Origin of the sequence: Terrabacter sp. C0L_2, from assembly GCF_036352015.1 — a bacterium.
Lineage (GTDB): Bacteria > Actinomycetota > Actinomycetes > Actinomycetales > Dermatophilaceae > Terrabacter > Terrabacter tumescens.
The window spans coordinates 3,754,499-3,862,734 of the sequence record NZ_CP143557.1 but is presented as its reverse complement, the minus strand read 5'-3'; the positions used below and the strand labels follow the sequence as shown (position 1 = coordinate 3,862,734).

At 69.3% G+C, this 108,236-nt stretch carries 132 protein-coding genes, 3 tRNA genes, 1 other RNA gene and 1 pseudogene (1 of these 137 cut by a window edge); 44 read left to right on the top strand and 93 right to left on the bottom strand.

Annotation, left to right across the window (positions count from 1 at the left end):
* Positions 1–812 carry the 3' portion of a tRNA dihydrouridine synthase DusB gene (dusB, locus tag U5C87_RS17990; protein ID WP_330476714.1) on the top strand. 397 nt of this gene lie to the left of the window's left edge, so only the last 812 of its 1,209 coding nucleotides appear in the window; the start codon falls outside the window, past its left edge; its stop codon occupies positions 810–812.
* 3 nt (positions 813–815) lie between these two features.
* Here the strand turns inward: dusB and U5C87_RS17985 are convergent, their stop codons facing one another.
* Positions 816–1,523, bottom strand: a complete 708-nt coding sequence (locus U5C87_RS17985) for a hypothetical protein (protein WP_330473861.1) — start codon at positions 1,521–1,523, stop codon at positions 816–818.
* A gap of 56 nt (positions 1,524–1,579) precedes the next feature.
* Here U5C87_RS17985 and U5C87_RS17980 point away from each other — a divergent pair, with 56 nt between their 5' ends.
* Entirely contained in the window at positions 1,580–2,218 is a 639-nt protein-coding gene (locus U5C87_RS17980) for a YdeI/OmpD-associated family protein (RefSeq protein WP_330473860.1), read from the top strand.
* A 21-nt stretch (positions 2,219–2,239) separates the two neighbouring features.
* Here the strand turns inward: U5C87_RS17980 and U5C87_RS17975 are convergent, their stop codons facing one another.
* Positions 2,240–2,371 carry a hypothetical protein gene (locus tag U5C87_RS17975; protein ID WP_330473859.1) on the bottom strand — a complete coding sequence of 44 codons (132 nt, stop codon included), beginning with the start codon at positions 2,369–2,371 and terminating at the stop codon, positions 2,240–2,242.
* A gap of 102 nt (positions 2,372–2,473) precedes the next feature.
* Here U5C87_RS17975 and U5C87_RS17970 point away from each other — a divergent pair, with 102 nt between their 5' ends.
* The 4 genes from U5C87_RS17970 (at position 2,474) to U5C87_RS17955 (ending at position 6,362) form a co-directional block, all read left to right on the top strand.
* Positions 2,474–3,703, top strand: a complete 1,230-nt coding sequence (locus tag U5C87_RS17970; protein WP_330473858.1) for a deoxyguanosinetriphosphate triphosphohydrolase — start codon at positions 2,474–2,476, stop codon at positions 3,701–3,703.
* 51 nt (positions 3,704–3,754) lie between these two features.
* Positions 3,755–5,668 (top strand): DNA primase, encoded by a 1,914-nt coding sequence (gene dnaG, locus U5C87_RS17965; protein WP_330473857.1) that lies wholly within the window; start codon positions 3,755–3,757, stop codon positions 5,666–5,668.
* A complete protein-coding gene (locus U5C87_RS17960; protein WP_330473856.1) occupies positions 5,668–6,183 on the top strand; it encodes a hypothetical protein in 516 nt (171 codons plus the stop codon). Before dnaG ends, U5C87_RS17960 begins: the two co-directional genes overlap by 1 nt.
* 106 nt (positions 6,184–6,289) lie before the next feature.
* Positions 6,290–6,362, top strand: a tRNA-Asn gene (locus tag U5C87_RS17955).
* A 58-nt stretch (positions 6,363–6,420) separates the two neighbouring features.
* Here the strand turns inward: U5C87_RS17955 and U5C87_RS17950 are convergent.
* The 6 genes from U5C87_RS17950 to U5C87_RS17925 form a co-directional block, all read right to left on the bottom strand.
* Complete coding sequence (locus U5C87_RS17950) at positions 6,421–7,326, bottom strand: amino acid ABC transporter permease (protein ID WP_330473855.1); 906 nt, start codon at positions 7,324–7,326, stop codon at positions 6,421–6,423.
* Positions 7,323–7,988, bottom strand: a complete 666-nt coding sequence (locus tag U5C87_RS17945) for an amino acid ABC transporter permease (RefSeq protein WP_030146451.1) — start codon at positions 7,986–7,988, stop codon at positions 7,323–7,325. Before U5C87_RS17945 ends, U5C87_RS17950 begins: the two co-directional genes overlap by 4 nt.
* Positions 7,989–8,065: 77 nt before the next feature.
* Positions 8,066–8,902 carry a glutamate ABC transporter substrate-binding protein gene (locus U5C87_RS17940; RefSeq protein ID WP_030146450.1) on the bottom strand — a complete coding sequence of 279 codons (837 nt, stop codon included), beginning with the start codon at positions 8,900–8,902 and terminating at the stop codon, positions 8,066–8,068.
* An 82-nt stretch (positions 8,903–8,984) separates the two neighbouring features.
* On the bottom strand, positions 8,985–9,713 hold the full coding sequence (locus tag U5C87_RS17935) for an amino acid ABC transporter ATP-binding protein (protein WP_030146449.1): 729 nt from the start codon (positions 9,711–9,713) through the stop codon (positions 8,985–8,987).
* Positions 9,714–9,924: 211 nt separating this feature from the next.
* The gene (locus tag U5C87_RS17930) at positions 9,925–11,337 is read right to left on the bottom strand and encodes a M23 family metallopeptidase (RefSeq protein ID WP_330473854.1); all 1,413 of its coding nucleotides are present in this window, start codon (positions 11,335–11,337) and stop codon (positions 9,925–9,927) included.
* Between the two features lie 363 nt (positions 11,338–11,700).
* Complete coding sequence (locus U5C87_RS17925; RefSeq protein WP_330473853.1) at positions 11,701–12,651, bottom strand: zinc metalloprotease; 951 nt, start codon at positions 12,649–12,651, stop codon at positions 11,701–11,703.
* A gap of 926 nt (positions 12,652–13,577) precedes the next feature.
* On the opposite strand from U5C87_RS17925, the gene U5C87_RS17920 reads away from it, so the two are divergent.
* The 5 genes from U5C87_RS17920 to U5C87_RS17900 all read left to right on the top strand — a co-directional run bounded on the left by U5C87_RS17920 (position 13,578) and on the right by U5C87_RS17900 (position 16,545).
* Positions 13,578–13,709: a hypothetical protein gene (locus tag U5C87_RS17920; protein WP_330473852.1), complete on the top strand. Its 132-nt coding sequence runs from the start codon at positions 13,578–13,580 to the stop codon at positions 13,707–13,709.
* 371 nt (positions 13,710–14,080) lie between these two features.
* Positions 14,081–15,244, top strand: a complete 1,164-nt coding sequence (locus tag U5C87_RS17915; protein WP_330473851.1) for a tyrosine-type recombinase/integrase — start codon at positions 14,081–14,083, stop codon at positions 15,242–15,244.
* Between the two features lie 81 nt (positions 15,245–15,325).
* Complete coding sequence (locus U5C87_RS17910; RefSeq protein WP_330473850.1) at positions 15,326–16,033, top strand: DUF6221 family protein; 708 nt, start codon at positions 15,326–15,328, stop codon at positions 16,031–16,033.
* A gap of 96 nt (positions 16,034–16,129) precedes the next feature.
* On the top strand, positions 16,130–16,288 hold the full coding sequence (locus U5C87_RS17905; protein ID WP_330473849.1) for a hypothetical protein: 159 nt from the start codon (positions 16,130–16,132) through the stop codon (positions 16,286–16,288).
* Positions 16,285–16,545 carry a hypothetical protein gene (locus U5C87_RS17900; RefSeq protein WP_330473848.1) on the top strand — a complete coding sequence of 87 codons (261 nt, stop codon included), beginning with the start codon at positions 16,285–16,287 and terminating at the stop codon, positions 16,543–16,545. Before U5C87_RS17905 ends, U5C87_RS17900 begins: the two co-directional genes overlap by 4 nt.
* Positions 16,546–16,766: 221 nt before the next feature.
* Here the strand turns inward: U5C87_RS17900 and U5C87_RS17895 are convergent, their stop codons facing one another.
* From U5C87_RS17895 to U5C87_RS17870, 6 genes are all read right to left on the bottom strand, one after another.
* Positions 16,767–17,159, bottom strand: coding sequence for a hypothetical protein (locus U5C87_RS17895; protein ID WP_330473847.1), 393 nt, complete (start codon positions 17,157–17,159; stop codon positions 16,767–16,769).
* A complete protein-coding gene (locus U5C87_RS17890; protein ID WP_330473846.1) occupies positions 17,156–17,305 on the bottom strand; it encodes a hypothetical protein in 150 nt (49 codons plus the stop codon). The genes U5C87_RS17895 and U5C87_RS17890 overlap by 4 nt, the downstream gene beginning before the upstream one ends.
* Positions 17,302–18,798: a glycoside hydrolase family 25 protein gene (locus tag U5C87_RS17885; RefSeq protein WP_330473845.1), complete on the bottom strand. Its 1,497-nt coding sequence runs from the start codon at positions 18,796–18,798 to the stop codon at positions 17,302–17,304. Before U5C87_RS17885 ends, U5C87_RS17890 begins: the two co-directional genes overlap by 4 nt.
* Positions 18,799–18,866: 68 nt before the next feature.
* Positions 18,867–20,831: a right-handed parallel beta-helix repeat-containing protein gene (locus U5C87_RS17880; protein ID WP_330473844.1), complete on the bottom strand. Its 1,965-nt coding sequence runs from the start codon at positions 20,829–20,831 to the stop codon at positions 18,867–18,869.
* 12 nt (positions 20,832–20,843) lie between these two features.
* Positions 20,844–21,245, bottom strand: coding sequence for a hypothetical protein (locus U5C87_RS17875; RefSeq protein ID WP_330473843.1), 402 nt, complete (start codon positions 21,243–21,245; stop codon positions 20,844–20,846).
* An 18-nt stretch (positions 21,246–21,263) separates the two neighbouring features.
* Complete coding sequence (locus U5C87_RS17870; RefSeq protein ID WP_330473842.1) at positions 21,264–21,749, bottom strand: hypothetical protein; 486 nt, start codon at positions 21,747–21,749, stop codon at positions 21,264–21,266.
* A 178-nt stretch (positions 21,750–21,927) separates the two neighbouring features.
* Between U5C87_RS17870 and U5C87_RS17865 the strand changes: the two genes are divergently transcribed.
* Positions 21,928–22,092 (top strand): hypothetical protein, encoded by a 165-nt coding sequence (locus tag U5C87_RS17865; RefSeq protein WP_330473841.1) that lies wholly within the window; start codon positions 21,928–21,930, stop codon positions 22,090–22,092.
* A gap of 79 nt (positions 22,093–22,171) precedes the next feature.
* Here U5C87_RS17865 and U5C87_RS17860 read toward each other — a convergent pair whose 3' ends face one another.
* From U5C87_RS17860 to U5C87_RS17825, 8 genes are all read right to left on the bottom strand, one after another.
* The gene (locus U5C87_RS17860; RefSeq protein WP_330473840.1) at positions 22,172–23,857 is read right to left on the bottom strand and encodes a hypothetical protein; all 1,686 of its coding nucleotides are present in this window, start codon (positions 23,855–23,857) and stop codon (positions 22,172–22,174) included.
* 1 nt (position 23,858) lies between these two features.
* Entirely contained in the window at positions 23,859–24,071 is a 213-nt protein-coding gene (locus tag U5C87_RS17855; RefSeq protein ID WP_330473839.1) for a hypothetical protein, read from the bottom strand.
* A 4-nt stretch (positions 24,072–24,075) separates the two neighbouring features.
* Positions 24,076–26,823 (bottom strand): hypothetical protein, encoded by a 2,748-nt coding sequence (locus tag U5C87_RS17850; protein WP_330473838.1) that lies wholly within the window; start codon positions 26,821–26,823, stop codon positions 24,076–24,078.
* Positions 26,824–26,833: 10 nt separating this feature from the next.
* Positions 26,834–27,823: a hypothetical protein gene (locus U5C87_RS17845; RefSeq protein WP_330473837.1), complete on the bottom strand. Its 990-nt coding sequence runs from the start codon at positions 27,821–27,823 to the stop codon at positions 26,834–26,836.
* 18 nt (positions 27,824–27,841) lie between these two features.
* Positions 27,842–28,261: a hypothetical protein gene (locus tag U5C87_RS17840; RefSeq protein ID WP_330473836.1), complete on the bottom strand. Its 420-nt coding sequence runs from the start codon at positions 28,259–28,261 to the stop codon at positions 27,842–27,844.
* Positions 28,262–28,287: 26 nt separating this feature from the next.
* Entirely contained in the window at positions 28,288–28,662 is a 375-nt protein-coding gene (locus U5C87_RS17835; RefSeq protein WP_330473835.1) for a hypothetical protein, read from the bottom strand.
* 8 nt (positions 28,663–28,670) lie between these two features.
* A complete protein-coding gene (locus U5C87_RS17830; protein ID WP_330473834.1) occupies positions 28,671–29,282 on the bottom strand; it encodes a hypothetical protein in 612 nt (203 codons plus the stop codon).
* Positions 29,283–29,428: 146 nt separating this feature from the next.
* Positions 29,429–32,539: a phage tail tape measure protein gene (locus tag U5C87_RS17825; RefSeq protein WP_330473833.1), complete on the bottom strand. Its 3,111-nt coding sequence runs from the start codon at positions 32,537–32,539 to the stop codon at positions 29,429–29,431.
* A 41-nt stretch (positions 32,540–32,580) separates the two neighbouring features.
* On the opposite strand from U5C87_RS17825, the gene U5C87_RS17820 reads away from it, so the two are divergent.
* Positions 32,581–32,778 carry a hypothetical protein gene (locus U5C87_RS17820; protein ID WP_330473832.1) on the top strand — a complete coding sequence of 66 codons (198 nt, stop codon included), beginning with the start codon at positions 32,581–32,583 and terminating at the stop codon, positions 32,776–32,778.
* Here the strand turns inward: U5C87_RS17820 and U5C87_RS17815 are convergent.
* The 25 genes from U5C87_RS17815 to U5C87_RS17695 form a co-directional block, all read right to left on the bottom strand.
* On the bottom strand, positions 32,762–33,013 hold the full coding sequence (locus tag U5C87_RS17815) for a hypothetical protein (protein WP_330473831.1): 252 nt from the start codon (positions 33,011–33,013) through the stop codon (positions 32,762–32,764). The genes U5C87_RS17820 and U5C87_RS17815 overlap by 17 nt on opposite strands.
* An 83-nt stretch (positions 33,014–33,096) precedes the next feature.
* The gene (locus U5C87_RS17810) at positions 33,097–33,585 is read right to left on the bottom strand and encodes a hypothetical protein (protein WP_330473830.1); all 489 of its coding nucleotides are present in this window, start codon (positions 33,583–33,585) and stop codon (positions 33,097–33,099) included.
* 91 nt (positions 33,586–33,676) lie between these two features.
* The gene (locus tag U5C87_RS17805; RefSeq protein WP_330473829.1) at positions 33,677–34,204 is read right to left on the bottom strand and encodes a phage tail tube protein; all 528 of its coding nucleotides are present in this window, start codon (positions 34,202–34,204) and stop codon (positions 33,677–33,679) included.
* 1 nt (position 34,205) lies between these two features.
* Positions 34,206–34,391 carry a hypothetical protein gene (locus tag U5C87_RS17800; RefSeq protein WP_330473828.1) on the bottom strand — a complete coding sequence of 62 codons (186 nt, stop codon included), beginning with the start codon at positions 34,389–34,391 and terminating at the stop codon, positions 34,206–34,208.
* A gap of 52 nt (positions 34,392–34,443) precedes the next feature.
* On the bottom strand, positions 34,444–34,836 hold the full coding sequence (locus U5C87_RS17795) for a hypothetical protein (RefSeq protein WP_330473827.1): 393 nt from the start codon (positions 34,834–34,836) through the stop codon (positions 34,444–34,446).
* Positions 34,833–35,204, bottom strand: coding sequence for a hypothetical protein (locus U5C87_RS17790; protein WP_330473826.1), 372 nt, complete (start codon positions 35,202–35,204; stop codon positions 34,833–34,835). The genes U5C87_RS17795 and U5C87_RS17790 overlap by 4 nt, the downstream gene beginning before the upstream one ends.
* Entirely contained in the window at positions 35,204–35,620 is a 417-nt protein-coding gene (locus tag U5C87_RS17785; protein WP_330473825.1) for a DUF6093 family protein, read from the bottom strand. Before U5C87_RS17785 ends, U5C87_RS17790 begins: the two co-directional genes overlap by 1 nt.
* Positions 35,617–36,015 carry a hypothetical protein gene (locus U5C87_RS17780; RefSeq protein ID WP_330473824.1) on the bottom strand — a complete coding sequence of 133 codons (399 nt, stop codon included), beginning with the start codon at positions 36,013–36,015 and terminating at the stop codon, positions 35,617–35,619. The genes U5C87_RS17785 and U5C87_RS17780 overlap by 4 nt, the downstream gene beginning before the upstream one ends.
* Positions 36,016–36,032: 17 nt before the next feature.
* Positions 36,033–36,221, bottom strand: coding sequence for a hypothetical protein (locus U5C87_RS17775; protein ID WP_330473823.1), 189 nt, complete (start codon positions 36,219–36,221; stop codon positions 36,033–36,035).
* Positions 36,221–37,147, bottom strand: a complete 927-nt coding sequence (locus U5C87_RS17770; RefSeq protein ID WP_330473822.1) for a phage major capsid protein — start codon at positions 37,145–37,147, stop codon at positions 36,221–36,223. The genes U5C87_RS17775 and U5C87_RS17770 overlap by 1 nt, the downstream gene beginning before the upstream one ends.
* A gap of 16 nt (positions 37,148–37,163) precedes the next feature.
* A complete protein-coding gene (locus tag U5C87_RS17765; RefSeq protein WP_330473821.1) occupies positions 37,164–37,517 on the bottom strand; it encodes a capsid cement protein in 354 nt (117 codons plus the stop codon).
* An 18-nt stretch (positions 37,518–37,535) separates the two neighbouring features.
* Positions 37,536–38,078, bottom strand: coding sequence for a hypothetical protein (locus U5C87_RS17760; protein ID WP_330473820.1), 543 nt, complete (start codon positions 38,076–38,078; stop codon positions 37,536–37,538).
* 97 nt (positions 38,079–38,175) lie between these two features.
* On the bottom strand, positions 38,176–38,952 hold the full coding sequence (locus tag U5C87_RS17755) for a hypothetical protein (protein WP_330473819.1): 777 nt from the start codon (positions 38,950–38,952) through the stop codon (positions 38,176–38,178).
* Positions 38,953–38,980: 28 nt separating this feature from the next.
* Positions 38,981–40,360 (bottom strand): phage portal protein, encoded by a 1,380-nt coding sequence (locus U5C87_RS17750; RefSeq protein ID WP_330473818.1) that lies wholly within the window; start codon positions 40,358–40,360, stop codon positions 38,981–38,983.
* Positions 40,361–40,374: 14 nt separating this feature from the next.
* The gene (locus tag U5C87_RS17745; protein ID WP_330473817.1) at positions 40,375–41,970 is read right to left on the bottom strand and encodes a hypothetical protein; all 1,596 of its coding nucleotides are present in this window, start codon (positions 41,968–41,970) and stop codon (positions 40,375–40,377) included.
* Positions 41,970–42,398, bottom strand: a complete 429-nt coding sequence (locus U5C87_RS17740; protein WP_330473816.1) for a hypothetical protein — start codon at positions 42,396–42,398, stop codon at positions 41,970–41,972. Before U5C87_RS17740 ends, U5C87_RS17745 begins: the two co-directional genes overlap by 1 nt.
* 170 nt (positions 42,399–42,568) lie before the next feature.
* Positions 42,569–42,952, bottom strand: a complete 384-nt coding sequence (locus U5C87_RS17735) for an HNH endonuclease (RefSeq protein WP_330473815.1) — start codon at positions 42,950–42,952, stop codon at positions 42,569–42,571.
* 502 nt (positions 42,953–43,454) lie between these two features.
* Positions 43,455–43,697: a hypothetical protein gene (locus tag U5C87_RS17730; RefSeq protein WP_330473814.1), complete on the bottom strand. Its 243-nt coding sequence runs from the start codon at positions 43,695–43,697 to the stop codon at positions 43,455–43,457.
* Positions 43,694–43,900, bottom strand: a complete 207-nt coding sequence (locus U5C87_RS17725) for a hypothetical protein (protein WP_330473813.1) — start codon at positions 43,898–43,900, stop codon at positions 43,694–43,696. The genes U5C87_RS17730 and U5C87_RS17725 overlap by 4 nt, the downstream gene beginning before the upstream one ends.
* The gene (locus U5C87_RS17720; RefSeq protein ID WP_330473812.1) at positions 43,893–44,222 is read right to left on the bottom strand and encodes a hypothetical protein; all 330 of its coding nucleotides are present in this window, start codon (positions 44,220–44,222) and stop codon (positions 43,893–43,895) included. Before U5C87_RS17720 ends, U5C87_RS17725 begins: the two co-directional genes overlap by 8 nt.
* 319 nt (positions 44,223–44,541) lie before the next feature.
* Complete coding sequence (locus tag U5C87_RS17715) at positions 44,542–45,735, bottom strand: metallophosphoesterase (protein WP_330473811.1); 1,194 nt, start codon at positions 45,733–45,735, stop codon at positions 44,542–44,544.
* A gap of 710 nt (positions 45,736–46,445) precedes the next feature.
* Positions 46,446–47,060 (bottom strand): hypothetical protein, encoded by a 615-nt coding sequence (locus tag U5C87_RS17710; RefSeq protein ID WP_330473810.1) that lies wholly within the window; start codon positions 47,058–47,060, stop codon positions 46,446–46,448.
* Positions 47,060–47,224 carry a hypothetical protein gene (locus tag U5C87_RS17705; RefSeq protein ID WP_330473809.1) on the bottom strand — a complete coding sequence of 55 codons (165 nt, stop codon included), beginning with the start codon at positions 47,222–47,224 and terminating at the stop codon, positions 47,060–47,062. The genes U5C87_RS17710 and U5C87_RS17705 overlap by 1 nt, the downstream gene beginning before the upstream one ends.
* Before the next feature lie 174 nt (positions 47,225–47,398).
* A complete protein-coding gene (locus tag U5C87_RS17700) occupies positions 47,399–47,653 on the bottom strand; it encodes a hypothetical protein (protein WP_330473808.1) in 255 nt (84 codons plus the stop codon).
* Positions 47,650–47,928 (bottom strand): hypothetical protein, encoded by a 279-nt coding sequence (locus U5C87_RS17695; RefSeq protein WP_330473807.1) that lies wholly within the window; start codon positions 47,926–47,928, stop codon positions 47,650–47,652. The genes U5C87_RS17700 and U5C87_RS17695 overlap by 4 nt, the downstream gene beginning before the upstream one ends.
* On the opposite strand from U5C87_RS17695, the gene U5C87_RS17690 reads away from it, so the two are divergent.
* Positions 47,902–48,132 (top strand): hypothetical protein, encoded by a 231-nt coding sequence (locus tag U5C87_RS17690; protein ID WP_330473806.1) that lies wholly within the window; start codon positions 47,902–47,904, stop codon positions 48,130–48,132. The genes U5C87_RS17695 and U5C87_RS17690 overlap by 27 nt on opposite strands.
* A 170-nt stretch (positions 48,133–48,302) precedes the next feature.
* On the opposite strand, the gene U5C87_RS17685 is transcribed toward U5C87_RS17690, so the two are convergent.
* The 23 genes from U5C87_RS17685 to U5C87_RS17575 form a co-directional block, all read right to left on the bottom strand.
* On the bottom strand, positions 48,303–48,488 hold the full coding sequence (locus U5C87_RS17685; protein ID WP_330473805.1) for a hypothetical protein: 186 nt from the start codon (positions 48,486–48,488) through the stop codon (positions 48,303–48,305).
* Complete coding sequence (locus U5C87_RS17680; protein ID WP_330473804.1) at positions 48,485–48,826, bottom strand: hypothetical protein; 342 nt, start codon at positions 48,824–48,826, stop codon at positions 48,485–48,487. The genes U5C87_RS17685 and U5C87_RS17680 overlap by 4 nt, the downstream gene beginning before the upstream one ends.
* A complete protein-coding gene (locus U5C87_RS17675) occupies positions 48,823–49,521 on the bottom strand; it encodes a hypothetical protein (RefSeq protein ID WP_330473803.1) in 699 nt (232 codons plus the stop codon). The genes U5C87_RS17680 and U5C87_RS17675 overlap by 4 nt, the downstream gene beginning before the upstream one ends.
* Entirely contained in the window at positions 49,518–49,694 is a 177-nt protein-coding gene (locus U5C87_RS17670; protein WP_330473802.1) for a hypothetical protein, read from the bottom strand. Before U5C87_RS17670 ends, U5C87_RS17675 begins: the two co-directional genes overlap by 4 nt.
* On the bottom strand, positions 49,691–50,068 hold the full coding sequence (locus U5C87_RS17665) for a hypothetical protein (protein WP_330473801.1): 378 nt from the start codon (positions 50,066–50,068) through the stop codon (positions 49,691–49,693). The genes U5C87_RS17670 and U5C87_RS17665 overlap by 4 nt, the downstream gene beginning before the upstream one ends.
* On the bottom strand, positions 50,061–50,501 hold the full coding sequence (locus U5C87_RS17660; protein ID WP_330473800.1) for a hypothetical protein: 441 nt from the start codon (positions 50,499–50,501) through the stop codon (positions 50,061–50,063). Before U5C87_RS17660 ends, U5C87_RS17665 begins: the two co-directional genes overlap by 8 nt.
* A gap of 214 nt (positions 50,502–50,715) precedes the next feature.
* Positions 50,716–51,132, bottom strand: coding sequence for a hypothetical protein (locus U5C87_RS17655; RefSeq protein WP_330473799.1), 417 nt, complete (start codon positions 51,130–51,132; stop codon positions 50,716–50,718).
* Positions 51,132–51,311, bottom strand: a complete 180-nt coding sequence (locus U5C87_RS17650; RefSeq protein WP_330473798.1) for a hypothetical protein — start codon at positions 51,309–51,311, stop codon at positions 51,132–51,134. Before U5C87_RS17650 ends, U5C87_RS17655 begins: the two co-directional genes overlap by 1 nt.
* Positions 51,308–52,000 carry a DNA-methyltransferase gene (locus U5C87_RS17645; protein ID WP_330473797.1) on the bottom strand — a complete coding sequence of 231 codons (693 nt, stop codon included), beginning with the start codon at positions 51,998–52,000 and terminating at the stop codon, positions 51,308–51,310. The genes U5C87_RS17650 and U5C87_RS17645 overlap by 4 nt, the downstream gene beginning before the upstream one ends.
* A 171-nt stretch (positions 52,001–52,171) precedes the next feature.
* A complete protein-coding gene (locus U5C87_RS17640) occupies positions 52,172–52,723 on the bottom strand; it encodes a hypothetical protein (RefSeq protein WP_330473796.1) in 552 nt (183 codons plus the stop codon).
* A 162-nt stretch (positions 52,724–52,885) separates the two neighbouring features.
* On the bottom strand, positions 52,886–53,563 hold the full coding sequence (locus U5C87_RS17635) for a lambda exonuclease family protein (protein WP_330473795.1): 678 nt from the start codon (positions 53,561–53,563) through the stop codon (positions 52,886–52,888).
* The gene (locus U5C87_RS17630) at positions 53,560–53,826 is read right to left on the bottom strand and encodes a hypothetical protein (protein ID WP_330473794.1); all 267 of its coding nucleotides are present in this window, start codon (positions 53,824–53,826) and stop codon (positions 53,560–53,562) included. The genes U5C87_RS17635 and U5C87_RS17630 overlap by 4 nt, the downstream gene beginning before the upstream one ends.
* On the bottom strand, positions 53,823–54,053 hold the full coding sequence (locus U5C87_RS17625) for a hypothetical protein (protein WP_330473793.1): 231 nt from the start codon (positions 54,051–54,053) through the stop codon (positions 53,823–53,825). Before U5C87_RS17625 ends, U5C87_RS17630 begins: the two co-directional genes overlap by 4 nt.
* 88 nt (positions 54,054–54,141) lie before the next feature.
* Entirely contained in the window at positions 54,142–54,321 is a 180-nt protein-coding gene (locus U5C87_RS17620) for a hypothetical protein (RefSeq protein WP_330473792.1), read from the bottom strand.
* Positions 54,318–54,503, bottom strand: coding sequence for a hypothetical protein (locus U5C87_RS17615; protein ID WP_330473791.1), 186 nt, complete (start codon positions 54,501–54,503; stop codon positions 54,318–54,320). Before U5C87_RS17615 ends, U5C87_RS17620 begins: the two co-directional genes overlap by 4 nt.
* Before the next feature lie 80 nt (positions 54,504–54,583).
* Complete coding sequence (locus tag U5C87_RS17610) at positions 54,584–54,742, bottom strand: hypothetical protein (RefSeq protein ID WP_330473790.1); 159 nt, start codon at positions 54,740–54,742, stop codon at positions 54,584–54,586.
* Positions 54,739–54,993 carry a hypothetical protein gene (locus tag U5C87_RS17605; RefSeq protein ID WP_330473789.1) on the bottom strand — a complete coding sequence of 85 codons (255 nt, stop codon included), beginning with the start codon at positions 54,991–54,993 and terminating at the stop codon, positions 54,739–54,741. The genes U5C87_RS17610 and U5C87_RS17605 overlap by 4 nt, the downstream gene beginning before the upstream one ends.
* Positions 54,990–55,214 carry a hypothetical protein gene (locus U5C87_RS17600; RefSeq protein ID WP_330473788.1) on the bottom strand — a complete coding sequence of 75 codons (225 nt, stop codon included), beginning with the start codon at positions 55,212–55,214 and terminating at the stop codon, positions 54,990–54,992. The genes U5C87_RS17605 and U5C87_RS17600 overlap by 4 nt, the downstream gene beginning before the upstream one ends.
* A complete protein-coding gene (locus U5C87_RS17595; RefSeq protein WP_330473787.1) occupies positions 55,214–55,732 on the bottom strand; it encodes a hypothetical protein in 519 nt (172 codons plus the stop codon). The genes U5C87_RS17600 and U5C87_RS17595 overlap by 1 nt, the downstream gene beginning before the upstream one ends.
* Complete coding sequence (locus U5C87_RS17590; RefSeq protein WP_330473786.1) at positions 55,729–55,932, bottom strand: hypothetical protein; 204 nt, start codon at positions 55,930–55,932, stop codon at positions 55,729–55,731. The genes U5C87_RS17595 and U5C87_RS17590 overlap by 4 nt, the downstream gene beginning before the upstream one ends.
* A 118-nt stretch (positions 55,933–56,050) precedes the next feature.
* A complete protein-coding gene (locus U5C87_RS17585; protein ID WP_330473785.1) occupies positions 56,051–56,413 on the bottom strand; it encodes a hypothetical protein in 363 nt (120 codons plus the stop codon).
* Between the two features lie 486 nt (positions 56,414–56,899).
* Complete coding sequence (locus tag U5C87_RS17580; RefSeq protein ID WP_330473784.1) at positions 56,900–57,193, bottom strand: hypothetical protein; 294 nt, start codon at positions 57,191–57,193, stop codon at positions 56,900–56,902.
* Position 57,194: 1 nt separating this feature from the next.
* Positions 57,195–57,368, bottom strand: a complete 174-nt coding sequence (locus U5C87_RS17575) for a helix-turn-helix domain-containing protein (protein WP_330473783.1) — start codon at positions 57,366–57,368, stop codon at positions 57,195–57,197.
* Positions 57,369–57,540: 172 nt separating this feature from the next.
* Here U5C87_RS17575 and U5C87_RS17570 point away from each other — a divergent pair, with 172 nt between their 5' ends.
* The 4 genes from U5C87_RS17570 (at position 57,541) to U5C87_RS17555 (ending at position 59,659) form a co-directional block, all read left to right on the top strand.
* Positions 57,541–57,948, top strand: a complete 408-nt coding sequence (locus U5C87_RS17570; protein WP_330473782.1) for a hypothetical protein — start codon at positions 57,541–57,543, stop codon at positions 57,946–57,948.
* A 442-nt stretch (positions 57,949–58,390) separates the two neighbouring features.
* Positions 58,391–59,086 carry a Mom family adenine methylcarbamoylation protein gene (locus U5C87_RS17565; RefSeq protein ID WP_330473781.1) on the top strand — a complete coding sequence of 232 codons (696 nt, stop codon included), beginning with the start codon at positions 58,391–58,393 and terminating at the stop codon, positions 59,084–59,086.
* A 7-nt stretch (positions 59,087–59,093) separates the two neighbouring features.
* Positions 59,094–59,315: a hypothetical protein gene (locus U5C87_RS17560; protein WP_330473780.1), complete on the top strand. Its 222-nt coding sequence runs from the start codon at positions 59,094–59,096 to the stop codon at positions 59,313–59,315.
* Positions 59,312–59,659: a hypothetical protein gene (locus U5C87_RS17555; protein WP_330473779.1), complete on the top strand. Its 348-nt coding sequence runs from the start codon at positions 59,312–59,314 to the stop codon at positions 59,657–59,659. The genes U5C87_RS17560 and U5C87_RS17555 overlap by 4 nt, the downstream gene beginning before the upstream one ends.
* A 92-nt stretch (positions 59,660–59,751) precedes the next feature.
* Here U5C87_RS17555 and U5C87_RS17550 read toward each other — a convergent pair.
* A tRNA-Ile gene (locus tag U5C87_RS17550) sits at positions 59,752–59,825 on the bottom strand.
* Between the two features lie 194 nt (positions 59,826–60,019).
* On the opposite strand from U5C87_RS17550, the gene U5C87_RS17545 reads away from it, so the two are divergent.
* From U5C87_RS17545 to U5C87_RS17525, 5 genes are all read left to right on the top strand, one after another.
* Entirely contained in the window at positions 60,020–60,361 is a 342-nt protein-coding gene (locus tag U5C87_RS17545; protein ID WP_330473778.1) for a bifunctional 3-phenylpropionate/cinnamic acid dioxygenase ferredoxin subunit, read from the top strand.
* Positions 60,362–60,590: 229 nt separating this feature from the next.
* A complete protein-coding gene (locus U5C87_RS17540; protein WP_330473777.1) occupies positions 60,591–61,106 on the top strand; it encodes a DUF3145 domain-containing protein in 516 nt (171 codons plus the stop codon).
* Positions 61,107–61,595: 489 nt separating this feature from the next.
* Complete coding sequence (locus U5C87_RS17535) at positions 61,596–62,102, top strand: HNH endonuclease (protein WP_330473776.1); 507 nt, start codon at positions 61,596–61,598, stop codon at positions 62,100–62,102.
* Positions 62,099–62,473 (top strand): WhiB family transcriptional regulator, encoded by a 375-nt coding sequence (locus U5C87_RS17530; protein ID WP_330473775.1) that lies wholly within the window; start codon positions 62,099–62,101, stop codon positions 62,471–62,473. Before U5C87_RS17535 ends, U5C87_RS17530 begins: the two co-directional genes overlap by 4 nt.
* A 124-nt stretch (positions 62,474–62,597) precedes the next feature.
* The gene (locus U5C87_RS17525; protein ID WP_330473774.1) at positions 62,598–63,806 is read left to right on the top strand and encodes an RtcB family protein; all 1,209 of its coding nucleotides are present in this window, start codon (positions 62,598–62,600) and stop codon (positions 63,804–63,806) included.
* Between the two features lie 115 nt (positions 63,807–63,921).
* Here the strand turns inward: U5C87_RS17525 and fabF are convergent, their stop codons facing one another.
* From fabF to aceE, 12 genes and pseudogenes are all read right to left on the bottom strand, one after another.
* Entirely contained in the window at positions 63,922–65,172 is a 1,251-nt protein-coding gene (gene fabF, locus U5C87_RS17520) for a beta-ketoacyl-ACP synthase II (RefSeq protein WP_030146441.1), read from the bottom strand.
* Positions 65,173–65,350: 178 nt separating this feature from the next.
* Positions 65,351–65,599: an acyl carrier protein gene (locus U5C87_RS17515; protein WP_020145270.1), complete on the bottom strand. Its 249-nt coding sequence runs from the start codon at positions 65,597–65,599 to the stop codon at positions 65,351–65,353.
* Between the two features lie 138 nt (positions 65,600–65,737).
* On the bottom strand, positions 65,738–66,793 hold the full coding sequence (locus U5C87_RS17510) for a beta-ketoacyl-ACP synthase III (RefSeq protein ID WP_030146440.1): 1,056 nt from the start codon (positions 66,791–66,793) through the stop codon (positions 65,738–65,740).
* A gap of 139 nt (positions 66,794–66,932) precedes the next feature.
* Positions 66,933–67,865: an ACP S-malonyltransferase gene (locus tag U5C87_RS17505; protein ID WP_330473773.1), complete on the bottom strand. Its 933-nt coding sequence runs from the start codon at positions 67,863–67,865 to the stop codon at positions 66,933–66,935.
* Positions 67,866–67,911: 46 nt separating this feature from the next.
* Positions 67,912–69,165 (bottom strand): PucR family transcriptional regulator, encoded by a 1,254-nt coding sequence (locus U5C87_RS17500; protein ID WP_330473772.1) that lies wholly within the window; start codon positions 69,163–69,165, stop codon positions 67,912–67,914.
* 89 nt (positions 69,166–69,254) lie between these two features.
* Entirely contained in the window at positions 69,255–69,980 is a 726-nt protein-coding gene (locus U5C87_RS17495; protein ID WP_330473771.1) for a class I SAM-dependent methyltransferase, read from the bottom strand.
* A 9-nt stretch (positions 69,981–69,989) separates the two neighbouring features.
* Complete coding sequence (locus tag U5C87_RS17490; protein ID WP_330473770.1) at positions 69,990–71,186, bottom strand: ABC transporter permease; 1,197 nt, start codon at positions 71,184–71,186, stop codon at positions 69,990–69,992.
* Positions 71,183–72,001, bottom strand: coding sequence for an ABC transporter ATP-binding protein (locus tag U5C87_RS17485; protein ID WP_330473769.1), 819 nt, complete (start codon positions 71,999–72,001; stop codon positions 71,183–71,185). The genes U5C87_RS17490 and U5C87_RS17485 overlap by 4 nt, the downstream gene beginning before the upstream one ends.
* A 52-nt stretch (positions 72,002–72,053) precedes the next feature.
* Positions 72,054–72,170, bottom strand: a pseudogene (locus U5C87_RS22680) (ABC transporter ATP-binding protein); the annotation flags it as partial.
* 109 nt (positions 72,171–72,279) lie between these two features.
* Positions 72,280–72,744 (bottom strand): SRPBCC family protein, encoded by a 465-nt coding sequence (locus U5C87_RS17480; RefSeq protein WP_330473768.1) that lies wholly within the window; start codon positions 72,742–72,744, stop codon positions 72,280–72,282.
* Positions 72,745–72,782: 38 nt separating this feature from the next.
* The gene (argG, locus tag U5C87_RS17475; RefSeq protein ID WP_330473767.1) at positions 72,783–74,207 is read right to left on the bottom strand and encodes an argininosuccinate synthase; all 1,425 of its coding nucleotides are present in this window, start codon (positions 74,205–74,207) and stop codon (positions 72,783–72,785) included.
* Positions 74,208–74,477: 270 nt separating this feature from the next.
* Positions 74,478–77,249, bottom strand: coding sequence for a pyruvate dehydrogenase (acetyl-transferring), homodimeric type (gene aceE / locus U5C87_RS17470; protein ID WP_330473766.1), 2,772 nt, complete (start codon positions 77,247–77,249; stop codon positions 74,478–74,480).
* A gap of 286 nt (positions 77,250–77,535) precedes the next feature.
* On the opposite strand from aceE, the gene U5C87_RS17465 reads away from it, so the two are divergent.
* The 8 genes from U5C87_RS17465 to U5C87_RS17430 all read left to right on the top strand — a co-directional run bounded on the left by U5C87_RS17465 (position 77,536) and on the right by U5C87_RS17430 (position 82,964).
* Positions 77,536–77,952: a DUF3052 domain-containing protein gene (locus tag U5C87_RS17465; RefSeq protein WP_330473765.1), complete on the top strand. Its 417-nt coding sequence runs from the start codon at positions 77,536–77,538 to the stop codon at positions 77,950–77,952.
* Positions 77,953–78,021: 69 nt separating this feature from the next.
* A complete protein-coding gene (locus U5C87_RS17460; protein ID WP_330473764.1) occupies positions 78,022–78,549 on the top strand; it encodes a peroxiredoxin in 528 nt (175 codons plus the stop codon).
* Positions 78,550–78,583: 34 nt separating this feature from the next.
* Positions 78,584–78,656: transfer RNA gene (locus tag U5C87_RS17455), tRNA-Val, on the top strand.
* 1 nt (position 78,657) lies between these two features.
* Positions 78,658–79,614 (top strand): Nif3-like dinuclear metal center hexameric protein, encoded by a 957-nt coding sequence (locus U5C87_RS17450; RefSeq protein WP_330473763.1) that lies wholly within the window; start codon positions 78,658–78,660, stop codon positions 79,612–79,614.
* Positions 79,542–80,351 (top strand): zinc ribbon domain-containing protein, encoded by an 810-nt coding sequence (locus tag U5C87_RS17445; protein ID WP_330473762.1) that lies wholly within the window; start codon positions 79,542–79,544, stop codon positions 80,349–80,351. The genes U5C87_RS17450 and U5C87_RS17445 overlap by 73 nt, the downstream gene beginning before the upstream one ends.
* Before the next feature lie 7 nt (positions 80,352–80,358).
* Positions 80,359–81,348, top strand: a complete 990-nt coding sequence (locus U5C87_RS17440) for a reverse transcriptase-like protein (RefSeq protein WP_330473761.1) — start codon at positions 80,359–80,361, stop codon at positions 81,346–81,348.
* A 24-nt stretch (positions 81,349–81,372) separates the two neighbouring features.
* Positions 81,373–81,786, top strand: coding sequence for a rhodanese-like domain-containing protein (locus U5C87_RS17435; protein ID WP_330473760.1), 414 nt, complete (start codon positions 81,373–81,375; stop codon positions 81,784–81,786).
* Positions 81,783–82,964 (top strand): O-succinylhomoserine sulfhydrylase, encoded by a 1,182-nt coding sequence (locus U5C87_RS17430; RefSeq protein WP_330473759.1) that lies wholly within the window; start codon positions 81,783–81,785, stop codon positions 82,962–82,964. The genes U5C87_RS17435 and U5C87_RS17430 overlap by 4 nt, the downstream gene beginning before the upstream one ends.
* Before the next feature lie 169 nt (positions 82,965–83,133).
* Here the strand turns inward: U5C87_RS17430 and U5C87_RS17425 are convergent, their stop codons facing one another.
* Both U5C87_RS17425 and U5C87_RS17420 read right to left on the bottom strand, forming a co-directional pair.
* The gene (locus U5C87_RS17425; RefSeq protein ID WP_030146424.1) at positions 83,134–84,225 is read right to left on the bottom strand and encodes an SLC13 family permease; all 1,092 of its coding nucleotides are present in this window, start codon (positions 84,223–84,225) and stop codon (positions 83,134–83,136) included.
* Between the two features lie 4 nt (positions 84,226–84,229).
* Positions 84,230–84,979, bottom strand: a complete 750-nt coding sequence (locus U5C87_RS17420) for a YaaA family protein (RefSeq protein WP_330473758.1) — start codon at positions 84,977–84,979, stop codon at positions 84,230–84,232.
* A 94-nt stretch (positions 84,980–85,073) separates the two neighbouring features.
* Here U5C87_RS17420 and U5C87_RS17415 point away from each other — a divergent pair, with 94 nt between their 5' ends.
* The gene (locus U5C87_RS17415) at positions 85,074–86,510 is read left to right on the top strand and encodes an RNB domain-containing ribonuclease (RefSeq protein ID WP_330473757.1); all 1,437 of its coding nucleotides are present in this window, start codon (positions 85,074–85,076) and stop codon (positions 86,508–86,510) included.
* A 134-nt stretch (positions 86,511–86,644) separates the two neighbouring features.
* Here the strand turns inward: U5C87_RS17415 and U5C87_RS17410 are convergent, their stop codons facing one another.
* Positions 86,645–87,454: a hypothetical protein gene (locus U5C87_RS17410; RefSeq protein ID WP_330473756.1), complete on the bottom strand. Its 810-nt coding sequence runs from the start codon at positions 87,452–87,454 to the stop codon at positions 86,645–86,647.
* Positions 87,455–87,691: 237 nt separating this feature from the next.
* Between U5C87_RS17410 and U5C87_RS17405 the strand changes: the two genes are divergently transcribed.
* From U5C87_RS17405 to U5C87_RS17395, 3 genes are all read left to right on the top strand, one after another.
* On the top strand, positions 87,692–89,329 hold the full coding sequence (locus tag U5C87_RS17405) for a peptide chain release factor 3 (protein ID WP_330473755.1): 1,638 nt from the start codon (positions 87,692–87,694) through the stop codon (positions 89,327–89,329).
* Positions 89,330–89,334: 5 nt separating this feature from the next.
* The gene (locus U5C87_RS17400) at positions 89,335–90,057 is read left to right on the top strand and encodes a spermidine synthase (protein WP_330473754.1); all 723 of its coding nucleotides are present in this window, start codon (positions 89,335–89,337) and stop codon (positions 90,055–90,057) included.
* A gap of 164 nt (positions 90,058–90,221) precedes the next feature.
* Positions 90,222–90,569, top strand: a complete 348-nt coding sequence (locus tag U5C87_RS17395; protein ID WP_330473753.1) for an STAS domain-containing protein — start codon at positions 90,222–90,224, stop codon at positions 90,567–90,569.
* Positions 90,570–90,594: 25 nt separating this feature from the next.
* On the opposite strand, the gene U5C87_RS17390 is transcribed toward U5C87_RS17395, so the two are convergent.
* Positions 90,595–90,993 (bottom strand): ATP-binding protein, encoded by a 399-nt coding sequence (locus tag U5C87_RS17390; RefSeq protein ID WP_330473752.1) that lies wholly within the window; start codon positions 90,991–90,993, stop codon positions 90,595–90,597.
* 66 nt (positions 90,994–91,059) lie between these two features.
* On the opposite strand from U5C87_RS17390, the gene U5C87_RS17385 reads away from it, so the two are divergent.
* The 3 genes from U5C87_RS17385 to U5C87_RS17375 all read left to right on the top strand — a co-directional run bounded on the left by U5C87_RS17385 (position 91,060) and on the right by U5C87_RS17375 (position 94,024).
* Positions 91,060–92,859 carry a PP2C family protein-serine/threonine phosphatase gene (locus U5C87_RS17385; RefSeq protein WP_330473751.1) on the top strand — a complete coding sequence of 600 codons (1,800 nt, stop codon included), beginning with the start codon at positions 91,060–91,062 and terminating at the stop codon, positions 92,857–92,859.
* A gap of 85 nt (positions 92,860–92,944) precedes the next feature.
* Positions 92,945–93,340: RNase P RNA component class A (gene rnpB, locus U5C87_RS17380), an RNA gene on the top strand.
* Between the two features lie 351 nt (positions 93,341–93,691).
* Positions 93,692–94,024: a hypothetical protein gene (locus U5C87_RS17375; RefSeq protein WP_330473750.1), complete on the top strand. Its 333-nt coding sequence runs from the start codon at positions 93,692–93,694 to the stop codon at positions 94,022–94,024.
* A gap of 100 nt (positions 94,025–94,124) precedes the next feature.
* Here U5C87_RS17375 and U5C87_RS17370 read toward each other — a convergent pair whose 3' ends face one another.
* On the bottom strand, positions 94,125–94,970 hold the full coding sequence (locus tag U5C87_RS17370; RefSeq protein ID WP_330473749.1) for an alpha/beta hydrolase: 846 nt from the start codon (positions 94,968–94,970) through the stop codon (positions 94,125–94,127).
* A gap of 409 nt (positions 94,971–95,379) precedes the next feature.
* Between U5C87_RS17370 and U5C87_RS17365 the strand changes: the two genes are divergently transcribed.
* Together U5C87_RS17365 and U5C87_RS17360 are read left to right on the top strand one after the other, a co-directional pair.
* On the top strand, positions 95,380–95,703 hold the full coding sequence (locus U5C87_RS17365) for a hypothetical protein (RefSeq protein ID WP_330473748.1): 324 nt from the start codon (positions 95,380–95,382) through the stop codon (positions 95,701–95,703).
* Positions 95,704–95,781: 78 nt separating this feature from the next.
* Positions 95,782–96,237, top strand: a complete 456-nt coding sequence (locus U5C87_RS17360; protein ID WP_330473747.1) for a carboxymuconolactone decarboxylase family protein — start codon at positions 95,782–95,784, stop codon at positions 96,235–96,237.
* A gap of 13 nt (positions 96,238–96,250) precedes the next feature.
* Here U5C87_RS17360 and U5C87_RS17355 read toward each other — a convergent pair whose 3' ends face one another.
* The 3 genes from U5C87_RS17355 to U5C87_RS17345 all read right to left on the bottom strand — a co-directional run bounded on the left by U5C87_RS17355 (position 96,251) and on the right by U5C87_RS17345 (position 100,790).
* Positions 96,251–99,067, bottom strand: a complete 2,817-nt coding sequence (locus U5C87_RS17355; RefSeq protein ID WP_330473746.1) for an ATP-binding protein — start codon at positions 99,065–99,067, stop codon at positions 96,251–96,253.
* Positions 99,068–99,204: 137 nt separating this feature from the next.
* Positions 99,205–99,459, bottom strand: a complete 255-nt coding sequence (locus tag U5C87_RS17350; protein ID WP_330473745.1) for a hexameric tyrosine-coordinated heme protein — start codon at positions 99,457–99,459, stop codon at positions 99,205–99,207.
* Positions 99,456–100,790: an NAD(P)/FAD-dependent oxidoreductase gene (locus U5C87_RS17345; RefSeq protein WP_330473744.1), complete on the bottom strand. Its 1,335-nt coding sequence runs from the start codon at positions 100,788–100,790 to the stop codon at positions 99,456–99,458. Before U5C87_RS17345 ends, U5C87_RS17350 begins: the two co-directional genes overlap by 4 nt.
* 355 nt (positions 100,791–101,145) lie before the next feature.
* On the opposite strand from U5C87_RS17345, the gene U5C87_RS17340 reads away from it, so the two are divergent.
* Positions 101,146–102,111 (top strand): alpha/beta hydrolase, encoded by a 966-nt coding sequence (locus U5C87_RS17340; protein ID WP_330473743.1) that lies wholly within the window; start codon positions 101,146–101,148, stop codon positions 102,109–102,111.
* Positions 102,112–102,468: 357 nt separating this feature from the next.
* On the opposite strand, the gene trxB is transcribed toward U5C87_RS17340, so the two are convergent.
* Complete coding sequence (gene trxB / locus U5C87_RS17335) at positions 102,469–103,566, bottom strand: thioredoxin-disulfide reductase (protein WP_330473742.1); 1,098 nt, start codon at positions 103,564–103,566, stop codon at positions 102,469–102,471.
* Between the two features lie 463 nt (positions 103,567–104,029).
* Here trxB and U5C87_RS17330 point away from each other — a divergent pair, with 463 nt between their 5' ends.
* Together U5C87_RS17330 and U5C87_RS17325 are read left to right on the top strand one after the other, a co-directional pair.
* Entirely contained in the window at positions 104,030–104,758 is a 729-nt protein-coding gene (locus tag U5C87_RS17330) for a response regulator transcription factor (RefSeq protein WP_330473741.1), read from the top strand.
* A complete protein-coding gene (locus U5C87_RS17325) occupies positions 104,755–105,900 on the top strand; it encodes a sensor histidine kinase (RefSeq protein WP_330473740.1) in 1,146 nt (381 codons plus the stop codon). The genes U5C87_RS17330 and U5C87_RS17325 overlap by 4 nt, the downstream gene beginning before the upstream one ends.
* Before the next feature lie 4 nt (positions 105,901–105,904).
* Here the strand turns inward: U5C87_RS17325 and U5C87_RS17320 are convergent, their stop codons facing one another.
* Positions 105,905–106,633 (bottom strand): DUF2202 domain-containing protein, encoded by a 729-nt coding sequence (locus U5C87_RS17320; RefSeq protein WP_330473739.1) that lies wholly within the window; start codon positions 106,631–106,633, stop codon positions 105,905–105,907.
* Between the two features lie 201 nt (positions 106,634–106,834).
* Between U5C87_RS17320 and U5C87_RS17315 the strand changes: the two genes are divergently transcribed.
* Complete coding sequence (locus U5C87_RS17315) at positions 106,835–108,214, top strand: MBL fold metallo-hydrolase (protein WP_330473738.1); 1,380 nt, start codon at positions 106,835–106,837, stop codon at positions 108,212–108,214.
* Positions 108,215–108,236: the final 22 nt, after the last annotated feature.

Genomic DNA, 108,236 nt, shown 5'->3' with positions numbered 1-108,236 from the left:
CCCGCAAGGGCGGTGGGTCCGCCCTGCCGTGGAAGAAGGATCTCTTCAAGGCCATCGTCGGCGCCGTCGTCGAGGAGGGCGCCAAGCGCGACATCCCCGTGACCGTCAAGATGCGCAAGGGCATCGACGACGAGCACCTCACCTTCCTCGACGCGGGCTTGACGGCCGAGGCCGAGGGCGTCGCTGCGGTCGCGCTGCACGGGCGCACCGCGTCGCAGGCCTACTCCGGCACGGCCGACTGGAGCGCCATCCGGATGCTCAAGGAGACCGTGACGAGCATCCCGGTGCTCGGCAACGGCGACATCTGGTCCGCCGAGGACGCCCTGCGCATGGTCCGCGAGACGGGCTGCGACGGCGTCGTCGTCGGGCGCGGCTGCCTCGGTCGCCCGTGGCTCTTCACCGACCTCGCGGCGGCCTTCGCCGGCACCTCGGCTCGGGTCACGCCCACGCTGGGAGAGGTCTCGGAGACGCTGCGCAAGCACACGGCATACCTCTGCGACTTCTACGGCGAGGAGGAGCGCGCCTGCCGCGACATCCGCAAGCACATCGCCTGGTACCTCAAGGGATTCCCGGCGGGCTCGACGATCCGCAACTCGCTCGCGCTCGTCGACTCGATGGCTGCGCTCGACGAGCTGCTCGCCACGCTCGACCCTGACGCGCCGTGGCCGGGCGAGGCTGCCGAGGGCCAGCGCGGTCGCGCGGGCTCCTCGCGCACCGTGGCACTGCCCGACCGCTGGCTCGAGTCCCGAGAGCTGTCCGAGGAGCACCGCCGCACCATCGCCGAGGCCGAGCTGTCGGTCAGCGGCGGCTGAGCCTCACTTCAGCCAGACGCTGAGCGGCCCGAGCCGCTCGCACCCCGCGGCCACCGCGGCGTCGACGCTCGCGCCGGCCTCCCAGCCGACGAGGGGTGTGCCGCCGGTGACGGTCCGCGCCGCGGCCGCGGCCGCGCTCCAGGCCCTCTCGACGTCGCCGTCGCGGGCGAAGACGTTGCCGAGGCCCGCCACCTCGCCGGTCACGTTGACGATCGCACCGGTGACGATCGGTGATGCCGGGTCGTCCGAGGCCCGTGCGCCGAGGACGTGGACGCCCGGCTCGTCGAGCAGCGACGGGCGCAGGATGGCCTCGGCGTCGGGGTCGCTCGCCCAGCCGCGCACCCACTCCGCCATCTCGGCAGGCGTCGTGAGGCGCTGCCAGCGGCTGTCGGCGGCCAGCCGGGTCGACGCGACCGACGGGTCGAGCCAGACCCACTCGCCGACGACGAGGCGCGCGAAGTCCTCCATCGACAGGTCGAGCCGGGACCACGAGTCCTTGACGGAGCAGCCGTCCGAGTCGTCGATGCGGGCCAGCACGTCGTACTCCCCGGCGTCCGGCGACAGCGTCACGGCGTCGGGGTAGTAGGGCGGCGTGCGCGTCGACGCGGTCCACGCCACGTCGTCGGTCGTGCACGCCACGCCGTGCGAACGCGCGACGGCGTCGCACCAGAGGGCGTTGTTGCGGGCGGCGAGGACGATGCGGTCGGTCACGGGTCGATCCTCCCAGCGTCTGCCGCGGCGTCGGTGGCCGGTGGCAGGATCGGGGTATGCGACAGGGCGGATCGGCCGAGCGGCCCGCGACCTTCTTCGACGATGCCGACGACTTCCGGGCCTGGCTCGAGGTCCACCACGAGAGCGCCACGGAGCTGTGGATGGGGCTGCACAAGAAGCACGTCGAGCCCCGTGGGCTGCAGTGGGCCGAGGCCGTGCGCGAGGCGCTCTGCTTCGGCTGGATCGACTCGATGGCGCAGCGCATCGACGAGGACGCCGTGCGCCAGCGGTGGACGCCGCGCAAACCGGGCAGCAACTGGAGCACGATCAACATCGACGCGGTGGCCGAGCTGACGGCGGCCGGGCGCATGCACCCGGCCGGTCTGGCGGCCTTCGAGAGGCGCCGGGCCGACCGCTCCGGGGTCTACGCCTACGAGAACCGCGAGCTCGTGTGGTCCGACGACTACGAGGCGCTGCTGCGCGTCCACGAGCGCGCCGCAGCGTTCTGGGACGGCGCCACGCCGTCGTACCGCAAGATCGCGACCAACTGGGTCCTCACCGCCAAGCAGGAGTCGACGCGCGACAGGCGGATGGCCGAGCTCGTCGAGGACTGCGCCAACCTGCGCCTCATCAAGACGCAGCGCTACGGCACCGAGCCGGCCTGGGTGCGACGCCTTCAGGCCGAGCTCGGCTGAGCGGAGGTGGCCAGCTCGCCGTCAGCGCTTGGTCTTGGGCGGGATGATCTCCGTGTGGTCCTTGGCGGCGGACTTCGCGTGCTTGTCGGCACGCTTCTCCTTGAGCGATCTGGCCTTCGTGGACATGTGGGACTTCGGTGACTTGTCGCCCATGGCGTGCTCCTGAGGTTGGAAGCCTGAGCGGCTCCATCTCTGCAGTATGCGCCACGGGTGCGGCGTCGCGGTCGGTTCGATCGCGCCGCATAGAGTTCCGGTGTGGGCTATCAGGATCGGGACCGGGAGCGCTGGGTCGCAGAGGACCCTGCCCAGAAGCGCGCCGACCGTGACGACTTCGCCCGGGACCGGGCCAGGGTCGTGCACTCGTCGTCCCTGCGCCGCCTCGCCGCCAAGACGCAGGTGCTGGCGCCCGGCCACGACGACTTCGTCCGCAACCGGCTGACGCACTCGCTCGAGGTGGCGCAGATCGGGCGCGAGTTCGGCGCGGCGCTCGGCTGCAGCGCCGACGTCGTCGACACGGCGTGCCTCTCGCACGACCTCGGGCACCCGCCGTTCGGGCACAACGGCGAGACCGTGCTCGACGAGATCGCCTCGGACATCGGGGGATTCGAGGGCAACGCGCAGACCCTGCGCCTGCTCACGAGGCTCGAGGCCAAGCGGGCTCACGCCGACGGCACCTCGGCCGGTCTCAACCTGACCCGGGCGAGTCTCGATGCCACGACGAAGTACCCCTGGGGGCGCGGCGACGGCTCCTACGAGACGAGGAAGTTCGGCGTCTACCCCTCCGATCTGCCCGTCTTCGCCTGGATCCGCGAGGGCGCCGAGCCCCGCAACCGGTGCCTCGAGGCCGAGGTCATGGACTGGTCCGACGACGTCGCCTACTCCGTCCACGACGTCGAGGACGCCATCGCGTCCGGCTGGATCGACCCGCGGGTGCTCCACTCGCGCGACATGGCCGACGTCATCGACGTGGCCGGCCGCACCTACGCCCCCGACCTCGGTGCCGACGCCTTGGGGGCCGCGCTGGAACGCCTGCTGGCCTCGGGAGCGATGCCCACGGCATACGACGGCTCCCGTGGTGACCTGGCGCGCCTCAAGGACATGACGAGCCGGCTCATCGGCCACTTCGTGCTCGTCGTCGAGCAGGCGACCCGGGAGCGGCACGGGCCGGGTGAGCTGTGCCGATTCGAGGCCGACCTCGTCGTCCCCGACGACACGCGCGCCGAGTGCTCCGTGCTCAAGGCGATCGCCAACCACTTCGTCATGACGACCGAGGAGCGCCTGTCGGTCATGTCGGGCCAGCGTGACGTCGTCCGTGCCCTCGTGGAGGCGTATGCCGTGTCGCCCGAGGAGCGCCTGGACGCTGCCTTCCAGGCCGACCACGCAGCGGCCTGCGACGACGGGGAGCGGCTGCGTGTCGTCGTCGACCAGGTGGCCTCACTGACCGACGTGCGCGCCCTCGCCCTCCACAGCCAGTGGTGCCGGTGACGAGGGGCCGACCGGCGAGCACCTAGAATCACCCGCAGCGACAGGAGGCAGATGGCGGGGCTGATCAACAGCGAGGACATCGCGGCGGTCAAGGCGCGTTCGTCCATCGAGGACGTCGTGCGCGAGCACGTGACCCTGCGCTCCGCCGGCCCCGGCTCGCTCAAGGGCCTGTGCCCCTTCCACGACGAGAAGACCCCGTCGTTCAACATCCGTCCCGCCGTGGGCGCCTGGCACTGCTTCGGGTGCCAGGAGGGCGGCGACGTCATCTCGTTCGTGCAGAAGGTCGACCACCTGACCTTCTCCGAGGCCGTCGAGCGGCTCGCCCAGAAGCTCGGCATAGAGCTGCGCTACGAGAACGGCGACCGGCCCCGCGAGGAGGGTCTCGGCCGGCGCAGCCGCCTCATCGAGGCCCACCGTGTCGCCGAGGAGTACTACACCGAGCTGCTCCTCGGCAGCCAGGCCGCCCGCACGGCCCGTGACTTCCTGCGCGCCCGCGACTTCAACAGCGAGCACGTCAAGCAGTTCGGCATCGGCTTCGCGCCGCGCGGCGGCGAGGACCTCGTGCGCCACCTGCGCGCCAAGGGCTTCACCGACGACGAGCTCGTCACCGGCGGCATCGCCGGCCGCGGCGCCCGCGGGCTCTATGACCGCTTCCGCGGCCGGCTCGTGTGGCCGATCCGCGACATCACCGGCGACACGGTCGGCTTCGGCGCCCGCCGCATCTTCGACGACGACCGCATCGAGGCGAAGTACCTCAACACCTCCGAGACGCCGATCTACAAGAAGTCGACCGTGCTCTACGGCCTCGACCTTGCGAAGAAGAAGATCTCGCAGGGGCGCCAGGCCGTCGTCGTCGAGGGCTACACCGATGTCATGGCGTGCCACCTCGCCGGCGTCGAGACGGCCGTCGCGACGTGCGGCACGGCGTTCGGCGCCGACCACATCAAGACGCTGCGGCGCCTCATGCGCGACGAGGCCGGCCTCGCGCCGGCCAAGGTGATCTTCACCTTCGACGGTGACGCCGCCGGGCAGAAGGCCGCCATGCGCGCCTTCGCCGACGACGAGAAGTGGACCTCGCAGTCCTTCGTCGCCGTCGAGAAGTCGGGCAAGGACCCGTGCGAGCTGCGTCAGGCCGGGGGAGACCCGGCCGTGCAGGCGCTCATCGAGGACGCCGTGCCGATGTTCGAGTTCGCGGTGCGCACGACGATCAAGCGCTTCGACGTCGCGACCGCCGAGGGCCGCATCCAGGCGGTGCGCGCCGTCGCGCCCATCATCGCCTCGATCCGCGACCAGTCGCTCCGCCCGGAGTACACCCGTGAGGTCTCGGGCATGCTCGGACTCGACGTCGAGCAGGTCGCCACCGAGGTGTCCCGGGCCGGCAAGATCAAGGTCGAGGAGGACGCGCGAGGTGACCGGAACGGCCGCGACGACGCCGAGCCCACCGCGGCCGACCACGCCGGCATGCCGATGCCGGACCGCCGCGACCCCGTCGTGCTCGCCGAGCGGCAGCTGCTCCAGGTGCTGCTCCAGTTCCCCACGGTGTTCAAGCCCGGCGCCATCGACCTGCTGACGCCCGACTCCTTCTCCGCGCAGGCCCACCGCGCGGTCTTCGACGGCATCCGGATCGCCCACCACAGCGGCGACAAGGGCAACGCGCGCGCCTGGACCTCCGCGGTGACCGAGGCCGCGCCATCCCCGGTCGCGGGCCTCGTGAGCGAGCTCGCCGTCGACACCCTGCCGACCCGGATGGACCCCAACACCGGCCTGCCGACGTCGCGCTACGTCGACGAACTCTTCGACCGGGTGCGCACCATCGCGCTGACGCGCCGGATCGCCGACGCCATGAGCGAGATGCGCCGACTCGACCACGCCGAGACGCCGGAGCCCGAGCGCACCCGCGAGCTCGGCATCCAGCTGCAGACGCTCCAACGGGAGCTGGCCGCGATCAAGGCAGGGATGGGCTGATGGCACTCTTCGAACGGCGGCGCCGGCCGGCGCTGCCCGCTGACGTCCGCGCGGCCGTGCCGCTCGGAGGCGGGGCCAAGGTGCTCGCCTGGGCGCGCGACGAGCAGTCGGGCGGCCACGTCGTCGCGACGACCCACCACCTTGCCTTCGTCGGCACCGACGGCCTCGTGTGGAGCCGGCCGTGGCACGAGGCCGAGAGCGGCACGTGGCAGGGCGAGACCTCGACCCTCACCGTGACGTGGGTCGACCGCGGGCAACCCGCGCGGTGGCGCGTCACCGAGCCCTCGCTGCTGCAGCAGGCGCTGCGCGAGCGCCTGCAGGCGAGTGTCGTGCTCGCCGACGAGTTCCGTACCGCAGGCCGTCGCACTGTGCGCGTCGTCATCCGCCAGGACCTCGCCACGGGGGCCCTCGTCGAGCAGACGGTGCCCGGCAAGGGTGCCGACCTCACGGACCCCGACGTGGCGCGCGAGGCGGCCCAGCGGCTGGCACGCCTGCGTGCCGAAGTGGGCCTCTGACGGTCCGGAGGGGGACGTCCGAGGCCCCCTGCGACGCGCCGATTCCGAGGCGCCGCACCCGATTTCGTGTCCGCGCGAATGCTTTGCTATGGTTGCGCAGCAGCATTCCCCTGTAGCTCAATTGGCAGAGCAGCCGGCTGTTAACCGGCAGGTTATTGGTTCGAGTCCAATCGGGGGAGCACCGAACGAGAAGGGCCCCGACACCTGGTGTCGGGGCCCTTCTCGTTGACGTCGAGGTCAGCGCCCGCCGCCGGTGCCGACACCTGAGCCGACCTCGAGGTCGGTGATCTCGGCGTCCGGGGTTCCAGCGGCGCGGTGGGACCCGCCACGTCGCTTGAGCCAGCCCTCCACGGCTCGGGCCAACCGCGTGAGCAGGTAGTTGATGGCGATGAAGATCAGCGCTGCCACGAGGTAGGCCGGGACCGTGTTGGCGTAGGCGGAGCCGAGGGTCTTTGCGGCGTTGAGCAGCTCCGGGTAGGTGATGACGACGCCGAGCGCGCTGTCCTTGAGCACGACGACGAGCTGGCCGACGAGCGCGGGCAGCATGGCCGTCAGGGCCTGGGGCAGCTGGATGGATCGCAGCGTCTGGCCGGGCGAGAGTCCGATTGACAGGCCGGCCTCGCTCTGGCCCTTCGGCAGGCTGAAGACGCCGGAACGGACCAGCTCGGCGATGACCGAGCCGTTGTAGAGCGTCAACGCCAGCACCACGGCAGCCAACGGCGCTGTCTGGGCGGAGACGAGGTCGCTCGTGGCGAAGTATCCGAAGTAGGCGAAGACCATCATGATGAGCACCGGCACCGAGCGGAAGAACTCCACGACGACGCCTGCCGGGATGCTGATCCACCTGTTCGACGACAGGCGCGCCATGCCGAAGACGATCCCGAAGATGCCGGCGAACACGACCGAGAGCGCCGCGGCCTTCGCCGTTCCCCAGAGACCGGGCAGGAGGTACTGCGTCCACACCTCGGGGTCGTTGACGAAGGGCGTCCACATGTAACCCTCGAGCTGGTTGGCCTCGCCCATCTTTCGCACGACCAGCCAGACGAGGGTGAGGGCGACCACGACACCGACCACGGTGAGGATGGAGTGACGCCGCCGGGCCTTGGGGCCGGGCGCGTCGAAAAGCACGATCTCGGAGCTCATCGCTTCACCGCCAGACGCTGGGAGAGATGGGTGAACAGGATCCCGAACGGCAGCGTGAGGATCACGAAACCGAGCGCGAACAGGAAGAAGGTCGGCAGGCTGGCGCCCTCGTTCTCGGTGATCTTGGCGAGCAGACCCGCCGCCTCCGACGTGCCGAGGATGACCGCCGCAACCGTCGTGTTCTTGATGAGGGCGATGAGGACCGAACCCAGCGGTGCCACCGCGCCGCGGAAGGCCTGCGGAAGCAGGACCTCGCGCAACGACTGCCCGAAGGTGAGCCCGATGGCACGCGCAGCCTCGGCCTGACCGGCCGGAACGGTGTTGACGCCACTGCGCAAGGCCTCGCAGACGAAGGCCGCGTGGTAGACGGACAGCACCACGACAGCCCAGAGATAGGCGTTACGGGAGAGGTCCTGCGACAGGTTGATCCCCAGGATGAAGGAGAGCCCGAGGATGCTGAAGACCATGAGCAACGTCAGAGGCGTGTTGCGGAAGACGTTGACGTAGGACGTGCCGAGCAGTCGAAGGATCCTCACGGGCGAAACCCTGAGGATCGCCACGATGGTCCCGAGGACCAGCGCGCCGATCGCTGAGAGCACCGAGAGCTGGATCGTGACCCAGAACGCCCCGAAGATGTCGTACTTGCTGAGGATGTCGCCCATCCATCACCTCTCGTGATGATCCGGGCGCGGGATGCCAGACCGTTCGGACATCCCGCGCCCGTGCGTGTGCGTGTGCGTCAGGAGCAGGAAGCCGGGGTGGGCGGGTTGCCCGCACCCGGCTTGTAGCCGGCCGGCCCGAGGTTGGCGTCCACGGCCTTCTGCCAAGACCCGTCGCTGATCATCGTCTTGATGGCATCGGTGATCTTCTGGCACATGGCCGTGTCACCCTTCTTGATGCCGATGCCGTAGTTCTCCGTGGAGAACGGCTGGCCGACGACCTTGAGCTTGCCCTTGTACTGGTCCTGGGCGGCGTAGCCGGCGAGGATCGTGTCGTCGGTCGTCAGGGCGTCGATCGCGCCGGAAGCGAGCGCAGCGACGCACTCGGAGTACGTGCCGAACTCCTGGAGGTTGACGTCCGGCACCTTCTCCTTGACCTTCTGGGCCGAGGTCGAACCGGTCACCGAGCAGAGCTTCTTGCCCTTGAGGGTGTCCGGGCCGGTGATCGAGCTGTCGTCGGCGCGAACCAGAAGGTCCTGACCGGCGATGAAGTACGGCCCGGCGAAGCTGACCTTCTCCTTGCGGGCGTCGGTGATGGAGTAGGTCGCGACGACCATGTCGACCTGACCGGTCGAGATGAGCGTCTCACGCTGGGCGCTGGGAGCCTGGACCCAGGTGATGTCGCCCTCGGCAGTCCCGAGGGACTTGGCGACGTACTTCGCCACGTCGACGTCCATGCCAGTGAACTCGGTGCCCTTCTTGAGGCCGAGTCCGGGCTGGTCGAACTTGATGCCGATCTTGAGCCCCTTGCCGCCGCTGGAGCCGGCGTTGCCTCCGCTGTCGCTGGATCCACACGCGGCGAGCGTGAGCGCCAACGTCGCAGCCGCCGCAACGGCTCCGAGTCGTCGTGCCTTCATCTGGGTTCCTCCTGGGTGGTTGCTCACGGCACGCGGTGCTGCGTGCCGATCCCTGTCGATTGGTGCAGATGGTTCCGGTGGGTCAGTGCGTGAGAATCTTTCCGAGGAAGTCCTTGGCGCGGTCGCTGCGGGGGTTGGTGAAGAACTCCTGCGGCGTGCCGACCTCGACGATCTGGCCGTCGGCCATGAAGACGACGCGGTCTGCGGCCTTGCGGGCGAAGCCCATCTCGTGGGTCACGACGATCATCGTCATGCCCTCCTTGGCGAGGCCGACCATGACGTCGAGGACCTCGTTGACCATCTCCGGGTCGAGGGCCGAGGTCGGCTCGTCGAAGAGCATGACCTTGGGGCCCATCGCGAGCGAGCGGGCGATCGCGACGCGCTGCTGCTGGCCGCCGGAGAGCTGGGCGGGGTACTTGTCGGCCTGTGCCTCGACACCGACCCGCTTGAGCAGCTCGGTGGCCTGCCGGTCCGCGTCGGACTTCGACTTCTTGCGCACCTTGATCGGCCCGAGCGTCACGTTGTCGCGGATCGTCTTGTGCGCGAACAGGTTGAAGGACTGGAAGACCATCCCGACGTCGGCCCGCAGCTGTGCGAGCGGCTTGCCCTCCTCGGGCAGTGCCTGACCGTCGATGGAGATGGTGCCCGACTCGATGGTCTCGAGGCGGTTGATGGCGCGGCACAGCGTCGACTTGCCCGAGCCGGACGGTCCGAGGACGACGACCACCTCGCCCTTGCCGACGGTGAGGTTGATGTCGCGCAGCACGTGTAGGTCGCCGAAGTGCTTGTTGACTCCGTCGATGACGACCATCGGGTCACGAGGCGTGTCCGGGGTCCGATCGCTCGGCACCGCGGCGGTGGGGTTCACGTCGTCCATCCCGGAAACCTATCGGCTCCAGCACCCGGGCGACACGCTCCGCGCCGAGCGTGCCCGAATCGTGAGGACCGCAGGCACGCGGTCGGTGCCCTGCTCCACGGGGGAGCGGGGCGCCGACCGGTTCACGCAGGCCCGGCCACGCAGGTCAGGGGCTGCCCTCCGCCGCCGTCGTCGAGGACGCGCTGGGCTCGCTCGTCGAGGAGGACGTGGGCTCGATCGCCGCCGACGTGGCGGGCTTGCTCGTCGCGGTGCCCGTGGACGTGCTCGTCGAGGTCTCGGCCGCCGTGGCGACCGCGGTGGCGGTCTTGAGCACGCGTGCCGCAGTGGCCGTGGCCGTGGCGGTCGCCGTCGGCTCGGACGCGGCGGGTTTGGCGGCTGCCGCAGCGCTCGTCGAGCTCGGCGGGTCGGACGCTGCCGGCGCGTCACTCGTCGCAGGCGCCGGGCTCGTGGTCGTCGTGTCCGGGGGAGTCGTCGTGGTCGTCGTGCTGGGTGTGCCCGTCGTCGTCCCCGTCGTCCCCGTCGACCCTGTGGTGGTCGTCGTGCTCGGCGGGGTCGTCGTCGGGGGCATGGTGGACGTCGTGGCGCTGCCCGTCGGGGACGGCTTGGTGCTCGTCGGGGACGGCTTCGTCGTGGGAGCAGGAGAGCTCGTCGTGGGACGGCTCGTCGTCGGCGTGCCCGTGGGCTTGCTGGTCGACGGCGGACGGCCACCCGTGCTGCTGGGCGACGACGTCGCGACAGTGGCCTCGGTGAGCGGGACGTCGCCGTCCGCGACGGTGCGGATGACGCGGCTGCCCGGGTCGAGCACCAGGTGCGGGACGACGGCATACGGGACGGATGACGTGGCTGACGGCGCGAAGCCGAGGTAGGGAGCAGGGTCGACGTAGCGGTCGTTGATGATGACGTCGAAGTGCAGGTGGCAGCCGGTGGACCAACCGGTCGTACCGCTCAGGCCGATGACCTGGCCCTGCTTGACGGTCTGGCCCTCGGTGACGAGGAACTTCGACTGGTGACCGTAGGCGGTCTTGACCGTCGGGCTGTGCTGGATGATCGTGCGTCCGCCCCATGACGCCGAGACCCGGGCGTAGATGACCGTGCCGTCCGCGGCTGCGTGGATCGGCGTGCCGCAGGCTGCCGCGAGGTCGATGCCGGTGTGGAACATCGGGCGACCGAGGAGCGGGTGGATGCGCGGGCCGAACGGCGAGGTCTCACCGCCGGCCACGGGGTGGATGAAGAGCGGCCGCCCGACGATGGGGGCCGCGATGGCCTCGGCCGTCGCCGGCGTCAGGCTGATCGCCGGGAACATGAACAGACCGCCACCGATGGCGGTCGAGAAGGCGGAGTCGACCGGAGCCAGCGCCGCTGTCGGGGCGCTGGCGGCCGTCGACCGGGACAGCTCTCCCTGGGCCTGCCCCACGGCAGCCACGGCGTCCTTCACGGCAGGCGACCCTGCCGCGAGCACGACCGATGCGGTCGGCGTCTGGGGTGCGCTGCCACCCAGGAAGGGCAGCATCGCAAAGAGCAGGAGCATCGTCGCGAAGGGCACAAGTCTGCCGCGCATCCGAATGTTCAGGACGCGCGGACCACTGCGCTCATTGGCGTCTGTCACCGTCAAGCCACCCCCCTCGAGGTACTGCTGCTGTCACCGTCGACCCTCGTGCGGTGGACCCGGCACCGCAACCGGAAGGCCATCGCCAACGCCCCCACGTCCTGACCGGCCGGTCCCCTCCACCATAGGTGCGAGGGTTGCACAAGGGGCGATTCCCGAGAAATTCGGCCGGGATCCGTGACACATGTGACGGATGTGCCACATGTCCGGGACGCAGGTGTGGCCCGCCGGTCCTGGGACCGGACGGGCCACGCCGTCGAAGCACGCGGCATACGCCATCGTGCGACAGGTCGGTGCGACGGGTGGGTGCTGGGGTCAGCTGGTCGGGACCTGGCGGAAGGCGACCCAGGCGTCGTTCATCCGCTCCACCTGGCCCGGCGTGAACATGTTCATGCAGGAGTCCTGCGTGTAGTCCATGAAGTTGTGGATCGGGTCGAGGCCGGGCGCGGTGCACGTGTCGGCGCCGGTGGGGCAGTTGAACTGCGGCACCGCCTCGCGCGGGGTGTCGGCCACGAAGTCACCGCTCGCCGAGCACGCGCCCTTGAAGGTGTGCTCGAGCATGAGCCAGTGGCCCACCTCGTGCGTCAGGGTGTCGCCCTGCGCGTACTTGCCGGCCGTGCCGCCGGGCATCGACTCGTCGAGCATGACGACGCCGTCGATGTAGTCGCGACCGTTGTTGTAGCCCTTGGGGAAGTAGGCCCAGCCGAGCAGGCCGCCGCCGATGTTGGCGGAGTAGACGTTGAGGGTCTCGGAGTTGCCGGTGTAGAGCGCCTTCTTCATGTCGCGCTCGGTCTTGCCCGGCGAGACGGTGTACCACTGCGCGTTGACGGTGTAGTCGATCTTGGCGAGGGAGAAGCGGAACGGCGAGTCTGCGGCGTCGGGCGCGGTCTTGCCGCCGTAGGAGTCGTTGAGCACGGTCATCTGCGCGGCGATGAGCCGCTCCCAGCGCGCCTTCTCGGTGGCCGACAGCGTGTGGTCCGAGACGACGTGGAAGACGGTCGGGATGTGGACGCTGCCGTTGGGCAGGCGCGGGGCATCCTTGATGACGCCGTATGCGTTCGCCTCGTTCTTGGAGTAGAGCTCGGGCTCCTTGGCCGTGCTCCCGGACCGCACGCGGGCGAGGTCGGGCGCCGTCTGGCACTCCGCAGCCGCGGGGGAGGGCCGGGTCGGTGCGGCGCTGACTGTCGCGCTCGAGGAGCCGGCGGCGATGACGCTCGCGGCGGCGGCGGAGACCGCCAGCGCGCGCAGGATGGGCTTGGTCGACATATGTGATTCTCCCCAGTCTTGGTGGCCCCCGAGCCTTCGGTCATCGGAACCTATCCCGCGCCGGTGACGCCGTGGGGGCTTGGGATCTCTCGACCTCGGGCCCCGCTCCTTGCAGCGATCTTGCGGAAACCCCTGACTTTCGACGGGGCGATCTTGCAGACTGCCCGGCACAGTGGTTGTCGTGGGGGAGGAAGACCGGCGAACCCGTGGGGGGAAGCGCCGGAGTGGGGCCGGTGGGGGGACCGGTAGGGGGTGAGGACGGGGTGGGTTCTGCCGGGGGAGTCGGCGGGACCCGCCCCGATCCCGTTCCACAGGCTCGGAGGCGTGGGGCGAGATGGGGTGAACGGGACGACTCGTCCCATCTGTGCAATGTGCGGCATTTCGCACGATGCGCCCTCGCCGAGGGTGGAGACTGGAGGCAGGACGGCGCGGCCCCTTCTCGGGAGGAGGGTCGAGGTCGTCCCGCGGACGACGCCGACCTCATGGTCGATGGGCACGGTGCCCCGACTCCCACCCCCGGGGCCGTGTCCACCCCCCACGTCGTCCGCGCGCCCCCTGGGTCCTCGAACGGACCGCGAGGCGCAGGACTGGCCGGCGGTGGTCGCACCCCGACGGCCAGTCCACGCCCGCAGGGCGGGTTCAGACGCCTATCACGACGTGACAGGGCGAACCTGGACGAACCGGGACGAACCGCGGTGGTGGGGCAGCAGGGGCTTGAACCCTGGACCGACGGATTATGAGTCCGCTGCAACGGGGTATGATGGGACCGTGCCCAGCCACGTTTATGCAGGTCAGAGGCTTGCCGGGGGTATTCCTCACTAGTCCTCACTAGCGCCGGTTAAGGTACAGTACGAGGTACAGTAGACATGAAGGACCCCCGCGACGTGTCAGCGTCCGGGGGGCGCGACCGACCGGAAGGTGTCGATGTGAGCAAAGCTAGCCATGACACAGCCCACGAGATCGAGCGGCTCAACGCCGAGGTGAAGCGATGGATCGAGCGGGCCGAGCGAATGCATGCCGACGAGGTCCGCCCGAACTCGCGGCAGAGTGAAGCATGAGCATGCTCGGGCCGTGCCTTGGCTGCCAGACGGGCCGCCATGACCGGCACGTCGGCCACTGGGACAAGGCGCCCGACGGTGTGCTTGGCGGCGCGCACTGTGGCTGCTCGGGCGACTGCACGCCGCCTGCGATTGAAGGGCTGTTCCGGTCATGGGGCTGCGGTCAGTGCGGCAAGAGGTTCGCCACTCCTCGCGGTCGATCCATCCATGCAGGGCGAGCGCATGGGGCTCGTCGGTGAGCACGGTTCACGTCGTGCCCGTGAATGATCTGATCGAACACCCGGACGACGACTGCCCATGCGGCCCGGCTGTCGAGCCGGTGTTCCGTGATGACGGGTCCTGCGGCTGGCTCATCACGCACCATAGCCTCGATGGACGCGAGCAATGCGAGGCGTGGCGTGCCTAGCCGTCGCACGAAGGGCGAAGGCGGGATCTTCCAACGCAGCAGCGACGGCATGTGGGTCGGACGCGTCACCTACCACAAACCCAACGGCGAACCCGCCCGCAAGCAGGTGACCGCCAAGACGAAGCGTGAGCTGACCCCGAAGTTCCGCACACTCCAACGGCAGGTCGAGGCGGGCGTCCTCACCGACTCCATGACCGTGACCACATGGCTCGAATACTGGTTCGAGAAGGTCGCGCCCGGAAGATGCCGCCAGCGCACCCTCGACGGGTACCGCACCTACCTCGACCAGTACCTCATCCCGCACCTCGGGAAGCACCGTCTCGACAAGCTCACACCCGCACACGTCCGCGCCATGCACGCCGCCATGAAGGACGCGGGGCTAGCGGACTCGACCCGCAGACAGGCGCACGCGATCCTGCGTCGAGCCTTGGTGGTTGCCGAGCGTGACGGCAAGGTGGCGCGCAACGTCGCCGCCCTCGTCGACCCGCCACCCGTCGGCACGAAGCACCACGAGCCATTGACGCTCGACCAGGCGCGGAAGGTGCTGGGCGCGCTCGAGGGTGACCCGCTCGCCGCGCGCTGGGTGTGCGCGCTGCTGCTCGGGATGCGGCAAGGGGAGTGCCTAGGTCTGCGCTGGGAAGATGTCGACTTCGACGCCGGCCGCCTCACGATCCGCAACGAACTGATCCGGCACCGCGGCAAGGGGTTGCAGCTCACGGACCCGAAGTCGCAGACGTCGAAGCGGTCCATCCCGTTCGGTGACGTGCCGCCCGCAGCGTTCGCGCTCGGGCAGGTGGAGCATCGGGGCGAGTTCGTGTTCTACGGCGGCAAGGAAGACCCGAAGCGTGACTGGCTCGCGTGGAAGGCGCTGCTCGTGAAGGCGGGCGTGTGCGACAAGGATGCGGCGCTCGGTTCCATGCCTGCCCTACACGCTGCGCGAGGCACGACCGCGAGCCTGCTCGACATGGCCGGGGTGTCTGACAAGGTCATCGCGGAGATCCTGGGGCATTCGTCAGTCCAGATCACGCGCACGGCTTACATCCACGGCAACGAGGACCGGCACCGCGCGGGGCTTGGGGCGATGGCGGCGCTGCTGCTACCGAAATCTTCCGACGAACGTACCGCGTAAGTTCGCTGCGGTGCTACCGTGGCATGAAAGACCCCCGCGAGCGGCAAGGCTCCGGGGGCGCGGCCGACAAGGAGCGTCGACATGGATCAGAGTAGCAACGACGAGCGGGTGCGGCGGTACGGCGAGGCGCTAGGCAAGGCGATGGGTTGCCATAATGGCGCCGCGTGTGACGAGTGTGTCGCTGGAGCGGATGCCGTCATGGCCGTGGCGGACGCCGAGCAGGCCGAACTGCGGGCCGAGATCGAGCGGCTGAAGCGGAACACGGCTGGCCTGTATGCCCGTGCCCATGCAGCCGAGGCCCGGTTGGCGCGAGTCGATGCACTGGCAGACAAGTGGTCCGCGGCCTACGAGGTCCAGCACCGCACCGAGGCCCCGACCGTGGCACAGATCCAGTTGGGCCGCATGGCCGAAGCGCTCAAGGTCGCGCTGGGCGTTTCCACGCCTGACATCTGTGGCCGATGCGGTGCGCCAGCGCTAGGGTTCGCCACCATTCGCGGCGACCGCTACTGCCACGCCGACGAGCGGTCGTGCTACACCGAACAGTGCCGCGACGCTCCGACGCTGGCCGGGTTCCTGCTGGCCCGAATCTCCGACGACGAGCAGATGGTGAAGCCCGTCATTATCGTGCACCCCGACCGCTTCCTGGCTGAGTGCGAGGCCAAGCGGCGCATCTTGGAGGAGTTGGAGACGGCGAAGGTTCGGGAACGTGTCGCGCTGCACCGGGTCATGCGTCACCTCGCCGCCGTCTACGCTGACCACCCCGACTACGACGAGGCGTGGCTCGCCTAACGGTGGCCTTAAACTAGACATTGATGGGCCGCTTTGGGTAGTTAACTGACAACGCAAGAGCCCCACCGATGGGGCGTGACGGTCAAGGAGACCGACATGGCAAGCGTACCTGACGACCTCGCCCACCTCCGTGACGCCGCGCTGCCGAACGACGCGCCCGGTGCGTGGATTCGTGCCGCCATCGACGCCCTGTTCACGCCGGGCGCACCATCCGACCACCAGCGCATGATCGACGAAGAGGAGGACTGGGCATGACCGCCCGAGACGGCCGGCGAGATCGAGGCCGGACGATGACTGAACCTGTGTTCTTCAGCTACGACCCGCGCACTGTCGCCGAGCAGGAGGCGGCCGAGGCGGCCAAGTACGAGCGTTTCGCGCGCGATGGTGGGGTGGTCGCTGATGTGGAGGGCAACATAATCGCGACGCTCACTCCGGTCGACCCGCCCTCCTCGGCCCCGAACCTGCGCCTTCTCGTCGGGCCGCCACCGGATGCGCCAATCGTGACGACCTGACAACGACGAAGAGCCCCACCCGATCCAGTGAGGATCAGGTGGGGCTCTTCTGTGTCAGGCTCGTCGGTCGCGGACTCTGCGCCACCGGATGGCGGTCACGTACTGGCCGCGCCTGTCCGCGCCGTACATGCGTTCCCGGTGTTTGCCGTCGTGGCCTCGGCGTCGGTCGCACACGTAGGTTTCGTCGCCTAGGTCGAGCTCGGCGCGGCAGGGTTTGCGGGTCAGACGCCGCCCCAGTAGCCGCCCTGCGGCTTGGGCTGGTCGTCGCCAGGCTTGGGGAGGATGCCGTCGGTGATGCCTTCGACCGCGTCACCGAGGCCGTCACCCAGGGAGCCCTCGGCCACGACGTCGACCGGCTCACCCTCGGGCACGTCGGCGGCAGGTCCGGCGACGAGGCCGGTGGACGAGCTGGGCGCGGTCTCGGCGGCGACGGTCGCGGACGGGGAGACCTGCGAGCGGGTCACGACGGCGAGGACTGCGGCGGACGCGGCGAGGATGGCGCCGGTCTGCTCGGGGCTGAGGTCGAGGCCGAACGAGATCGCGAGGGCGATGACGGCCTGGAGCGCGCCGAGGATGAGGGCTGGCTCGCGGCCCCAGATGGAAGGCTTGCTCATTGGGTCTCCTTGGGTTTGGTGGTGACGTAGGTGAAGGCGCCCGCCGTGACCCCGCCCGCGAGCGTGCACAGTGCGAGGCCGGCGAACAGGACGCGCCGGATCATCGGCGCCCGACGCGCCAGATATGGCCGATGGTCAACGGTCACGGCTTGAACCCGGCCGCCGTATAGAGCCGCTTGAACTGGACGCCCTCAACCGAGTCCGTCCACACCCGGTCGATCGGGATGCCCATCACGCGCTGCACACCGCCGACCGCGTCACGCAGACGACCCGGCATCTCAGACCCGACCAGCGACCACTTCCCGTCGACCCACTTGCAGCCGATGTCACGCTGGAGCTGCTTCCGGTCGGCGTCGGACAGTTTCAGGAACCCGGCACGCTGCTCACGTGACGCGAGCGACAGACGCCACACCGCGCGGTACGTCTGCGGGCCGAGTTTGCCGTCGACGGTGAGGCGCAGGGCGTGCTGGATGCCGCGGACCTTCGCGTCGATGACGACCGCGGACCCGACGTTCACGACGGCGTTCGCGGCGGCCTTCACCTGAGCCCACGTCACGTTCACCCAGGAACGGTTGCCGGTGTCGGGGCCGTTGTTCGCGAGGCCGTTGTAGCCGGCGCGGTAAGCCTTGACCTGTTGGCGTGCGGCGTAGGCGAGGTCGGTGCAGTCGGAGCGGAGGATGTGCACGTGCTTCTGCCACACCCCTGCGAGCGCGGGCCGGAACCATGCGGTGCCGCCACACTTGCGGGCGGCGGACTCGAGGACGCGGGCCTGCCGGTCGGTGAGCCCGACAGCGTTGATGTCGACCGCGCCACCCCCGGCGTGCGTGCCAGCAGAGGCGGCGGTCGTCGTCTGGTAGGAGCCGCAACGGGGGATCGGGGTGACGGTCCAGTCGGGGACGCCGGCAGCCTTAGCCATGACCGTGACCTCTTTGGCGACTGCGGTCAGGTAGAGGGCGGTCTCGGCGTCGGTCGTGATGCCGCGCCATGTCACTCGCGCCACGGGAGGCTCCTCGGGTTTCGGTGTCGGGGTCGGCTCGCCACGCCAGTCAGTCGCGGTGCCGTAGAACACGTCGCGGTCCAGCGGCGTCGACGTCCACTGCCAGCACGCCAACGCCGCCCACCCATGCAAGTCGCCGGGAGACACGTCAGGCGAGGCCACGTAGGCGTTGCCATTGCCCGCCTTCCACAACGGCATACGGCGGATGCGTGCGAGCTGCTCGGGTGTGGCGTGCTGCTCGAGGACGCCGAGGTGGTAGTCCTCGCTGTAGAGCCACGGTTCGCGGCAGGTCGCCTTCAGGACGGTGTCGGCGAAGTCGGTGACGTACTGCGGCCACGACTCGGCGGGCGACGTCTGCCCGAACGGTTCGAAGTCGAGGACAGCCACCTCGCCGGAGATGCTGCCCACGACGGTGAGGAAGTGGGCCGCGTCGACCGCGCCGCCGTTCTCAGGCCAGGCGTAGTGGTAGTGGCCGACGAGTTTCCCTGCGTCGCGTGCGAGCGCGACACGGGGAGCCCATGCCGACGAGGTGGTGCCCTTGCCTTCGGTGGCCTTCACGATCACGAAGTCGACGAGCGGCAGCCACTCGGTCACGGTCGCGTCGGTCTGGTGGCCGCTGATGTCTACACCGTTGAGCGCCACGGGTTCCTCCTGGACATGCTGAAGGCCCGCGCGATGGCGGGCCTGTAGGTGAATCCCCGAGCGGCTGGTCAGCGCTTGTCGGCAACCATTGTGGGGGCTGCCGTATATGTGACGATGCACGATTCCCCAGGCGCCAAGTTCACGACGCAGTCGCCTGCACCGTGGATCGTTATGGCACCCTTCTTGACGTTGGTGACGGTGCCGCCGTTGATGTAGAGCGTCTCTGGTGTGTAGCTCGCGGTGTACGTCATCGGGGAGGCCGTGACGGTGACCGCTGACGGGCCGACTGGGTTGTATCCCTTGTTGCCGATCACTGACGAACTCGTCAGCACCGCGAAGTTACGGTTGAATCCGATGGTCGCGTTACCGATGAGATGGTTCCGCTCGAACTGAGAGTCGCTATACACGTTGAGCCCTGAACCGTTGCCGATCCTCATGCCATCCGTCTGGGTCTTCGTTGCGCGGTCATCGAAGCAACGGTTGTCATTGACCTGCATCCCAGCACCCACCGCGGCGAGGTAGAGGCCATACGGTTCGGAAGACAGGCCATTGTTGAATAGCCGGTTCCTGTTGAACTTCAGACTGGGAAAGCCCAGGCCAGACGTGGTGGCCTCCATCCTGACCCCGGCCATCTGGTTCAGGTAGCACTCATTGTCTTCGATGGTCAGGTTGACGAACGGCTCGGTGCCAGCAGCAACATAGATCCCGCGCTGCGTGTTGGAGTAGCAGCGGTTTCTAGAGATGCGATAGTTGCCCACGCTGGGCACACGGACGCGTATCCCGGACTGTGAGTTGTGGTGCGCGGTGCAGTCCGTGATGGAGCCCTGCTGAGCTCCAGCGCCGACGAGGAACCCGTCACCGTTTCCGTATGCCGTGCAGTTGTCGAACGTCGTCCCAAGGGTGCCCATGTCGCCGAAGCCGTAGCGTGACCCCTGCGCACTGCAACCAGTGATGACGTAACCCCTGCCAGAGAAGGGCATCGTTGGGACGTAAAGGATCTGCGCCTCGAAGAAGATCCCCCACTGGCCCAAACCCGTTCCGGTGACGTGGCAGTTCGAGACAGTGACGGTCTCGTCCTCCCAGCCGCCCGTGCCGATCCCGATACCAGCGGCACCGCCCGACGTGCCGTCCCAGTTTCGGCCGCAGTTGTGGAGGAAGCAGCCGTCGATGATGGTCTCGGTTAGGAGGTCCATTCCCAGGCCGGTAGCCCCAGTGTCGTGGCAGTAGAGGTTGAGGAACTGCGCCCGCTTCATGTATTGCATGAAGATCGCCTTGTCGGCGACATTGAATGTGGTTGTCGAGATGCCTGACCCGTCAACCTCGAAGTCACGGAATGTGTTGTTCAGCCATGGTGCGGCGGCGGTTGCGGCTCCGGGGGCCTGCCCGATGGCGGGGAAGTGCTTTGTTCCGGTGGTGTCAACGGGGGCCAGTACCGACTTGCCCCAGCCCTGCCCGTGCAGAGAAATGTTTGACTTCCAAAGAATGGCCGATTTGAGGACGGATCTGCCCGTCCACGTGATGATCGACCCATCGGGAGCTGCTGCGACGATCGCATTCCATGCTGCGGCGTCATCCGTAACACCGTCAGCAATGACACCGTTTAGGTTCGCGTCGATGACGACCTGCCGGGCAGGAGCGCCGGGAGGGCCTACGGGTCCGGGCTCACCCCGCGGCCCGACGATCGCGGACAGTGGCGTCGGAACGCTCACCGTCACAATCTCCGACACGTCAAGCGTCGACCCAGCCATGTCCGAGGCCGCGTAGAACGACTGCTGCGGCATCGACGTCGAGTGCAGTGCGTACCCGACCTTGTAGCCGATGCCCTCGGACGGGTTCAGCGACGGGTCGTCACACGGCAGGACAAGCGACCACGCGCCCGTCTCGTCGAGCGGGACCTGAACCGACCCGGACATGACGACGAGGCCAGCCGTGTCGCGGATGATCGTGTTCGGGGTGACGACGACCTGACCCTTGTGCGGGATGCCCGACGGGGTGGTGTGGCGTCCGGTCAAAGTGAACGTGCCGTAAGACATGGGCGCTCCTCGTCAGGGGGTGGGCATTTCGGGATGGTCTTCGGCGAGATGAACCTCAGCCTCGGTCAGCGCCTTCTCGGCAGACCGCTTCGCCTCCTCGGCGCCGACCTGCCCGATGAGCGTGATGAACGCGGACATGAAGTGATCCAGCGACGAACGGCACCGCCGCGCCTGCGCCTGCGACTCCCGGTCCGCGCGAGCCTCGAGCTTCTCGATCTGCTTGGCCTGCCACTCGACGACGGCCTCCATCTCATCGAAGCCCTGCGCGCGCGTGGCGAGTTCGTTAGCGGCATTCTGTTGCGCGGTCTGGGTGACCTGTCCGCGCTTGTTCAGTCGGTGCGCGCCGATCGCTCCCGCGACGGCGACTAGGGCGAGGATGAACTGCGACCACCCCGGCAGGTCAATCTGTGGCATCAGGTCGCCCTCCGAGGGTCAGGTTTGCGCTTGCTTCTTCTTGCGTGCGAGTTGCTCCGTCAGGCCCTCGAAAGGTGAGCGGATCGGCTGGGCGCACACGACGAAGTCCTTGAGCGCGACGGCCAGCCAAATGATCGGGCCGGTGGGGCTCGTGGACTGGCCGGTGTAGACGGACATCAGCAGGCCCACGCCGATGAGCAGCGTGAGGACCGCGGACCATGCCATCCCGAGCCGCGCCAACGGTTCGGACCGGCTCGCCGCAGCACCCGCGCACGCGACGCCAGCACCCAGGGAGAAGATCGCCCAGAACCAGAGCGGTGCGGCTTCGAGGATGGGGATGAACGAGGTCGACTTGAACGAGCTCGGCATCATGATCGCGAACCCGCCGACGAGTAGGTGCCTGACGCCGGCGATGGCTAGATACCAGCGGGCGCGCGCGGTCATGTCGTTGGCGCGCATCAGCATCGTCTCCGGGGCTCGGGGTTGCGACTCGAGTTGCGTCATGTCTCGCCTTTGGGTTGGGTGGGCAGGTATCAGAGACGCCCGTAGCGCCTCTGAGTGATCGGCCCCACTCTCGCCGTGCCCGCGGCGGGGGTGGGGTCTTCGCATTTCCTTGGGTGGAACGTGTATCAAGAGCGGCGCGTCGAACACTGAAGGTCACAAGGCGCCGACAGGGGGAGCCGTGAACCAGACCGCTGAGGAGTGGGACGACATGAACGAGAAGACCCAGAGCGAGATCGCAGACCGGCTCCACACCGTCATCGCCGACGCCGAGCGCGCCGACTACCGCGCCCGCCTCGCCCGCGCCTCCCGCAGCCACTACCCGCAGGCAGCCGAGCGGGGCTGACCCCGAGCCAACCCCGCCCCGTCGCGGCGCTCCACCTCCCAGTGGGCCACCCGAACGCGACCGGGCGGGGTTTCGGCTGTCACGCGTCAGGCGTCATCCCAGCCACGACAGTCCACGACCCGTCCTCCAGCTTCACCTTCAGCGGGTACGCGACTGACACGTCTGACACCTTCTCGCCTGGGCGCAACTCCCGCAGCGTCCCGAGCGGGGTCGGTACCCGGAAGATGCTCAGGTCGTCGGCTGGCTTACCGATCCCGACGACGTGCGACACATCGCGCGGGTCATCGTCGACCTCGGTGTACGTGACGTAGAACCGCGGCTTACGGGCCTTCTTCATGGCGGCCGGGTTGAAGAACTGGACGTTCTCGTACCGCTGCAGCGCCCGCGTCGGCGTGTAGTCGACGCCCCGGTTGCCGCCTGCGACGGCATCGCCGATCATCGACCCGAACTCATAGCTGCTCATCGCGCCAGCGGTGGTGCCGTTGACTTCGACCGCCACGACTGGCGCGTCGGGCAGGAAGACGTGCGTCGCGGTAGGTGCAGGCGGGCCACTGTTGGCACCGTCGAGCCCGTACTTCGTGAGGTAGTAGCGAACCGCCGCGCCGTTGCTGTCGACGGTCGACTCAGTCTCAGTCCATGCTGGCTCGCCGCCGAGGATGACGGTGCGGACGCCGACCTGCCGGTCATTGGCGCTACCCGCGTCGGACAGTTCTGGATACGCCGTCCACCCGGAGAACTTCGACAGCAACGTCCCACCGGACAGGCCGTCGCGGACCCCTGAGGCTGCCTCGCCGGGCACCCGGTCCGGGTCGTCGTAGGCGAGCCCAGCGTTACGGCTGAACGCGGTCACCGGGTCAGCCGCGATGATGACCATGCCGGAGGTGTAGCGGCCGGTCCAATCATGGCTGGGGGTGCCGATGGCGTGCTGCGTCCAGTTGAATGTGAATGAACCGTTGACCGTGCCGTCGAGCGCGGTGCCGCCCGAGATGAACGCCTGATAGCGGGGAATGCCGTAGGTGTGAAGGTGTGCGATCATCTGCGAGAAGGCGTCCGCAGTGTCGCCCATGTCGTCGATGCCGCCCCAGGTGCCGGGTCCGGGCTGATGGCGCTCAGGCCCGCTGCTGCCGAGCTCCTGTCGGGGTGCCACCTCGGCGGATGCCATGTCGGCCGAGCCTTGCGACACGATGAACCGCGGCGTCAGATCCTCGATGGTGTAGTCCGGATCGTCCTCCCACGCCCCACCGACACCAGAGGTGGGCCACATCCGAACCCGGACTTGCATGATCTTCGGCAGCCCGTCGAGCGCCTCGAACAGCAGGATCGGCTGCACCTCCCCGGCGTAGATCATCGCCCCGGTGTACGACGACACCGGAACCACGACACGCGACCGGCCACCCGCCGTGAAGGCGCCGACTGCGGAGTGCGTGCCGAGCGGCTCCGTCGCGAGGCTCGGGTCGGTCAGGTTCCACGACGGGTCGACGCCGGCCGACAGTCGGATCGAGCCGGTACTGTCATCGCGGAGCTCGACGACGGCAAAGAACTCCACCTCGTCGTCGAGGGTCAGCAGTCCCCGCTCCGGGTAGAACCCGATGACGGCGCGGGCGCCAGGCTGGAACCCAGCCCAGTCGGTGTCGTTGAACTGGTAGCGGATGACGTCAGCCATCGGCCGGGTTGCGTCATGCTCCTCGACGCCGGCAACGAGGCGGGCGTTGTCGACCTGAAGGCACGCGCCGTAGAACGTCGGGTGATCCGGGTCGAACGCCACCTCAGATGTCCCCGTCTGTGAGCACCACCGACATATCGAGCCACGGCGTACCTGGCGCCCACGACGTCGACTCCTCCGCATCGAGACGAACCACAAGGGGCTTCTTCGTCTCGCGCGGACGGTCACGCCTCGCCGCCGCCAACTCACGCTCGAGGCGCTCGATGGTTTGGCGGGGAGACTCGACGGGGGCACCGGGCCGCTTCGTGTAGTCCACGGGATCAGACCTCCGGGGCGAGCTCGTAGGACAGTTGGTGCTTGCTGATGGAATGGCGGATCTCGACGATGCGGTACCAGCCCGCCACGTCCGTGTCGCCGTCCTTGACTTCGAACCAGGCGACGTCGCCCAGCCCGACATGCCCGAGCAGATAGACCGTCCACTCCGGGTCGCACGTCACCGACGTCAGGACGTCGGTGCGGCCGTAACGGACCATCGCCGCGCCCATTTGCCGCAGCCGTGACGTCGAACGGTCGGGCTCGGCAGACTGGACCCGCTCGAGGACGAGCCCGTTGACGGGGCCGGTGCGGACGCGAGCCTCAGCGACGCCGCCACCGCGTGAACGGTTCGACGTGACGATGCCCGTGGTTGCGACCTTCCCGCCATCGACACCAGCCGTGTAGCCGGTGACGATGTCGCCAAGACGGAACCGCACCGGGGAACGCCTGCCACGCTTGACTGCGGTGCGGGCGACCCGGCGCTGAGGTGTCGACTGAATCCAGAAGTCCGGCGAGTCATCCGAGCGGAGTTGCTCACTGATGGCGTCCCACACCGTGCGGGGCGTCTTGTGCTCGTACTCGTAGTCGCCTCGGATGCCGACGGCAGGGCAGTCGGCGTCGATGTTCAGGTCGACCTTGAAGAACTCCGGGTCTTGTGCGTGCGCGACGAGACCCGCGAATAGTTGCGGGCGGGTCACGTTGTAGAACCCGGTCACGACGTTCGGCTTGCACGACACCTCGTCGAACTTCGTCTTGCCAGCCGACCCGTAGAGGCGCACCTCGTACAGATACTCCCGGCCGTCCGGTGGGGCGATGATCGACGTGCCGTCCGGCTCCCACTTCTCGTGCGGGAAGTCCTCCGACAGGTCGGTGTGCTCGGCCGCGACGATCTTCGCCTTCGACGGGGTCGCCGCGACGATCGCCGCATACAGCGCCTCGGCCGTGTCGTAACCCTCAGCCTTCGCCTGGGTCATGCCGGCGTACTGGACGGCGTACTCTTCGAGCAGTGTCCGGTCCGAGTCGGCGGGCGGGATCGGGTCGGTGTCAAGGTTCGCCCGGTTGCGCCGGTTGATGTAGAATCCATACCGATCCTTGCTCGGCCCGACGTACTGGATCAGGTTGATCCAGCCGTCAAGCTCTAGGTCGATCGGCGCGCGAGTGCTGTTGCGGTACTTGAAGAACTGCTGCACGACCTGCCGGTGACCGACCCGCGTGGCGGTGCCGGTGAGGAGGATGCGACGGTTCTTCGCCTGATTCTCTGGGGTGTTGTTCGGCGCGACCTGAATGGTTTCGCCGCGCCCGATGGCCGTGACCTTCAGGTCCGGGCGGGCCTTTAGAATGACGGCCTTCGCGGCGTCGGCACGACGCTGGGAGAGCGCCATGCCAGTGCCCGAGTCGACGTCGGCCGTGAATCCCTCGACGAGCAGCGCCGTACCCTGCGAGAACGCGGGAAGCTGGTCGGTGATGACCTTCTCCCCACCAGGCAGGAACCCAGCAGACAGAGGCTCAGACGCATACGGGCGGTTCCCGTAGAAGATGGCAGCCGTCTTGACCTCGCGGACGTTGACGGACTCGACAGCCTCAACCTGAAGCGCCTTGCCGCCTTCCTTCGCCGCGGAACCCGTGACGATGGTCGTCTTGGGCGGGGCCATCGACGCCGACCCTGCGAGAGCGACGGGGTGCCAGTGGCTCATCCCATCCTCGAACCCGCCATTGACGAGCAGGTCCGGGCGCTCCTTGCCGATGACGACATTGTCAAGCAGGCCCTCGAGCCCGACGAACTGGTACGAGATCTCGCCGCCGCCATCCTTGCCCGGTTCGACGAGGACGAACCAGGCATCGGGCAACATCTCAGCGCCGGCCCAGACCTGCACCTCGGCGCCCACGTCGAGCAGGGTCGCCTTCGGGTCGTTCTTCGGCAGGGTCGCAGTGAACACGCCAGCGCCTTGCAGGGTGCGGACGGGGTCGCCGATGCGGGCGTTCTCGAGCTCACCGAGGGGGTTGCCTTGACGGTCCACGACGAATAGCCGGTACTGCGGGCGGTTCGTGACGGGGTCGATGGCGATGACGAGTCCGGGCACGACGCTCGACGTGATGCGGGTCGTGGAGTGAGCCGAGATGAACTCGAACGTGGAAGGCGCCGCGATGGCCGACGTGATGTGCGTGACTGAGTGTGCCGCAATCGGGTCGGCGACGAACGGCGCGGCGACGTGTGACGTGATGCTTGTGGTGGAGTGGGCCGACAGCAGGTCGGCCGGGTCGGCGGCGTTCAGACGCGCGACCAGGGGTGGCAGGACGGCCTGCACGGTCCCGGTGATGCTGCCGGTGGCGGTCCCCGAGATTGCCGCGGTAATGGCTGGCAGCGTCGCGTCGATGGCACCGCCGACGACGTCGGAGACCTGCCCCGAGATCGCCGCCGTCAGGGTAGGCAGGGTCGCGGCGACCTGCCCACGGATCGTGACCGTGCCGGTGACCGCTGCGGTAACCGCAGGCAGCGCGGCTGCGACCGATCCGGTGGTCGTGACCACAGGCGGGGAGACGGTGCCGGCGATGGACGCGGTTAGGGCCGGTAGGGCCGCTGCGACGTCGCCACTGTTGATGGCCTGCGCCAGCACCTGAACGGCGACGACCTTGACCCGCGCAGCCGGCGACCCGGATGCGAGCACCTGGGCCGCGGCCACCTTGACCTGCGCGCTCGGCGCGCCAGAGACGAGCGCCTGGGTGGCGACCGCGGAGACGTTGGCGTTGGTCATCGCGCTCCGATCAGGCTACTTCGGCCCCGGCCTCCAGGGCGTCGACATTGGCCTTGGTCCACGCCGCGGACGTGGCGGGGTTGGTCGTGCGGATCGTGCGGACCGACGTGTCGGTCGAGCCGAGGGCGGCAGCCGTGCCGGTGTAGACCGTCCCGCCGGAGCGGATCGCAGTCTTCAAGCTCAGCGCGCCCGCGTCGGTCTTCGCGGCGACCGTGGTCGGCTGCACGGCGAAGATCGTCCCAGGGGATGCCGGCAGGTCGGCGAGGGCGTAGGTGTCCCGCTGCCCCGTCGAGCCGGTGACGTAATCGGTTGCGCTGTAGGGCTGCTCGTCCACGCACTGCCAGTTCGCGCCCGCGGACGGGGTCATGGCCGTGTCGGTGCCCGCCCCCGTCGGGGAGAGGGTGTAGACCCGCACCGGCCCGAGGAACGTGTTGTGCGGCGCCGCGCCGGTACCGTCACAGACGTAGAGGTCGTCGAACAGTCGCGGCAAGCTACCTGTTCCCGTTGTCATTCGGATGGTGTCGATGGTGGTCGCGGTGCCCGCATTCTTCGTGTCGCCCGTGAAGTCGATGACGGTGGCACCGTCAACCTTGACGACGACCCGACCTCCCGTATCCGCGACCGTGACCATGACCTCGAGGTAGACCCACGAGTCCACGGGCTCATTCACGGCTGCGGTGGCCAGTACCGTCGCGGCCCGGCCGACCGCCAGCGTCGTCGAGGAGGACCACCACAGGCGCAGATGCTCCGTCACATTGTTGTCGCCGTAGGCGCTCAACACCGCGGCGTTGGCACTCACTGGGGCGCTGTAGGCGAACCCGACGTAAGTGGTGCTGGACGCCGGGAAGGTGAGCGTGGCGACACCGCCCGACCGGAGCGCGAACGCACTACCAGACCCAAACCTCGTCGATGTCGACGTGGCCGCAAAAGTGGCAGAGCTCAGCGAGTAGATGGTCGGATAGTCGCCGAGGTCGAACCCGTCGAAGTGGAGCAGAGCCATCGCAGGCCTCCTTGTCGCTCAGGCCCCGGAGGGCATGGTGATCGACAGGGACGTGATGTCGACGGGTGAGCCGGTCGTCAGCGAAACCGTGGACAGCGTCATGGTGCCGCCGCCGCCCGTCGCGGTCACATCGCCGTCCATGACGACATCGCCGGAGTTGTCGGTCTGCCGGAACCATGCCGCGGTGCCGGATGCGACGGCGTTGACGGAGGCCGGGTCGGCGCCCGTCACGGTGCCGGCGGACGGGGCAGCGTAGGCCGGGTCGCCGAGGATCACGGTCGCGAGCAGGACCTGGGTCGTGACCGCCGTGCCAGCGTCGGCCGGGATCGTCCCGTCATAGATCAGAACCTTGCCCGGACCAGCGTCGGCGTCGACAAGGCCCGCAATGGCCGAGACGGCGGCATTGCGGGAGGCGGTGGAAAGGTGAACGACAGCCATGCGAATCTCCTAGCGAGTCAGTAAGGTCAGGCCGCGAGGGCTTCGATGGTGTGAGTGAGACCCTGCGCCGGGAACGTCTTGTTGCCGCCATCTGTCAGCGTGATCGCGCCAGACGACAGCGGGATCTTCAACCAGCGATTCCCGCCCGACGCCGCGTCATAAGCCCAGAACTCATCCGCGGTCCCAGCCGGCGTGTTGTCGAACGCGATCGGCGTCTGATTCGACAGCAGCAGTTCCGTGTCGGAGATGATCTCCGGGTCGTCCATGTAGAACGCGACCCGCGTCAGGCCCGACACCTCCACCCCACCCGAGGCGAGCGTGCCGTAAAGCTGCGGCATCGTCGGAGGAGTCTCCTTCGCGCAGATGTAGTTCGCGATAATCAACAGGGCATAGATGTCCACGAAGGCTCCTAGGCGTAGGTGTCGTACCAGGCGGCCGACAGCGGCGCCGTGCCCTGGTTGGTGAGGGTGACGGTCGAAAGGGCCGGGATCGACAGCCACTCCGACGGGGTGCCCATCGGGAAGATGTCCACACCGCCCGACGTCGTGACCCGCCGAGACGCCCCATCGAGCGTCGTGCCGGACCCGACCGACGTGCGGGTGCGGAGGATCTGACCCGACCCGTTCTGACGCACGATGACCGTGCCGCCGCCCGTCGTCGTGAAGTTCAGCGACGCAGCAACGTTCCCGTCGTTCGTCACCGAGACGGCAGCGCCGGCGGCGAGCGCCTGCGTGTGCATGGTTGCGCCCCGCTTGAACGGGTCAAGCGCCACGAAGGTGAGCTGATAGTCGACCGCCCACTTGAAGTTCCACGCCCGCGGGGCCGACGCCCGAGGAACGTCACCCTGTCGGACTCGCAGCGACTTCGGGACGTTCTCGTAGACGACGAGGTCACCCGATGCGCCGACACCCGGCATCCGGTTCAGTTGGTTGAATGCAGCCCATGCGGACGCCAGGTCTGGCGCCACTGCAGACCCCTCGACCGAAGGCGAGTGAACACCATGCCGCTCCTCGAGCAGCACCCCGCCAGGTCGGCCCGTCGCGTCCCCGATGTCTTGGACGAGAGCGGGCGCGACCCAGTCGGTGAGCTTCGAGACGGTCCAGATGACACCATTGGCGTCGGGGACGTCGGTGTTCATCTGGACGCCACAGACGTCGTGTCGCAGGCTCATCGGCGGTGATCCCTCTCCCAGAAGAGGTCGCGAACGTTCCTCTTGAGGGCGTCGTCGACATTGAGCCCGTAGGCGTTCATGGTGATGGTGTCGCCGCCCCGCTGCTGCGCGAGTGCTGCGAGGTCCAGCCTGAGCGGCGCGGGCGGGGCGGGACGGTATGCCGCATGACCGACCGGGCCACCAGACGCGCGGTACTGCACCCCGCCAGTCATGATCGCCTTGCGCAGCGCATAGATCGCCGCGTGACCACCGGCGGCCTTGACCTCGGCCGCAGTCAGCACATGCTCGCCATTGGAGAGCATCGCCGGGATGCTGTCAGACGTGCCCGTGCCAGGGCCGTAGATCGCGCCACCCGTAGCTTTCTCGATCTTGGCTCGGTTCGCGGCGCCTCGAGTGTCGAGAGCGACCCGGAAGCTGGCGAGACTGCGCAGGACCGCATCGGCCGCGCGCAGTTCGTCGAGACCCTTGACCGTCGCCTGCACCGTCGTCGGAACGAAGGTGGGAATGCCGTTGATGACGGTCCAGTAGCCCTCCATGTCCGTCTTCGCTTTCGCGAGGCCGGGCGTGCGGACCTGCGTGTCGACGAACTCCTGCGTGTTGGCGTACTGGAAACGCAGGTCGTCCATCTGCTGCACAGTGATGCCGACCTTGTCAGCCTCAGCCTTCGCCGCGTCACCATGGTAGCCACGAGCCTCAGCGGCCTTGATGAGCTTCTTGCGCTGCTCGTCATACGCCGCATTGATCTCGCTGATGGGCTTCTTCTGGTCGATCAGGTCGTGGATGAGCCGGTCACCCGTGGCTGCCGTGTTGCGCATGGCCTCTTCGTACTTGGCCTGCGCATCCTCGGGAGCCACATAGCTGTCGGCCAGACGCTTGTTCGCCGAAGCCAGCGAATCCTGCGCCCGCGTGAGAGCCTTCGTGGCGCGAGTGATGTCTTCCTTCTTGCCACCACTGCGAGCCTTCTTCAACTCGCCTTGCGCCTCGGTCACGCCAGTCTTCGCCTCGGCGACAGCCTTGACCGCGTCCGGGTCGTTGCCGCCCCTGTCCTTGGCGGCCTTGATCGCGGCGTCGCCAGCATCCTTCAGGGCGGCCTTGTCAGCCGCCAGAGCACGCTTCCCACCCGCCATCGAGTCGACGAGGTTGAGAAGGTTCTGCATCTCAGCCTTGGCGTCCTTGGCGTTCAGCTCAACGCTCTTCAGCCCATTGTCGGCCATGTCCTGCAAGGCGCCGTCAGCGCTCGACGCAGAGCCAGCCGTTGTGCCGACGACATCGTTGAGACGGCCGACCTCAGTCTTCGCGCCATTCGCCGAGTCGCCGAAGTTCTTAACCGCAGTGTCGTACTGAGTGAACGCCGCGCGAGCCGCGTCCCGAACCTGCGGGTCGTCGATGCCGTTGATTAGCGCATCGAGAGAAGCCTTCGCCTGGTCAGCGTGACCGCTCTGCACCAACTGCGCGAGGGCCGAGTCGATCTGCAACACGTACTTGTCGAACTTCGCCTCAGCGCCAGGCTGCGCCGCACGCACAAGCTTCGCGAGGTTGCCGTCGGACAGTGCGTCGAACGCGGTCGCGTTGAACCGCTCGATCGCGTCCGCCGTAGAGACGAACTCCTCGCGCGACACCAGCAGCCCACCCTCATTGCGGAACAGGTCCGCGATGCCACCCGACAACTGGCCGGGGCGAGAGAGGCCATTTAGTGACTCGGCGAGCTTGTCGACAGAGACCGTGGCTACTTCAGACGCCGCCATGACCTCCTGAATGGAGACCGACACAGCCGCGATGCCAGCAACGAGGCCAGCACCCTTCAGCAGCTCGAGCGCCTTCGCGGTCTTCGGGGCCTTGGCGCTGATCTTGTCGAGCGACAGGCCCATCGTGTCCAGGTCGGACGCGAACTGCCGGTAGATACTCAGGCCCTTGGGCAGCGCGAACGCGATCGCGGCAAGGCCCGTCGCGGCCAACGTCAGAGGGGCGGGCAGGCCGGCCACCACATCAACAACGCCGCCAAGACCCTGAGTCAGAGTCCGCAGAGCATCGTTCGCGGATGAGCCGCCAGAGATGAAGGCCGTCTCGATCGAACCACCCAGGCGCTCGATGTCGCCCTTGAGGTTGTCGGTCAGCTTCGCAGCGTTCTCAGCCGCGCCGCCAGCCTTGGTGACCTCGGTCGCCATCTTCTTGTAGCCGTCGGCGCCAGCCGACGAAGCGATTGACGCGGCGCGGATCGCGTCCGAGCCGAAGATGATGTTGAACGCCGACATCTTCGCCTCGGTCGACAGATCCTTCGTCGACTCAGACAGTTGCCGCACGAGCGACTCGGCGCCGACGAAGTTACCCTGCGCGTCATACGCTGAGATGCCGAGGTCTTCCATCGCACCCGCGGCCTGATCGGTCGGAGCGGAAAGGCGCTGCATCATCGTCTTGAGGCTGGTGCCGGCGTCCGAGCCGATCAGGCCAGCCTTCGCGAACAGCGCGAGCAGTGTCGTGGTCTCGTCAATGTCGAGACCGGCAGCGTGCGCAGCGACACCGGCCTGCCCGAGAGCCTGCCCCATGTCGCCCACGCCACCCTGAGCGGCGTTCGCGGCGTTGGACAGCAGGTCCGCGACGTGAGTCGCCTGCGACCCGTCCTGCTCGAACTGGTTGAGCGCAGAGGCCGTCGTCTCGGCAGCCTGAGCGACACCGATCTGACCCGCAGCCGCAAGGTCAAGCGCGCCCTTCAGGCCACCGTTCAGGATCTCCTGCGACGAAACGCCAGCCTTGGCGAGCTCGTTGATGCCCTGCGCGGCCTCCGTCGCGGAGAACTGCGTGTCAGAGCCGAGCTGGATCGCCTTCTGCCTCAGCGCGTCGAGCTGTTGACCGGTCGCGCCACTGTTCGCCGCGACGCCAGACATCGCCTGGTCGAAGTCGGCGAACGACGAGATCGCCTTGCCGATGCCGAGAGCGACGACGCCACCGATGAGGGCGCCCTTGTTCGACAGGTCGTCAAACGCCTTCTGCGGCCTCTTCAGGTCAGCCTTGGTCAGGTCATTGACCGACGACTGCACCTTCCGCAGGCCCGCAATGGCGCCATCAACCTTGGCCCCGACCTTGATATAGACGGTGCGTTCGCCGGCCATTTCGCCTCCGTCTCGTCGTCAGGTTGGGTAGCGTGCGTGCGATGAGCGAGGAACAGGGCAAACCAGACACCCGCGGCACCATCCGCGACTGGCCCGCATGGGTCGTCCTCGCCGCAGTCGTCGCATGGGTCGGCATCGTCACCAACGGGCAGAAGCCGACCGTCGTCGTGTTCGTGATCCTTGGGTTCGGGATCGTGGCGTGGCTCGTCCGGGCCGGGAAGTTCAGTCCCCGCCCATAGCCTCACGCGCGGCAGCCCTAGCGGCTCGACGCGCCTCCCAGCCCTCCTTTAGGCCGATGGCGTGGCGCCAGACCTCGGGGTGCTTCTCGCTGTTCTTGGAGTCGGTCGAGATCGCGAACGCCTGCGCCGCGTAGTCGATGACCGGGGACACGTGGGTCCACTCGTCGGCGAGGTCCGGGTCCATCGCCAGCGAGCGGAGTTGCCCGTGCGACGGGTCGACGTCCGCCTCGTACATCGCGAGCGCTAGGGCCAGTAGCCGGTCAGTCTCGGGTAGTGCCCGGAACTGGGAGAGCGTCAGCCGGTAGTCGCGGGCCGTCCTCAGTTCGAGGAGGATTCCCGAAGATCGTGGGTCGTCGAGTCGCTCGGCGAGAAATCCGGCATCACCACATCGTTCGTCGCGAGCACGTTCGCCTTGCTGACGAACTCCGAGAACTGCTTGGCACCGGCAGCCGCACCGAGACGCTGCCACTGGTCGCGGTCAAGCTTCGGCTTCACAGACTGGGTGGCGAGCTGGTCATACACGTCGGTGTCGTCATCGCTGACGCGCTTCAGCTCGTCGGGGGTGAGGGCGCGGAGGGTGAGGTCACGCTTGCTCGCAGCCATCTCGTCGACGAGTGCCGCGACCTGGGCCTCGAGGTCCACAGTGTTGCCCGTGGACGCCTCGCGCTCGTCGCCGCCGTTCTTGGCCTTGTCGATCTGCTCCTGAAGGTGCGCGATCTTCCGGCCGTTGTCGACGAGGTACAGGCTGAACGTGTCCTCAGCGAGACGCGCACCGGAGATGAACGCCTCGAAGTCGAAATCAGACATGGGTGAATCTCCTTGCTACAGCACGAGTGGCACGGGTTAAGCCCCAGCCGACCCGGACCCGTGCGACCGGGCCGACTGGGAGTAGAGAGGGTCAGGCGACGAGCGCCACGCCGAACTGCGCGCCCTGGCCGATGACCACGGCCTGCGTGATCTTCAGCTTCTCGGCCGGGTTCGAGCCGTCCACCGACTTCGGGATCTGCGGGCCAAGCGTCACCGGCATCTTGTCGACGAGGTCACCAACGGCGAGCGGCGAGTCCTGCGAGACGCCATAACGGACGATGAGGAAGCCCGTCGCGCCACCAGTGCGCGGCCCGAGCAGGTTCAGCGCCTTGTTCGTCGGCGAGTTCGCCGTCTTGTCCTGCGGCTCCCACACGTACTCGAGGTCGTTCATCGAATACGTCGTGTTGCCCAGGACCTCAGCGGCGACGAGAGTGCACTCACGCTCGTCCGTGCCGCGCTGCGTGTCCGACGCGACACCAAAGGTGCCCTTCGTCAGGTAGCACATCAGCTCGACAGCCGTGGCGCCCGTCAGGGTCGCGACGGACAGGGTGTCGGTCGGGACGAAGATCGCGTTGCGGCGACCGTTCGCGTCGACACCGGGGGGAATGGTCAGTGCCATATCAGGACTCCTTGCTCTTGGAGGCCGGCTGGCCCGCCTTGTCAGTGTTCGGCTTCGGTGCGAGCGGACGGTCGCTTGCGTCGACCGCGTCCTTGTCGAGAGGCTTCAGGCCCATCGCAGTCCCGGCACGCTCGTCAGCCGTGAACTCGTCCCCGGACGTGGGGTCCTTGTAGCGCTTCCACGCCATGAGTAATCGCCCCTTCCGGGCATCGAATGGATGGGTGCACGGGTTGCGGGCGTCAGGCTGGATCTGACACCGCTCGCCACTGGTCGGTGGCGATGTAGAGGGTCCGGTCCGGCATCGTCGGATCGGGTCGGGTCGGTTGCGACCCGTCATGCTCAACCTTCGAGAACGACACGCCAGTCACGCTCGGGCGCCAATCCTCAAGGGCGGCAGTCACGCGATCGAGGGCGGCGCGGACCTGGGCGGCATTCGAGCCGACAACCGTGGTCTGCCAGCCATGCGCGCGTGTCACACGCTGGTCGCTCTCGCGGTCCGACGAACGGACACCAGAGTCGAAGTAGACGACGACATAGGGGTACTTCTCAGTCGTCGGCGGGGGAGAGTCAAACGCCTTGAGTGGCGCCGCGGTCAGACGCTCGAGGATCGCGGCCGGCAGGTCAGTGCTCACAGCGCACCGCCGATCGCCTTCGTCAGCGCATCCAACGTCGCCTTCTCAAAACGCGGCAACTCGTCACGCGCGGCAGGCAACAGCGCCGGGTGCGGGGCGTGACGCGCCGAGCCGTACTCAGCGATGCTTGCGAGCTCGCCCTGACCGCGGTCGTCATAGCCGACCACGCCGTTCAGGCCGAACTTGTCATAGTTGATCGTCTGCGCCAGACGATTCCACGTCGGGTCCGTCGACACGTTCTCGCGCGCACCCTTCTTGATGTTCACCAGCGCCTTCTCGACCACCGCAGACTCCGCAGCAACCAGAGACGCAGACGCGCGACCGATACCAACCGACAGCGACTTGAACTCCGAGAGGTCAATGTCCATCAGGTGACCTCCTCACACACGAGGGTGCGCTTCGTCGCGTGAGACTTCGTCAAGTTCGCCTGCACCGTCGCCACGAGCCCGAGCAGGTCAGGGTCGCTCACGGCGCCGACCGCCGTAACAGTCACCCGATGGCCCTTCTTGATGCCCGACGCCGACAACGGCAACTGCACCATGAGCGCATTCACGCCGAACTCGACCTCGCCGGACACCGACTCGTGCGGCGACAGTTGGCCCGAACGCTGCACGCGACCCTTGCCCTCATGCACCAGCTCGTAGTCATCGACCATCTCGAGCGTGTCCGGGTCCATCGACTGCGTTCCCGTGGCCCGCTCGACCCGGATCGTGTCGCGCATGAGTTCTTCCGCATACGAGCGGAGTTCGGAGAGCCCTGCGGCGATCGTGTCGCCGAAACTCACCGGACCCAACCCGTCGGGCCGTCGCCGATCCGATCAGGCGCACCGAATGGGCCGATCGTGAACGCGCCACCACCGCTGACCTGCGGCTCGAGCACATCCCACAAGTCATCCCAGATCGAAACCCGAGACGAAGGGGTGTCGTACTCCTTCGACACGTTCCCGTCATCGACCGAGACCGTGACCTTCTTGGCGCTGTCCGCATGGCGTGCGTGTTCCGCGACAGCCATCAGGACCACATAGTCGACGTCGGCCGAGTTCAGCGCGTCGATCGAGTAACGCCTACCGATCAGGTAAAGCGCCTGGTCGATCCAAGACTGAAACCGAGCCGAATCCGACTCGGACAGAGGGGTGGGGCGGCCAAGCTCAACCGCGACACTGTCTGGGCTCACAGCCATGACCGCCCCACCTCCACTTACTTGCTCTTGCCGATGAACTCGATGCCGCGAAGGTGATCCAGCGACGCCTCCGTGAAGCGCGCCTCGTCGACAATGTCGCCCTTACGGAGCGCCACCACCTCGCCGGACTTCGCCGCCGCGTAGGCGAACGGGACGAGCACGACCTCAGCCTGAGACTCGTCCTTCTTGGGCTTCGCGGCAGCCATCAGGCGACGCCAGTGATGGCGAGGCCGGCGCCCGGGTCGGTCACCGCAGCGGCGAAGTTGACGCGGGCACGGAGGCGCCACGCGTCGTTCTCGTCCTGACGGATGACCTTCGACTCGACGAGGTCACCAGCGGGCAGGTAGCCGCCGCCGAGGTCCTCCGTCGCGATGAACCCGAGGGACTGGGTGTCGAGGACCCACGCCTTCGTGCCGTCGCCACCGGGCATGTTCGCCGCGGGGACGTGCACGATGTCGAGGCCGGCGAGGTTGCTGAACCGGCCCGTGTAGACCGGGTTGTTCAGGCTCTCGCGGGCCATCAGGGACGACAGCTTGTCGTTCGAGGCGAGGTACGCCCAAACGGTGTCGCTGACGAGGATCGTGTCGGCATGGTAGCCGAGGTTCGAGCCGGCGATCTGGGCCTGCGCGAGCATGATCTTCTCGAGGATGCTCGTGTTGGCCGCGTTCCAGTTCGACCCAGCGGCGATGGTGGCCGTGACCGCCGAAGCGATGGCGGCACCCGTAGCCTGGTCGACGACGAGGCCGGCCGAGTTGGCGAGCTTCGCGAGACCACGGTTGACCGGGTCCATGTTGCGACGCTTGACATCCTCGTCCGTGACGAGCGAGTCCTTACCCCACTTCGCGACCTTCGCGACGGCAGGAGTGCCGGCGCCGGTCGTGGTGAGGCTGTACTCGGCGCCCGGGGCGACGATCTCGGGAGCGGCGTCGGCGAAGATGGACTCGCCAGCGGACTCGTAGCCGACAGCACCACCCTCAGCCGAGGCGCGGCCCCGGAGAAGGTTCTGGCCGACATAACGCAGGTCCGCGAGGTCACGCAGACGACGCGCGACGAACGAGGGCTGCGACAGGAAGTAGGACGCCGTCAGGTTGGTCCCAGAGATGGAAACGGAGCCCGGAGGGTAGCTGCTCATATCAGGTCACTTCCTTTCAGCGGTTGAACTGGACTCGGACGTCCGCGCCACTGGCGGCGGTCGTGAGGGCGATACCGACAGGGGCGGTGGTGCCCGAGGCGATGGTGCCGGCAGCGCCGGCCTGGACGACGTCACCAGCGGTGACAGCGCCCGAGGCGGTGCCGTGCTGGACGCCGCCCGAGTAGACGGTGACGTTGTCATTCGTGGCGGCGTCGAACGCGGCCACACCGACGACCTTCGTGGACGCGGCGCCAGCCGGTCCGACCGTGCCAGAGCCGGTCACCTCGACAACCTGACCACCAGTGATGGCGGCGGAAGCCTTGAGCGTGACGGCCTGACCAGGCTTGAAGACGGGGAGGTACTCAGCCATGAGCTGGATCTCTCTTTCTTACTTGCTGGAAGATGGGAAGAACGCCTGGTAAGCCGCATCTGCTGCGGCCGCCTCGCTGATCGGCGCGGAGCCCTGCGAAGGGTCATGCGCCGGCGTGGGGGGCGTGTTGTTGCTGGCCTTCAGTCGCTCGGCGAGCTGCTGCATCAGCGACTCATCCTTGATGGCGCGCAGTACGGCCACATCCTTGTCGTCACTGATGCCGTGGCTTCGCGCCACGCGCTCGACGAGGGTGTCGTGGCGCATCTCTGCGACCTGATCCTGAAGGGTGGTGACAATGTCCTTGCCGGGGTCAGCCGCCTTGTCGCCGAAGATGCCTCGAAGGGCATCCATCTGCTCCTTGAGCGGCTTGAAGCCCTTGAGTTCGTTCTCGAGGGCGGTGACCCGGTCACGCTCTGCCTGAAGGGCTTTGAGTCCGGGCTGGCCGAGGGGCTCGTCGGCAGCGTCGCGCTGCACTGGCGTCTCGGGGGCCGCGGGTGCGGCGGGCTTGGGCTGCTCGGCCACCGGAGCGGCGGGCGTGGCAGGCGTGGTGGTGTCGGACATGGTCGTACTCCGAATCGCTCGGGTGGTTGCCGTCACGGAATCGCCCCGCGGCGGAAGACTGTGGGTATGCGAAAGGCCCGCACAGTGGGCGGGCCTTTCAGATGAGGATGCCGAGCTCGGCGAGAGCCGCTGCGGCCTTGTCACGCTGGCCCGCCCGGTCGATCACCTTGTCGACGCGCGTCGGCGGCAGATAGCCGCTGAAGTCGCCACGCTTGCGCTGATAGTCATTGATCGTCGAGTGGAAGTTCGCGCCACCTTCGAGGGCGTCCTTCTGCTTCTGCGTCAAGTCGGTGACGTCGGCCGCAGTCAACTTCTCGCCGGCAAAATCCGGGTTCACCACCGTCGTCGGCACCATCGAACAGTCACACCGCGGATGACGCTGGAACGGGTGCGAATACTCCCTAGCCTCACCCGCCAACACCGCACACCGTTGACAGCAGGGAGGATTCACGAACCGCACGTAACGCACACCAGGGCGCACCGTCATCGCGACCTTCGCGGCATCACGGGCCGCGTCAGACACCTGCGTCTGCACGATCCCGTCAAGCCACAAGCCGCCCACGCGCAACCGCTCAGGCAGGCTCCCGACCTTCGCTGAACGAGCCGCCACCACGGAGCTGTACAGCAACTCCTCAAGCGAGCGACCGTCCGACGCGACACCGACCAGCCCTCGCGGGACGACCTGCGCCACCGGGGCTACCGTCTGACGCTGCTGCGCCAAAGCATCCTCGACATACGCCGCGCCGGAACGCGCCGCGCCAAGCTGCGCCGACGCCGTCAGGAGTGCGACGCGAGGAGCGATGCGCGCCCACGACGCCTCGAGATCGTCACCCATCGACGACCATTCGTGGCGGACGCGGATGAGCGTCGACACGATGAGCCGTTGACGAGCGCGGTAGTGGTCACTGACCGCCTGTGGTAGCACCAGCGCCACCCATCAGGTCACGAGCGGCATTCAGCAGGGGGTCGCCCTTCGCCTCAGCGTCGAGACGGTCCCGCTCCTGCTTCTTGCGAGCCTCATCCCAGCCGAGCATGTCCCACACGCCCTCACGAGACAGAACCCGCTCCGCCCGCATCTTCATCGCCGCGTCACCGATCTGAGAAATCGTCGGCGTCGCAGGATTGTGGTAGATCGCGCGAATCGAGTTCGACGGACCCCACTCGCCAGTGCGGAAGCGCTCCTCGAGACCCATCGTCCACGACCACGAATCCGCGTCGTGCGCGTTCATGCGCTCGACGTTGCGAATCAGGCGCGACTCGTCAGCATTGATCGCACCCTCAGTTGCTGGGTTAACCGTCTGCTGGCCGGCGTAGCGCGTCGGCAGCCCGAGGACCGCCGCACACCACGCGAACATGTTGTTCACGGCATCCGTGAAGTTCTTGAGGTCGCCCGCCTGGAACTGCTGGACCCGCGCCTCGGAGTTCGTCAGCGCCTTGATCTTCGTCATGTACGACTCCCACACCGGGACGGGGTTGCCGTCACGGTCCACGAAGTCTTCCTTCTTGACGCCCGACAGGAACCACGACGGCAGAGCGTGCGTTTCGGCGCCGATCTGAAGGTTCGTCACCAGGCGCGCGATGCCATCCGTCAAGCCGATCACGTCAGACATCTCCGACTGACCGGCCCACGAGCCGGCGCGACGCCGATTCAGGAACATCACGATCGGGATAACGCCGAGGTTGTGCTGGTCACGCGGGCCGTTCGCCTTCCAGCCGCCATCGAAGATGACCGGGATCGTCTCATTCGGCATGTACAACGTGCCGTGCGTCTTCAACGTCGTCGGGTCCGCATACATGCGGAACACGGAACGGAAACGGCGCCGCTGCGCATCGACCTCGTAACCCATCTGCAACGGCGACTCCACCGTCACCAGCGGGTGCGCCTTGTCGTCAGGGTTCGTGCCCACCGCGACAAACGAGCGGCCATAAACCTTCTCGTCCGTCTGACACAGCGACGACTCCGAGCCCAGGTTGTTGTACTCCCACGACTCACGCAGCGCCGGGTCCTCCTTCGTGGAGTCCCCAGTGCGGTAGAACGCACGAAGCGACTGACGCCGCTCAGGCTCCACCACCGAGATCCGCGGCACATTCACCACAGTCTCGAAATGGCGCAGCTCAGGCGGGACCGCAAGCCCGATGTGCTCAAGCCGCTGCAAACCGTTGAAGTACCGATCCAGCCGCATCAGACCGGGCAGGTTGTTCTGAACCTGCCCCGCGAGGCGCTTGATCGTGGCAAGTTCGTCGTCCGACAGACCCGACGTTGACAGGGGCAGTGCAGCCACAGGAACCCCCGTCTCTACTTGGTGAAGAAGATCAACTTGGAATCGGTCTTGGTGCCCCACCCGGCCGCGATGGCGTCGGCGCGGGCCTCATAGGCCAGCGCGTCGCCAACAACCGAGTCAATCTTTCGAGATGAGTTAGGGTGCTCTTTGCGCACGAGCCTCAGTGCGCCCTTGCGACGAACGAAGACGTTGCCGTAATGCTCAGCGGCCAACGGGTCATCGTCATGCCAGACGACTCCCGTCGTCAGGTCAGCATGAAGTCGATCGAGCGCTGCACCCATGGCAGTGTCAGCAGTAGTCGGCCACTTGATGACACGGTTCTCACCGAACTCCGTTGCGAGAGCGTCGATGTCCGACCGCCACTCGTGAGGGTCGAAGTAGGCGCGCGTCACGTCATATCGAGCGAATGCTTCACGAATCGCGGCAAGCACGTCGGTGCGGGGAACTTCCCAACCGATTCCGGCCGCACCATCAGGCTTAGCCCAGGCGCCGAGCCGAAACAGGAACCCGTCCGACATGCACGAACCACGCAGGACCGTCGTGTCATCGTTCAGCGAGCCGTCGAAACCGATCGCGATGGGTTCACCCGGCGCGACCACGCGCGTCTTGGTCTGGCGCTCATGCACATCCTTGGCGATCCATGCGTCCACTGTCGACATCGGCCGGTTCAGGAAGTAGCGCGCTGCGGTGGCCTCATCTGGGCAGATTCGAGGATCGCGCATATCGCGGATCTTCCGATCCATGTCGATCCACTCGGCCGCCGCGCCATACACGTAGCGGAGCTGCTTCAGCGTGTACTCCGTGTCAGAGATGTCGATGCGGCCCTTGGCCTCGCGGTGATTGACATAGACCGACGATGGCAGTTCCTTCTTGCGCCACAGCGTCAGCGTCTCCTCGAAGACCGACATCTCGCCAGGGCGGTAGGCCGTCGAAGTCTGGTGAAGCCATGGGTCGGCATCAAAGCGCTTGCCCATGTTTCGCGAGATGGTCGCATACATTTCGCGAAGCTCACGAAGTGTGTACAGGTGCGTTTCGTCCGCCACTACGTGTGACTCGAGGCCGCCATCCTTGGATGCAGAGCCAGACGTGCAAGCCCGGACCTCTCCACCTTGCGGCAGGTAGATCGCAGAAGCGGACTGATACTTGCGAACACCAGTGGAGTCGCCGAAGACCTCCGGGTGCTCATCCTTGCCCCACTCGCCCGCGATAAAGGCGATCGTCTTGAACGTGTTGCCGGCCTGACCCTCTTCGGTCGCGAGGCACTTCACAAGCGGGGATGTGACGGCCTTCGCGACCGGCTGCCCGCTCGCGTCCCACCCATCAAAGCGCACCCGCAGGAATGCCTCAGCCGTAGCCACCCATGCCGCAATCTCAGACTTCGCACGCCCCTTGGGGCGGGAAAGGACTGCCTCGTTTCGCATCCGACGACCCGTCACAGGGTCGAGTCGGTAGCACTCGATGATGTGCTCGCGCATCTCATCGTCAACCTCGGCCGGACGCCCTTGAAGGTCGCCCTCGCCGTGGCACATGAACTCTTCGATCTGGTCGATGACCTCATAGCCAAGACTGCATTCGTGACCCTCGAAGAGCGGCTGCCACCGCTTCGCCATCAGGAACTCTTAGCGGCGCGCGCCTTGTCGAGACTCGACACCTTGGCGCCATTCTTGCTGGTCGGCGAGTAAGCACCACGAGCGCCGCCCCGCTGCTGCGGACGCTTGCCCGATGCGACATCCGGAAGGCGCAGTGCGGCCAAAAGCTGCTTCAAGAGATTAGCGGTCGAGTTCGCCTGGGCAAGGGCCTGCGTCACTCGAAGCTCAAGGATCGTTCCGTCTTCTGAGCGAGGGTCGACGTACAACTTCATCCACGTGTCGCCGTCGCCGCGCAGCACATCGTCGAGCTTGTCTAGTCGATCCTTCGACCGGCACGCCTCGAGCAGCGTCACCTTCTGGGCGGCGTCAAGTTCGTGATCGTCGGTGATCGACGTCCACAGATCGCGTCCGCCAGCACCAAGGCCAGTCGGCGTGTTCGATGCAGCCATGTCAACTCCTCAGCAGCATCGCGCTGCGGCGAGAATCACGCGGCCTCGCGCCTCGTGAGCGGAACGGGTTTCGCTCGCCCCCAAAGGACATTTCAGCCCTCTGGACAGCGAGTCACCTCCCAGCGGTCTTGGGCCGGAGGTGGCCTCGGTGGCGCCCCCCACCCATTCGGTCACATGACGTCGGCCAGCAGTCTGCGGCCCTTCACGAGGTTGCAGTAGGAGTGGGCCGAGGCAAGGTTGGTCCGGTCATTGGTGCCACCCTTGGCGAGTGGTATGACGTGGTCCACAACCGCGGCGTCGATGCTCGGGTAGAGCGCGTCTGGGTCTATGTCGTAGCCGCAGATGTGGCAGGTCCAGCCGCTTTGCTCGTGTATCTCAAGGCGGTACGTGGAGGTGAATGCAGTCCTGCGTTCTGGCCGAGGACGAGAGGTGGATCGCGCGCGCCTGTCTTGTAGCCACGCATAGCCGTCGGCGTCGCGGCAGGAGCTTGAGCCGCACGTGCGTCGCGTTCGGGCGACAGGCTTCGGGCAGTAGAGGCAGGTCTTCTCGTGCATGTTGTTCTCCCAAGGAATGCGGAAGGCCCGACGCTTGGGACGTCGGGCCTTCCTACCTGCGAGGATCAGTCGCAGGTTGCTGATGAGGTTACTGCTGGTGCGACTTCTTGCCGGCCGCACTGAGGTTGCAGCGCGCATGGCTTGGACCGAGGTATCCGTCTCGGTCGTCGGTGTGGTCTAGGTGCCAGTCGTCGTTGGGCTGGATGCGCCCTTCGCAACGCGAGCAGGGCCAACCCGTCTTGCTGATGATGAGCTGCCACTTGGCTCGTTCTTGCCGGTGCGCTGCGTCGTAGCCTCGAGCGTTCGCGTTGGGTCGCGCATGCTCGGTGCAGCGTGGCCCGTCGCTGATGGTGGGGCAACCGGGCTGACCGCACACGCGCTTAGCCACGTCGTTCTCCTCGGCACCATCGGGCCATGCTGTCTACGCAGTGGTGCGCCTGGTGCTTGTCGCAGTGGTTCGACGCTGGGCATTGGTGTCGGTGACAGGCCGGGTCGGGCTCGCTCACTCGTCGTCGTCGGCGATGTTGGCGAGCGACTCGGACTGCTCTTGCTGGACTGCGAACGTCAGCATCCCGAGCGTGTCCCAAGGCTTGGACGTGGGGTCGGACAGGACCCACAGCGCACGCTGGCCATCGTTGTCGATGGTCTCGACGCAGGCGATCCACTTGTTGACCATCTCGTCGACGGAGGCCATTGAGTCGGCTACTGCTGAGGCGAAGCGTTCGCGGATGTCCTCGTTGTTCACAGCGCCCCCATGAGTCGGTTCTCTTCGTGGAGCCACTCTTCTTCGGTGACGCGCGCCCATCCTGCGGCGACCATTGCTGGGCCTTTGGTGCGGGCGTGGTGGAAGCAGGTCCATGTTTCTTCGTCGACGTCGAAGTGGACCCATTCGACGTGGGCTGCTTCGGCGTTGCTGTAGCGGCAGATGCGGCCGGACGCGCTAGCCATTGCGGACGCTGCTGTGGTCGGGGCTGCCTGCGAGCTCGTCGAACGTGGGGCAGTGAAGCCGGAGCGCAGCCTCACGCGCCCGCTCTTTACGACTGCGGCGCACGGCAAGGCGCTCACGTGCAGCGTCGATGCCTGCACGGTGCTGCTCTTGGGTGTATCCGTCGAGCCGTGCGACTGTGCGTTCGGCCGCGGTCAGTCCGTCGCGCTGGTCGAGGAGTCGCGTGACTTCCGCGGTCCATTCGGCGACTTGCTGCTCTTCACCGTTGGACATGGCGATGGCGGCTCGTGCGGCGGCGTGGGTGATGGCTTGGTCGAGTGTCATGGGCTGCTCCGAGCTTGGGTGGACACAACCGTTCGCGTTCACGAAGGGTTGTGTTGCACGCTTGGCCGGCGCCTCGGTCGATGGGGCGTCGAGTTGTGTGGGTGTGCCGAGGCGGGCTCGTTGCTACCTGAGCCCGCCTCGCGCTATTCAGTTGTCGAGGTCCACCCATGAAGGCCCGGACAGGTGACAGGTCCGTCAGGCTCCTACCGTGCGCGTCCGCTCGGGGTGTGCTTGACCGCGGCATTTGAGCATCGTTGAGAGGCTTGCGGGGGGTCTAAGTAACGGATGATCTACATCCGTTCGTACTGAAGTCTGGCGCTTACGACAGCACCTCGAGAGACGACCACGTGCCGCCACCGACCACAGCGGTGACGATGCCAGGCTGTCCCCACTCGCCCGCGCGGTGCTTCCACCACTGCGAGCCGGACTCGAGAGCGGGCACCTGAACGAACGTCTTGTCAGAGCCAGTCGCCTCAATGCGCAGGTGGTGCAGGTGGCCCGACAGGAGTAGGTCGGCGTCCCCGATGGGCTGCCGTCCGTGCGCCTGCTTGGCCCACCAGTTCGTGTGCTGACCTGCCCGCCACTGGTGCCCGTGTGCGAGGCCGACGATGGTGCCGCACACGTCGAGCGTCAGGGTCAGCTCGTCCCGCTCGGGGGCGTGCATGGTGACGTGCTCGTATGTGCCGGCGAGGTCGAGGGCGTCCCTGACGGCGGCGATGCTGTCGATGGCCCACGAGTCGCCGTAGGTGTGCAGCGGCCGGTGCGCTTCGTCGTGGTTGCCGGGGACGCCTGCGACGACGAGCCGGGGCGTGACGGCAGAGAATGCCTTGACTTGCTCGATGAGGAGGCGACGATAGAGGCGCACTTGCTCGGTGGTGGTGAGCGTCGTGCGCCACGTGTTCGCGCCGCCTTGCGACACCATGCCTTCGATGCAGTCGCCGAGGTGGAGCAGGTAGATCGGCGCGCCCTTGGCTACGCGCTTGTAGCGTGCGACGGCCTGGGCTGTGGTGTCGAGGAAGCGTGCGACGGTGCCTTCGACTCCGTCGCCATCCGCTTTGCCGAGCTGGAGATCGCCCAGCGCGACGAGGAACGCCTTGTCGGTGTTCGCCTGTTCGGTGTTGACCGAACGACGAACGCGCTTGGCGGCCTTCACGAGCTCGTCGAGGTCGCGCTTGAGGGTGCGGCGTCGAACGGTGAGGCGGTAGTAGTGCATCCGCACGACGTCGCCGCCAGCGATAGGCGCGTCCCAGCCGCGGACCTGCGGATCACCGACAACCTCAACCTCGTCCGGGTCGAGCCCGGAGTCGAGAATGAAGGCGTCCCACGTGCGGGGGCGTTCGGCGAGCGGGCCGGTCTGGATGAAGCCCTCAGTGCCGTTCCACTCATACCCGGAGGCGTGCTCGGGGCGGGTTCGGCGCGGCTCGGTCGCAGCGGGCGTGGCGGCGAGCCTGTCAGCGAGTTCCACGGAAGCACCCGCACTGTCGGCGTCGGTGCTTACCGATCGCGCCCTCACCGATGAACGGGCCATCGTCTGCGGTGACTTCCGCCTTGAGCGCCGGCTCGGGCCAGGCGTACTCGCCGCTGGCCGTTCGGAGGTCTAGGGCTGCTTGGAGCGCGTCACGGTTGGCTGCGTCGAGGGTTGCGAGCGCGTTGCCGACTGAGCATTTGGGGCCGTTGCCGCTTCGGGCGGGTGGGGTCGCTAGCTTGGTTGCGAGGTTCATGCGGGTTTCCCTCCGCTACAAGGACTCAGCAGGGCGTCGGGTAGCGGCCGGACGCCCTGCTGAGGGTTCATGGGTTCGGCGTGGCCCCTGGTCGAGAGGGGCCACGCCGGTTGCCAGTGCTCTTCGCTGTCTGGCGGCGGCGGTTCACGTGCTGCATCGAGTCGAGCCGCCAAGGTTTCTTGCCCCATCGGTTCGCACCGCGTCCTGCCGCTCTGGGCTGGCTATGTGTGCGCCGGTCGTCCGCGATGGGGAAGTCTGGGTAAGGCGAAGGCCCGACCACTTCGCAGCAGGTCGGGCCTTGGGCGCCTCAGTTTGACTTGGACTGTCTGGGCGTAGAAATCCAGTCAAGGTCACCTTAGACGAAATCGTTCCACTTCGTCAAGGTCTAGGCGGATGCGGCGCGTCGTTCCGTGATTTGTCAGGCATCCGTCTTTCACGAGCTGCTGGATTCGGCGTGGCGTTACCCGCAGCATGATCGCCGCGACCTCGGAGTCGACGAGAGTCATGCGACTGTCTCAGCGCCCTTGGGTGGGAGCACTCGACGGCCTAGGGACGCCCACTCGTGAGGCGCCCATTTGTGCTGCTCTGGGCCGTCGCAGGTGACTTCCTTGGCGAGCATCGATTCTTCGTATCGGATGGTTGCCCAGAGGTTTCCGGGGCAGCGGCCGATCTCGTCGTCGGTCACCCACACTGTTTCGGGGCATCGGCCGACTTGGATCTTGGCGACCCTGTTCCCTTCGGCCGAGTCCTTGACGCGGGCGGCCATAGATGTCAGCTCTCGGGAGCACTCGGGGCCGGCGAGGTGTCCTGACATCCAGCCGGCGTGGCGTTGGAGGAGTTCGATGAGGCCGAGGGTGTCGTGTCCGAGGGGAAGGGACTTGGTGAGGTGCCTGTCGTCCACGACTACCCGTGCCCACGAGCTGAGGCAGAGGGTTGCTTCGTGTCGGAGGCTGATGCGTGCCTCGGTGGCGGTGAGTGTTGCGCCGCCTCCTGTGACGGGTTCTGTCCCGACTGATGCTGCGGCGTCGAGGAGTGGTTCGACGAGCGCCGCCCAGTTCTCGCGGATCGTTCCCAGGGCTGTCAGGAGTGCCCGCTCGGTGGCAGCCAGTGTGGTCATCAGTCGGTCCCCTTGGTGTTGGTGAGGCGTTGGATTTCTGCGCGTGCCTGGTCGCGTTCGGCGATGACTCGGGTGAGTGCGCGCGTGCGGTGGGCGAGTAGGCGTTCGAGGTATTCGCGGTCGCGTTGCTGGGTGAGCGCATTCAGCGTCGGCTGCTCAGTCATGCTCGGCCTCCATCTCGTCGGCGCACGTCTGGCACACGTCGTCGGCGAATCGGTGACAGAGAGCGCGGTGTGCGGCCATGCGCTCCTCGGCCGTCGGGAACTCGGCACAACAGGCGTACTGCCAGCCGCTCTCCATGCCGCAGCCGCAGCGAGGACACATCCGTTCCGGCGCGGTCACAGGAACGGCTCCCAGCGCATCGCGTCGCCGCCTGGTTCGTCCGTGAGCGTCACCGGCCCGTCGAGCTCGTCGCCGCCCTTGTCGCAGGCGTGGGCGAGGTCGGCCCATTCGAGGGCGTGGGCGGTGTCGCGGAGGTCGGTGAGGCGGAACTCGACTTCGCCTCTTGCTGCGTGTTTTTCGACGGCCCATCCGAGGCGTGCGAGGTGTGCGGCGCGTTCGATGAGGTCGTGGGTTTCGGTGTGGCTGGTCATGCGTCACCGTCCAGCGCGGCCTTGACGCGGCGAAGGTCAGCGAGCAGGGCGCACTCGCCGTTGTCGATCCGGTCGTAGTCGTGGCATGTGGGCTCGCCAGAGTCGTCCATCTCGACGCCTTCGATCAGCGGGTCGAGAACTTCCGCCGCTCGCGCCACCTTGGACTCGGCAGCCCCGGCACGCGGTCGCAGTTCGGCGAGGTGCTCCCAGACGAGACCCCAGTCACCGTCGCCGTCCTCGTCGATGAGGTGGTGCAGGCCGGTGGCGTCAAGCACGTCTCGACCCTGACGACGGATGATCTCGCCGAGCGTCCTTGCGCCGAGCCGCACCTGCTCGATCTCGGCCCGCAGTTCGGCCTGCTCGGCGTCAGCCACGGCCATGACTTGGCGGACCCTGACCGGCAGCACGGCATTCTCGACGGCATCTCGATACCGGCGCACCCGCTCGTCGTCGCCATGCGACTCTATGGCGGCCTGTGACGGTTCGGGGGCACCCTGGGTCGTCCCGGCGTCCGCGAGGCGCTTACAGTCGCACGCGCCAGGCGTGACCCCAGCCCACAGGTCGCTAGGCGTCGGGGGCCCAACGCATCCGGCTAGCGCGTGGGTGTGGCCGCACTCGTCACAGGGGGGCGTTACGGTTCGTTCGTTGCTCACCATGCGTCTCTCACTTTCGTGACGTACTTCGCGGGGACCGGAATCTCGCGGCCCTTGGTTGTGAAGCGGACCCAAACCTCGCCGTGTTCGGGTCCGCCGTCTGCGATGGCCTCGTGCTCGATGCCGTCGCGTGGGTCGGTCACGCGGACGATGTCGCCCTCGCGGATCGGGTCGCGGGTCACGACTCAGCCCCGTAGCCAGCGGCCCGCAGCAGGCTCACCAGGTCGTCGAGGCGCAGGAACGCGACGTAGCGTCCGGGTGTCTCGCCCATGCCGTTCGGGCGGAACACTGCGAACGGCAGGCGGCCATCTGCGGCACCCTCGGCTTGTTTGACCCAGGCGAGCGGGTTGAGGTCGGCTCGGGCTTTCACCTCGACGGCGATGTCGGGCGTTTCGAGGATGTCGGCGCCGTTGCGTCCGCTGCCGGCGCTTCCTGCGTGGGGCCATCCGTTGGCGCGGAGGTGTTCGGCGACGAGGAGCTGCGTCCTCATGCCGCGCGCCTTGCGATGCTGGGTGGTCACGCGGCACGCTCCCTGCGCTTCGACGTGACCCGCGCACCAGCACGAGCCGAGTTGCGCGCGAACACGTCCAGCAGGTCGTCCCGCTCGGCCCGCCTGAGCATCTGCTGCACGCCATTCCCCGACGAGTACCCGAGCCTCGCCGCGGCGTGCTCCACGTTCAGGAAAGGGTCAGCCTCAAGCATCATCTCGAGGACGGCCACCTTCGCCTCGCGCTTCTTCGCCGAGCTGGCCTTGTTCGCGCACGTGCCGCACTGGGTCGCGCCGGACCAGATGGACTTCCCGCAGTGAGGGCATCCTTTGCGGCGCATGGCGTTGCGGATGTTGCCGAGTTGCCGGGACAGGTCGAGCCGTCCTGCGCGTCGCATCCGGGCTTCGAGTGCGCCGACTTTCCGGCCGGTGGTGGCGATGATCCGGTCGATGGGGGCGCCGTCTTCGAGGAGCAGTTCGATGGTTTCGATGAGGGCTGCGTCGTCGAGTTCGGCTGGGGTCATGGGTTGTGCTTCGGCGGTGCGTGCGGCGTTGACGATGTTGTCGATGTCGGTGCCGCAGGTTCGGTCGGCGGGTCGGGTGGTGCGGTTGTGGGCGTCGACTGCTTGCTGTCGGGCTCGCCAGCTTGCGCGGTACCACCACTGCGGACTGATGTGGGGTGGGCGCGTCTGGGGTGGCGCGCTGAGGTCGTCGGGCGTGCGGCTCACGGCTGCTCCTTGGCGTTGGTGCGGTCTTGGCGGGCTCGTGCGATGGCGCGCGCCCTGGTGGGGTCGGGGTCGGTGTCGTGGGTGCCGGGTCGGGTGCGGATGGCGGCGCGGGCACGGTTGATGCCGCACTGCCAGCACGGGCGCTCGATCTCGGGGTGCAGGTCGCAGGTCATGGCGCGACCCACTCGGCGAGCTTCGTGGCGAGGCGGGCGATCTCGGCCCGCTCCTCGTCGGTGCTGTTCAGGCTGAGCGTGCGGCCAGCCCGGTCGAGCGCCGCGATGAGTGCGTGGGTCTGCTGGAAGCGGATCTTGCGCACCACCCCGGCATCGTTGGCGTCTTTGAGGTAGTCGGCGCCGCCCCATGATCCGGGCCGGTGCTTGATGAGCGTCTTCAGCGGGAACCAGCGACCGCTCTTGAGGACGACTCGTGTTGCTGTGAAGCGCTCCACGGTGTCGAGGTCGACGCGGTCGGGGTGGTAGGACTCCACGGCGACGACCGCACCCTCATGGAGCCAGTCGGGTCGGGTCTCTGATCGATCATCAGTCATTGCGCGCCTCCTCGGCGTCGATACGGGCTCGCACGTCGGCGAGGTCGTGGGTCGGTTCAGGTCGGGTCTTCGGTCGGGCACGCCGCGACAGGGTCACGTCGCCACGCCAGTCCACAGGTGGGGGAGTCGTCTCCGCGTCACACTCCGGGCACTTCCAGGCGGGGTGCTCGGGATGGTCAGGGCAGCGGGTCGTCACCGCCGAAACCGTGCCCTTGTCCGCCACGACTGCGCGCCACCACGGGCCGGCCTCGAGGACGCGCCCCGGTGTCGTGGTGGCAGGGTCGGCGGCCACCCAGGCGAGGGCTACCGCGGCGTCACGGTAGGGGCGTTCGGTTAGGTTCTTCGTGATCCAGCTCGACAGGGACGCGACGGGCCAGTCCGGTCGTAGCTGGCTCACGGCGGCGGCGAGGCGGTGTGCTTCGACTTGGTTCATCTCTTGCCCCCAAGTCCAATGACGGGCAGCACCATCCGCGGTCGGCTCGTCGTCGCGGCACCTTGGCTTAGTAAGCCTTGGTCTTGGAACTTCGCCACCCAAATGCCTTGTGGTGTGGTGTTGTCCCTTCCCTTCCCTTCCCTTGTCTTTGCGACGTCGCTAGTTTTTGGGATAGCGGTCGCTGGACCGTGCGCTATAGCGTTCGCTAGTGCGTTCACGCTGCAACCTCCCCAATGCACACGAGGCAACCCGCCCGGTAGGCGGTTCCCTCTTCGACGTGGCGCTTGTGGTTCGTCTTCGCGGCACCCTCGGCCTTGCGTTTGCGCTGGTCTCTGAGCTCGGCCACCGACTGGTTCCAGTTGAACCACCCGGTGATGAACCAGCCGCCTTCACGGACCTCCCAGGCTTCTTCCCGGACGAGTGCGTTGACTCGTCCGGGGATGGCCTTGAGTCCTACGGCGATGACGTCGAGGTCGTAGTCGTGAACGAACCCGTCCGTTTCGCCGCCCTTTGCGTAGGCCAGTGCGCGCAGGTAGAGCAGTTCGGCGTCGGGGCCGGCGCGTCGGATGCGGGGGTCGCGCATGTAGTTGACGTCGAGGGGTACGTAGACGCTGGGCGCTTGCTTCGGCATCAGTCGTCGCCCCGCTCGGCTCGCAGCGCAGATCGCAGCCGCTCGACCTCGGCCCGCAGTTCGGCCTGCTCGGCGTCCGCCACAGCCATGACTAGGTAGAGCGCCGCTTCGCCGACGCCACCGTCCTCGCCGCAGAAGATCGCCCGCACATATCTGTCACGTCGCAATGTGTTGCTCATGCGGTCACCCCGAAGTCGAGGACGCCCTGCGCAAGACGCTTGGCGATGACCTCGCAGTAACGTTCCTCGAGCTCGACGCCGATGGCCTTGCGTCCGAGTTGCTTGGCGGCGACGAGCGTCGATCCGCTACCTGCGAAAGGGTCTGTGACGATGCCAGGTGGGCACTTGGCGATCAGCGCCGCCATCAGGTCGAGCGGCTTCTGTGTCGGATGCTGCCTGCCCCAAGAAACCTGCGACGGCGGGGCCTGGTAGTCGAGGACGGAGCTGCCACGGTGGCCCACAAATCCAGACCCGATGACATACACCTCTTCGGTGTTCGGCTTCCAGGGCATCGACAGGTCGCCCATGCCGCAGTTCAGACCCTTGTGCCACGTCAACAGCGCCCGAGTCGCCGCAGGTCGTTTGGCCTTCCATGACCCGAACGCAATCGCGGGTCGGCCACCCCATGCCGCCAGCACATAGTCGCGGGCCGAAGTGTCGAGGTCTCCCGCCACATCACGCTTGCGGGCGCGGTCGGTGTTCTTGCGGTGGTCCATGCCCGTGGTGAACGCGATCCCATATGGCGGATCGGTCACCAGCACGTCGGCGTCGAGCCATGCCGTGATCTCGCGGCAGTCGCCGTGGTAGAGCGTCACGGCGTCGTCTTCGTAATACGGCGCCGGCAGTGTTGGTATCATGGCGTCAGCCACTGAATCCTCCTGGTCTAGTCGGGAGTCGAGTCGTGGTTAGGCCCCGGTCGAGGTGTTGACGCACCTCGGTTGGGGCCGTACCATGCTCGCTCCCATTGTAGCGTCTGCGCGCCCTATTCGCACCCTTCCAGCGCGCCGAAACGTCAATGCGCACAACAGGATTCGGCCGATTCACTCCGTCGGCTCCTGCGAGCCGGGTCCGATGTCGAGCGCGTCGACTCTGGCCTTGATCGCGGCCTGTAGTGCCGGGTTCGCCTGCCACCACGCGCGCAGCGTCTCGCGGTCAGTGCAGGCGTTCACGTCGGCCTCGGTGGGCGGCTTGGGCGCGTCAGGCAGCGGCTCGACCTTCCACTGGATCTTGCGAGCACCCTGACCTCGGCCCCGGATCGCGACCGTCTTCGGGCCGTCGATGTGGGACAGGTGGCTGATGCGGATGCCGCCGACCTTGTCCTTGCCGAACGTCACGTCGGGGTCGTTGTAGAGCGTCACGGAGCGGCCGACCCACGCCTTGCCGTCGGTTCCCCAGCAGCGTGCGAGAACGTCGAGCATCCCCTTGCTTGGGCGCCACACTCGCGGAAAGCCGGCGAGTCGGATCTCGGCCACGGTCTTGCCGTCGCGCGTGCCGAGTCGGCATCCGTCGTCGATGGTGAAGGTGCGCGGGTTGACCAGCTCGACGGCGTCGAGTTGGTCGCTGGTCGGTGCCAGTGCGTCGGTGATGTCCATGTCAGTTCTCCCTGTCGGCGCGATCGTCTTCGCAGCGCATGCAGATGAATGGGTGGTCGATGAGGCCGAGGATGTGCCAGTCCTTGCTGCAGTCGGCGCAGGGGATGACTCGGCAGGCGGGGCCGTGAACGCAGCCGTCACAGGTCTTCTCTCCGGGAAGCATCAGAACGTGATCTCCTCGTACGTGGGCAGCGGGTCGGTCATGGGCAGGCCCGCGGTGCGGGCCTTGTAGGTGTTCGTGATCTCCGTGACCGCCAGCTCGAACATGGTGACGGCGACGACGATCGCCTCCTGCCACTTCGGGTCGGCGTGGACGCGGATCGGGTACATCGGCATCCCGCCGAAGTACGTGATGAAGTCACACCAGGCGCGCCCGGACACGAGCAGCCCGCACTGGATCTGCGCCATGTGCTCGGCCGGCACCTGGTCCTCGACAATGGTCCGCAGGTGCTTCTTCGCCCGCGGCCCCTTCACCTCGATCAGCCCGTCGTCGCCGACAAGCCCGTCGGGTGAGAAGCCGATGGTGAATCCCCACTTGTCTTCGGTCATGAACCCGACCTGTGTGACGGGCCGGTCGTAGTGGCTGGCATAGAGGTCGCGTGCGAGCGGTTCGACTTCGTTGCCGCGTTCCATGTCGGCGTTGACGAACACGTACTCGCTTGCTCCGATGATGCGTTCGGCGGCGAGCTCGAGGGTGAGTGCGCGTGAGAAGTCGTTGGATGCGACTCGACCCGTGGGGGTGAGTAGTTTGCCGACCGTGCTGGCGGTGACGATGCCTCGGCGCGCGTCTAGCCATTCGTCGGAGCCCTGCTCGAGGTCGGTGAGGATGTTGAGTGTCATGCGGTGCGTTCCTGTCCGTTGCGCGGGCCGTTCTCGGCGATGGTCAGGGCGTCCCGTGCCGCGTCGAGTGCGTCGTGCCAGTTGTTGTGGACGATGGGCTGGTAGCCGCGTTCACAGCCGCACGAGCACGCGGACACGAACCCGGCGCCGACTCGGGCGTAGGTGGGCCTGTGGTGTTTGCCGTAGCGTTCGTCGCTGGTCTGCGCGGCTTCGTTGTTGCTGCGGAACCAGTCGGCGCGCTGGGCGGGTGATGGATCGGTCATGACGCCACCCCTGTCCGCTCGTAGTAGTGAAGGTGGCATTCGCGCCACCCGGCCGTGTCGTGCTGGTACTCGCGGGGGCAGTCGGTGTGGTGGCACAGCTCGGTCGCGTCGAACGTGGTGCGCGGTTCGGCTTGGATGGTCACGGTGTCGTCGGCGTAGTGGGCGACGACCCAGCAGAATCCGGCGATGCCAGCGACGACGATGGCGAGGAACAGGAGCGGGTTCATGGCGTGTCCTTTGCGGCTCGTTGTGCGCGTGGGGTGTGGGCGAGGAGTGTTGGTGTGGCGAGGATTGCGGCGAGCGCGAGGAGCCAGTTCACGAGGGTGCTCCGGTCTCGATCTCGCCGGCATATGGATTGCGCGGCGGGTCGTGCGGGATGCCGCTCGGGCTGGGGTTGTTCCACATCCACTCGGCCGTGGCTTCGGCGGCTTCGTCCCACGCTTCGGCCTTGGCCTCTCGCAACTGGGCTCGGGTGATGGTGATGAGGTCGTTCATGACGGCGCTCCGGTCTCGTCGAGGGCCTCGCGCACGAGGTCGGCGTGGTTGTCTGCGAGCCACCCGAATGCGGCGCCGTGGTCTGCGTCGGTGCAGCGGTCGAGGCGGTCGCGGAGTTCGGCACGAATGCGGGCGAGGTCTCGCTCGATCGCGGTTGGCGTGCAGCCGATCTCGTGCAGCACGCCAGGACCTGCGAGTGGCGATCCAGCGTGGCAGTCGCATCCGCCGCGGATGTCTCGCTCGCATCGGGAGCATTCGAGGCTCATGCGCGTTTGCCGAGTCGGATCGTGTTGCGGTAGACGCGTGCCCGGTCGGCGATGATGGCGACGACGGGCGCGACTGTGGCAAGGGCGAACCCGAGCGCGACCTTGGCAGCGATCGCGCGGTCCCAGCGACGCTCGCGACGCTGCTGCGGGGTCATGAAGCACCGCCGAGGATCAGTCGGGCGATGGTGAGTGCGTGTGAATCCATCGACTCTTCGAGGGTGAGGGGCCAGCCGTCCGGCGTCTCGATGTCCTCGGGGTCCTCATCCCAAACCCAGCCGGCAGCGATGTCGTCAAGCCACTTGGCGAGGGCCGTGTCGACCTTCTCCTGCGGCCCGAACGGACGACGGACGCTGTTCGCTCGTTCACGCAGTACTTCGGCTGCGTCGCGCAGTAGTTCGGCGGTCATGACTGCCTCCATGCTGTGAGTGCGTCGTCGGCGTCGATGCCTGCGAGGGTCATCGCGTCGTCGATGCCGAGGCCGTCGCGCATGTGGCGCACGACCCCGGCGAGGTAGTCGGTGGGTATGCGCTCCTCGTCGACGGTGAGTGGGCGGGGTGCCCTGTGCCTGCCGACGTAGGACGGTTCGGGCAGGGGTGGGAGCGGCGTACCGGAGCCGCCGAGAGTCATCACTGCTCGTCCTCAACGCCGGGACGGACGAGGACCGGGTCGACCAGGTCGTCCCAGCGCGCGGCGACGTTGCTGATGCAAGAGCGCCACTCGTTGCCTTTGGTCCGCATCCACTCGGCTCGGGGGATGGTCGTGGGGTGCTTCGAGTCCCATGACGCCTCCACGACGCCCCAGAGTCCGGGCTCGGGGATGCGTGGCGGGGTCGCCTGCGCCTCGATCTGGTCGGCGAGCCAATTGCGAAGGCGAGGAAACTCGGCCTCCGGGTACGTCACCGTGCGCAGCAACTTCACTGCTCTCTCGGCCGGGATCGAACCGGGACCAAGGTCGAGCACGACGAGCGGGCGGATGTCGGTGACGACTCCGAGATGAACCGAGTCGCAGGAGTATTCGAGTCCGCGCGCCGGGTCCGGGGAGTATGCCCAGTCACCCTCGCCATGGGTCTCGCGATAGAAGACGCGCACGTTGGGCACGCCACGCACGGTGGCGACGGCGACAGTCCCCGGCTCATAGGTGCTCACGAGGCCACCTCCTCGTCCTCGATGTGCAGGGCCAGCGCGACGAGCTCGGCGACCGCGTCCGTGATGACGTGGGCGTGCTTGTCGGCCTCGGTGAAGTCGTGCGTGCGGTCACGGCCCTCGCGCCAGTCAGCGAGCCGGAGAGCCTCGAGCGCCTTCCGTGCGCGCTCCTGCGTAGAAAAGATGCGCTGGTTACGTATCACCCAGGCGGGTGTCGCGCTCTGTGCTTGTGTGGACATTGCGTATCCTTCGTCTTTGAAAGTGGGCGGCGCCCCGAACCTGTGGAGGGTGGCGGGGCGCCGTCTGCTATCTGGGGGTTGCTCAATGAGCGACGGACGTGTGGGTCTCGTCCTCGCCGTTGCGCTTGTAGGTTTTGCCGCCGTCGTTCGAGAAGGCGGCCGGGTCGCGCCGGGACTGCCACAGGTCGGGTCGGCCAGCCATGTCGTTCGCGACGTGGTTCCACTCGGTCGGGTCGTTTGTCAGTGCCGTCAGCGGCTCGTACCGCATGAGGCGCGAGACGAGGTCGATGGTCATCGCGGCCGACACGCCAGAGTGGCCCTGGCCGGCGAACTTCTCGACGAGTTCGAGCGCGGCCTCGCCGAGCATTCCGTTGTAGTCCGAGTCTTTGTCGAGCAGGCCGGCCTTGGCGAGTTCAGCGCGTGCATGGGTGATGAGGTCGCTCATGTGGGATCTCCTTTTGGATGGTTGCTGTCTGCGTGCTCTCGCCGGCCTCGAACCGGACTGGACCCCTGCGCCTCGACCCGGCGCGTTCGGTCGCGAGAGCTGTCAGGGCCGCTCGATCAGAAAGTCCCTGACGCCCGCCTCTCACTACGGGCATGAGCAGCACCAAATGGCACGTCGGCTGCTCGACGAGGGGCCTTAACCCAGCCCCGGGTGGTGTGTGGTTCCCGCTTATCTGTGTCGCCCGACCCTTGTTGTGGGCCAGCGGGATTGGCTGCGCTGTTCTCGAATCGCCGCCTGCTACTGGCGGTTACCTGCCGGCACGCTCCGTCACGGGGAGCACTTGGGGTAGTCCGGTTTGGTTCACTGGCGTTCGTGACTTGCGATGGGTGCCGTCCGTGGGTGTTGAGCCGCACGGACGGCTGGGTGTGCCCACTCGGCTCGGGGACCATCCGGGGGGAGGAGGTTTCGACCCGAGCCGAGCGGCGTTCAGGTGCGCTCGATCTCGTCGGCGCGCTTCTGCATCCACTCGGCGGCCAGTTCGCCGTGGAACCGGCCGCTTGCGTGGAACGGTGAGTCGTCGCGCCAGAACGTGTCGCGCGCGTGGGACTCGTAGGTGACTGCGGCCTCGCGGAGTGCGCGGGCTGCGATGGTCGGGGCGACCGCATCGAGGACCACGCGGGCGTCCGATTCCTGCCTGCCGCGCGAGGTGTTGACGTGCATGCGTGGCTGCGCGAGGGCCCACTCGGCGGCCTGCACGTCGGCGTCGGTGTAGTGGGCCATGTCAGGCCGTCTTCTCGACGACGGGCTCGTGGCCGTTGAACCAGGCGACGAGGCCGGCGTAGTCGATGGCGATGCGGCGGCCGATACGGCGGGCGGGGATGTCACCTCGGTTGATCGCGTCCCTGATCTCTTTGTCCGAGATCGAGGTGAGGTCGACCGCCTGCTTCACGCTCACCCCAATGGTGGGGGTTGGTGCTGACTGGTGGGGGTTCATGACAGCGAACTTACGCTGAACTTTCGCGTCCGTCCACCCCTGACGCGAAAGTTTCTTCAAAATCGCGTATTTTTCTGGTCTGGCGTCTCACCGTTGAGACATGAGTGCTTGCGCGGTCGGCGATACTTTCGCTGTGACTGAGACCCAATGGGAACGTTTGCATCGACTGATCGAGCATCGGCGGAAGATCCTGGGCCTGACCCTCACCGGCATACAGGTCATCGGTGGCCCGTCGCCGCGGTGGGTGCAGAAGCTGCGCGGCATGGAGGGGCAGCCCACGGACCGGATGCGCCGGCCGATGCGCGACCTAGACCGTGTGCTGCGTTGGCCGCAGGACACGACGTGGAACCTTGTCGACCACGACCGTTCGGAGTGGGCTGAGGCGCTGCTCGAGGATGAGGAGCGGAGCCTGCTTGAGACGGTCGACGAGGCGGACGAGATCGCCTTCGTGATCGCGGCCAGGGTGCGTGCGATCCCGGCTGGTGAGGAGCGTGACGAGATCATGCGCAGGCTGCTTGAGGTGCTCGGGATCTATCGGTAAAGACTCTGTCTAGTTCGTCCCTACTTGGTCGTACTGTCCCCGGCTGTGTCTACTGTGGGCGGATCGACACCCCGCCACCCGAGGCGGGGGTGCGGTGTGCTAGGCGAAACAGGGAAGTGGTCGCATGGAGCAGGGGTGCAGGGCGTGGCTCGAGCCGCAGTGGGCGGGGATTCATGACCTGATGGTGAGGCTGCTTGGTCATTGCACGTGCGAGGCCAGCGAGGCGCGCGTGTACGAGCTGTACACGGTTGAGGGGGCGCGTTCTGCGGAAGCGATCAGCGCCTGACGTGCGGACGATGAAGCCCCACACCTTCTCGGGGAGGGTGTGGGGCTTCTCTTTGTGCGTGCTGGGCGAACGTTCGGCGTAAGTTCGCGCTAGGATGGCATGAAGATGCCCCGCCAGCGGTCAGGCTGCGGGGTGCGGCCCACCTTGGGAGTGGACATGCCAAGCGTACCCGGAGCTGCGGCTCAGTCGCTGTTCGAGGTGCAGCCAGCGATGCAGCGCCTCGACCCCAGTCGGTGCTCGGTCGCTCCGGTTAGCTTCGACTCTGTCAGGCAGGTGCTCGCAGAGGCGCACTACATCGGCCGCCCAGGTGCCACCTCTGTCCGACTTGGCCTCTATGTCGATGGGTCGCTAGCGGGGGTTATCACGTTCGGGACGATCCCCAGCAACAATGCGTCGGCGATCTGCGGGCCTGAAATGGCTGGCGCGGTGCTCGAACTAACCCGCCTGGCCCTCTATGACTGGGCGCCATGTAACAGTGAGTCGTGGTTCATCGGTGCCGCCGTCCACTGGCTGCGCGTAAATCGCCCTGACGTCCGCATCCTTCTGTCGTATGCCGATGGGGAGCAGGGGCATGTCGGGACGATCTACCAGGCGACGAACTGGCTTTACACCGGGACGACGACGGGCGATGTCCTCTACCAGTCGCACGATGGAACGGTTATGCACCCGCGCACGACGGGCCGCGCCAAGGTGTTGCCGCCCGGTTTCTGGATACCGTCTCCAACGAAACATCGGTATGTCCTCCTGCTCGGGACGTCCAAGGCGCGCAGGGCTCTGCTGCACCGCCTGCGCTGGGAGATTCTGCCCTATCCCAAGAAATGCATTGACAAACGCATGGACAGGAGCGCATGATCGACACATGGGCAACTGGGAAGTCAGTGAAGCGAAGTACGTGACATGCATCTGCGGCAAGGTCTGCAAGGGCAGGGCTGCTCACGCGAACCACGGCCGCAAGTGCGAGATGGAGAGTGCCCGAAGCTGGGCCTTCATCCGCGCCACCGAGCTCGGGATGAAGCCAGTGTCCGATGGGACGTTCAAGGCTGCCTGGGAGGGCGGCTGGCGCCCGAACATGAAGCGATGAGCCGCCCACCACGCAAGACCCGTTCCATACGCGTCGAGGACAAGCTATGGAATGCAGCCGCAAAGACTGCCGACGAGTGTGGTGACGTTCTGGCAGAGGTGGTCAGGGCCTCGTTGCAGGACTACGTGGCTGCGGCGCGACGCGGTGATGCGCAGACGTGGACGTTCTTCGGTCACTGGGAAGACGAGCTCGTCATCGACCATGCCGTCAGGGGCGAGCATGAAGACGTATACCCGGACGACGGCACCTATGAGCAGGGCCTTTGGGCCGCATCAGCCAGGGGTGCAACGCTCGAGGAGGCCGAGGCTAACGCCAGGGCTGAGTACAAGCCCGACGGCGACTGAACAACTTAGGGTGTCCGATTGGGTACAGCGACCCGAAACCACGAACCGCCCCTGACCTGCATACGTGCAGGTCAGGGGCGGTTTTCGTACGGTGGGGCAGCAGGGGCTTGAACCCTGGACCGACGGATTATGAGTCCGCTGCTCTGACCGGCTGAGCTACTGCCCCGGGACCCGACGCCGGCGTTGCCGACGAGGTCGGTCGGAGTCTAGCGAGCGCTCCGACCGGGTCACGCCTCCGGTCGAGCCGCGTCGGTCCAGCCCCGGCCGAGCTGCCTCGGTGGAGCCCCGCTCGAGCCCCGCTCGGGCCACCCTCTAGGCTCGCCGTGACCGTGGTCCCGAGCAGGTGAGGAACGAGCTGGCATGAGTGACGGCATCCGCGTGGCGTCGGTCGACGACGTCGAGCCCGGCGAGGCGCTCGTGCTCGACACCGCGCTGACGGTGACGGACGAGCCGATCTCGCTCTTCCGTGACGACGACGGCACCTACTATGCGCTCGACGACACGTGTTCGCACGAGGACGCGTCCCTCGCGGAGGGCTGGATCGAGGCCGGTGAGGTGGAGTGCCCGCTGCACGCCACCCGTTTCTGCCTCAGCGACGGCCGGCCGATGTGCCTGCCCGCCACCAAGCCCGTGCGGACCCACCGGGTCGAGATCCGGGACGACGAGGTCTACCTCTTCCCTGGGGAGCCGCGCGGCACCTGACGCTGGAGCGGCCGGTGCGCAGTCGCAGAACCCGCTGCATCGGGGCGTCCAGGAAACACCAAAACGGACAAATCCGATCGTGAGACCGCTGGTGCCCGTGTGGACCATGGTGCACAATGGGCGAGTGCTCGAGGTCGAGCACGCACGATCCGCCGTCACCGAAGCAGTCCACCCGTTCACGAAGTAGCAGGCGTTGGGGAAGACGTCCCTGCAACTTCAGGAGGTTCGGATGGCTGTCGCGATGCCGCGCACCCAGACAGGCGGGGTTCTGTTCATACACGGAGCCCCGGCCGCGCTGTGCCCGCACATCACGTGGGCGATCGAGGCCGTCCTCGACGAACGGGTGACGCTCGACTGGATCCCTCAGCCCGCCGCTCCCCGGATGATGCGCACCGAGCTCCCGTGGTCCGGCGCCGCCGGCACCGGCGCCGAGCTCGCCAGTGCCCTCCGCGGATGGGACGGCCTGCGCTACGAGGTGACCGAGGACCCGTCGCCGGGATGCGACGGCGCGCGCTGGTCCTACACGCCCCGTCTCGGCATCCACCACGCCATGACCTCCGCGTCCGGTGACGCCGTCGTGCAGGAGGACCGGCTCCGCGAGGCGATCCTGCGCAGCCGCGGCGATGCCGAGGCCCTCCAGGACGAGATCGACCTGCTCCTCGGCATCCCCTGGGACGACGAGCTCGAGGTGTTCCGCTACGCCGGCGACGGTGCGGCCGTGCGCTGGATGCACAAGGTCGGCTGACCGACGCACGTCTCGTCCGCCACGACCTCCAGCGTGACGACCGAGGTGACGAGGGCCCGGGCGGTTCGTGCTCCCGGGCCCTCGTCATGTCCGACTCGTTCCCGGCACCTCGACCCGGAGCCGAAAACCACTGGGCAGCGACCGCCTCCACCTGTCATCATCGACCCGGCGCCAGGATCCCTGTGCGCCAACCCATCTCCCTCACCCGTAGACGAAGGACCAATCATGGCAACGGGACTCACCACCGAAGCGAAGCGCAGCCTGTGCCTCGCCGATGTGGCCTACCCGTTCCCAGGGGAGTGCCGCATCCGGCACACCCAGCCGTGGAGTCCCCACCTGCGATCTCGCTGACGCGACGAGCCTGACCGGCTCCGTCCCTCGAGCCGCCCACCGGGATGACCCGGACGGGCGGCTCTTCTCGTGCCGCCCGTCGCCGCCAGTGAACAGAGACGACGACACGAGTCGCCATGAGGGAGAGGAGGATCGGCCATGACCCAGGTCGAGGTGTGGAACGCCGACGAGACGCTGCTCCACCGGGTATCGGTGCGGCACGCCGTGCGGATGATCTGGCGCGGCGTCGCCACACCGGTCGAGGTCCACGCGACCGAGCGCTTCGGTCCCTACCAGGTCCCGGTCGTCGTCCGACTCGTGCGGTACGTGGAGCAGAAGTGGCTCTACTCGCGCACCCGGGCGACCTACTCCCGCGAGGGCGTCCTGCTCCGTGACCGCGGGCAGTGCGCCTACTGCGGACGCTTCACCGCCACGACCATGGACCACGTCCTCCCGCGCTCACGAGGCGGCGCGACGTCGTGGGCCAACGCGGTCGCGGCCTGCGAGCCGTGCAACGCCCGCAAGGGTGACCGCACCCCCGACGAGGCGCGGATGCCCCTGCGATGGGACCCGTACGTGCCCACCCGGGTGCAGCTGCACTTCGCCCGCGCCACCATGCCCACCCCGAGCCCCACCAGCACCGACCGGAAGGAGTCCGACCCATGACCAGGAACCGCACCCCCGTGCGCACGCAGTCCCTCGCCCAGGTGGGGCTCCGGCCTGCGGCCCGAACGGGTCAGGGACTCGACGCCTGGATCTTCCGCGCCGCGTCCGAGCACCCGTTCGAGGTCGACGGCGCCGTGCCGAGCTGCGCAGCTCACGACCCGGAGCTGTTCTGGCCGGCGACCGAGAGCGAGGCGGAGCGGGCCAAGGCGGTGTGCGCGACGTGCCCCCTCGTCGAGGTCTGCCTCGCCGTCGCTCAGCGTCGTCTCGAGTGGGGCGTCTGGGGCGGCCAGCTGCTCGCCAAGGGTCGTCCCACCACGGACCTCCCGGGCAACGTGCGCCCGTCCCCGCACGACAGCGCGCGCAGCGCCTGAGAACGAGGGCGTATGCCGGGTGGCCGGCTCCCAGCGAGCCCGCGCCACCCGGCATACGCCACCGCCCACCGACACAGCACGACCACCATCGGGCGACCGCCCGTCTCACGAGAGGATGAGCACCATGACCACCTTGCCTGTCGCGCTCCCGGGCGCGCAGGCCTCCACGCTGATGTGGGCCGATCCCGACGAGGTCGAGACGGCCGCGCTGGACCAGCTGCGCAACATCAGCAGGCTGCCCTGGGTGCACGGCCTGCGCGTCATGCCGGACGTCCACCTCGGCAAGGGCGCCACCGTCGGCTCGGTCATCGCCATGCGCGACGCCGTGTCGACCGCCGCGGTCGGCGTCGACATCGGCTGCGGCATGACCGGCGTCCGGACCAACCTGACGGCTGCCGACCTGCCCGACGACCTCGGCCCCCTGCGGTCGGCGATTGAGTCGGTGCTGCCCGTCGGCTGGAACGCCAACGACGGCTCGGCGCCCGTGCTCGCGCGCGACGCCGGGCTGGCTGGTCGCTTCGACACGCTCATGGGGCGGTTCGCCGAGCTGCGTGCGCCGAAGATCGCTGACCGGGCGAATCGTGCTGCGGCGCAGTGCGGTTCACTGGGCAGTGGCAACCACTTCTGGGAGGTCTGCGAGCGCGACGACGGCCACCTGTGGCTCATGCTGCACTCGGGCTCGCGCAACATCGGCAAGGAGCTCGCGGAGCGGCACATCGCCACGGCCAAGACGCTCGAGCACAACCTCGGGCTGCCCGATCGTGACCTCGCGGTCTTCCTCGCCGGGACGGGCGAGATGGCGGCGTACCTCCACGACCTGTACTGGGCGCAGGAGTACGCCCTGCTCAACCGCGAGGTGATGATGGCGACGACGCGTGAGGTCGTGCGCACGCACTTCCCGAGCGTCGTGTTCGACGAGCCGGTGCGCTGCCACCACAACTACGTGTCGGAGGAGACCTACGACGGGGTGGACGTCGTCGTGACGCGGAAGGGGGCGATCCGGGCCGCGGCCGGCGACCTCGGCCTCATCCCCGGCTCGATGGGCACGGGCTCCTACGTCGTCCGCGGCCTGGGCAACGAGGCGTCGTTCAACTCCGCGAGCCACGGCGCGGGCCGCCGGATGTCGCGCAACGCGGCCAAGCGTCGGTTCACGGTCGAGGACCTGCGGGCGCAGACGGCCGGCATCGAGTGCCGTAAGGACGCCGGGGTCATCGACGAGATCCCCTCGGCCTACAAGGATCTCGAGTCGGTGATCGCGGCGCAGACGACCGGGCCGAGCCCGCTCGTCGAGGTCGTGGCGCGGCTGACGACGCTGCTCTGTGTCAAGGGGTAGCCGCCACGCCGGCTCGGCGTCGGACGTGGGACGGGGCGCTCACTCGAGGGAGGCAAGCCTCCCGGCAGGTCGAGGGAGCGCCCCCGTCACGGCGCGTCGGTCGGTGTCGTGCGAATCAGATGCTGCGGATCGCCAGGGCGACGTTGTGGCCGCCGAAGCCGAACGAGTTGTTCAGCGCAGCGATGTCGCCGTCGGGCAGCTTCTGGTGCTCGCCGGTGACGACGTTGAGCGCGATCTCGGGGTCCTGCTCGTCGAGGTTGATCGTGGCCGGCACCAGCCGGTTGTGGATCGACTGGATCGTGATGACGGCCTCGAGTGCGCCGGCCGCACCGAGCAGGTGGCCGGTCATGGACTTCGTGGCCGTGACCGTCAGGTCGTCGGTGTGGTCGCCGAAGGCCCGCTTGATCGCGTTGTACTCCGCGACGTCGCCCACCGGGGTCGAGGTGGCGTGCGCGTTGATGTGGATGATGTCGGTCGGCGACAGGTCGGCCCGCTCGACGGCATACAGCATCGCGCGGGACGCGCCCGACCCGTTGGGCTCGGGGGCCGTGATGTGGTGCGCGTCGGCCGACATGCCGACGCTCGCGAGCTCGGCGTAGATGCGCGCACCGCGGGCCCGGGCGTGCTCCTCGGACTCGAGCACGATGACGGCAGCGCCCTCGCCGAGGACAAAGCCGTCGCGGCCGGTGTCGTAGGGGCGCGAGGCCTTCGCGGGGTCGTCGTTGCGTGTCGAGAGGGCCTGCATGGCGGCAAAGCCGGCGATCGGCAGCGGGTGGACCGCGGCCTCGGTGCCACCGGCGACGACGACGTCGGCCCGACCGGTGCGGATCATGTCGATCGCGTAGCCCATGCTCTCGGCGCCGGAGGCGCAGGCGCTGACCGTCGTGTGGGCGCCGGCGCGGGCACCGAGGTCGAGCGACACCGCGGCCGCAGGGCCGTTGGGCATGAGCATCGGGACGGCGAGGGGGTAGACCCGTCGGGGGCCCTTCTCGCGCAGGTTGTCCCACTGGTCGAGTAGCGTCCACACGCCGCCGATGCCGGAGCCGATCGCGGCGCCGAGGCGCTCCGGCTCGACTTCCGGCTTGCCGGCGTCGGCCCAGGCCTCGCGGGCGGCGATGAGGGCGTACTGGCTCGACGGGTCGAGACGGCGGGTCTCGACCTTGGCGAGGACGTCACCGGGCGGGGTGGCGATGGTCGCGGCGAAGGTGACGGGGAGCTCGTACTTGGCGACCCAGTCGAACTCCATCGGGCGGGCGCCGGACCGGCCGGCGAGCAGGGCCTCCCACGTCTCCGTGGCGGTTCCGCCCAGGGGCGTGGTGGCTCCGAGACCGGTGACCACGACGCGTCGGTCGCGATTGGACGTCATGGTGACGTGCTCCTCTGAGTCGAGTGGGGTGAGGTCGTGCTGGTCGTGTGGGCGGTGCTGGTCGTGTGGGCGGTGCTGGTCGTGCGGGCGGTGCAGGTCGTGCGAGTCACCACGAGGGGTGGGTGCTTGCTGGTGCGGCTCGGCCGGCGCCCGGTGTCCCGGGCGCCGACCGGGTGCGTCAGGACTGCGCGCCGGCGATGAAGGTGACGGCGTCGCGGACGGTCTTGAGGTTCTTGACCTCGCTGTCCGGGATGCGCACGCCGAACTTCTCCTCGGCGTTGACGACGATCGTCATCATCGACAGGGAGTCGATGTCGAGGTCCTCGGTGAAGGACTTGTCCATCTCGACGGACGCGGTGTCGAGACCGGTCTCCTCGTTGACGATCTCGGCAAGACCCTCGAGGATCTCCTGCTCGGACTGAGCCATCTGTCTGCTCCTTGTTCGTGTTGGCGGTTCGTGCTGGCGGTGGTGCCCGGTTCGGTCATCCGTGGTGGATGACCTCCCCTGGCCCGAATGACCCGTCGGGACCGGCGGGAGTGCTGGGACTGCCCGTGCTGGGAGTGCTCAGGGCAGCACGACGACCTGCGCGGCATACACCAGGCCGGCTCCGAAGCCGATCTGGAGCGCGAGGCCGCCGCTGGGGATCTCCTTCTCGGCGAGCATCCGCGTCGTCGCGATCGGGATCGAGGCCGCCGAGGTGTTGGCGGTGGTCACGATGTCGCGGGCGACGGGGATGTCGGCCGGCAGCTTGAGCTGCTTGACCATCGCGTCGATGATGCGGATGTTCGCCTGGTGCGGGATGAACGCGTCGAGGTCGTCGGCCTTGATGCCGGCCTTGTCGATGGCCTGCTGCGCGACGGGGGCCATGCCCCAGACGGCCCAGCGGAAGACGGTCTGGCCGGCCATGCCGATCGCGGGCCAGACGTTCTTGTCGGCCTGGGCCGACTGCCACGACTCGCGCACGTCGGTCCACGCCTGCTTCTGCGTGATGGCGTCGCGCTGCGTGCCGTCGGAGCCCCACACGGTCGGGCCGATGCCCGGGGTGTCGCTCGGGCCGACGATGCAGGCGCCCGCTCCGTCGCCGAAGATGAAGGCGCTGCCGCGGTCGTAGGGGTCGGTGAAGTCGCTGAGCTTCTCGACGCCGACGACGAGGACGTAGTCGGCCGAGCCGCCCTTGACCATGTCGCTCGCCATCGCCACGCCGTAGCAGTAGCCGGCACAGGCTGCCGAGATGTCGAGGGCGGGCGCGGTCGAGCCGAGGCGCGAGGCGAGCTCGGGCGCGGCGGCGGGCGTCTGGTACGGGTGCGTCACCGTGGCGACGAGGACGAAGCCGATCTGCTCGGGCGAGATGCCCGCGTGCTCGAGGGCCTGGCGCGAGGCCGCCTCGGCCATGTCGATGACGCTCTCGTCGTCGGCGGCGAAGTGACGGCTGATGATGCCGGACCGCTCGCGGATCCACTCGTCGCTCGAGTCGATCTTGTCGACGATCTCGGAGTTCATGACGACGCGGGCCGGGCGGTAGGCGCCGACGCCGAGGATCCGCGAGTGGCGCGCGGCGCCGTTGTCGACGAGGGTGCCGGTGCCCTTGGGCGTCGGCGCGGTGGCGCTGGGGGATGTCACGTGAGGCCTTCTCGAGGGTGAGGGTTCAGGTGGGTGCTGGAGCGGCGCTGGAGCGGTCCGTGGGTGTCGGGGTCGCCGTCACGCGGTGACCTCTCCATGAGCGTGCCCCTGTCGGGGTCGGTGCGCCAGTCTTGGTCCGTCACGTCGTCGTGTGGGCCTTGATGAGGCTCTGGGCGGCCTCGAGGTCGTCGGGGGTCTTGACGGCCAGGGTCTCGACGCCGGGCATCGCGCGCTTGGCGAGGCCGACGAGGGTGCCTGCGGGGGCGAGCTCGAGCAGGCCGGTGACACCGAGCGAGAGCATCGTCTCCATGCAGCGGTCCCAGCGCACGGGGTTGCTGACCTGGCGGACGAGCCGGTCGAGCGCGTCGGGGCCGTCGGCGACGCTGGCGCCGTCGGCGTTCGAGAGCAGGCGCAGGGTGGGCGCGGCGGGCGTGACGTCGGCGGCCGCCGCGGCGAGGGCGTCGACGGCGGGCGCCATGTGGTGGGTGTGGAAGGCGCCTGCGACCTGGAGCGGGATGACCCGCGCCTTGGCCGGTGCGGCGGTGCGGAGCGCCTCGACCTGCTCAAGAGTGCCGGCAGCCACGACCTGGCCGGCGCCGTTGATGTTGGCCGGCGTGAGGCCGTGGGTCTCGAGCGCGGCGAGGACCTCGTCAGGGTCGCCGCCGAGCACCGCCGCCATCCCCGTCGGGGTGACCGCGCTGGCCTGCGCCATGGCACGGCCGCGGGTGGCGACGAGCGAGATGGCCTGCTCGTCGGTCACGACGCCGGCGAGTGCCGTGGCCGTGAGCTCGCCCACGGAGTGGCCGGCGAGGACGGCGCCCGTCGATGCGAGGTCGGAGCGGGCGGGGAACAGTGCGTCGGCGGTGACGAGGCCGGCCGCGACGATGAGCGGCTGGGCGACGGCCGTGTCCTTGATGGTGTCGGCGTCGGACTCCGTGCCGTGGGCGACGAGGTCGAGGCCGGCAGCCTGTCCGAGAGCGGTCAGCTGTTCACGCACCCCCTCGAGCTCGAGCCAGGGGGTGAGGAAGCCGGGGGTCTGGGAGCCCTGTCCGGGGCACACGATCGCTAGCACGGGGTCAACCTTTCCCGGTTACCGGTGAGGACCTCGTCACCGAATGTCACGAAGTCGCGGGGGATACCTTGGAGGTTTCCTCCAAGGGTGCGTGGTTGTCAGCCGCACGGCCCGAACCGGCGGGCGTCGGCGGCAGCGCGAGCCGTCCCAGGGCGAGGGCGATGCGCACGGTCCAGGCCTCGCGCGGCGAGGTGAGGTCGTAGCCCGTCACGTCGGAGATGCGTCCGAGCCGGTAGCGGACCGTGTTGGGGTGCACGAAGAGGGAGCGCGCACTGGCCTCGAGGGAGCCACCGGTCTCGAGGTAGGCCGTCGCCGTCTGCAGCAACGGGGCGTGGCTCGCTGCCGCCAGTGGGCGGTAGATGCGCTCGACGAGGATGCGCCCCGCGGGCGGGTCGCCAGCCAGCGCGCGCTCCGGCAGGACGACGTCGGACTCGAGGACCCGTGGTGCGTCCGGCCAGGCCGAGGCCGCGGCGAGACCGCTGAGGGCGGCGCGCGCCGAACGCCCCGCGGCGAAGAGGTGGGGCACGGTGGGCCCCACGACGATGGGCCCCGGGCCGAAGCAGTCGGCGACCGCCTCGACCACCCGCGACGCCTCGCGCGTGCCGCCGAGGATCGCGATGAGGCGCGACCTCTGGACGATCGCCAGCGCCTCGACCCGGTGCTGGCGCACCGACCGGCGCAGGTCGTCCACGGCCGGGACGGCGCCACCGGCAACGGTCGGCGTGCTCCCCACGACGAACGTCACGTCGGCGACGTCGCCCCACCCGAGGGCGCTGGCCCGCGACTGCATCGAGTCGTCGGCCTCGCCGCGCAGCACGGCGTCGACGACCAGCGCCTCGAGTCGGGCGTCCCACGCACCGCGCGCCTCGGCCGCGCCGGCGTAGACCTCGGCGGCGGCGAAGGCGATCTCGCGCGAGAAGCGGAGCACGGACTCGCGCAGCAGCTGCTCGTCCCCGGGGCCGGCGAGGCTCTCGACGCGCGACTCGACGACGTCGACGACGGTGCGCACCAGGTCGAGGGTCTGGCGCAGGCTCACCGACCGCGTCAGCTCCTGCGGCGCGTTCGCGAAGATCGAGATGGCCGACGGCTGGTGGCTCTCCTCCTGGTGGAACCAGGCGATGAACTGCGAGATGCCGGCCTGGGCGACGAGCCCGACCTGCGAGCGCTCCTCGGCGGACAGCTCGCGGTACCAGCGCAGGTGCTCCTCCATCCGCTGGGACGCGAGCGTCGCGAGCTCCCCGGCGCTGCGCTCGACGGCGCGGGACGTCGCTTCGCTCGGGTGCTGCCGCGGTCCGCTCACGGTGCCAGCCTAGGGCGGCGCGGCCGCAGGCTTTGTATGCCGTTCACAAACTGGGCGAGGATGCGTCGGTGTCTGCCGGGCCGAGGCCGTCAGCGGGCCGCGAGCACGGCCGTGTGACCGGCATACGACCGCGGACCGTCGAAGTGGGGGAGCGAGCGCGCGAGGTCGGGGGAGAAGGTCGCGAGGTACGCGCACGCGGCGTCGTGGTCGGCGAAGGTCGCCCGGGTCTCCACGTCCCGCTGGGTGACGTGCTCGAAGTGCCGGCCGAGCACCTCGGCAGCGTTCTCCGACATGAACTGCGTGACGAGGGGCTCGCCTCCTGCCTCGCGGAGGAGCTCGCCCAGGTGCTCGCGTCCGTTGGTCGCGACGTGCAGCGTGCCGCCGTCGCGCAGCACCCGGCGGACCCCGCGCAGCGTGCCGTCCAGGTCCGGCACGTGGTAGAGCATCCAGGCGGCCACGATGCAGTCGAACGCGTCGTCCGCGAAGGGCAGGTCGTCGGCTGCGGCGAGCTGCGCCGGGACGCCGAGTGCCCGGGTGGCCTCGACCATGGCGGGGGAGAGGTCGGTCGCCACGTAGTCGACCGCGGGAGCCTCGTCGACGACGGACCGGGCGAACTGGCCGGTGCCGCAGCCGATCTCGAGGATCCGTCCGGAGCCGGAGGACACGACGGCCGCCCGGAGGAGGTCGGTCGGCGAGACGCCCTCGGGGCCGGGGCCCCAGACGCCGCGGCGGGTCTCGAGGCGGCCGGTGCTCGCGTACTGCCGGTCCGTGGCGCTCCGGTCGGTCATCTGGCTCATGTCGCGCATCTCGGGCATCGGTGGACCCTATCGGGACCGCCGAGCCCCCGCACCGCCACCGTGCCCGAACAGCTCGGCCAGCCGGACCCGGTGTCCGGTGATGACCAGGGCCCGGCGGTAGACCGTCGAGGCGAGCCAGATGCTCCCGAGCCCGGCCAGAGCCGTGAGCAGCAGGGCCAGGGCGAGCTGGTAGACCGGGACCTCGCCCGACGCCCAGCGGATCGGCATCGTGAGCGGTGCCGTGAGCGGGAACAGCGAGGCGGCCACGCTCCAGGCCGAGCTCGGGTTGCCGATGACGATGATGACTCCGAGCAGGTAGCCGGCGATGATGAGCATCGTCACGGGCAGCACCGCGGTGCCCGCCTCCGTCACCTTGTCGACGAGCGCCCCGCCCGCCGCGTAGAGGAAGGCGAAGAGGCAGAAGCCGAGCACGAACCACGTGATCGCGAGGGCGAGGTCCGGCGCGGCGACGGCAGGCAGCCACGACGTCCCGGTCACCGTCGCCCCGACGAGGATCGGCACGGCCAGCACGAGCAGCTGGAGGGTCGCCACCGTCGCGACCGCCAGGACCGTGCCGACGAGGACCTGGCTCGGACGCAGCACGGCGAGGAGCACCTCGGAGATGCGGCTCGCCTTCTCCGTCGCCACGGTCATCGAGATGACCTGGCCGCTGAAGAGGAGGGCGAGGTAGAGCACGAGCCCCACGGCATACCCGACGTTGGCCCGGCCCTGGTCCTGCGCGGAGGCGACGAAGACCTGCTCGGGCGGGCGCACGGAGTCGAGCCTCGCGACCTGCTCGCTCGTCAGGCCGAGGTCGGTCAGCACCCGCAGGGTCTCGATCCGGACCAGGGACTGGGCGACGATGCCCGGGAAGGGGCCGGCGGCCCGCTCGGGGACGTACATCCGGTCGCCGGCCAGCCCCACGGTCGCCTCGCCGCGCTGGACCGCGGACCGGACCCCGGCCTCGTCGGGGCGCTCGACGTAGATCGTGCGGAAGTCCGCCGACCTGGCCGCCGCCCCGAGCGCCGTCGTGAGGGCCACCGGCGCACGGCCGACGGTCGCCAGCGTGTAGGTGGTCGGCCCACCCGTGACGAGCCTGGGCACCACCACGGCGCCGATGGACAGCAGCAGCAGGACGCCCGTCACGATCTTGAAGGTCTTGGACCGGAGCTGCTCGCGAAGTCCGCGTCCGAGGACGAGGGAGGTGCCGTGCCACCAGGTCATTGCAGACCGCCTCGGCCGGTGTGGACCGGCCCGACCGGCCCGACCGGCTCCACCGGGTCCGCCTGATCCGACCCGTCGCGCGCAGGGTCGCGGGCGCGCCCGACGGCCTCGAGGAAGAGCTGCGAGAGCGAGGGCAGGTCGAGCCCGAAGTCGTCCACGCGCCCCGCCGCTCGCGCCCCGTCGAGCACGCGGAGCGGGTCGGTGCCCGGCGGGATCGCGATCCGCACCTCGTCGGCCTCCTCGCTCACGACGACGGCGCCGGGGAACCCTTCGAGCCACCGCCGGTCCGGGGCATGGACGTCGAGCCGGAGCTGCACGCCCGTCGAGGCGGCGCGCAGGCTCGACAGGGGCCCGCGCAGGACGATCCGTCCCGCGTCGACCATGAGGATGTCCTCGCAGAGGTTCTGCACCAGGTCGAGCTGGTGGCTGGAGAACAGGACGGTGCAGCCGGCTCGGGCGCGTTCGCGCAGGCTGTCGGACAGCTCCGCGACCGCCACCGGGTCCAGCCCGGCGAAGGGCTCGTCGAGGACGACGACGTCCGGCTCGTGGACGAGCGCGGTGGCGAGCTGGAGGCGCTGCTGCAGACCGCCCGAGAGCTTGTCCGTGCGCTGGTCCCAGCGGTCCTCGAGGCCGAGCTCGGCCAGCAGCCGATGGGCCCGGTCGCTCGCGTCGGCGCGGGAGAGCCCGTGCAGGCGGCCGAAGTAGACGACCTGGTCGCCGACCTGCATGCCCGGGTAGAGCCCGCGCTCCTGCGGCATGTAGCCCCAGTGCTGCCGGACCTCGCTGTCGACCGGAGCGCCGTGGAGGAGCCTCACCGCGGTCCGCGCTCAGCACGCCGAGCATGATCCGCATCAGCGTCGTCTTCCCGGCCCCGTTGGGTCCGAGCAGGCCGGTCAGGACGCCGGGGGCGATCTTGAAGCCGACACCGTCGAGCGCCACCCTGTCGCCGTAGGCGTATGCCACGTCCCGGACCTCGAGGGTCATACCTCAACGCTAGCCCCGCGCACACGCTGCGACCTCGCCTTCACCACAAGACGACCGCCCCCTCGACGTGGTCGACGGGGCGGTCGGTGGTGGAGCCCGTGGTGAACCGTCAGCTGGAGACGGCCGACGCGAGGTTGCCGAGGCTGTCCTCGAGCTGGCCCTTCTCGACGAGCGGGAAGCTCACCTTCTGGAGGATCTCCTTGTCGGTGACGTGGCTCCAGTCGTAGGTCAGCGAGACGAGGGTCGAGCTGGGGCCTTCGGGCGTCAGCTCCCACATCCACTCCCAGCCGGGCGGCGGGGTGTCGGCGGGCGCCGTCTTCCAGGCGAGCAGGGCGTTGTGCGAGTAGCCCGAGACGGTGTTGTCGGTCTGGTACTCGCCACCCATGTGGTCACCGGCCATGTTCATCCTGAACACGTCGCCGACCTTCTGGATCCGCTCGGCCTTCTCGTCGGACCGGACGAACCCGGACCCGTCGAGCTCGACGTGCCGCTTGGGGTTGCTCAGCACGTCGAAGATGTCGGCGGCCGAGGCGTCGATGCTCCGCTGGACGGTGATCTTCTGGGATTCGGTCATGCAGGGTCCCTACCCGCTCGGACCGGAACACCCCTCGTTCAGTCGGTGCCGAACTCCATGGCGGCGCGGTCGAGCGCGTCGTCTTCGCTGTCGACGTCCACCGCGGAGGGGTTGGCCGAGATGGCGGCCGCGCCACCCGGGGTGAGCTCGCCCACCAGCTCGTGCGCGTCGGCCCCGAGCAGTCCCTGCGCGGCATACAGCTCGAGCTTGGCGCGGGAGTCGGCGATGTCGAGGTTGCGCATCGTCAGCTGGCCGATGCGGTCGACCGGGCCGAACGCCGCGTCCTCGGTGCGCTCCATCGAGAGCTTCTCGGGGTGGTAGCTGAAGGCCGGGCCGGACGTGCCGACGATCGACCAGTCGTCGCCGCGACGCAGCCGGATCGTGACCTCGCCGGTGACGGCTGAGGCCACCCAGCGCTGGAGCGACTCGCGGACCATGAGCGACTGCGGGTCGAGCCAACGGCCTTCGTAGAGAAGGCGGCCCAGCTTGCGGCCCTCGGCGTGGTAGTTGGCGATCGTGTCCTCGTTGTGGATCGCGTTGAGGAGCCGCTCGTAGGTGATGTGCAGCAGCGCCATGGCGGGGGCCTCGTAGATGCCGCGCGACTTCGCCTCGATGATGCGGTTCTCGATCTGGTCGCTCATGCCGAGGCCGTGACGGCCACCGATGCGGTTGGCGGCGTCGACGAGAGCCACGGCGTCGGCATACTCCTCGCCGTTGATCGCGACGGGACGGCCGCGCTCCCAGCGCACCGTGACGTCCTCGGTCTCGATGGCGACGGACGGGTCCCAGAACTTGACGCCCATGATCGGCTCGACGACCTCGATGGACTCGTCGAGGAACTCGAGCGTCTTGGCCTCGTGGGTCGCGCCCCAGATGTTCGCGTCGGTGGAGTAAGCCTTCTCGGCGCTCGCGCGGTAGGGCAGCTCGCGGGCCGTCAGCCACTCGGACATCTCGTGCCGGCCACCGAGCTCGGTGACGAAATCGGCGTCGAGCCACGGCTTGTAGATGCGCAGGTTCGGGTTGGCCATGAGGCCGTAGCGGTAGAACCGCTCGATGTCGTTGCCCTTGAAGGTCGAGCCGTCGCCCCAGATCGAGACGCCGTCGTCCTGCATGGCGCGCACGAGCAGCGTGCCGGTGACGACGCGGCCCAAGGGGGTGGTGTTGAAGTAGGTCTTGCCGCCGCTGCGGATGTGGAACGCGCCGCACGCGATGGCGGACAGTCCCTCCTCGACGAGGGCGGTCTTGCAGTCGACGAGGCGGCTGATCTCGGCGCCGTACTGGCCGGCGCGGCCGGGGACGGAGTCGATGTCGGGCTCGTCGTACTGCCCGAGGTCGGCCGTGTAGGTGCACGGCACCGCGCCCTTCTCACGCATCCAGGCAACAGCAACAGAGGTGTCGAGACCGCCGGAGAAGGCGATGCCGACACGCTCACCGACGGGCAGCGACGTGAGGACCTTGGACATAGATGCAAGTATATGCACAGCGACGCATACCTATCCAATCGCGTCGCGGCGTCCCGGCGTCCCGAGCACGTATGCCGCTTGGCGGCCTGTCCGACCGACGACCGTTGGTCGCCGGCGGGCCACGACACCCGCACGACACGCCGGGGCCGGGGTGGTGCGGCGTGGCAACGGTCGCCCGTGGGCGGCGGGCACCGGCGGCGGGGTGGGGAGGCGTGTGGCCCGGTCCCTGGGCAGGGACCGGGCCACACGGCATACGTCAGCGGTCGAGCGTCAGCTCTCGCCGCCCGCGTTGCCGGACGTGCCGGCGGTGACGTCGTCGAGGCGGTACTTCTCGGCGGCGCGACGCGGCACGTCGGCGTCGACCTTGCCCTCCTTGGCGAGCAGCTGCAGCGTGCGCACCGCGACCGACGGACCGTCGATCTTGAAGAAGCGGCGGGCGGCGGCACGGGTGTCGGAGAAGCCGAACCCGTCGGCGCCGAGCGTCGCGTACGTGCCCGGCACCCACTCGCGGATCTGGTCCTGCACGGCCCGCATGTAGTCGGACACGCCCACGACCGGACCCTCGGTGCCCTCGAGGCACTGCGTGACCCACGGGACCCGCTTCTCGGCGTCGGGGGAGAGGAACTCCTGCTCGTCGGCGGCGAGGCCGTCGCGGCGCAGCTCGTTCCACGAGGTCACCGACCACACGTCGGCGGCCACGCCCCAGTCGTCGGCAAGCAGCTGCTGCGCCTCGAGTGCCCACGGCACACCGACGCCGGAGCCGAGGATCTGCGCGCGCGGCGCCTCGTGCGTCCAGCCCTCGGTGTTGGCCGGAGCGATCTTGTGCATGCCGCGCAGGATGCCCTCGACGTCGACGTCGTCCGGCTCCTTGGGCTGCTGGATCGGCTCGTTGTAGACGGTGAGGTAGTAGATGACGTTGGACTCATCGGCCGTCTTGCCCTCGCCGTACATCCGCTGCAGGCCGTCCTGCATGATGTGCGCGATCTCGTAGGCGTAGGCCGGGTCGTAGTGCACGACCGCCGGGTTCGTCGAGGCGAGGAGCGGGCTGTGACCGTCCGCGTGCTGCAGGCCCTCACCGGTCAGGGTCGTCCGGCCGGCCGTGGCGCCGATGAGGAAGCCACGCGTCATCTGGTCGGCGGCCGCCCAGATCGAGTCACCGGTGCGCTGGAAGCCGAACATCGAGTAGAAGACGTAGATCGGGACCATCGGCTTGCCGTGCGTGGCGTAGGACGTGCCGGCGGCGGTGAAGGCCGCGAGCGAGCCGGCCTCGTTGATGCCGAGGTGCAGGATCTGGCCGCTGACGTTCTCGCGGTAGGCGAGCATGAGCTCGGCGTCGACCGGCGTGTAGTTCTGCCCGTTGGGGTTGTAGATCTTGATCGTCGGGAAGAACGCGTCCATGCCGAACGTGCGCGCCTCGTCGGGGATGATCGGCACGATGCGCGGGCCGAACTCCTTGTCGCGCAGCAGGTCCTTGAGCAGGCGGACGAACGCCATCGTCGTGGCGACCTCCTGCTTGCCCGAGCCCTTCTTGACCTGGGCGTACGCCTCGTCGCCCGGCAGCTTGACCGGCTCGAAGTCGACGCGGCGGCTCGGCAGCGTGCCGCCGAGCTTCTGGCGACGGTCGACGGAGTACTTGATGACCTCGCTGTCGGCGCCCGGGTGGTAGTAGGGCGGCTGGTAGGGGTTCGCCTCGAGCTGCTCGTCGGTGATCGGGATGCGGAGGCTGTCGCGGAAGGCCTTGAGGTCGTCCAGCGTCATCTTCTTCATCTGGTGCGTGGCGTTGCGGCCGGCGAAGTGCGAGCCCAGGCCGTAGCCCTTGATCGTCTTGGCGAGGATGACGGTCGGCTGGCCGGTGTGCTCACGGGCCGCCTTGTAGGCCGCGTAGACCTTGCGGTAGTCGTGGCCACCGCGCTTGAGGTCCCACCAGACCTGGTCGTCGCTCCAGCCCTCGACCATCTTGGCGGTGCGCGGGTCGCGCCCGAAGAAGTGGTCGCGGACGTACTTGCCGTCGTTGGCGCGGAAGGTCTGGTAGTCGCCGTCGCTCGTCTGGTTCATGATGTGCACGAGCGCGCCGTCGCGGTCGGCGGCGAGCAGCGGGTCCCACCCGCGGCCCCACACGACCTTGATGACGTTCCAGCCGGCGCCGCGGAAGAACGCCTCGAGCTCCTGGATGATCTTGCCGTTGCCGCGGACCGGGCCGTCGAGGCGCTGCAGGTTGCAGTTGATGACGAAGTTGAGGTTGTCGAGCTCCTCGTTGGCCGCGAGCTGCAGCAGGCCGCGCGACTCGGGCTCGTCCATCTCACCGTCGCCGAGGAACGCCCAGACGTCCTGCTGGCTGGTGTCCTTGATGCCGCGGTTGTGGAGGTACTTGTTGAACTGCGCCTGGTAGATCGCATTCATCGGGCCGATGCCCATCGACACCGTCGGGAACTCCCAGTAGTTGGGGAGCAGCCGCGGGTGCGGGTAGGACGGGACGGCCTCGACCTTGCCGTCGACGAGGTGGCTCTTCTCCTGGCGGAAGCCGTCGAGCTGTGCCTCGGTCAGGTGGCCCTCGAGGAAGCTGCGGGCGTACATGCCGGGGGAGGCGTGGCCCTGGAAGTAGACCTGGTCGCCGCCGCCGGGGTGGTCCTTGCCGCGGAAGAAGTGGTTCATGCCCACCTCGTAGAGCGTCGCGGCCGACGCGTACGTCGAGATGTGGCCGCCGACGCCGATGCCGGGGCGCTGGGCGCGGTGCACCATGACCGCGGCGTTCCAGCGGATGTAGCGGCGCATCTCGCGCTCGACGTCCTCGTCGCCGGGGAACCACGGCTCGCGCTCGGGCGGGATCGTGTTGATGTAGTCGGTCGCCGTCAGGGACGGGACGCCGACCTGCTGCTGGCGCGCGCGCTCGATGAGCTTGAGCATGATGTAGCGCGCCCGCGTCCGGCCCTTCTCGTCGAGGACGGCGTCGAGCGAGTCGATCCACTCCTGCGTCTCGTCCGGGTCGATGTCCGGGAGCTGACTGGGGATGCCGTTGAGGATCGGTCCGGCCTCGGATGCCACGTCGTGGGTCCTTTCTCGTCGCGAGGCGGCGCCCGCGGCCGGTCGGCCACGGCGCTGCGCCCTCCCATCCTCTACCCAACGGTGGCGACCGTCACAACTGGGTCCGCCAGCTGGGGCGCGGCACTGCGCCTCACAAGCCCTGCGGAGTGGTATGCCGTCCGCTTCCTCTGCTCGTCTGGCGCGGCGGGTGCGTTGTCCCGGACGAACCCCACCTTGCGCGATAGCGTCGGAGCCGATGCACTGATGTCGTGGCATCCGCGCCACGCAGACGAGAGGACCGGTGACAGTGAGCGAGACCGCGGGAGCGGCGTCCTTCAGCAAGCTCGGATTTGCCAAGGGGCAGGTCATCCAGGAGTTCGGCTATGACGACGACGTCGACGACGACCTGCGGTTCGGGCTCGAGGACGTCATCGGGACCGAGCTCGAGGACGAGGACTTCAACGACGGCGCGGACGGGGTGCTGCTCTGGTACCGCGACGGCGACGACGACCTCGTCGACCTCATGGTCGACGGGCTGACGAAGCTCTTCGACCAGGGGTTCATCGTGCTGCTGACGCCCAAGGCCGGTCGGGCCGGCCATGTCGACGCCGCCGTCGTCGAGGAGGCCGCCTCGACCGCGGGCCTGACGACCGGTGGCCAGGTCAACGTCGCGCGCGAGTGGGCGGCGACACGGCTCATGCCGCCGAAGGGTCCGCGCCGCTGACGGCTCACGTCACCCGGTCCCTGTCGAGGGTGGAGCGCGCGGTGTGGTGGTGATGTCACACTTGCCGCCATGACGAACGCGCACCCGACCGTGTCACCGGGCCAGGCGTCCGCCCCGCTGGGTGTCGGCGAGCTGGCTCCCGACTTCACCCTCGTGGACCAGTACGGCGTCGACGTCAGCCTCTCGGCGGTGCGCGACGTCAAGAACGCCGTCATCGTCTTCTACCCGGCCGCGTTCTCGGGCATCTGCCGCGGCGAGCTGGCCGAGATCCGTGACGGGCTCGAGGACTTCCAGGACGGCGACATCCAGGTCTTCGCGATCTCGTGCGACTCGATGTACACGCTGCGCGCGTGGGCCGACGCGGAGGGCCACTTCTTCCCGCTCCTGTCGGACTTCTGGCCGCACGGCGAGGTCGCCCGCCGCTACGGCGTCCTCGACGACGAGGACGGTTTCGCGCTGCGCGGGACCTTCCTGCTCGACCGGTCGGGCCGCATCGTCTGGTCCGAGGTGCGCGGCATCGGCCAGGGGCGCGACTTCCGCGCCTACCGCGGGGCGCTCGCGGTGCTCCGCGCGAGCCAGGGCGATGCCGTAGGCTGACCGCCGCCTGCCGGGAACACCGGCCGGCGCGTGAGGGCCTGTAGCTCAGTTGGTAGAGCACCGCGTTTACACCGCGGGTGTCGTCGGTTCGAGCCCGGCCGGGCCCACGTGGACGATCCCGCTCCCGACCTCAGCCCCGAGCTGTCGCTCCGCGACGTCGTCGCGGCCCTCGAGTCGCTCTACCCCCTCGACAGCGCCGCGGAGTGGGATCGCGTCGGCCTCGTCACGGGTGACCTCGAGCAGCCCGTGCGCCGCATCCTCTTCGCGCTCGACCCGACGCTCGCCGTCATCGACGAGGCCCGCGAGTGGGGCGCCGACCTGCTCGTGACCCACCACCCGCTGCTGCTGAAGGGCGTGCACTCGGTCGCGACGTCGTCGGCCAAGGGTGCCTCCGTGACGGCGCTCGTGCGCGCCGGGGTCGCGCTCTGGGTCGGCCACACGAACGCCGACGTCGCCGACCCGGGAGTCTCGACCGTGCTGGCGGACGCCCTCGGTCTGACCGACCAGCGCCCGCTGTCCACGGAGGGGTCTGGAGCCGGGGGACGGGGGCCGGAGGGCGTCCCCGACGGCTCCCGGCCGTTCCGGAATGCGGTGGGGCGCGTGGGGCGGCTGGCCGCACCCGTGAGCCTGGCGGAGTTCGCCGACGTCGTGGCCGCGGCCCTGCCCGACACCGCCGGCGGCATCCGCGTCAGCGGTGACCCGGACGGCGAGGTGCGCACCGTCGCCGTCATGGGCGGCTCGGGCGACGACCGCTTCGACGACGTCCGCGCGAGCGGCGTCGACGTCTACGTCACGGCCGACCTGCGCCACCACCCGGTCCTCGAGGCGAGGGAGGAGGCCCGCGGCGGCCGGCCCTACCTCATCGACGCCGGCCACTGGGCGACCGAGTCGCTGTGGCTGGCCGACGGGCGTGAGCGACTGGTCTCGGCGCTGGGGCAGGCTCCCGGAGCCACTAGGGTCGAGACCAGAGTCTCAACCATCCGCACCGAGCCGTGGACGTTCGTCGTCGGTGCGAACGCTGCGCGGGCGGACCGCGCGGCTCCCGATACCGGAGGTGTGTCCTGAAAGCCGACCCGTCCCACCAGTGGCGCCTGCTCGACCTGCAGGCCATCGACACGCGTCTCGACCAGATCAGGCACGCCAAGGCGACGCTGCCGCAGATCCCCGCGGTCGAGGCGGCCCGCCGTGAGCTGGGCGCGCTCGAGACGGAGATCGTCAACGCCCGCACGGCGGCCGGCGACGTCCAGCGCGAGCTGACCAAGTCGGACCAGGACGTCCAGCTCGTGCGCGACCGCGCCGCCCGCAACCAGGCGCGTCTCGACGCCGGTCAGGGCAGCGCCAAGGACCTCCAGGCGCTCCAGCACGAGCTGACCTCGCTCGCCCGCCGCCAGGCCGAGCTCGAGGAGGTCGAGCTCGAGGTCATGGAGCGGTCCGAGTCGCTCACCGCCCGGGTCTCCGAGCTCGAGGCGCGACGTGGCGAGCTGGTCTCCCGCGTCGAGTCGCTCGAGTCCGAGCGTGACGCCGCCCTCGCCAAGCTCGACGCCGAGGCCGGGACGGTCGGAGCCGGCCGGGCCGACATCGTCGCCGGCGTGGGTGAGGACCTGATCGCGCTCTACGAGAAGATCCGTGCGAGCAGCGGCGGGATGGCCGCGGCCGAGCTGCGCCACCGCCGGTGCGGCGGCTGCCGGCTCGAGCTCGGCAACGTCGACCTCTCCCGCATCCGCAACGCTCCCGAGGACGAGGTCGTGCGCTGCGAGGAGTGCCGTCGCATCATGATCCGCACCGGCGAGTCCGGGCTGTGAGCGGTCGGTGACCCCGCCCCGCGGGTCGGGTCGCCGGCTCGTCATCGAGGCCGACGGCGGGTCGCGGGGCAACCCGGGCGTCGCGGGCTACGGCGCCCTCGTGCGTGACCCCGCGACCGGCTCGGTCCTCGTCGAGCTCGCCGAGCCCCTGGGCCAGGCCAGCAACAACGTCGCCGAGTACTCCGGCCTGCTCGCCGGCCTCCGGGCGGTGCTCGACCTCGACCCCGGTGCGACGGTCCGCGTCCGGATGGACTCCAAGCTCGTCGTCGAGCAGATGTCGGGCCGCTGGAAGATCAAGCACGAGGACATGCGTCGCCTTGCGCTCGAGGCCCGCGACCTCTGCGCCGAGATCTCCGACGCCGGCGGCAGCGTCGACTTCGAGTGGATCCCGCGCGAGAAGAACAAGGACGCCGACGCCCTCAGCAACGACGCGATGGACGGCAAGAGCGTCCACCGGGTCCTGACCGGCGACGTCCCGTCCGCACCGGCCGAGGAACCGAGCGCCACTGAGGCACAGGCCTCCTCGGCCGGCGCAGCCGCTCCGGTGGCGACCCGGCCCCTGCGGCTGCTCCTCGTCCAGGCGCCGCTCAACGCCGAGCCCGCCCAGCGGATCGTCGCGGCCGTCCGTCGCCTCGTGGGCCCCGGCGCACGCGTCGTCGGCACCGATGACGCCGCGGGCGCCAGGGTCGCGGCCGATCTCGCGTCGGCGTTCGAGGTCGACCCAGACACCTCGGAGCAGTGGTCCGGCCGGGCACCCGGCGAGGGGGCCGACGCCACGGTGCAGACGGCATACCACTCGCTCACGGAGTCGGGGGGCACCGTCGTCGCGGTGACGAGCCGCAGGGGAGTGCTCTCGGTGCTCGCCGACGTGCTCGGCACGCCCGTCGACCGCTTCTGGGCGCTCGCCACGGCGCCCGGCAGCCTGACCGCCGTCGAGGTCTGGGAGGACGGTTCGGCGTCGGTGGCTTTCACCAATCGGACGGACCATCTCGCCTGACGGACGCTGTGCGATATTCGGGCCATGAGCTATGCCGGTGACGTGACCCCCGAGCAGGCCTGGACGGTCCTGCGCGACGAGCCCGGTGCGGTGCTCGTCGACGTGCGTACGAGAGCGGAATGGTCCTACGTCGGACTGCCCGACCTCAGCGCTGCCGGCAAGGACGTCGTCCTCGTCGAGTGGCAGACCTACCCCGACGGCGCCGTCAACACGCGCTTCACCGCCGACCTCGAGGCCGCGGGCGTCGCCAAGGACGCACCCGTCTACTTCCTCTGCCGCTCCGGCGTGCGCTCCGTCGCCGCCGCCGAGGCCGCGACGCGAGACGGCTGGGCACGGTCGCACAACATCCTCGACGGTTTCGAGGGGCCGCACGACGCGCAGCGCCACCGCGCGGTGTCGGGCTGGAAGGTCGCGGGCCTGCCGTGGGTGCAGGGATGAGCGACGCGCCCCAGGGCTGGCGCCCTGACACCCTCGCCGTGCGAGCAGGCCTGTCCCGCAGCGGTTTCGAGGAGACCAGCGAGGCGATCTACCTGACGTCGGGCTTCGTCTACGAAACAGCCGAGGCTGCCGAGGCCGCCTTCAAGGGCGACGTCGACCGCTTCGTCTACTCCCGCTACGGCAACCCCACGGTCTCGATGTTCGAGGAGCGCCTGCGCCAGATCGAGGGCGCCGAGGCGTGCTTCGCCACCGGCTCGGGCATGTCGGCCGTCTTCGTGGCGCTCGCTGCGCTACTCGGCAAGGGCGACCGCGTCGTCTCGTCGCGGGCCCTCTTCGGCTCGTGCTTCGTCATCCTCGACGAGATCCTGCCCCGGTGGGGGGTCGAGACCGTCTTCGTCGACGGCGCCGACCTCGACCAGTGGCGCGAGGCGCTCTCCGAGCCGACGGCCGCCGTGTTCTTCGAGACGCCGAGCAACCCGATGCAGGAGCTCGTCGACATCGCCGCCGTGACCGGACTCGCGCACGAGGCCGGCGCCAAGGTCGTCGTCGACAACGTCTTCGGCACTCCCGTCTTCAGCAAGCCGCTCGACTTCGGCGCCGACATCGTCGTCTACTCCGCGACGAAGCACATCGACGGTCAGGGCCGCACGCTCGGCGGGGCCGTGCTCGGGCCCAAGGAGTTCATCGACGGCCCCGTGCAGAACCTCATGCGGCACACCGGCCCGTCGATGTCGCCCTTCAACGCCTGGGTGCTGCTCAAGGGCCTCGAGACGCTGTCGTTGCGCGTCGTGCGGATGGCCGACAGCGCGCTCGAGGTGGCGCGCTTCCTCGAGTCGCACCCGAGCGTCAAGCGCGTGGTGCACCCGTTCCTCGAGTCGCACCCGCAGCACGACCTCGCCAAGCGCCAGATGCTCGCCGGCGGCACCGTCGTCACCTTCGAGCTCGACGGCGGCAAGGACGAGGCGTTCGCGCTCATGAACGCGCTGGAGGTCATCGACATCTCCAACAACCTCGGCGACTCCAAGTCGCTCATCACGCACCCGGCGACGACGACCCACCGCCGCCTCGCCCCCGAGGCGCGGGCTGCCGTCGGCATCACCGACGGGGTGCTGCGGGTCTCGATCGGGCTCGAGGACGTGCGCGACCTCGTCGACGACCTGCAGCGCGCCCTGGGCTGAGAGGTCCCTGCTGTCCCCCCGTTCGAGGTGATCGCGGCAGCGACGTGGTGCGCGCCATCACCTCGAACCGATCGGCGGTCGTCGCGGTTCGAGGTGATCGCGGCAGCGACGTGGCGCGCGTGATCACCTCGAACGGGGGGAGCGGGCGGGGGAGCGGGCGGGGGACCGGTCAGGCGGTCGCGGCGAGCGTGACCGTCGCCGCGGCCACGACGACGACCGCGCAGAGGGCGCCCGTGCGGGCGATCCGGCCGGCGTCGACCGTCAGTCCCGCCGAACGGCAGCGCGAGGCCCACAGCAGCGTCGCGACCGAGCCCCACATCGTGATGATCGGGCCGGTGTTGACCCCGATGAGCAGCGCCGCGAGCCGGGCCGGCGAGTCGGTGACGGCCGGCTCGAGCGCGAGGTAGGCGGGCAGGTTGTTGATGCCGTTCGAGGCGAGCACGCCGATGCCGCTGACCCGGAAGAGGTCGGCCATCGAGGCGCCGTGCCCGACGACGGTGCGCAGCCAGGCCTCGAGCCCGAGCCGCAGCGCCGCGTCGATGACGAGGAAGAGCACGCAGATCCCCATGACGGTCAGCCACGGCACCTTGATCCGGCGGAGCAGCTCGGGGGCGCGCCAGTAGGTCGCCGCGAGCAGCAGGCCCGCGGCCGGCAGCGAGGCCAAAGCCGGCTGGATGCCGACGACGAACGCCGGGGCGAGGACGACGCAGACCCCGGCCGTGATCTGCATGAGCACCCGGTCGTGGGGCTCGGCGGGCGGCGGTGTCTCGTAGCCGCCGCCGAGGTCGCGCCGGTGCAGCAGCCACAGGACGGCGACGGTGGCGAGGATCGCGACGACCGCGGGGAGCGCCATCAGCCGGATGTAGCCGAACGAGCCGACGCCGAGCGCCGAGAACGGGTGCAGAGCGAGGAGGTTGGTGAGGTTCGAGACGGGCAGCAGGAGCGAGGCCGTGTTGGCCAGCCAGAGCGTCGTCATCGCGAACGGCAGCGGTGGCGCCCCCACCTGGCGGGCCACGACGATCGCCACCGGCGTCAGCAGGACCGCGGTCGTGTCCAGGCTGAGCACGATGGTGCACGCGACCGCGAGCCCGACGATGAGCAGCCACAGCACGACCACCCGCCCGCGCGCCACGCGCGCCGCGTGGTGGGCCAGGACGTCGAAGAGACCGGAGAGGTCGCAGATCTCGGCGACGACCGTGATCGCGACGAGGAAGACGAGGATCGGCGCGACGCGCTCGACCAGTGCAGTGAGGTCGAACACCGGGTCAGGACCTCGGGGTCGTGGCCAGCTGCCACGGTCGGCCCGCCCGCGGCGGGGGAGTGAGCTCGACCTCGAAGCGCTCGCTGAGGCGCTCGGCGAGGGCCTTGGGCGTGCGCGGCGCCTCGGCCTGCACGAGCTCCCGCGTCACCAAGCCGCGAGTGTGCTTGGCCATGTGCGAGGCACCGGGGACGGTGACGTGCACCCAGCGCTCGGCGCGCTCACCCGTGGGACGCCACATGCCGGCATACGTGCTCGACCGGCAGTCGACGACGAGCTCGCGCGGCTTCACCGCGGCATCGAGCGCGGCCGGCAGCTCCTTGCGCCACTCGTGTGACAGGTAGCCGACCCCGGGGAGAGTGCTGCAGACGTTGACGCGGTAGGCCGGCACGCGGTCGCCGAGGCGCAGCGCGCCGAAGAGGGCCGACACGACGACGACCCAACGGTTCGCGCGGCGCTTCGACGCCGTGTCGAGCGAGTCGACGTCGAGCGCCTGGTAGAGGACCCCGGTGTAGACGTGCGAGGCCACCGCGGTCGGGGCGCTGCGCAGGCGGGTGTTGCGCTCGATCTCGGCGACGAGGTTGGGATTCACCTCGAGGAGCGTCGCGGCGTCGGGCTCTGCGCTGACGCGGGCCACCGTCTCGACGACCGACTCGCGCAGCGGCGTGAGCTCCGGGAACGAGAGCGAGCCGAGGTCGAGAGAGCGCCCCCGCCGGGGTGCCGTCTTCCCCTCGGACGGCGGGAGCAGGATGAGCACGGGGGTCAGCCTAGGCAAACCGGTGGGTGATGTCGCATCTGTCCGCGTGTCGCGGACCCCGCTCCCGCAGCGGTGCGGTGCGTAGGGTGGCGCCATGGCCCAGCGACACATCGTCTTCCGCCCGGCGACCCGGCCCGGCGACGTGGCACAGCAGCTCACCGCACGCTTCGAGGCGGTGCGCCAGGAGTTCGAGGTGCCGGACGAGTTCCCGCCCGAGGTGCTGGCCGAGGCGGCCGCTGCCGCGGGCGCGGCGAGCCTTCCCGAGCAGGACGAGACCGACGTCCCGTTCATCACCATCGACCCGCCGAGCTCGATGGACCTCGACCAGGCCATGTCGATCGAACGGCAGGGTGAGGGCTACCGGGTGCGCTACGCCATCGCCGACGTGCCCGCCTTCGTGCGCGCCGGCGGCGCCGTCGACACCGAGGCCCGCCGCCGCGGCCAGACCGTCTACTGCCCCGACGAGCGCATCCAGCTGCACCCCACGGCCCTGAGCGAGGGCGCCGCGAGCCTGCTCCCGGACCAGGTCCGGCCGGCCTTCGTCTGGGACATCACGCTGGCCGCCGACGGCGAGGGCACCGCGGTCGAGGTCCACCGGGCCATGGTGCGCAGCGTCCGGCGCTACGACTACGAGCAGGTGCAGAAGGAGGTCGACGCCGGCACCGCCGAGGAGTGCCTCGTGCTGCTCAAGGAGGTCGGCGAGAAGCGGGTGCTGCTCGAGCGCAAGCGCGGCGGCGCCTCCCTGCCCATGCCGGAGCAGGAGGTCGAGGAGGACGAGCAGGGCGGCTTCCGCATCTCGTTCCGGCCGATGCTCGCCGCCGAGGACTGGAACGCGCAGATCTCGCTGCTGACAGGGATGGGCGCGGCCCAGCTCATGCTCGACGGGAAGGTCGGCATCCTGCGCACCATGCCGCCGCCCGACCCGCGCGACCTGGCGCGCTTCCGCCGGCAGGCGGCCGCGGCCGGGGTGCCATGGCCCGACGGGCTCGCCTACGGCGAGTTCCTCCGCACGCTCGACCGCACCGACCCGCGTCACCTCGCGCTCATCCACGAGGCGACCTCGCTCTTCCGCGGCGCGGGCTACACCCCGTTCGACGGGACGGTCCCCGACCAGCCGCTCCACGCTGCCGTGGCCAACCCGTACGCGCACGTCACGGCGCCGCTGCGACGACTCGTCGACCGCTTCGGTCTCGTCGTGTGCGAGGCCCTGTCGGCCGGCCGAGACGTGCCTGCTTGGGTGCGCGAGGCGCTGCCGACGCTGCCCGAGATCATGTCGACCTCGGACCGCCGCACCAACGGTGTAGAGCGTGCCTGCACCGACGCCGTCGAGGCGGCCGAGCTGCACCCGCACGTCGGCGGGACGCTCGATGCCGTGGTCGTCGACGAGAACGAGAAGGGCGTCGTGGTCCAGCTCATCGAGCTGGCCGTGGTCGCCAAGGCCGCCGGCAAGGCCAAGGCGGGCGAGACCGTCACGGTGCGCGTCGACGCCGCCGAGGTGTCGACGGGCACCATCACGCTGACCATCGTCTGAGGTCGTCCGCCCGCGCGTCGTGGGCGGACGGCACCGAGGGCGTATGCCGTCACGCGTCTCCTGGGCGGCCGCTCGGTCCGTGTCGGGCTGGGTCGTGCGCCGGCGCGGTGGCCGTCAGGTGCCGTCCGGTGGCGTCAGGGGCTGGTCGGTGTGGACGCGGGGGTGCTCGCGCCGTCGGCCGGCGTGGTCGCGCCTGGAGCCGGGGGAGTGGCGTCCCCGGTCGGGGTGGCCGGGGCGGTCGGCGTGCCGGTCGCACCAGCCGCACCGGTCGCGGCAGGGGTGCTCGCCCCACCGGTGGAGCCGGTGGTCGCGGCGCCGGACGGGGTGGCGGACGGGGTGCCTGTCGACTGAGTGGCCGGTGCCGAGGGCTCGGCCACGGTGCCCACCGAGCTTGAGGCGCCGGCCTGGGCCCGACCGGCGCTAGAGCTCGCGGGGGAGTCGACGACGGCGCCGGCCGACGTGCGACCGCCGAGGTTCGTGCCGGTCACCTGGGCACCGGTGGTCAGCTGCACGCCCGTGAGGAAGGCCGCGGCGATGGCGAAGACCGCCGCCGTCGTGGCGAGGACCCGGCGCGTCGTCGTGCGGTCGGGACGGCGCCACCAGCTCTCGCGCACGACCTCCACCTGGACGGCGTTGACGCCATCGACGCCCTTGACGCGCTCAAGGCTGTCGACGCCGCCGGCCCCGCGGCGGGAGCGCACGAGCACGACGGCATCCTTCGCCCGGGCCATGGAGTTCGTGTAGAGGCTCGCTGCGATGGCGGAGATGACACTGAGGACCGCGGCGCCGGCGATCGTGCCCACGACGCCGAGGCGCGAGCCGAGCGCCGCCGCCGTGGCAGCAGCCATCGAGCCGCCGAGCAGCTGGGTGAGGGAGAGGTCGAGCAGCTTCGCTCTGGGTCGTGCCGAGGGCTCCGGGTCCGAGGCGGTGTCTCGTCCATCCACGGGTCGAACGTCGGGTCGCGTGTCGGGCAGGTCGTCGGTCAGCTGTCGGGTCATGTTCCTGAGGGGTCTGTCGCGGTCGTCTTCTCCCATGCACGACGAACGGGAGCCGCGGATCGTTGACGCCTCGGCGCCGGTGTGACCCGGCTCACGTGCCTCCTGCCGGGCGGTGGGCCGGAGCAGCCGATGCGGAGGTTCGGGCCCAGCGATGACAGACTCGGGGGCGATCACTGGAGGACCATGGACGCCATCGCACTGCCCGACCGCGAGATCGCGGACCGCCGAGAAGCCGGCGGCGCGGGCCACGAGACAGGAGCGGTCGCCCACGAGGCGGCGCGCCGTCGCACCTTCGCCGTCATCTCACACCCCGATGCCGGCAAGTCGACCCTGACCGAGGCGCTCGCGCTGCACGCGCGCGCCATCGGCGAGGCCGGGGCCGTGCACGGCAAGGGCAACCGCCGCGGCGTCGTCTCGGACTGGATGGAGATGGAGAAGGACCGAGGCATCTCGATCACCTCCGCCGTGCTGCAGTTCGCCTACGACGGCACCGTCGTCAACCTGCTCGACACCCCCGGCCACGCCGACTTCTCCGAGGACACCTACCGGGTGCTCGCGGCGGTCGACGCGGCCGTCATGCTCGTCGACGCGGCCAAGGGCATCGAGCCCCAGACGTTCAAGCTCTTCGAGGTGTGCCGTGCCCGCGGCGTGCCGGTCATCACCGTCGTCAACAAGTGGGACCGCCCGGGTCTCGACGCGCTCGCGATCATGGACGAGCTGACGACGCGGATCGACCTGCACCCGATGCCGCTGACCTGGCCGGTCGGTGTCGCCGGCAACTTCCACGGCGTGCTCGACTGCGCGACGGGCGAGTTCGTGCAGTTCACCCGCACGCCGGGCGGCGCGACCGAGGCGATCACGACCCGCATGAGTGCACACGAGGCGGAGCAGCTGCTCGGCTCGACGTGGACCGACGCGGTCGAGGAGTACGACCTGTTGCGGTCCTCCGGCCACGACTACGACCACGAGCTGTTCCTCTCCGGCGCGGCGTCGCCGGTGCTCTTCGGGTCGGCAGTGCTCAACTTCGGCGTGCGCCAGCTGCTCGACACCCTCGTGGCGCTCGCGCCCGCCCCCGGAGCACGTCCTGACCGCGCCGGCTCGCCCCGCGACGTCTCGGCGCCGTTCTCCGGCTTCGTCTTCAAGATCCAGGCGGGCATGGACCGCGCCCACCGTGACCGGCTCGCCTTCGTCCGGGTCGTCTCGGGACGCTTCAGCCGGGGCATGGTCGTCACGCACGCCGACACCGGCCGCCCCTTCACGACGAAGTACGCGCAGAGCGTGTTCGGCCGGGACCGGTCCACCGTCGAGGAGGCGTTCCCCGGCGACGTCATCGGCCTCGTCAACGCCAACGCCCTCCGGGTCGGTGACACGCTCTACGCCGACGAGAAGGTGGCGTTCCCGCGCATCCCGCTCTTCGCCCCCGAGCACTTCACCGTCGCTCGCGCCGCCGTCACCGGCAAGCAGAAGCAGTTCCGGCGCGGCATCGAGCAGCTGGGCGAGGAGGGTGTCGTGCAGGTGCTGCACTCCGACCGTCGCGGCGCGCAGGCACCGGTGCTCGCGGCCGTCGGGCCGATGCAGTTCGACGTCGCGCAGCACCGGATGGAGCACGAGTTCGGCTCGGCGATCCGCCTCGAGCCCTTGGGCTACTCGATCGCCCGCGCCGTGGCCGCGGAGGCGATCCCGATCGTCAACAGCAGGGCGGGTGCCGAGGTGCTGACGCGCGAGGACGGTCTCGACGTCGCGGTCTTCGCCGACAAGTGGCGCCTGGCCTCGGTCGAGCGCGACGTGCCGGCCGGCTCCTTCACGCCGATCTTCGGCTGACCCTCGTGAGCCGGCGCTTCGAGGAGATCGACTGGCAGCAGACGCCGCTGGGGGAGATCAGCCTTCGGCGCCGGCTCGAGCCGGCGCTGCTCGTCGACGTCTACGAGGTCAAGCTCGGCGAGGAGTTCCTCATGTCGAGCCTCTTCACCGTCGCCGAAGAGGAGCTGGCCCGGCTGGGGCTGGCTGCGGTCGCGGGAGAGGGCCTCGACGTCGTCGTCGGTGGCCTCGGTCTCGGCTACACCGCCGTCACGGCGCTCGAGGACCAGCGGGTGCGCACCGTCACCGTCGTCGAGGCGCTCGGCCCGGTCATTTCGTGGCACGAGCGGCAGCTGCTCCCGGACACCGCTGCCCTGACGCTCGACCCGCGCACCACGCTGCTCGAGGGCGACTTCTTCGCCCTCGCCCGCGCGGGCGGAGGGTTCGGCGCCGCGCCCGAGCTGCTCCACGCCGTGCTGCTCGACATCGACCACACGCCCCACCACGTGCTGCACCCGAGCCACGCCGACCTCTACACACGCGAGGGGCTCGAAGGGCTGGCCGCGCGCCTGCACCCCGGCGGCGTCTTCGCGCTCTGGTCCGACGACCCTCCCGAGGACTCCTTCACCGCGCTGCTCGCCGAGGTCTTCGCGACCGCCGCGGCCCACGACGTGACCTTCGCCAACCCCCTGACCGGCGGCACGTCCTCGAACACCGTCTACGTCGCCACGACCGCGCCCTCCGCCGCGTAGGGCGGCGTCCCCGTCCCGGCCGGAGCGTGGACGAACGTCCCGGCTCTCGGCGGCACACGGCATACGCGATCGGTGTTCACCGTTCGGACACGACCGAAGTGCTCCGCGGAGCACGGTGACGTCCTACGGTGGGACGAGGGAACGGCTCGTCCGGAGGAGGTCACGTGAGCGTCTCGGTGTCGAGTGCCGGTCCGGTGACCACGGCCCGGCTGTCGGGGGAGATCGACACGTACTCCGTGCCGGACGTCCGTGCCGCGTTCGAGCGGCTGCAGGTCGTGTCGGGGGGAACGGTCGTCGTCGACCTGCGCGAGGTCACCTTCCTCGACTCGTCGGGGCTGGGAGCGATCATCGCGCTCTACCACCGAGCCGACGCGAGCGAGGCGCGGCTGCGCCTCGTCTGCGGCGACGTGACGCTGCGCCTCGTCCAGCTCATGCACCTCGACCAGGTCATGGACGTCGTCGGCGAGCCGTCCGACGCACCCACCGACCCGCAGGCGTCGTCCCCTGCCTGAAGATCTTCGACGTCGACCGAGGTCGTCAGGACGCGAGGCTGAGGTGCACGCGCACGCGCGTCCGCGTGGGCTGCGTCTCGATGGTGAGCCGGTCGGCGAGTCGTTGGGCGATGAGCAGCCCCCGGCCGCTGGTCGCCTCACCGTCGACGGCGCGCAGCTGCGGCACCGATCCCGTGCCGTCCTCGTCCTCGACCGTGAAGACGATCGAGTCGGCGGTCTCGTCGATGCGCAGGACCCCGTGGCCGCCGCCGTGGACGATGCTGTTGACGGCCACCTCGTGCACGGCGAGCACCGCGTTGTCGGCGCGGTCCGGGAGGCGCTCGACGACGATGGTGCGCACCACCTCACGCACGCGACGCAGGTCGTCCGGGCCGAACTCGACACGGCCGAGCTCCCGCTCTGAGGCGACCGACGGACCTGTCACCTCTGCATGCTCCCACTTCTGCGTCATCCGTGGGCGATCTGGCGCTCCGACTGTCAGGATGACCCCATGAACGCGCCGTGGCAGACCCCGGAGGCGAGCCGCTCCGCGGTCTCGCCCCGGCTCGCCGCCTTGGCACGCCTGGCCGCTGAGGTCTCCGCGTCCGCGACCCTCGAACAGCTCACCGAGACGATCACCGAGCAGGCCTCGAAGCTGATGGGCGCATCGCGCGCGGTCTTCGCCGTGCGAGAGGGGCCTGATCGGCTGCGCAGCATCGCCACGCACGGTCTCACCGAGTCCGAGGCCCGGCACTGGGCCGACCTTTCCCTCGACGTGAGCTCCCCACCCACGGACGCCGTGCGCACCGGACAGGTCGTGACGGTGACGAGCCGTGCCGACCTGCTGGAGAAGTACCCCGACCTGGACGACGGCACCGAGCGGTCGTCGGTGACCCTGCCCCTCATCTCCCGCAGCGACGGCTCAGCGCTCGGCGCACTCGGCTTCCGCTTCGAGGGGAAGGTCGGGCCGGTCGACCCCGACCTGCTGTGGGTGCTCGGGGTGCTCAGCGACGTGTGCGCCCAGACGATGCTGCGGCTGCGCGCCGAGGCCGAGAGCGCTGCCCGGGCTGCGCAGTTCGAGTTCCTCGCGGACGCCTCCGAGGCGCTCTCGACCACGCTCGACTACCGGGAGACGCTGCGGCAGGTGGCCTCCCTCGCGGTGCCCACGCACGCCGACTGGTGCTCGGTCCAGCTGGTCGACGACGGGGTCCTGCGCACGCTCGCCGTCGCCCACGTCGACCCGGACAAGGTGCAGCTCGCCAGAGAGCTGGAGACGCGCTGGCCGGCGGACCCGGACCGCCCCGGCAGCGCTGCGCAGGTCGCCAGGACCGGCCGGAGCCTGCTCATCGAGAGCATCACCGACGAGATGCTCGTCGCCATGGCACGAGACGAGGAGCACCTCCGTGTCGCTCGCGAGCTCGGGCTGCGCAGCGCCATGGTGGTGCCGCTCCGAGCCAACGAGCGGGTGCTCGGCGTGCTGACCTTCGTGGCCGCGGAGTCCGGCCGCCGCTACACGCCGAAGGACGTCACCTTCGCCGAGGACCTCGCCCGGCGCGCCGGCCTCGCCATCGACAACGCCGACCTCTACTCCCAGACCCGGCGCGTCGCCTCCGTGCTCCAGGCCACCTTGTTGCCCCAGGACCTCCCGGAGCTGCCGGGATGGCAGCTCGGCACCGTCTACCGCCAGTCGGGTCGCACCGACGTCGGCGGCGACTACTACGACGTCAGCGGCCGCGACGACGGCAGGGTCATCGCCGTCCTCGGCGACGTCATGGGTCGCGGCGTCGACGCGGCCGTGTCCGGGTCGCTCATGCGCGCCGCGGCGCGCGTGCTCTCGACCCAGGACCCCGAGCCCGAAGCCCTGGCCGCGGCCATGGACCGCTTCATGGCCATCGACCCGCCGACGCAGATGGCCTCCTGCGTCTACGCGCTCTTCGACCCGGCGGAGGACTCCGTCTCCCTCGTCGTCGCCGGTCACCCGCCGCCACTGCTCGTGCAAGGCGGCCGCACCCGTTTCATGACCGAGGACGGATCTCCGGTCCACGGTCTCGGACCGGTGCCGCGAGGAGCCGTGCACAGCAGCTTCGGGGTCGGCGACCTGCTGCTGCTCTACACCGACGGCCTCGTCGAGCGCCGCGGCGAGGGCATCGACATCGGGCTCAAGCGGCTGCAGTCCGCCGCCGAGGAGCTGCTCGTCGGCGTCGACGACGACACGGACCTCGACGAGGTCCTCGAGGCGCTTGCCGAAGCCGTCTCCGACCCCGAGCGCCAGGACGACGTCGCCGTCCTCGCGTTCCGCCGCTCCGTCTGAGTCGTCGTTCTCGTCCCCGCCCCGCGGGGAGCCGGCCGGGGCGCGGCGCAGCGGACGGCATACGCCCTCTATGCTGGTGCGCGGATGAGTCGGCCAGACGGTCGCGTCAGGGCCTCGGCCCTGCCGAGGAACGTCCGGGCTCCACAGGGCAGGGTGGTGGCCAACAGCCACCCGGGGTGACCCGCGGGACAGTGCCACAGAGAACAGACCGCCGGCCGCTTCGGCAGCCGGTAAGGGTGAAACGGTGGTGTAAGAGACCACCAGCGCGCCAGGTGACTGGAGCGGCTCGGTAAACCCCACCCGGAGCAAGTCCAGACAGCGTGTGCACGACGCCCTCGGGCGTCGAGGAGACCGGCCCGGTCGAGCGCGCGGGTAGGACGCTAGAGCCGGCCAGCAATGGTCGGCCCAGATGGATGGCCGTCGCCGTGCCACCGGTAACGGGGGCGCGGAACAGAACCCGGCGTATCGGCCGACTCATCCACTTTCAGGCCTCTGACCTGCGACGATGTGTTTCGGCACCGCCGTTAGTCCGCAAATAGTCCGCAAATTTCGGAGGACTCCGTCGACGGCGGCTTGCCTGCGAGCAAGGCCAGTGGTGCCCCGGCTCGTGAAAGGCGGATGGCGGGGACGCCGGCCTGCTTGAGGTCGCGGTTCCACTCGGTCCAGAACGCCGAACGTCGCAGGGGAGTGCCGACGTTGTCGGTGAAGACGAGTGTGGTCGTGGGGTAGGCGCGCAGATGCAACCGTCCTCAGTACGGCAACGTGGCCGCAGGGAGGGCTTTGAGTCGTCGTACCGAAGCGCACCCCAGGAGATCCAGCGGATGCTCGGCGTATGCGAGCTCTCCCCGACGCGGCGACGATCCTGTCCCAGCTCAGCCCCGGTTGGGCCGGTGCCGATGCCGAGATCACCGACCTGGTCTACCGGGCCGTTGTGGCCGCGCGGCACCACACCGGGGGCGCGGGCTTCAGTGAAGACGGGTGCTCTGCCGACCCGGCTATCGCCGAGCTGATCATCTCGAGCGTGAGTCGGGCGCTGCTCAACCCTGAGCTGTCGTTGGTCGGTGACGCAGCGGCCTTCACGCTGCGGCCCGGAAGCTTCGCGGACTGGAGCTATGCCGAGTACGCAGTCCTCGAGCAGTATCGCGCGGGAAGGCCCCACGCGTAGCGCTGCACCGCGAGTGCGAGTCGAACGGGCGGGCGGCAGCGACGTATGCCCCGAGAGGTGCCCGGGAGGCATGTCGATCAGCTCGGGGCCGGCCCCAGGATCAAGGAGACCCGGGGAAGCCCTGCTTGTCGAGCCAGGCAAGACAATGGTCGGCGACCTCCCGCCACCCGTGGTCGATGGTGAGCGAGTGGCCGCGGTCCTCGAACTCGGTCAGGTCGGTCACGGCGTGCGAGTGCCGGTACTGCTTGAGGGTGGCCTTGCTGATCGCCTCGGGCACGGTGTGGTCCTGGCCGCCCATGACCAGCAGCAGCGGGCCCCGCTCCTCGTTGTCGGTGCGCACCCCGGCCGGGGAGTGGTGGGAGAAGTTCGCGGACGCTGCCTCGAAGAGAGGACGCCCGGGCGCCGGGATGGTCCACCTCTCGAAGAGCCGGTCGGACTCCTCCTCGCTGAGGGCGTTGCCGAAGGAGTAGCGGAACTGCTCCGCCGTGAGCGACACCGCGTTCTCCCGGTTCCCGGGGTTGCGGAACACCGGCAGCGTGGATCGCAGCGACGACAGGGGAAGCGGCAGGACGCCCTTGATCTGGGCGGCGTCGATGGCGACCGCCGCCAGGGCACGGTCCATGCCGAGGAGCTTCTCGGCGATCATGCCGCCGAACGAGTGGCCCACGAGGATCGGGCGGGAGGGAAGGCGCTCGATCACCTCGGTGTAGCGCTCGACGACGTCGTCGATGCCGACTCCGGCGATGAGCGAGGTGTGTCGGCGCGCCTCCTCGACGGTCGCCGGGATCCCGGGCCACCCGGGAGCGAGGGGCGCGTAGCCGCGCTCGGTGAACAGGTCCACCCAGGGCTGCCAGGAGGTGGCGTGCAGCCAGAGGCCGTGGATGAAGACGACCGGGGTCCTGGCCTCAGCGTCGGTGTCGGGTTGCGGAGTGGGGAGCGCGGGCATGGCGTGGCCTCGTCGACGGTCGGGCGGCGCTGCGGCGTGGGACACGACCGGCGGAGCCGGTCCGCGGGCTGCGGACCAACCGAACCTAGGCTCGTGCGGGTCGCCGCGGCTTGAGTCGGACGACTGCACCCGCACGGCGGCACGCGGCTCCCGCAGCAGTTCTCGCCCGCGATTCGAGTCGATCGACGGAAGCCGGCCCGTCGCCGGGGACGTTGGCGTCGCTCATCCTCATCAGCGATGCTGTGCGCGCTCGCCCTGACCTGGCCGTGCTGGTCGCCGCCCGGGTGCTCCAGGGGGTCGGGCGGTGCGCTGCTGACTCCCGCCTTCCTCGCGATCCTCGAGAGCTCCTTCCGGAACGGCGACCGGGCCCCGGCCATCGGGAGCTGGACCGGCCTTGGCGCCGGCCAGCGTGACCACCAGCGCGCTCTCGGCTGTCCCCGCGCGGCACGCGGGGCTCGCCTCCGGCGTCGACAACGCCACGACCCGGTCGGCGTCGCTGCTGGCGATCGCCGCCGTCCCCGTCGTGGCGGGACTGGACGCGGCGGTCTTGGACGACCGTCCTGCCTTCGATGCCGCCTACGGGCTGGCGCTGCTGGTCTGCGCCGCGCTCGTCGCCGCCGCACTGGCCGCCGTGACCGTGACCAAGCCGGTGTGCCCCGACGAGCGCCTCGTCCCGGGGGCAGCCACCGAGCCCGACGGCATACGCGACCGGGAGGGAGATGCAGTCGTGTGACTCAAGCCCGACCCTCCCGACCCTTCGTACCGTGCGGTGAGCGGACCAGCCCGGCCGCCACGGCGAAGGAGAGACCCCATGCACCAGAGCGCGACGAACATCGGCAAGCTGCAGCCGCAGCTCTACCAGGCCACGATCACCATGAGCGACCAGGCCGGCACGGCCGCGATCGACAGTGGTCTGGCGCCCGGCTTCGTCGAGGTGCTGCGCATCCGCGTCTCCCAGCTGAACGGCTGCGGCTTCTGCCTGCGCATGCACACCCACGACGCCCTCGACAAGGGAGAGAGCCCGGAACGGATCGCCGTGCTCCCCGCGTGGCGCGAGACGGAGTACTTCGACGACGTGGAACGCGACGCCCTGGCGCTCGCCGAGCGCGTCACCCGGATCAGCAGCTCGCCGCACGACGAGCAGGACGATCCGGTGATCGCGTTGTCACCGGCGCAGGCGGCGGCCGTCGCCTGGGTCGCCATCGTCATCAACGCCTTCAACCGCATCGCCATCACGAGCCACTACCGGATCGCACCTCAGGGCTGAGTCCTGTTGACTCTCAGAGCTCTTGGCGTTCCTGGAGGTACGCGTGCAGCTGCGTGCGCGAGGTGATGCCGAGCTTGGGGAAGATCCGGTAGAGGTGCGAGGCGACGGTCCGGTGCGACAGGTAGAGCTGCTGTCCGATGTCGCGGTTGGACAGTCCCGCCGCCGCGAGCTGTGCGATCTGCCACTCCTGCGGAGACAAGTCCGCCCGCGGCACCTCGGCGGTCAGCGCCTCCTTGGCGCCGCCCGCCCGCAGCTCCCGCGCCGCCCGGCGCGCCCAGCCCTGGGCATGCAGCGCCTCGAAGGTGTAGAAGGCCGACTGCAGATGAGTTCTCGACGCCGTGACCTGTCGGTGCCTCCGGAGCCAGCTGCCGCGGGCCAAGTCCAGCCGGGCGCGGTACCAGGGCGAGGCCGTCGCGCCGAGGTCGTACGCGTCCGCGAACCGAGCGGCCGCCTCCTCCTCCGGCGCGAGCAGGGCGTGGGCGTAGCTGACGGCCCGGATGACGCCGGGGGAGCGCGCGCCGCCGATCTCCTCCTCGAGAGACGCGAGTATGCCGCGTGCGTCGTCGGTCTCCCCGCATCCCACGGCCGCCTCGGCGAGATAGTCCACCGCCCAGGCCCGCTGGGTGCGGTGGAAGGCCGCGTCGGTGCGGTCGGTCATCCGACGCAGGTGCGCATACGCCTCGGCCGGGCGCTCGCGACCCAGCTCGGCGAAGCCGCGCGAGAGCAGGACGCCGTTGAGCAGGGCACCGTTGCCGGTGAGGACGGCGATGCGCTCGGCTTCCTTGAGCACCGAGTGAGCCGCCTCGGACTCTCCGCGCAGCGCCGCCAGGTTGGCCTGCCCCAGGATGGCGCAGGCCAGCCAGACCGGCTGCTGGGTCTCCTCGGCCAGGCGCCGTGCCTCGTCCGCGGCCACACGCGTGATGTCCCAGCGGCCGGTGTACATCGCCGCGAAGCTCTGGAAGACGAGCACCTGGGCGAGGGAGCCGAGCCGGCCCTGGCGCCGCAGCTCGATGAGGGCCGGGCTGCAGAAGGTCAGCACCCGGTCGAAGTCCGCCGTGACGAAGGCGGCCCGAGCGAGACTGCCGAGCTGCAGCGCGGTGACCGTGTCCCGTTCGGCCCACCGGGCGACGGACGTGAGCACCTCGCCGTGGCGGTCGAAGTCGCCGGCGACGGAGACGGTGGCGAGATAGCGCGGGTCACCGGCCTCGAGCGGCAGGCTGGCGGCGGTGTCGACCAGGGCGGACCGCACGTCCAGCCCCGGCTCGCCCCACCAGCACCTCGTGGCTGCGCCGTGCAGCAGGTGGATCGCCAGGTCCGGCTCGCCGCGGTCGCGTGCCGACGCGGCGGAGGCGATGAGTCGCCTCACCCCGTCGGCGTCACCGGGAGTGCCGTCGTCGAAGGCACCCTCGAGCCACAGCAGGCGCGCCCGCTCGGCGGCCCCGAGCCCGGGAACCTGCGCCTGCTGCATGAGCCGGCGCACCGTCATGGGGCGGCCGAGCTCGAAGGCCACCTCGGCCGCTCGCAGGAGTCGCTGGGCCCGCCGGTCCTCACGGGACAGCTCCGCGGCTCTCTCGAGCCACTGCACCGTGGTCCCCGGCGCCCCGCGCGTCAGCGCCCGAAGCGCGGCGGCCTCCAGCGCCTGGGCCAGTGCCTCGTCGGGCTGCAGCGACGCACACGCCCGATGCCACACGGACCGGTCCGGGTCGGCGGCCGTCACACGTGCCAGCGCTTCGTGCGCGGAGGCGCGCTCCGTGACCGGGGTCGCCTGCCAGACGGCGGAGCGCACGAGCGGATGCCGGAAGCCAACCAGCGTGCCGTCGCTCGTGACGAGCCCGGCCCTGACCGCTGGTGTGATGTCGCTGTGCAGCAGCTCGCGTCCTGCGCTGAGGGCCAAGGCTGCAGCCGCCTCCGAGAGCAGGTTGCTGTCGTTGACCGACAGGATGGCGAGCAGGGTCCGAGTGACTGGACCGAGGTCGTCCAGGCGTGCGGCGAAGCTCATCTCGAGGCGGCTGGTGAGAGGTGCCCGGTCATGGGTCCAGTCGACGTCCAGGCCACCGGCACCGCGCAGGGCGCGCGGAAGCTCCAGAAGCGCCAGTGGGTTTCCGTCCGCCTGGCGCAGCACGGCCTGCTCGACGCCGCGCGGCAAGCGCCGCTCGTTGAGGTGCACGAGGCGTCGTGACTGTTCCAGGTCCAGCGTGCGCAGGGTCCGCAGGACGATGCCGGTGTCGGGGACCGACGCCGCCAGCTCGATGGCCGCGTCCGGCCGGGTCGCCAGCAGCAGCGCGACCCGCTCCGCAGCCAGCCGGCGTGCGATGAAGGCGATGACGTCGCGGCTCGGCTGGTCCACCGTGTGGGCGTCGTCGACGACGAGCACCAACGGGCGGGGCGTCGCCGCCTCCACCACGAGCTCCAGGGCGGCGAGCGCGACGAAGAAGGGCTCCACGGGCTGGGTCGACGGCTCGAGACCGAACGCCTGGGACAGAGACGTCCGGTGCACCGGCGACAGGGCGCGGCCGTGATCGAGGATCGGGTGAACGAGGTCGAACAGCACGGCGAAGGGCAGGTGCCGTTCCGACTCGGACCCGTGGCCGTGCAGCACGTGCAGGCCCCGGCCCTGAGCCGCGGCGAAGCCGGCCTGCAGCAGGGCCGTCTTGCCGATCCCGGGTTCGCCGACGAAGATCAGGGCCCCGCCTCCCGGGCGGCGGCCTTCGTGCCCGGGACCCTCGGCAGCCATGTCGTCGTCCGGCGCGACGAGGCGGTCCAGGAGCTCGGTGACCGCGCCGAGGTCGTCGTCGCGCCCGATCAGCGTCGTGGTGGGTGTTCCCTCCACAGGTGTCACCGCCCTCGAGCCGAGGCGCGAAGCTCCTACGGGGGTCGCCCACCATGCCCAGACCCACGCGGTCGCGCGCTACGAGTCTCCCAGCGTGGGGCTGCTTGTCAACGAAGGCTGGACGGCATACCCGCTCGTCACCCGCGCCAGTAGTCGTTGGCCGCGGCGATGGTCGCGAACTCGACTGCGACGACGTGCCCGGCCCGCATGAGCGCCTGGGGGTCCGAGGCGTACCTCGGTCGTCCGGCGACCAGGACGTCGAGGTCGGGCTGGAGGTTGTGGATGGTGTGCCGGGCGATGGCCAGCGCCAGGGCGCGGCCCTGCTCGGGGGTCTCGGTGATGAGGGTGCCTCCCGGGACGAGGGTCAGTTCGGAGTCGGGGACGCGGTTCATGTCGCTTGCCTTTCGAAGAGGGATGGAGCGTCGACGGGTGTCGCGATGGGGTGGGGTGTGGAGGCAGCTTGCGGCGCGGTGCGCTCCTGTCTGCCTCTGCCGAGGAAGCTGATGCCCCAGTGGATGAGCACCAGAAGACGGTTCTTGAAGCACACGAGGTAGATGAGGTGGACGACGAGCCACAGCAGCCAGGCGAGGGCGCCGGTCAGGTGCAGCCGACCGATGCTCGCCACCGCCCGAAACCGCGAGATGGTCGCGAGGTTCCCCTTGTCGCGGTAGCGGAAGGTCGCCTCCGTGGGGCGGCCCTGCGAGCGGGCGAGGACCTGCCGAGCCGCGAAGCGTCCGGACTGGATCGCCACCTGCGCCACCGCGGGCACCGGCAGGTGCATCATGTCGCCCACGACGAAGACTTCCGGGTGGCCGTGGAGGCTGCAGTCGGGAAGGACGGCGAGCTGGCCGGCACGGTTCCGGGGCGTGTCGGTCGCGCCGGAGAGCCGCTCGCCGAGTGGAGAGGCCCGGACGCCGGCAGCCCAGACCTTCGTCCGCGCCTCGATGCGCTCGGTGCCAGAGCCTGTGGTGCTGCCGACGGTGACGCCGAACTCGTCGACGTCGACGACCTGAGAGTTGAGGCGCACGTCGACGCCGAGCCGTCGCAGGTCCAGCAGGGTCCTCTTCGACAGGGCGGGCGCGAAGGTGCTGAGCACCTGCGGGCCGGCCTCCACCAGCACCACCCGGGCGCTCGCCGGGTCGAAGGTGCGGAAGTTCCGATCGAGGCTGCGACGGGAGAGCTCGACCAGCTGGCCCGCCATCTCGACCCCGGTGGGCCCGGCGCCGACGACGACGAAGGTCAGCCACGGCATACGTTCTGAGGGGTCGGTGAGCAGCTCAGCGGTCTCGAAGGCGCCGAAGACGGCTCCCCGGATCCGGAGCGCGTCATCGACGGACTTCATCCCGGGCGCGTGCTCGGCGAACTGGGGGCTGCCGAAGTAGGAGTGCGTGGAGCCGGCCGCGACGATCAGGCTGTCGTACGGCGTCTCCATGGTCAGGTCGCCGTTGCGCCAGCTCACGACCTGCGTGTCGAGGTCGATGTCGGTCACCTCGCCGACGACCACGTGGGTGTTGGCCTGCCGGCGCAGGATCTCCCGCGTGGGCGGCGTGATCTCTCCCTCGGACAGGATTCCCGTCGCCACCTGGTAGAGCAGCGGCTGGAAGAGGTGATGAGCCGTCCGGTCGATGACGGTGACGGAGAGCGATCGGTGGTCCAGGGCGCGGGCAGCAGCCAGGCCGCCGAAGCCGGAACCGATCACGACCACCCGGTGCGGATCGGCCACGCCGGGATCGGAGCCGGCGGCCTTCGAAACGCGCCGGGTCGCGCTCCTTGCTCGGTTCACTCTGTCGATGAGAGTCACGGATGTCGCCTCCTGCGAATGGTCCTGGTGGCACCGGCCCACGGGCCACGTGCTGGTTGCACCGACGCTAGGGATGGAGTCGAGGCGGTCGCTTGAGTCACCTGACTGCGCTGCTCCTCGAGGGGGAGACCAGGAAGGGGAGGCCGACTGGGCTGTTCGGGTGTGAGAACCGCGGCGTCGGCTCTCAGTCACTTGACGCAAGCCGGGATGGCGGGCGCGGGCCTACGTTCCCTGCCAACGGGGCGGTTCCGCCCCGCGGACTTCCAAGGAGGATGCCGTGATCCGAACACAGACAGTGCCGCTGAGCCAGACTGACAGGCGCCGCCGGTACACCCTTCTCGCACTCGTGGTGCTGCTGGCCACGGCGCTCGCCGTCGTGGCCCCCGGCTCCTCGCGAGCAGCCGGGGAGAGCGCGGCGGCGGCAGCAACGCACCCGGGGACGTCCCCCGGGTGGGCCGCGCTCGGGGCCGCCCCACATGCCGTGCCTGCTGGTGCCCGACCTGATGGCGCCCGTTCGGCGAAGCCGACGGTCGTGCTCGTCCACGGCGCCTTCGCTGACTCGAGCGGGTGGAGCCAGAGCATCACGCAGCTGACCGAAGACGGCTATCCCACTGTGGCGGTGGCGAATCCGCTACGCGGCCTGACGTTCGACTCCGACTACGTGCGTTCGGTCCTGCAGACCATCCCGGGTCCCATCGTCCTCGTCGGCCACTCCTACGGCGGCGCCGTGATCACCAACGCCGCGCGAGGGGTGCCGAACGTGCGCGCCCTCGTCTATGCCGGCGCCTTCGTCCCTGACGCTGGGGAGAGCATCGCCACGGCGGCCGACCCGACCCGGTTCCCCGGTTCCCTCCTCGGTCCCGACACGACGATCGTTCGCCCGACCGCCAACCCGGCCGCGGCCGGAGGCCAGGACGTCGACATCTACATCTCGCTCGACGCGTTCCGACGCGTCTTCGCCGGGGACGTCTCGGCTGAGCGGGCCAGGGTCATGGCGCGCACCCAGCGTCCGCTGACGGCCACGGCCAACTTCGAGCCCTCCGGGGAGCCGGCGTGGAAGTCCCTGCCGAGCTGGGACCTCATCACGATGGTCGACAACGCCATCCCGCCGGCGGCCCAGCAGTTCATGGCCTCGCGCGCCGGGGCCCACATCGCCACGGTGGCGTCCGCTCACGACGTGATGGTCTCGCACCCCGACGCGGTGACCCACATCGTCGAGCAGGCGGCGCGCGCCGTCTCCTGACTGCCACGTCTCGTCAGCTGCGGTCGGTCGCCGCCGGAATGCCCGGCGGCGACCTCGGCATTTCGGCGTCTGCCCTGCCCGAGTCGGCCACCGCTACCGGTGTCGTACACCAACACTTCGGGACTCGACTGACCTGGACGGTCTTGGCGGACTCACCGTGACGGGTGCGGTGCGTCGAGACGGCCGCGCTGGGTACGTGAGAGGCGGCGCCGCCTCCCACGCCGTCCCCTGTGGCTGACGAGGCGGCGTCACCAGCACCAGTAGGTGTCTCAGCGGTCGGTGCAGCCTCAGTCGACGAGTCTGCGCCAACTCCGGCGGTGAGCTGCTCCGGCGTTCACCGGGCTTCGCGGTGCTTGCTCACACCCGCACCCAGGTCGTGGTGTCCGCATGCGGACCGGAAGACTCCGGAATCGCCTCCATGTCCCCGCGGACCGAGTCGGTCTCGTCGATGACGGCGGCCTCGGCAGCGGCCTCGGCCGGGGTGGTGGTGTCCTCGAGCGCGGCGAGGTAGTGCTCGGCGTCGAGGGCCGCGGCGCAGCCGGAGCCTGCGGCGGTGATGGCCTGGCGGTAGGTGTGGTCGACGAGGTCGCCGCAGGCGAAGACGCCGGGGACGTTGGTGCGGGTGGAGCGGCCGTCGACGAGGACGTAGCCGGCGTCGTCGAGTCCGACCCGGGCGTCGGGGCTCTCGCCCGGGGCTGCGGTGAGCAGCTCGTTGCGGGGGTCGTGGCCGATGGCGACGAACAGGCCGGTGATGGCGAGCTCGCGGGTCTGGCCGGTGACGGTGTCGCGCAGGGTGACGCCGGAGAGCTTGTCCTCGCCGTGGATGGCGGCGACCTCGGAGTTCCAGGCGAAGCGGATCTTGTCGTTGGCGTGGGCGCGGTCGGCCATGATCTTGCTCGCGCGCAGGGCGTCGCGGCGGTGGATGATCGTGACGGTGCGGGCGAACTTCGTCAGGAAGGTCGCCTCCTCGATGGCGGAGTCGCCGCCGCCGACGACGGCGATGTCCTGGTCGCGGAAGAAGAACCCGTCGCAGGTGGCGCACCAGGAGACGCCGTGGCCCGACAGCTCCTTCTCGCGGGGCAGGCCGAGCTCGCGGTAGGCCGAGCCCATCGCGAGGATGACCGAGCGGGCGCGGTGGACGGTGCCCTCGCCGTCGGTGACGGTCTTGACCTCACCCGAGAGGTCGAGGGCGGTGACGTCGTCGGTGACGAGCTCGGCGCCGAAGCGTTCGGCCTGGGCGCGCATGCCGTCCATGAGGTCCGGGCCCATGATGCCGTCCTTGAACCCGGGGAAGTTCTCGACCTCGGTGGTGTTCATCAGGGCGCCGCCGGCGGTCACGGCGCCCTCGAAGACGAGGGGTTCGAGGTTCGCGCGGGCGGCGTAGACGGCCGCGGTGTAGCCCGCGGGGCCGGAGCCGATGATGATGACGTTGCGGACGGTGTCCGGACTGGCCATGGTGTTCACCTTTCTGTGCAGCTGCTGGGAGCGGTCTCAGGTGAGCTCCGGTCAAACCCTTCGCCCGGGACCGTGTCGCGGCGCCCGCCTGATGCGCTGGTCGGGGTCAGGCATGTCGCCATAGTGCTGAGGCTGGACCAGCGCGAAGCCACCCAAGCCGGGTACTGGACTGCGCATCCTCCGCCCACGTATGCCGTCCAGGCCGTCCCGCTTCGTGCGCGGTGCTCGTGCTCCCAGCGCTCAAGCACCTCATGCGCCACCTGCGTCGGTCGTCGATCCGGTGCGCCGCCCCGAGTGGCAGCCAGACGAGCCGTGTCGTGCGCGAGCTCGACGGCGACAGCGCCGAGGGTGCTGGAATCGGGCGATCGGGTGTCGTCGATCACGATGACCTGCGAACTACCGAGGCGTGCATACCCCCGAGGGTATCATTGGTGGCACAACACCTTGGCTTAAAGAGGCGCCGATGGAACGACAGGTCCTGGTGGTCGACGACGAGCAACAGATCCGTGCCGTCCTCCGTGCCTACCTCGAGGCGGACGGGTTCCGGGTCACCGAAGCCGGCAACGGCACTGACGCGCTGCGCCTGGTGCGCTCGGAGGACCCCGTCCTCGTGCTGCTCGACGTGCGCCTGCCCGACCTCGACGGCATCGAGGTCCTGCGGACTCTGCGCCAGAGCTCGCAGGTGCCCGTCATCCTCGTGACCGCCCGCTCGGAGGAGGTCGACAAGCTCGTCGGCCTGGGGGTGGGGGCCGACGACTACGTGACGAAGCCGTTCAGCCCGCGCGAGATCGTGGCGCGCGCCAAGGCCGTGTTGCGCCGTGCCCCGCGCGATGCGGCAACCGGGGACGGAAGCCTCTCTCGCACCCGATCCGGAGTGCTCACCTTCGACGGGCTGTCCATCGACGAGGGGCGGCGCGAGGTGCGCCGGGGCGGGGCGGCGGTCGAGCTGTCCGCCCTGGAGTTCGACCTGCTGGCCGCGATGGCCCGCAGCCCCGGCCGCGTCTTCTCCCGGGCGCAGCTTCTCGAGCAGGTCTGGGGCTACGACTTCTTCGGGGACGAGCGGGTCGTGGACGTGCATGTCCGCAACATGCGGCGTGCGCTGGGCGATGACGCCGCGGATCCACGGGTCATCGGAACCGTCCGTGGTGTCGGCTACCGCTTCCTCCCGGAGGCCGAGGAGGACCCGCGATGAACCGCCTCTCGGCCCGGCTGGTCCTCTCGCACCTTCTCGTAGCCCTCATCGGCGCGGTGGCGACCTTCGTCATCGTGCGGCAGCTGGCGCCGACGCTCTTCGACAGCTCGATGAGCCGGTCGGGCGCGGGCGTCGGCATGGGCTTGGGTCGTGCAGGGGAGGCGTCGCTGCGAACCCAGTTCGCCGACTCGGTCGACCAGGCGCTCCTCGTCGGGGCGATCCTCGGCAGCGTGGCCGCCGCGTCGTTCGGCGCCGTCGCCGCCTGGCGGCTCCTGCGCCCGCTGGGCGCCATGGCCCGCGCCGCGCGCCGGATGGCGGGCGGTGACTATGCCACGGTCGTCGAGGTTCCGCGCGAGACCGAGCTGGCCGAGCTGGCCACGGATCTCAATCGGCTCGGCGCCGAACTGTCGGGAACAGAGGCGCGCCGCGTACGCCTGCTCGGTGAGCTCGCGCACGAGATGCGCACCCCGCTGACGGTGATCGACGGCTACGTCGAGGGCATGATCGACGGCGTGCTGCCGCCCGGGCCGACATCTCTCGGGAGCGTCAGCGACGAGGTCCGTCGGTTGCGCCGCCTCGCCGACGACCTCTCGGCGCTCTCCCGTGCCGAGGAGGGCCGGCTGGACGTCACCGTTCAACCCGTCGACCTCGGCACGCTCGTGCGCCGCGCCACGGAACGGATGCGTCCTCAGGCGCAGGACGCCGAGATCGACCTGCAGGTCCTGCCGGGTGAACGGGTCGAGGCGCTGGTCGACCCGGACCGTTTCTCCCAGGTCGTGACCAACCTCGTGGGCAATGCCATCCGGGCCACCGCGCCAGGCGGTCGCATCACTGTGACGTGCACGCGGCGCGGTGAACAGGCGCTGGTGCAGGTGGCTGACACCGGCGAAGGCCTGGATGCCGCAGATCTCGAGCGGGTGTTCGAGCGCTTCTACCGGGTGCCGGGGCGCCGGAGCGTGGGTGCCGAGTCGGGCTCCGGCATCGGCTTGACGGTGGCTCGCGGCATCGTTCGCGCCCACGGCGGTGAGCTCACAGCCAGCTCGGGCGGCCGCGGCCGTGGCGCAACCTTCACCGCGACCGTGCCACTCCTCACCGCCACTGCGTCGGTCCCGACCGCATCCGCGCCCGGGACCGACCGCTAGGCCGTCAGCTGGCGGCGTCCAGCCTGGGGCACGTGCCGTCGGGTCCGGTTGCACCCAGCCGTGCGCCCATGCCACCTCCCATGCCCCTGCCCATGATCCCGTCGGCGGGACCGCCGCCCTTCGCGCCCGGCCCCATGCCACCACCCGGGCCTGTGACGGTGCCGCCTGCGGCGGCGGTCTGGAAGGCGGCCAGGTGGCGCTCCGACGCGCGCTGCAGGTTGGCGAGGACCTGCCGCACGTCCGCGGCGGTCGTCTTCGTCACGGCCGTCTTGAGGTCGGCGATGTCGCGTTGCTCCAAGGCGATGCCCACCTGGTAGGCGGCAGCGAGCGAGGCGTTGCCCTGGGCCAGCCACCGGTCGTAGAGCGTCTGGATCGTCGCGTCGGCGTACGTCCCGGCGGTCTTGCCAGCTGCCGGGTCTGCGACGGCGTAGCGAGTCAGCAGCGTCGCCATGGCGTCGAGGTGGCGCTGCTCGCTCGTGGCGATGCGGGAGAAGGGAGTCTCGTCGCCGTAGCGCGCGGCGAACGCGATGTAGAGGTCCCGGGCCATCCGTTCCTCCTCGCTGCCGAAGCGCAGCAGCTGAGTCAGGGACGCGTCGGCCGCGGTGGCGCTGCTCACGACGGCAGACGCATTCGCGGGCGCTCCGAAGGCGTCTCCAGGGGAGGCTGCGGCAGAGATTCCCGCGCCCGCCCCCACGACGGCGGCGGCTGCTGCGACGGCCAGCGATCGAGTCATCCAGGTCTTCATGGTCCTGTCCTTTCCGGACGGTGGGCCCGGCCACTCCGAGTCCTTCACACCTTCAGTGAACGCGGCCCGAGTGAAGCGTCGAAGCGCCCGGATGTGAAGCCTCCGTGAAGGCGGCCACTGCCGGTTTCACATACCCCCGGGGGTACCTGTTATGGTGATTCAGAACTTCCCGCCAGACCTGGAGGACCCGTGATCTTCACCCAGTACTACCTCGACTGCCTGTCGCAGGCGTCCTACCTCATTGCCGACGAGAACAGCCGCCAGGCTGTCGTCGTCGACCCGCGACGCGATGTTGCGGAGTACGTCGCCGACGCCGAGTCGCGCGGCCTGACGATCGTCGGCATCATCAACACCCACTTCCACGCGGACTTCGTCTCCGGCCACCTCGAGCTCGCCCGAGCCACGGGTGCATGGATCGGCTACGGGGACGCCGCCGTCACCGACTTCCCGGTGCGGTCGCTCGCCGACGGCGAGCGGATCTCGCTGGGCGACGTGACGCTCGAGATCATGACGACGCCCGGTCACACCCCCGAGTCGATCTCGGTCCTCGTCTTCGAGCATGCCGCCGACGAGGTGGCCTACGGCGTCCTCACCGGCGACGCCCTCTTCATCGGCGACGTCGGCCGTCCCGACCTGCTCGCGTCTGTCGGAGTCACCGCCACCGAGCTCGGCCAGATGCTCTACGACTCGGTCCAGCACAAGCTCATGGGTCTGCCCGACGACGTGCGCGTCTTCCCCGCCCACGGCGCGGGATCGGCCTGCGGCAAGAACCTCTCGACCGAGCGCCAGTCGACCATCGGCGAGCAGCGCCGCTTCAACTACGCCTGCCAGCCGATGTCCGAGGAGCAGTTCCTCGAGGTCGTGACTGCTGGGCAGCCCACGGCGCCGGCCTATTTCGTCTACAACGCCACGCTCAACAAGCAGTCCCGCGATCTGCGGGACATCGACGCCACCGTGCCGGCGCTCGGCGGCGCCGAGGTCGAGGCGGCCCTGGCCCGCGGTGCCCGCATCCACGACGCCCGGGACGTGCAGGAGTTCGCCGCGGCGCACCTGCGCGGCTCGGTCAACGTGCCCGTCGACGGGCGTATGGCCGAGACGGTCGGCATGGTCTTCTCGCCCGAGAGTGAGATCGTCGTCATCGCCCCCGAGGGTCAGGAGCAGGAGGTGGCCACCCGCTTCGCCCGCATCGGCTACGACCACGTGGTCGGCTACGTCGCTGACGTCGAGGAGTACTTCCTGACGCACCAGGAGGAGGTGGCCCGGGCCAGCCGCTTGTCGGTGGCCGAGGTGGACCAGGCGGCTGCTCGCGCCGACGTGCAGGTCGTCGACATCCGCAACGCCGGCGAGCTGGATGCCGGGATGCTCCCCGGCGCCCGGCACATCCCGCTGGCCGAGCTGGGCCGCCGAGCCCACGAGCTCGACGCAGAGCGCCCGGTGGTCGTGTACTGCGCGGGTGGCTGGCGCAGCTCGGTCGGGGCGAGCCTCCTGCGGGCGGGGGGCTTCAAGGACGTCTCCGACATCCTCGGCGGCTACGGCGCCTGGGACCTCGCCCACGCCAACGCCTCCTGACGGCAGCAGGCGGCACGACGGC

Excerpts from the sequence above, each read along its gene's own strand:
- U5C87_RS17625 (WP_330473793.1), bottom strand. The coding sequence starts at position 54,053 with ATGAACCCGCTCCTGTTCCTCGCCATCGTCGTCGCTGGCATCGCCGGA.
- U5C87_RS17515 (WP_020145270.1), bottom strand. The coding sequence starts at position 65,599 with ATGGCTCAGTCCGAGCAGGAGATCCTCGAGGGTCTTGCCGAGATCGTC.
- U5C87_RS17805 (WP_330473829.1), bottom strand. The coding sequence starts at position 34,204 with ATGGCACTGACCATTCCCCCCGGTGTCGACGCGAACGGTCGCCGCAAC.
- U5C87_RS17480 (WP_330473768.1), bottom strand. The coding sequence starts at position 72,744 with ATGACCGAATCCCAGAAGATCACCGTCCAGCGGAGCATCGACGCCTCG.
- U5C87_RS17525 (WP_330473774.1), top strand. The coding sequence starts at position 62,598 with ATGACCACCTTGCCTGTCGCGCTCCCGGGCGCGCAGGCCTCCACGCTG.
- U5C87_RS17600 (WP_330473788.1), bottom strand. The coding sequence starts at position 55,214 with ATGACTCTCGGCGGCTCCGGTACGCCGCTCCCACCCCTGCCCGAACCG.
- U5C87_RS17770 (WP_330473822.1), bottom strand. The coding sequence starts at position 37,147 with ATGAGCAGCTACCCTCCGGGCTCCGTTTCCATCTCTGGGACCAACCTG.
- U5C87_RS17540 (WP_330473777.1), top strand. The coding sequence starts at position 60,591 with ATGGCTGTCGCGATGCCGCGCACCCAGACAGGCGGGGTTCTGTTCATA.
- U5C87_RS17900 (WP_330473848.1), top strand. The coding sequence starts at position 16,285 with ATGACCGCCCGAGACGGCCGGCGAGATCGAGGCCGGACGATGACTGAA.
- U5C87_RS17880 (WP_330473844.1), bottom strand. The coding sequence starts at position 20,831 with ATGTCTTACGGCACGTTCACTTTGACCGGACGCCACACCACCCCGTCG.
- U5C87_RS17740 (WP_330473816.1), bottom strand. The coding sequence starts at position 42,398 with ATGGCTGCATCGAACACGCCGACTGGCCTTGGTGCTGGCGGACGCGAT.
- U5C87_RS17760 (WP_330473820.1), bottom strand. The coding sequence starts at position 38,078 with ATGTCCGACACCACCACGCCTGCCACGCCCGCCGCTCCGGTGGCCGAG.
- U5C87_RS17405 (WP_330473755.1), top strand. The coding sequence starts at position 87,692 with ATGGACGCCATCGCACTGCCCGACCGCGAGATCGCGGACCGCCGAGAA.
- U5C87_RS17950 (WP_330473855.1), bottom strand. The coding sequence starts at position 7,326 with ATGAGCTCCGAGATCGTGCTTTTCGACGCGCCCGGCCCCAAGGCCCGG.
- U5C87_RS17725 (WP_330473813.1), bottom strand. The coding sequence starts at position 43,900 with ATGGCTAGCGCGTCCGGCCGCATCTGCCGCTACAGCAACGCCGAAGCA.
- U5C87_RS17325 (WP_330473740.1), top strand. The coding sequence starts at position 104,755 with ATGAACCGCCTCTCGGCCCGGCTGGTCCTCTCGCACCTTCTCGTAGCC.
- U5C87_RS17820 (WP_330473832.1), top strand. The coding sequence starts at position 32,581 with ATGAGCGAGGAACAGGGCAAACCAGACACCCGCGGCACCATCCGCGAC.
- dnaG (WP_330473857.1), top strand. The coding sequence starts at position 3,755 with ATGGCGGGGCTGATCAACAGCGAGGACATCGCGGCGGTCAAGGCGCGT.
- U5C87_RS17375 (WP_330473750.1), top strand. The coding sequence starts at position 93,692 with ATGCGAGCTCTCCCCGACGCGGCGACGATCCTGTCCCAGCTCAGCCCC.
- U5C87_RS17910 (WP_330473850.1), top strand. The coding sequence starts at position 15,326 with ATGGATCAGAGTAGCAACGACGAGCGGGTGCGGCGGTACGGCGAGGCG.
- U5C87_RS17765 (WP_330473821.1), bottom strand. The coding sequence starts at position 37,517 with ATGGCTGAGTACCTCCCCGTCTTCAAGCCTGGTCAGGCCGTCACGCTC.
- U5C87_RS17915 (WP_330473851.1), top strand. The coding sequence starts at position 14,081 with ATGGACGCGAGCAATGCGAGGCGTGGCGTGCCTAGCCGTCGCACGAAG.
- U5C87_RS17935 (WP_030146449.1), bottom strand. The coding sequence starts at position 9,713 with ATGGTCGTCATCGACGGAGTCAACAAGCACTTCGGCGACCTACACGTG.
- U5C87_RS17780 (WP_330473824.1), bottom strand. The coding sequence starts at position 36,015 with ATGGCTGTGAGCCCAGACAGTGTCGCGGTTGAGCTTGGCCGCCCCACC.
- U5C87_RS17460 (WP_330473764.1), top strand. The coding sequence starts at position 78,022 with ATGACGAACGCGCACCCGACCGTGTCACCGGGCCAGGCGTCCGCCCCG.
- U5C87_RS17870 (WP_330473842.1), bottom strand. The coding sequence starts at position 21,749 with ATGACGCAACTCGAGTCGCAACCCCGAGCCCCGGAGACGATGCTGATG.
- U5C87_RS17815 (WP_330473831.1), bottom strand. The coding sequence starts at position 33,013 with ATGTACGAGGCGGACGTCGACCCGTCGCACGGGCAACTCCGCTCGCTG.
- U5C87_RS17810 (WP_330473830.1), bottom strand. The coding sequence starts at position 33,585 with ATGTCTGATTTCGACTTCGAGGCGTTCATCTCCGGTGCGCGTCTCGCT.
- U5C87_RS17415 (WP_330473757.1), top strand. The coding sequence starts at position 85,074 with ATGGCCCAGCGACACATCGTCTTCCGCCCGGCGACCCGGCCCGGCGAC.
- U5C87_RS17360 (WP_330473747.1), top strand. The coding sequence starts at position 95,782 with ATGCACCAGAGCGCGACGAACATCGGCAAGCTGCAGCCGCAGCTCTAC.
- U5C87_RS17980 (WP_330473860.1), top strand. The coding sequence starts at position 1,580 with ATGCGACAGGGCGGATCGGCCGAGCGGCCCGCGACCTTCTTCGACGAT.
- U5C87_RS17745 (WP_330473817.1), bottom strand. The coding sequence starts at position 41,970 with ATGGCGAAGCGGTGGCAGCCGCTCTTCGAGGGTCACGAATGCAGTCTT.
- U5C87_RS17670 (WP_330473802.1), bottom strand. The coding sequence starts at position 49,694 with ATGACCTGCGACCTGCACCCCGAGATCGAGCGCCCGTGCTGGCAGTGC.
- U5C87_RS17610 (WP_330473790.1), bottom strand. The coding sequence starts at position 54,742 with ATGACCCCGCAGCAGCGTCGCGAGCGTCGCTGGGACCGCGCGATCGCT.
- U5C87_RS17640 (WP_330473796.1), bottom strand. The coding sequence starts at position 52,723 with ATGGACATCACCGACGCACTGGCACCGACCAGCGACCAACTCGACGCC.
- U5C87_RS17735 (WP_330473815.1), bottom strand. The coding sequence starts at position 42,952 with ATGCACGAGAAGACCTGCCTCTACTGCCCGAAGCCTGTCGCCCGAACG.
- U5C87_RS17635 (WP_330473795.1), bottom strand. The coding sequence starts at position 53,563 with ATGACACTCAACATCCTCACCGACCTCGAGCAGGGCTCCGACGAATGG.
- U5C87_RS17580 (WP_330473784.1), bottom strand. The coding sequence starts at position 57,193 with ATGGCCCACTACACCGACGCCGACGTGCAGGCCGCCGAGTGGGCCCTC.
- U5C87_RS17800 (WP_330473828.1), bottom strand. The coding sequence starts at position 34,391 with ATGGCGTGGAAGCGCTACAAGGACCCCACGTCCGGGGACGAGTTCACG.
- U5C87_RS17370 (WP_330473749.1), bottom strand. The coding sequence starts at position 94,970 with ATGCCCGCGCTCCCCACTCCGCAACCCGACACCGACGCTGAGGCCAGG.
- U5C87_RS17790 (WP_330473826.1), bottom strand. The coding sequence starts at position 35,204 with ATGGACATTGACCTCTCGGAGTTCAAGTCGCTGTCGGTTGGTATCGGT.
- U5C87_RS17435 (WP_330473760.1), top strand. The coding sequence starts at position 81,373 with ATGAGCTATGCCGGTGACGTGACCCCCGAGCAGGCCTGGACGGTCCTG.
- U5C87_RS17720 (WP_330473812.1), bottom strand. The coding sequence starts at position 44,222 with ATGACACTCGACCAAGCCATCACCCACGCCGCCGCACGAGCCGCCATC.
- U5C87_RS17845 (WP_330473837.1), bottom strand. The coding sequence starts at position 27,823 with ATGGCTCTGCTCCACTTCGACGGGTTCGACCTCGGCGACTATCCGACC.
- U5C87_RS17825 (WP_330473833.1), bottom strand. The coding sequence starts at position 32,539 with ATGGCCGGCGAACGCACCGTCTATATCAAGGTCGGGGCCAAGGTTGAT.
- U5C87_RS17840 (WP_330473836.1), bottom strand. The coding sequence starts at position 28,261 with ATGGCTGTCGTTCACCTTTCCACCGCCTCCCGCAATGCCGCCGTCTCG.
- U5C87_RS17850 (WP_330473838.1), bottom strand. The coding sequence starts at position 26,823 with ATGACCAACGCCAACGTCTCCGCGGTCGCCACCCAGGCGCTCGTCTCT.
- U5C87_RS17630 (WP_330473794.1), bottom strand. The coding sequence starts at position 53,826 with ATGACCGATCCATCACCCGCCCAGCGCGCCGACTGGTTCCGCAGCAAC.
- U5C87_RS17775 (WP_330473823.1), bottom strand. The coding sequence starts at position 36,221 with ATGGCTGCCGCGAAGCCCAAGAAGGACGAGTCTCAGGCTGAGGTCGTG.
- U5C87_RS17585 (WP_330473785.1), bottom strand. The coding sequence starts at position 56,413 with ATGAGCGACCTCATCACCCATGCACGCGCTGAACTCGCCAAGGCCGGC.
- U5C87_RS17925 (WP_330473853.1), bottom strand. The coding sequence starts at position 12,651 with ATGTCGACCAAGCCCATCCTGCGCGCGCTGGCGGTCTCCGCCGCCGCC.
- U5C87_RS17930 (WP_330473854.1), bottom strand. The coding sequence starts at position 11,337 with ATGCGCGGCAGACTTGTGCCCTTCGCGACGATGCTCCTGCTCTTTGCG.
- U5C87_RS17350 (WP_330473745.1), bottom strand. The coding sequence starts at position 99,459 with ATGAACCGCGTCCCCGACTCCGAACTGACCCTCGTCCCGGGAGGCACC.
- argG (WP_330473767.1), bottom strand. The coding sequence starts at position 74,207 with ATGTCCAAGGTCCTCACGTCGCTGCCCGTCGGTGAGCGTGTCGGCATC.
- U5C87_RS17555 (WP_330473779.1), top strand. The coding sequence starts at position 59,312 with ATGAGCCGCCCACCACGCAAGACCCGTTCCATACGCGTCGAGGACAAG.
- U5C87_RS17650 (WP_330473798.1), bottom strand. The coding sequence starts at position 51,311 with ATGAGCAACACATTGCGACGTGACAGATATGTGCGGGCGATCTTCTGC.
- U5C87_RS17560 (WP_330473780.1), top strand. The coding sequence starts at position 59,094 with ATGGGCAACTGGGAAGTCAGTGAAGCGAAGTACGTGACATGCATCTGC.
- U5C87_RS17320 (WP_330473739.1), bottom strand. The coding sequence starts at position 106,633 with ATGACTCGATCGCTGGCCGTCGCAGCAGCCGCCGCCGTCGTGGGGGCG.
- U5C87_RS17565 (WP_330473781.1), top strand. The coding sequence starts at position 58,391 with ATGCCAAGCGTACCCGGAGCTGCGGCTCAGTCGCTGTTCGAGGTGCAG.
- U5C87_RS17940 (WP_030146450.1), bottom strand. The coding sequence starts at position 8,902 with ATGAAGGCACGACGACTCGGAGCCGTTGCGGCGGCTGCGACGTTGGCG.
- U5C87_RS17975 (WP_330473859.1), bottom strand. The coding sequence starts at position 2,371 with ATGGGCGACAAGTCACCGAAGTCCCACATGTCCACGAAGGCCAGATCG.
- U5C87_RS17495 (WP_330473771.1), bottom strand. The coding sequence starts at position 69,980 with ATGCCCGAGATGCGCGACATGAGCCAGATGACCGACCGGAGCGCCACG.
- U5C87_RS17655 (WP_330473799.1), bottom strand. The coding sequence starts at position 51,132 with ATGCCGAAGCAAGCGCCCAGCGTCTACGTACCCCTCGACGTCAACTAC.
- U5C87_RS17705 (WP_330473809.1), bottom strand. The coding sequence starts at position 47,224 with ATGACTGAGCAGCCGACGCTGAATGCGCTCACCCAGCAACGCGACCGC.
- U5C87_RS17905 (WP_330473849.1), top strand. The coding sequence starts at position 16,130 with ATGGCAAGCGTACCTGACGACCTCGCCCACCTCCGTGACGCCGCGCTG.
- trxB (WP_330473742.1), bottom strand. The coding sequence starts at position 103,566 with ATGGCCAGTCCGGACACCGTCCGCAACGTCATCATCATCGGCTCCGGC.
- U5C87_RS17960 (WP_330473856.1), top strand. The coding sequence starts at position 5,668 with ATGGCACTCTTCGAACGGCGGCGCCGGCCGGCGCTGCCCGCTGACGTC.
- U5C87_RS17620 (WP_330473792.1), bottom strand. The coding sequence starts at position 54,321 with ATGAACGACCTCATCACCATCACCCGAGCCCAGTTGCGAGAGGCCAAG.
- U5C87_RS17710 (WP_330473810.1), bottom strand. The coding sequence starts at position 47,060 with ATGACCACACTGGCTGCCACCGAGCGGGCACTCCTGACAGCCCTGGGA.
- U5C87_RS17665 (WP_330473801.1), bottom strand. The coding sequence starts at position 50,068 with ATGACTGATGATCGATCAGAGACCCGACCCGACTGGCTCCATGAGGGT.
- U5C87_RS17385 (WP_330473751.1), top strand. The coding sequence starts at position 91,060 with ATGAACGCGCCGTGGCAGACCCCGGAGGCGAGCCGCTCCGCGGTCTCG.
- U5C87_RS17535 (WP_330473776.1), top strand. The coding sequence starts at position 61,596 with ATGACCCAGGTCGAGGTGTGGAACGCCGACGAGACGCTGCTCCACCGG.
- U5C87_RS17490 (WP_330473770.1), bottom strand. The coding sequence starts at position 71,186 with ATGACCTGGTGGCACGGCACCTCCCTCGTCCTCGGACGCGGACTTCGC.
- U5C87_RS17700 (WP_330473808.1), bottom strand. The coding sequence starts at position 47,653 with ATGACCAGCCACACCGAAACCCACGACCTCATCGAACGCGCCGCACAC.
- U5C87_RS17875 (WP_330473843.1), bottom strand. The coding sequence starts at position 21,245 with ATGCCACAGATTGACCTGCCGGGGTGGTCGCAGTTCATCCTCGCCCTA.
- U5C87_RS17660 (WP_330473800.1), bottom strand. The coding sequence starts at position 50,501 with ATGAACCAAGTCGAAGCACACCGCCTCGCCGCCGCCGTGAGCCAGCTA.
- U5C87_RS17545 (WP_330473778.1), top strand. The coding sequence starts at position 60,020 with ATGAGTGACGGCATCCGCGTGGCGTCGGTCGACGACGTCGAGCCCGGC.
- U5C87_RS17895 (WP_330473847.1), bottom strand. The coding sequence starts at position 17,159 with ATGAGCAAGCCTTCCATCTGGGGCCGCGAGCCAGCCCTCATCCTCGGC.
- U5C87_RS17605 (WP_330473789.1), bottom strand. The coding sequence starts at position 54,993 with ATGACCGCCGAACTACTGCGCGACGCAGCCGAAGTACTGCGTGAACGA.
- U5C87_RS17430 (WP_330473759.1), top strand. The coding sequence starts at position 81,783 with ATGAGCGACGCGCCCCAGGGCTGGCGCCCTGACACCCTCGCCGTGCGA.
- fabF (WP_030146441.1), bottom strand. The coding sequence starts at position 65,172 with ATGACGTCCAATCGCGACCGACGCGTCGTGGTCACCGGTCTCGGAGCC.
- U5C87_RS17945 (WP_030146451.1), bottom strand. The coding sequence starts at position 7,988 with ATGGGCGACATCCTCAGCAAGTACGACATCTTCGGGGCGTTCTGGGTC.
- U5C87_RS17530 (WP_330473775.1), top strand. The coding sequence starts at position 62,099 with ATGACCAGGAACCGCACCCCCGTGCGCACGCAGTCCCTCGCCCAGGTG.
- U5C87_RS17330 (WP_330473741.1), top strand. The coding sequence starts at position 104,030 with ATGGAACGACAGGTCCTGGTGGTCGACGACGAGCAACAGATCCGTGCC.